The organism is Laspinema palackyanum D2c (genome assembly GCF_025370875.1).
Classification (GTDB): domain Bacteria; phylum Cyanobacteriota; class Cyanobacteriia; order Cyanobacteriales; family Laspinemataceae; genus Laspinema; species Laspinema palackyanum.
Genome location: NZ_JAMXFD010000001.1, coordinates 491,819 through 607,161 on the forward strand (window position 1 = coordinate 491,819; position 115,343 = coordinate 607,161).

Genomic DNA, 115,343 nt, shown 5'->3' on the forward strand with positions numbered 1-115,343 from the left:
TGTTATCCCGTGGTATTTGTCTTAATTTAGTGGGATTTGCAGTCGGTTTTTAACCGACTTAAGCTATTAGGCGGGGGTGGGTGTTGCCACGCGGCGGGGGATAAAACCCCCGCCTAACAGCTAAAGTCGTCTAAAGACGACTGAAAGTGTTATCCCGTGGTATTTGTCTTAATTTAGTGGGATTTGCAGTCGGTTTTTAACCGACTTAAGCTATTAGGCGGGGGATTTATCCCCCGCCGTTGCCCCCGCCGTTGCCGTTGCTGGGTTTCTGAACGTCCCAGAACGATTAACATAGAAGAGATAAGCGATCGCAATTTCGGGTCTGTTTTCAAAACACCGACGCCGGAAGCAGCGCAGATAACATAAAGGACCGTTGCAAAATGCGAGATTTTTTCAAATATACCTTTGCTAGTATCCTCGGGACGATTGTCGGATTAGGCGTTTTAGGTGCTCTGAGTTTAGGTGGACTCTTGATTATTGTTGGGACGATCGCCACTTCGTCGAAAGATGCGGGACCGAACGTCGAAAACAACTCGATGCTGGTGTTTGACCTTTCGATGAATATCACCGATTCTCAACCCACCTCCACCACTGCCGAAGCATTATCCCGAACCCTCTCTGAGGACTCGGAACCGAGTACGATGACCTTGCGGCAGGTGGTGGAAACCATTGATGCTGCCACAGCGGACGATCGCATTCTCGGGATCTACCTCCACTCTACTTCCTCCAGCAGCAGCAACGGATTTGCCACCCTGCGGGAAGTGCGAGAGGCCCTCGAACGGTTTCAGGACAGCGGTAAAACCATTATTGCCTACGACCAAGATTGGAGTGAAGGGGAATACTACCTCGCCTCGGTTTCTGACGAAATTCTCCTCAATCCTCTCGGCGTCCTTGAAATGAATGGGTTGAGTTCGGAAACGACTTTCTTGGCAGGAGGTTTGGAGAAGTACGGCATCGGAGTTCAGGTGACCCGGGTCGGAAAGTATAAGTCCGCAGTGGAACCCTTTGTCTTGACCCAAAGTTCCCCAGAAAGTCGGCAACAGACGGAGAAGTTATTAAGCGATATCTGGAGTGATTTTCTGACAACGGTCGATCGCCGTGAGAAGATTAGCGCTCAACAGGTGCAGCAGGTGGTGAATACCCGGGGAATGCTCATGGCAGCAGAAGCGGAACAACAGGGATTTGTCGATCGCCTCGCCTATTTTGATGAGGTCGTCGCACAACTGAAGGAACTCACGGGTACAAAAGAGGAAGACCGCACCTTCGAGCAAATTAGTCTACCCCGTTATGCGGCAGTCAGTGACGCTCAAAGAGCGACTAAGGCACGCTCGGACTCGCAAATTGCCCTAGTCTATGCCGATGGGGAAATTGTGAGTGGGGAAGGCGGTTCTACTCAGGTGGGAGGCGATCGCCTCGCCAAACAATTGCGCGACTTACGGCGCGATGAGGATGTCAAAGCGGTTGTCTTACGGGTGAACAGTCCCGGAGGTTCTGCCACCGCATCGGAAGTGATTCAGCGTGAGGTTCAGTTGATGGCCGAAAGCAAACCCATTGTAGTCTCAATGGGAAATGTCGCCGCTTCCGGTGGGTATTGGATTTCTAGCTATGGGTCGAGAATTTTTGCTCAACCCAATACGGTGACGGGTTCCATTGGCGTGTTCGGAATGCTGCTGAATGTCCAGAGTTTGGGCAATCAGCAGGGGATTACCTGGGATGTGGTGAAAACCGGACCTTATGCGGATATTGATACGATTACCCGCCCGAGAACCGCCCAAGAAATGGCGATTATTCAGCAAATGGTCGATCGCATTTATCAGCGATTCTTAAACCTGATTGTCCAGTCTCGCAATCTACCCGCCCAAAAGGTAAGTGAGATTGCTCAAGGTCGTGTTTGGTCCGGTCAAGAAGCACAAAAACTGGGGTTAGTGGATGAAATTGGCGGTTTGAATGATGCCATTTTGGCCGCAGCGGAATTAGCAGAACTCGGTGATGATTGGAACCTGGAGGAATATCCCCAAACTCGCACATTTGAACAAATCCTGATTGAACGCTTGCTGGGAAGTCGCCTGAAAGCACTGGTTCCGACTCCGGAACCGGACCCACTAACGGCACAATTACAGCAACTGTATGAGGAAGTGTCGATTGTCAAAAATTTGAATGATCCGTTCCATGCTTACACTCGTCTGCCTTTTACCTTCCGGATTCATTAAGATGCGGTCCGGTGGTTTTGGGGCTAGGAATTAGGGGTGATTTGATAGGCACAACGCCGATCACCTTCCATAATATGTTCTACCCGTTCGATGGTAACTGTCGGTCCAAATAGGGTTTTTAAAACTTCTAGTTCGGACCGACATAACAATCGACAAGTGCGCGCCGCTTCATCAATGGGACAGTGGTTTTCGATGAATAACCAGGACCCATCCGGTTGGGCGATCGCCTCTGCCATATATCCTTCCTTGGTCCGAATTTCTGCAAGGCGTTCCACCTGGCGATCGAGTCGGGATTGCCATGAATTTGGACCGTTATCCCCTTCTAATGTGGCAAACTGAACGCGATACCCTTGAACTTGTCGGCGCGATCGTTCCGCCAAAACTTTCTCTAATTCTGCTTCCCCTAACACTGCCTCAAAACTATTCAGAAATTCTACCATCAAGTCGGCATGAGTATTGGGAAATAAGTTCACGGTGCGATCGGTCAACTGCCACAACTTCACAGGTCGCCCAATCGGACGCCGTTGTTCCGAATAATCAACAAAACCCTCTCCCCGCAGTGCCTGTAAATGCTGGCGAATTGCCATGGGAGACACCTCTAACTGTTCTGCCAGGTCCGTCGCACTGGTGGCCCCTTGCATCTTTAACAGGTAGAGAATTTGCTCTTTTGCTTTTTGTTTGTCATCGGTCATTGGACATGGAAAGATGAAGGATCAAAGCGGAAGCATGAAGGCGGAAGCATCCCAGCAGCAGGCATTTGATTAGAACAAAAGACGGTCCCTGGTTGTCTTTCATCCCTCATCCGGTCCCCCTCATTCTTCCCTTAAATCCGAATTATAGCAATTATAAGTCAAACCGACGCTGGAATCGAGGGTCTAAGTCGGCACTTTTGCGTTGATTGCACTGACGGCAAAGGGTTTGCAGATTACTGATATCGTTGGACCCCCCCATCGCCAGAGGAATAATATGATCAATATTCAGTTCGGTTTCTTGTTCCATTTTGCCACAACTTTGGCACTGATGGCGATCGCGTTCCAACACATAAGCTCTAACTGCGGGCGGAATCCGAATTCTAGGCGTTTTACTCATGGATTTTTAGTAGATTAAAGATAGACAGGAGGCAGAGCCTCCAATCGTGCGTGACTCAGCAGAGCCAAGTCACAAGAATTAGAGTATTATATAATAATAAATGCTCGTGTCAGGGCAGAGCCATGACAGGGGCATTTTGCGGTTCTGCCGCCTAATTGGTTTTGCTACTATTATGAGGCAATGTTTTGCTCATTCTTGCATCCGTCGAATCTCATCAAGGGGTGATTCAGGTTCGCTGGTGTTGGGTTCATTCGATGTTTTTTTTACTTCTGGCTCATCTGGGCAAAATTCCAAGCTAATTCTAACTTTTCCTTTTTGCCAGCCATCCGCTCCATATTTTAATACTTGGGCTGTGATTCCTTCGCCACCCCATTTCATTTTTTCGTCTACTTTATCTGCTTGAAATATCCGATCGGCATTCTTTAGTAGAGTTATTAGGGCTTCCGTTAGTTCATGAGTTTTGAATGTTGGATGGTTAACTAATATTTTCAAAGAATTGTCGACCGACACAACCTCATCCGCTCGTAGTGGCTCAAAATTATTGCTCATAACAAGTAGCTAAACTAAAAATTACCGTTTCCATTGTATCTTATCCAAATAACCCTGTCAATAGGGTAAAATGTGCCACAACACATCCTACCCTATTGACAGTAATCGCGTTAAATCATCTCCACCACCTCGGCGAACTCCCCATCTTCCACTTCAACAGGTTCCACCTCTATAATCGGCTCTTGCAAATTAGCCAAAGGTAACTGATAGCGGTCTAAAAGCATCGCCTGTAAACAGCTATTAATCCCAGAAACCACCTGATTGTAATCAGCCATTTTCTTCTGGACTTCTTGCAACTGGATTTGATTACTATCGAGTTGCTCCTGTGCTTCTCGTTCTAAGGTTTTCTCTAGGTGCGATCGCGCCCGGTTGTATTGTTGGAGAATCATCTCCTCTTGCTGCTTAACTAACGGCAACAAATGAGTTTTTAGGGTTTGATTCACCGTTTGCCGGAAGGTACTTTGAATCGTGTGTTTGACTTTCGGTTCAAAATCCAACTTTAACAACTGGCGAATCGCCGGTTCTGCATCTTTCATGCTGATGCAATCAAAACTTTGAGAGGTTTGTTGCAGCACTTTTCGGAACTGATAAATCGAAAAAGTGCCTTCATCGTAAAAGCGAGGACTCTCCCGCACGAAGCGATCGCATTCCGTACTCGCCGCAGCGCGAATCGCTTGCTGCACTTGCACCTCCAAATTCTTAACCGTCTGTTCTAATCCCGCATCACCGCCCACTAATCGGCATAAGTCTCGATAATACTCCTGACGGCGAATTCGCTCGATTAAATAGGCAAAATAATTGGCAACCGTTCGTTCTGATTCTTCTGCCAATACCTCCTCTAATTCATTAGACAAGTAATAAAAAGCCTCCACTAAAATTGCCAATAACGGCGCAGTTGAGTTGCGAGGATGGGTGAAAGTCGCTTGCCGATACGCTTCTTCCACTGAGAAGGTATTCAACAGTTCATCCATACGGCAAACCATGCGGACTTTCAGTTTACGGAAGTCTTCCTCAAAGGTGAGGCATTGATTGGTTACAACTTCATTCACCTCTTGGGTGATATGTTCATTTAAGGCCATTCCCAGGCGGCGTAAGTCATTATTCAGTTGTTCCATCCGCCGCAATTTTAACCCTTCAATGTTGACGGGTTGACTCTCTAAGTCCCGATATTGTTGGACGTAATGGCGACTTAAGACGAGACAGATGGGTTGGAGGTCATTGGCGAGGGTTTTAAAGAGGAGAGGGCGTTTTTCGTTGGTCAAATAGTTGGTAATGCTGGTGCGAAACTCCTCAATCCCGCTATCAGAAATCAGTTGATTGATGAGAGAGGTTCCGCATTCATTGAGGATGCGGACGTAGTTCTCATTGGGGGTTTCGTAGCTGTAAACCGCAATTTTGAATTGACTGGGGGAGAGTTTCCCCGAGTTGGCGCAGTAGCGGTTAAATTCGTTGACAAATTGCGGGGTATCTTCCTGAATGCTGGTGTTTTTGACGCTTTCGGCAAATAGGGAATCTAATCCGTAGCGATCGCGTTCGCTGGTTTGTTTGATTTGACTTCCCCAAAATCCCAGCAATCCACTGGTTTTATAGAGGCGGTTGTTGTTGTCTCGGAACTGGGTAACAATTAGGTCATCTAACCGTTGCCGCAGTTGGGTATTATACCAGGTTTCGTCAATGCGGTTGAAGACATAAAAGACGCGATCGCGAATTCCTGGATTAGACCGCATCTTTTCCAACAATTCCGTCTCTTCTGTCGTCATATCCCCTTCCGATGCCGGTTTGAGGACGCATACCACCGCCGAGGTTTCCGGGTCTTCAATCTTGCGATAGGTCAGTTCTGCATCCCGTTTTACCGGCGCATCAATTCCCGGTAAATCAATCAGCACATTCCCATCTTTGAGCAAGGGATGATAGCAGTAATATTCAATCCGTTTCAATACCGAACTATTGCTACCCCGTCGGGCATAACTTGCCGCCTCTTTGAGGTTGGAAAAGTTAAACTGTTCCATCGAAAAGGTGTTATTATTCACCGGATGGATGCGGCTGCTATTTTCGGAAAATCCATCCAGCAATAAGATTAATGCTTTCGCTTGCTTGGCTAACTGGGATTTACTTTCCCCCCCTTCTTTAGTCAGCTTGGCTTCTCCAATCTGCCGCAACAGTTTGAGAACTTCGGGTTCCTCAATATTGGTAGCGTCTGCGATTCCCAGACGCTCACATAAAGCCTTAATCTGGTCTTTAATCTCCCGAACACTCAAAAACGTGAGAACCACTCGCCCTTGGTCCGGTTCGGCATATTCAATATAGCACTCGGTTCCCGTGGCGTGACCTTCTGCACTGTAGAGTAATTCGCGTTCTAACAGGGCATTAATCAACATGGATTTACCCGCACTAAAAGCCCCGGCAAAGACAATTTCAAACTTAGGGGCCACGGCCTTTTTCAGAGAAGATTGAACAGCGGTGATATCCTGTTGTCGCAAGGCGGGTTCTTGATGCAACAATTCGAGGATGCGATCGACCTGATCCTGTAGCTGCTGACACTGAGGGAGTAATTGAGTCATAGCAGTGGTAAAAATGCCCCAGAAAAACATTATGTCTCTTAGTATTCCACAGTTCCCTAGAAAATTATCAACAGAAAAATTGACAAGCAATCCTGCCCCTCAATAAAAATCGGGGCAACTGCTGAACAATTGCCCCGACTTCGCGCCGATTTAACTTGATCTCAGGGGTGACTCGGAAGCGTCAAACCTGGACCCATTAACCCCTTAACCCCGCCACTTGCGGGTAAACTCATCCAACACCGAACTATGTAGCTGCCGTTGCAGCCATTCTATGGCCTCTTTTTGATGGTTTAATCCCTGATAAAATTGACAGACATCTACCAAAGAAATATTGGCAGAAACCGGAACCGAGGCCAACTTACGCCATTGCCGAGAAAACTCGGATAAGGTACTGTTAGGAATCTGACTTTGCAACCACTGTAGCGCCTGCTTTTGGTTACTCAAGCTTTGATAATAATCACAAACATCCACCAAACTGATACTTGTGGATTGAGTCGCCACTTGCTGGGTTCCCGATCGCCACCACCGGGCAAATTCGGTTAAAATCCCACTGGAAACCTGACCCTGCAACCAATGAATCGCTTGGTCTTGCATGGGCAATCCTTGATAAAATTTTGCAACATCCACAAAATTAATCGGGGATGACGCCGAAGCATGACCCCGCCAGCGACGGGCAAATTCTAGTAAATTCGCCTGAGATAATTGACCCTGCAACCAATTTAATGCTTGATTTTGATGGGAAAATCCCTGATAAAATCGACAGACATCAATCAACCGAATTACAGGAGTCGGACCCGACTGAATGGGAGGCGAAGGAGGTGCAGGAGTGGGCGGGGGAATCGGACTCGGTGTTGGCGTGGGAATATAAATCGGGGGAGGCGTCGGTTGCACTTGGGTCGAGGGTTGAATAGTGCTCACTAAGGCCGCCCAAGTCTGAATTCCCACAATCCCATCCACGGTAACATTCATCGCCCGTTGAAAGGCCATCACCGTTGAGTGCATTGTTGCGCCAAATACCCCATCAATAGACCCGGGATTGAATCCTTTATCCCGGAGACACATTTGGATATACTTAACATGAGAGCCTTTCCCTCCTTGGCGGCAGACGTTAAACCAGTTGATATCTACACCGCCATTAATTCCGCTGACTTTACCGCTTTCTGTGTATTGCCAAAAGGTCCAATTATCCCACCCCCCGGGAACCCAGGGATTGTTCGTCTGATAGTGAGCAATCCACAGGGGATAATCCGTGAAAATTTTAGGATCACCAATCCGTTCCCAAAAACTGGGAAAAGTGTAAATAATCGGGCGACGCTTGGTTTCTTTTTCGACAATTTCGACCCAAGTTGTAATATCCCGAATAATCGAACTTGCACCGACCCCATCGGTGGATTCAATATCCAAAACCGGCGGCAAATCATTCGGTTCGAGTTTCACCGTTTTGAGGAAAATATCCGCTTGTGCGCGGGGGTCTTGTTTGGCACGATAGAAGTGGTAAGCACCCCGTGGCATCCCCAGGGATTTGATTGCGGCCCAATTACTGCGATAGGAATCGGCCACAAACGTAGCGCCTTCGGTTGCTTTTGTAAAGGCAAACCCCATGCCATCGCGAGCTACGGAATTCCAATTTACGGGGTCTTGCCAATCGGAAACGTCGATACCTTTTGCACACATAATGGTAGATCGGGTTGAAAGAGTGAGGAACTTAAGTGGCTTTGTTTCGGCAAAACTTCTCAAGGAAGTGGCCGGATGTTTGATACAATTAGGAGGCAATTTCTCGGGTGTTAGCCCCTGCACGAGGGCCGATCGCAGCTTGTTGTGCAGGAGGGAAAACTGAGAAGGAAAAAGCTCATGCTTCTCCTGCCAGTTCCCGAAAATGCCCCCTGGGAGTGATAGCTAAACTATACGGATGGTGGTGAATTGGATCGGGAAAGGGTCAGGATTTAACTTGAGCTGCAATCGATGACTTTTATCTCATCCCGTGCCATAGTAATTGAGTAAAATTTGAGGTCAGATTGTTTATGGAAGTGATTCCAGCGATTGATTTATTAGAAGGTCGTTGTGTCCGTCTGTATCAGGGGGATTACGATCGCTCGGATGTGTTTAACGAAGACCCGGTGGCGGTTGCCAAACAATGGGTAGAGGAAGGTGCGACTCGCTTGCATTTAGTGGACCTGGATGGGGCAAAAGCGGGGGAACCGCGTAATCTGAAAACCATCGAGGCGATCGCCCGCGCTATATCCGTCCCCATCCAAGTTGGTGGCGGATTGCGAGACTATGCCTCGGTTGCCAATCTATTATCCCTCGGGATTGATCGCGCCATCCTCGGCACTGTGGCAGTTGAAAAACCGGAACTCGTCCAGCAACTCGCCCAAGAATTTCCGGGTCACATTGTGGTGGGAATTGATGCGCGAGATGGCAAAGTTGCCACCCGGGGATGGTTGGAAACCTCGGAAGTGTTAGCGACGGTATTGGCGCAACAAATGGTGGAATTAGGCGTGGCGGCGATTATCTATACGGATATTCATCGCGATGGAACATTGGCAGGACCGAATATTCCCGCCCTGCGGGAACTGGCGAGGGCCATAGATATTCCGATTGTGGCCTCCGGTGGTGTGAGTTCCCTGACGGATTTGCTCAGTTTGCTGGCCCTGGAACCTTTAGGGGTGAATAGTGTGATTGTGGGACGCGCACTTTATACCGGGGATGTTTCCCTGAAAGAAGCAATCCAGGCGATCGGTCCTGGACGAATTCAGGATGTGCCACCGGATTTTGGGTCATCTACTTTTGCTTGAAATTAATTAAGAAAAACCCCGCCCGATTGGGCGGGGTTTTGTGGGAACGACTGAAGGGGGCGATAACCGGCGGGGGATAAATCCCCCGCCTAATAGCTAAAGTCGGTTGAAACCGACTGAACGCCTTCTCCAGTAATGTTATTAGTCGGTTTTTAACCGACGTAGCGGCGCTCATAGAAGCGCTGCTACAGCCCCCCAACGTTTAAAACCCTATAGGTGTTGAGAATGGGACAAGATGTCTGTTGACAACCGATGAAACCCTTTTACCTTAATATTTTCAGTCGGTTTTAACCGACTTTAGCTATTAGGCGGGGGATTTATCCCCCGCCGGTTGTTGCTAAAGTCGTTACTACAAACTAAGAGGGAATCCGTTCAGAATGATGTTTCTACAAATCCGGCATTAAGCATTGTCGGTTAACACCTCTTCAAAGGCAAAATCTGGGGCAGCCAGGACAAAAATTGTGGTGGGTAAACCGGCAGCGCGAGCTTGTAATTGTTCATAGTAATCCGTATAATTTTCGCGAGGGGTGGCCATGCCGAGGAAGACGAGATCCGTGTCTTGGGAAGACTCATGCAGAATCTCATTAAAGGATTGTCCATCAGCAACCAGAACTTCTGGAATGGCACCGATGCGTAATTGTTTTACCAAGGAGGCGATATTCGCTTCGGCAGACTCGGCAGCAGTGCGATCGGGGACAACCAGTTTGAGATAGACTTGGGCATTTTGCCATTGGCTGCTGGTTCGGACTAAATAGGCCAAAATCAACATCAGACCGCCATTGGCTTGTAATCCACCCCACCACACATCAATCCGGCGACGTTTACCAAACCCCTTGTCGGCATTTTCCCGAAAGATAATCAGGTTCCGCTTGGCTTGGTGTAGGTTGGCGATCATGTCACAATAGCGATCGCGATGGGACGGTTCCTCACTATCTCCCAGTACAATGGTATTCGGCACTAAGGGTCCGAGTCCATAAATTTCTACTAAATTTTCCGCCCCAACAAAGGGGTCTGGGGCGGTAATTAATCTCACTAAGGCTTGAACTCCCCGCTTTTCTAAATAGTCCCGAATCGTGGCTTCCAGTTTGGTTTGTTGGGCCGTATCCCTAGACCCACTCGGGAGAACACTGGAAACCGTAATTAACCCGCGATTGTGAGTGAAGGCGGTGGCGAGTTCTATCAAACTCCATCATCTTGTAGGTGCACCGGAAAGCACCAAAATGTGAGGTCGCCAGTTTTTGGTGTCCGGTTCATGGCTGAGGTTAAAAATCCCCGTCCGTACAACTTCCATCCACAGACCCCGGCGTACATCTCCCCAGGCGGATTCGAGTTCTCGACGTTCTAACCAGATATAAATTCCCAGGACGACAATTCCAGCAACCACGGTGGCGATCGCATCAATCAGAATCATCACGGCGATACAACCGACGGCACCGAGGAGGGAAATCGCCCAATGGACCCGAAAGGTGGGGCGATAGGATGGACTTTGCAAAAAGCCTTCGATGCCTGCGGCTACATTTAACACCATGTAGGTGGTTAAAAAGAACATGGTGAGGACCGGGGCGATCGTATTCAAATCCCCAACCGCTACAGCGAGGGCAGCAATCCCCAGGGTGACGCAGGTGGCGATAAACGGCTCATCATCCGGTCCTCTTCCGTTCCCGAGTATCTTCAGACCAGAGGGTAAAATGCCATCCCTTGCTAGGGCTTGCAGGACCCGAGGTGCACCTAAAATACTCCCCAAGGCACTGGATAAAGTCGCCCCCCAGACTCCCAGGAGAATAGCCGGTCCCCAGAAGGCCATTTGTTGCATAATCAAGGGATTAGCAATCAGGGTACTGGCATCGGCCCGCATAGCGAGGAGGACTGGCAGTCCCATATAAATCACATAGCCGGTGCCTACAGCAGCGAGGGTGCCCACGGGAATAGAACGGGAAGGGTCGCGCAAGTCGCCGGACATTCCCACCCCCGCCATGATGCCGGTAACGGCTGGGAAGAAGACGGCGAAAACCACCCAGAAGGATTCGGAATTTTCCGGTTTAGCGCCCCATAGTTCGATGACGGTGTTCTCGACGGGACTGCCGAAGGCAAAGGAAACCAGAGAGAGAACGATCGCCGCCATGATGAAATATTGGGCACGGATGGCGGTCCGGGCTGATTTCATGGCAAGCAGGGCCACAGCGAGGGTGGTGATTAGGGCGATCGCCCGTTGCATGGTTCTGAATTCCGGAAATGCCTCCACAACGCTTTCGGCAAACCCAATGGTGTATAGGGCGACAGAAAGTCCTTGGGCAAAATACAGGGGAATACCCACGGCACCGCCAGTTTCAATTCCCAGGGACCGGCTGATCATGTAGTCGGCTCCCCCCACTCGCACGACGCGATCGGTGGCGATCGCAGAAATAGAGAGACCCGTGAAAAAGGTGATTGAGGTGGCGAGGGTGACAATAATTAAAGTGCCAATTAAGCCAACATTACCCACCACCCATCCAAATCTTAAATACATGATCACCCCGAGAATGGTCAAAATCGACGGGGTATAAACGCCGCCAAAAGTGCCCAAACCACCCGATACAGGAGGATTTACCGGGTCTGGGGACGGACGACGAAATAAGGAAAAGCTCGGCATAAGGACTGATAATGGCAATAACTACATCCCACCTTAGACGATCGCCGCCCCAGAAGGCTCCTGAACCTTGGAGAGCGGGATCAAACAAAGGGAGCAAGGAAATGGGATGGATCAACGTTCCCTCTCATGAAGATAGATAGAACAACAGACCCGATTTCTCACCCTTGATTCCAACTAATCCTCAAGATAGATATCAGTTGCATCCACCTACGTTTACCCTTACCCTTATGGTAAGGCAAATATTCGTCAAGGAGATTTAGAATGCAACGCCTACTGATGAGAAGTCCAGTAGCGGTAGCCGCGTTCTGGATTGCTTTATATATTGCGATCGCGCTTTTACCCTTGCTGGTGCTGATTTTGCACGCTCCTCCAGAAGCGAGAGATTTCTGGACAGAATTTTCCGTTGCCCTCGGGTTTATCGGACTGGCGATGATTGCCTTGCAGTTTGCCTTAACCGCCCGGATCCATCACATCGAGTCTTCTTATGGCATTGATATCATCCTCCAGTTTCACCGCTACATTTCTCTCGTCGCCTTTACCCTGATTATTATCCATCCGTTAATTTTATTTATTAACGAACCGGAGACCCTAGAACTGTTAAACGTTTTCCAAGCACCTTGGCGGGCGAGATTTGCGGTGACGGGCACCGTAGCGCTGATTATTCTGGTGATAACTTCCGTCTGGCGCAAGCGCCTGGGAATTCCCTATGAGGAATGGCGGATTGCTCATGGCATTTTAGCCGTCAGTGCCGTGGGTTTTGGGATCGCACACGCTGTCGGCGTTGGCTATTACTTAAACTTCTTCTGGAAAATTGTGCTATGGAGTTCGGTCGGGGTTTTAGCCTTATTGTTATTAATCTATGTTCGCCTGGTTAAACCCTGGTTAATGACGCGAAAACTCTATCTTGTAGAAGAAGTCATCCCCCAACGCGGAGATGTTTGGACCTTGGCATTGAGACCCAGAGGTCATGAAGGCATCACCTTTCATCCGGGACAATTTGCCTGGATTACCCTAGAAATTTCTCCCTTTCGGATGCGCGAACATCCCTTTTCCATGTCATCTTCTGGAGACCATGCCGAACGCTTAGAGTTTAGCATCAAGGCATTAGGAGATTTCACCAAAACTATTAAGGACGTGAAACCGGGGACGAAAGCCTTCCTCGATGGACCTTATGGCACTTTTACCATTGACAAATATTGGGATACCGCTGGATTTGTTCTGGTGGCTGGAGGGATTGGGATTACACCCATGATGAGTATGTTGGTAACCGCCTGTGAACGAAAAGATGACCGGCCTTTTTTGTTGATTTATGGGAGCAAAACCTGGGATGATATTACCTTTCGGGAAGAGTTAGAAGCACTTAAAGACCAGTTAGACCTGACCATTGTCCATGTCTTGAGAGAACCCCCGGATGATTGGGAAGGGGAAACCGGCTATGTGGATAAAGAGCTTTTGGAAAAATATATGCCGACTCATGCCGGAAGTCGTCAGTATTTTATCTGTGCCTCACCGAAAATGATGGATGGGGTAGAAGCGGCATTTTACGAGCTAAATGTGCCCGTGACTCATGTCCACATGGAGCATTTTAATTTAGTTTGATTTCCGGTTTCATTAAAATGAGGAGAGTCAATGCGTTATAGTATCATGCTGCAAATTGTGGCAATTATTACGGTGATTTTGTTAGCCAATGCTGCGTTATTTGCCTGGTTACAAAACCGCCCGGGTCCCTCGCGGCAAACCACAGGGGCTGTGGTTAAATAGGGGAGCCAATGTTGAGCCACTGAAATTGTTTGGAGTCAGAGGTGAACCGGGTTAGCCTATCCTCCTTTTCACTCCCCTCAGCCTCCGGTGAAAAGTCTATTCTAGGCGTGAGAGTAGGCTTGTTTTTAACGGTAAGGGTAAGGATTTTGAGGTTGAGTGGGTGGGGAGGGTAATGGTTAAAGTTGTACCCACGCCGACGGTGCTCTCCACGGAGATTTCCCCACCGAGCAAGTCTACGGATTTTTTAGCGATCGCCAATCCTAAACCCGACCCGGGAATATCCCCGATATTATTCCCTCGATAAAAGATGTTAAACAGGTGAGGGAGATCCTCGGGTAAAATTCCTAAGCCTTGGTCGCAAAATTTCAAAATAATCTGGGTATTTTCACACTGTAAAAAAACGTTTATTTGGCTAAATTCTTGAGTGAATTTAAAACAGTTTGATAAGATATTCCGAAAAATATGTATGAGCAATTTGGTATTGGTAAAAACCGAGAAACAGTCTCCACTGGCATGAAAATTTATCGAGCGCTCTCCCGGCTTATATAGGTCTTTGTAGTCTTCTATCAGCTTCCAACAAAACTTTTCTAAATCGACTTGAGAAAAATGAGGTTCACAGGAAGATTTGTCTCCATTAAAAATTAAAACCTCATCTAAAAGCACAGTCATTTGTTTAAGGGTTCCCCGAATTCTTTCAAAAAGTGGATTTATTTTAGATTGCTTTACTCCGTCACTATATCGCTCTAGGAGTTGGGTGCATAGATGAATCGTATTCAAGGGGGTGCGAAAATCATGGGAAAGGATTTGAATAAATCGAGACTTAACGAGATGTAATTCCTGTTGTACGGCAAGCTCTTGGCGAGTTTTTTCCGCTTCTTTTAAATCGCTAATATTGCGAATTAACCAGCGAAAGCCAATGGGATTTCCCGGGATGTCCTGAACTGGAGAAACAGAAATTGCAGCGGGAAATGACTCGCGATCGCGCGGGAGCATTTGCACTTCCCATTCCGTTAAGGGTCCCACAGTTCTGAGTTGCTCTAGTTGGCTGCGAAAGGCACTCCGTTCTTCTAGGATCACAAAAACTGCCAGGGGTTTATCTATCAGAAAGGGGCGACGCACATTAAATAACTGTTCGGCTGCCGCATTCGCTTCTTCAATCACCCCAACTGCATTGGTCACCAAATAAGCTTCCGGTGCTCCTTCAAATAACTTTTGATAGCGCTCCCGCTCTATTTCTACTTGTCCACGAGTCGAGAGCAGTTGTTGATTTTGCTCTTGAAGCTCCTCTGTCGCAACGTGCAGTTCTTCCAATGCCGTTGAGAGTTCGCCAAACACCTGTTCTAACAAGTCGGGTGGACGTAAGGAAAACTCCTGAGCGAGTAGTTGCATCTGCTCTAAACGCTCTCTAGCCTGTTCAACCTGCCCCGTTAAAATTTCCATCTTATTTCTCCTTACCGTTTCAGTCTAACTTTAGGATAGTCGCTAATTGCAGATTGCATCCACCGAACCGAAAAAAAAATTTAAAAACTCAAGGGGGGAGTTCAGTGGGGACTCCCGGTTTATCCGGTAATTATTTTAGGGAAATCCAGGCCCAAATCTCAGGGGATAGAAGAGACCCGGTTCAAGAAAACAGACCCGGTTAAACTTCCTTGATGAACAGAATCACCCCATGAGGTTCTTTGCTCCCATCTTTGAGCGGATTAAAACTCAGGCGGCACTGAATCAAGTCACTTTGACTATTTAACACATTGATGAGGATTTCTTGACCCGGGTGTGTTCCACTCAAGCATTGATAAAGGGGTTCGCGCAGACGTTCCACGGGCAAGCCAATATCCAAACCAAAGAGAGATTTATTCTGCACTTCATCAGATTTCGGTCCCCAGAGCTTTTGGGCCGCTTCGTTCCAAGTTTGAATTTGAAATTGACGGTCTACCACAATCACCGCTGATTGCAGACTGGCAAAAATAGACTCTAAAAAAGCATTACCTTGATTCAGTTCTATCGTTTTTCGCCCGAGTTCATCATTGATGGTTTGCAGTTCCTCATTGATGGATTGAAGTTCTTCATTGGTCGTCTCCAACTCTTCATTGGTAGACTGGAGTTCTTCGTTGGTCGTCTCCAATTCTTCATGGCTGGACTGGAGTTCTTCGTGGGTCGTCTCCAGTTCATCCTTCCTAGACTGGAGTTGCTCATTCACCGTTTCGAGTTCCTGCTTAGACCGTTCGAGTTGCTCTTGTAGCTGGTGATACCGAGTAACTTCGTTAAACGTGATACTCACGCCGAGGGGATTCCTGGGATTTTCCTGTAAGAGAGAGAGTTCGATATCCAAATACTGAATGCTGCCATCGCTCTTAGTGCGAATTACATCGCTAAAGAGAATCGAGTTACCTTCTTTGTAAACCCGTTTAATCGGCGATCGCAACTCCAAGGGACGGTAAGAAATTTCTAAATCTTGGAAGGGTCGTCCCAGGTCCAGGCTATCAATGTCAAAATGGGACCGAGCTAACTGATTGGCTAGGACGAGATTGCTCTGAGAGTCCACTACAATTTGCGCCACGGGCATGGCATCAAAAGCCTCTTCCAACAGCCGGATATTTAAAGCCGAACGCATTCCGGCTTCTTCTTTTTTACTCTGCGCTAAGATTAAGAGGCGCTCACGCCGGTCCATTTTTCGCACTTTCTGAAAGATCCGGTGCTGTAAGTTTGAGGGACTAAACAGATCGGAGTGAGTGAGTAGCATTTCGGCTTTACCTAAAAATAAACAGCCCGTGTCTTTGAGAGCAAAATGAAAGCGAGCCAAAATCTGCTTTTGGGTTTCCGCATTAAAATACATCAGGGTGTTGCGGCATACCAGCAAATCTATGCGAGAAATGGGAGCATCGTGAATCAAGTCATGACGACCAAAAATCACCACCTGACGGAGCTCCCTATCCACTGCGAAGCGATCGCCCACCTGCTTAAAGTATCGCTGCTGGAACTCCTTTGAGATGGACTCGATGTCTTTGGCTTTATAGCTGGCATTCCGTGCCTGTGCCAAAGCCTCCTCATCTACATCGGTGGCGTAAATTTTCACCCGGCGCAGACACTCTTCCATGCCGAGGACTTCTGCCAGTAAAATAGCCAAAGTGTAGGCTTCTTCTCCCGAGGCACAACCAGCAGTCCAGAAGCGCAGAGGTTCATCCGGGGATTTGTGTTTGATAATCTGCGGCAGGGTATGGGTGGCTAACTGTTCCCATGCCGTGAGATCTCGAAAAAAGCTAGTAACGTTAATTAATATGGTGTTAAATAAGGCGGGGAATTCTTCGGGGTGAGCTTGCAGGTACTCCAGATAATCCCCAAAGTTGTCAATGTGATGCACCTGCATTCGCTTGGTGACTCGACGCTGGAGGGAGGAACGCTTATATCCAACAAAATCAAAGCCTCGCGATCGGCGCAGATACTCTAGAAGTGTTTCAAAGATGGAAGTCTGATCAGTTGCAGTCATTGTTGCTTGGGTCATGAGGACGCAGTTAAGAGAGAATAGGAGAGAATCAGCGAAAGTCAGTTAGCATTGCAGTCGAGACTTTATGTTTTCTCATAAAAGTTACGGGTGCAATAGCGGATCTTACCGATTTCTGTAGATTTTAAGGTTGCCCCTGCTCGCCTGCGCTGGCACTGCTGTGGCTCAAAATCTCCGATAGTCTATTGGGAAGTGTATTCCTATTGTTAATTGAAATAGGGTCCGATGAACACCGGGGGTAGGATAGTCCGCAGCTAGGTGCCCAAGTATTCGGTTGGAAAGAATGAGCCCACCTCGGAAAATAGGGAGAGTTACAGTATCAAAAGCCGACGGATTAACAAGGGGCGATCGCATTGGCTCTCTCCCGGAGAGATTAGGGCCTTATTACGTTGATTAATACCTCTAATTAGGTAGAAGATTGAAGAAATTTTAAGGTAATAGGGTTCAGGTCAGTCCTGATTACCTTTATCCTTCAATCATACCACCATTTAGTCGGTTGGGACGAGATGGATTTTATCCTTTAAAATTTAAGAGATAAGTCCTCAAAATTCTCAAAGCAATGTCAAAAGAATTTACCCTGGGCGATCGCGTCCGGGTTGTCGCTTTACCCGCCTACCTGAAAACCGCAGAACCCATCCCCATGCTCCGTCCACCCAACGCCGTCAGCCTGGGGGAAGAAGGGACGATTTTCGATCGCAAACCCGGCGGATATTGGAGCGTCCGCTTTAAAAAAGGGGCATTTCTCATCGAAAGCCACTATATTGAACCCATACAAGATACCGTCGAAACCTCTCAGGAAGGAACCGCAGAAAACGAATGAGCACCCGTTCAGCTTGCTTAATTTTTAATCCCTGTTCTGGAAAAGGCAATCCCGAGGCCGAACTCAAACAGATTTTCTCACTTTTAGAACCAGAAATTACCCTGGATATCCGCTATACGGAACCCGATTTAGACCCGAGTCAACTGGCTCATGAGGCAGTCGCCCGAGGGGTTGATTTAGTGATTGCCTCCGGTGGCGATGGCACGGTTTCTGCAGTCGCTGAAGCCTTAATTACGACAGAAATTCCCCTAGGGGTGATCCCCAGAGGGACTGCCAATGCTTTTTCTGTTGCCTTGGGAATTCCCACCAATATACCCGGTGCCTGTCAGACGATTTTATCTGGACTAATCCGGGCGATCGATGGCGCAACTTGTAACGGGAAACCCTGCATTTTGCTCACCGGAATTGGATGGGAAGCCGAAACCGTCGAACAAGCCGATCGCGAGGCCAAAAATTGGTTTGGCGCAATGGCATATTTAGTCGCGGGAATCGAAAAACTCTGGGATATTCAGTCCTTTGATGTCGAGCTGGAAATGGATGGAGAAATCAGCAGACTGCGGGCGATCGCTGTCACCGTTGCCAATGCTGCACCCGCCACCTCAGTCCTGGCCCAAGGACCCGGAGGTGTCATCCCCGATGATGGATTGCTCGATGTCACGATTCTATCGACCCAGACCGAAATGAGTACCTTGGGAGCGGTTTCTAGCTTGATGACAGGCGCATTACGGGGAGTCGCTTCTCAACACAATGATGTCCTATACCTGCGGACAAATCGCATCAAAGTCACCACCAATCCTCCCCAAAAAGTGACCGTGGATGGGGAACTCAGAGGGACTACACCTGTAGAAATTGAATGCGTTCCCCTGAGTTTAAATGTCATGGTTCCGGATATCTAGTCCCCAGAGGAAGGATGAAGGATGAAGGATGAAGGATGAAGGATGAGGCCACGTAGGGTCCCCTTCAGTCCTTAAGCCTTAAGGTCCTCGTGAGGGGGCTGCTTGCCGCGTCACGCACTTTCTGCGGCTTAAGCGCCTGTAGCTCTGATGACGAGGAACAAGCCGTGAGAGGTACAATAGGCAACGATAAGCCCTTGCTTCCGGACTGGAGGCAGAGCCTCCAGAGTGCATGACGCGGCAGCAGCCCCCTCACGAGGACCCAAGTCTCAGTTTTAATCGAAAAATGTCTCCATCTTCTGTCTTTATGCCTGATATTTTGCCGAAGTCGTGACCTTCGTCAATTGTAGGGCAGCCCAATTAAGAGCATCATTTTTGAGCGATCGCACTCCTACCCTGCACCCTACGGCCTGCCTCACTTTTTTTATAAAAATCCCTGATTTGACCTTTAATTGATGGGTCAGAATCCAAATGACCTGAACTGTTCACCGCGAGCAGATATCTTCTCAAAAATTCCCGTAAAAATAGGCAGTCCCGGGGTCAGAAATCAACCCTAACTATCAACAAAAGAGGAAGTTGAGTTGCCAGTCATCCTAAAGGTGGTATGATGGGGTGCATTAGCCGTTGCCATTTCAACAAAAGCAAATGTCCAAACGGCACATTTGCCCTAACCGAAAGGCTACCGGACTTGCTCTCTAAAGTCCCTAACTGCGAATCTAACTAAATTCTTGTGATTGCAATTTATCCGGGCAGCTTTGATCCCATTACCCTAGGTCACCTTGACATCATAGAGCGAGGGTGTAAGCTGTTTGACCAGGTGATTGTGGCGGTGGTCATCAATCCCAATAAAACCCCACTGTTTACCGTGCAAGAGCGTTTAGAGCAGATTCGCCTTGCGACCCCCCATTTGTCTAATTTAGAAATAGACTGTTTTGAGGGCTTGACGGTGAACTATGCCAGAATTCGAGGGGCGAGTGTCCTGTTACGAGGACTCCGAGTGCTCTCGGATTTTGAGCTAGAACTCCAAATGGCTCATACCAACAAAACCCTAGCTACTGAAATCGAGACCGTTTTTTTAGCAACTTCTAACGAATACAGCTTTTTAAGCAGTAGTGTAGTAAAGGAAGTTGCCCGATTTGGCGGCTCCATCGATCACCTTGTTCCCCAGCACGTTGCGCTTGATATCTACCGATGTTACGCCAAGACACAGCCCGGATTGACCCAGACGACAGATCGAGTCTCCCAGAAGAATCTCCCGAGCACGAGCAGGGACTCCTAGATATCCAGAGGGAACTAAACCGACTGGAGGAGATGATTCTCGAAAGTCCGCGCATCCCGTTTACGGGAAGGACCCTGGTGGATGAGGAGCAGTTGCTAGAGCAGCTCGATCTCCTGCGGCTGAATTTACCTACTGCCTTTGAGGAAGTAGAGGAAATCATCCGCCACAAAGACGAAATCATTGTTCAAGCCGAACAATATGCCCAGGAAATTTTGGAAGCTGCCGAGCAAAGGGCGGCCCAAATTCTCGATGAAATGGGGATTGTCCGACAGGCAAAGCTAGAATCAGACCATCTGCGCCAACAGGTCCAGCTTGACTGCGAATCCGCCCAGGAACAGACTATTTCGGAAATCGAACGGTTGCGACGGCAAGCGATGGAGGATCTAGAGGAGATGAGGTCCCGGGCGATCGCTGAAGCGGAGGCGATCGAAAAAGGGGCGGATGATTATGCCGATCGCGTCCTCTACAACCTGGAAAGCCAACTCTCCGAAATGTTGCGCGTCATTCGTAACGGCAGATCCCAACTCGATCCGGAATCTAAGTAAACCCCTAGCCCCTCATCCAAACCCGCCCCCAACCAGACGCTGATGCTCTTGACCCCTTGTGAACTGAACAACGGGGTCCCCGCCCCCTCAAGGGGGACTATCACCCTTGATACCCCCAACCCAACCAGCGGGTTTTTGCCCTTCAATGCTGTCATCTTTTATCCTTTCCCTGCATGGTTTCGGAAAAGTTTCGCCGCCAATTACGCACAGAGGCTCGCTCATGGACGATGGAGGGCTTGATTTCCGAGGAGCAGTATCAAGAATTGTCCAGTCGCTATGGGTTTGAAACCCTCGATGGCCCGAATCAGAATCGGTTTGTTGCCATCTTGGTGGGGTTGGGCGCATTGCTGATCAGTAGCGGTGCGATCGCCTTAGTCCAAGCCAATTGGGAGGTCTGGTCCCGGGAAAGCAAAACCGCCCTATTGGTGGGAATCTTCATTGCTGTGAATCTGTGCGCCTTCTATTTGTGGGGCGATCCCCTGGGGCGATCGCATCGCTTCCTGGGATGGCAAACCCGCACGGGACATGGATTATTCTTTCTGAGTTCCCTCCTCCTCGGATTAAACATGAGCCTGATTGGGGAAATTTTCCTCATGAGTCCGTCCCTGGGAGAATTTTGGTTAATTTGGGGGGGGGCGGTCCTGGTCATGGCCTATAGCTTACGTTTGACCGGCTGTGGAATTTTAGCGACTCTGTTAATTGGGGCAGGATACTGGCCCGGTTTAGCCCAGGTGTATCAGGGTGATGGATTGTTTTGGATCCGGACTGTGGTCCTCCATCTGCCCTTAATTTCCGCCTTCCTGTTAGTGCCCCTAGCCTACTGGTGCCGATCGCCCTGGATTTTTGGATTGGCGACCCTGGTTCTAATTCAGTCGATGCAAGTCAATCTAATCGTGGGGTTCAGTCTGCTGAATGTACCGAATCATTGGATGCTGGCGATCGCCTACGCCCTACCCCCGGCCCTCCTCTGGAGTTATGATGATCAACCTTGGCAAGTCACCTCCCTATTTGAGGGAGGCAAAGAGCTCCCCCATTTTCGACCAGTCGCCCGCACCTTTGCTCTAATCTTTCTCGCCCTCTCGTTTTATGTCATCTCCTTCCATTGGTTTTGGTCCTCCGCTTCCCCCCTCGCGCCGTGGGACCCCACCATTGCCGAAATTCCCCTCCAACAAGGGTTCGCTTACCTCCTTGATATACTGATCGTCCTCGGGAGTTGGCTGGCCTTGGTGTGGCATTTTAGCAGCCCTGGGGATAATTTCCGGCGTTTTTCATCCCCCGATGCCTACTTGAATCATGCGATCGCCCTCGTGATTGCGATCGCCACCGGGATGCTATTTTGGCATTTTGGCATCCAACCCTTACCCCTGCTGGGTCCCTTAATCTTTAACATCCTGCTATTTTTGTTAGCATACGGATTGATGCGTCAGGGTCTCACCCAAGGCGATCGGCGAATTTTTTGGTGGGGAACCCTACTCTTAACCTTGCAAATTCTCACCCGAGTCCTAGAGTATGAAACCGGATTAGTCTTAAAATCCATCGTCTTTGTTCTCTGCGGAATGGCGACAATTGCTATTGGCCTAGCCGTAGGCAGTCGAATTAAATCCATTGAAGACGAAGAGTTAACGAGAGAATGAATCGCCCACCCTCATGCAAAGTAATTTAAAATAACGAGATAGCCTTTTTCCCAGTTCTTTACCTACAATTTTGGAGTGCAAGCATCTGGCTTGCTTTTAATTCCTACTGTTACTCCAGGGTTGTTAAAAGGGGTTTTTATCAATTATGCAAAACGAGCAGCATTCTTCTCCCGAAAAAATCAAACCCAGATTCGTGTTAGGCCGATTTTTAATTCCTCTAGTCATTCAAACTTCCGCCATGCTAACCGGGGCATTTTTTGCAGTGGATACCGAAGCAAATGGCAAATTAGTGACCTTAGAAACCGAACCTGTCAACTTGAGTAAATTTATTAGAAATTCTTCTAATCAGGTCAGTTATAACATTTCCAGCTTTAAAAAACTAGAAGAAATTCCCGGATGGAAAGACCTACCGGGAACACCTGTGCCTTGTCCCCGGAATAAACAACCCCGAAATCGGAAGAATCAGTGTAATCCAGATGCTAAATTGCTAGACCCAGATTTGACCCTCTATGTAATTTTGGAACCGCCGACACCGGAAAAAACTGGGGACGCGCCAACGCCTTGGGTAGCGGTGAGATTAAGTAGCGATCGCCCCACGGAATTAGGGGAAAATCAAGTGATGATTAAGGGAAGAACCTCAGAAGACTTGGTGGAATATGAGGGAGAAAAATTTGACCTCATGCGATCGCAACGGGAGGAAATTTTGGCAAGCTTGGACTTGACGGACCAGGAGGAAAAACTAGAACCCTTAATCATCCAACTCAAAGTAAATCCGCGAGGAAAGGCCGTCCCGGTTAATTTGTGGGTCGGCGATCGCAACTATTCCCTCTCAAATTGAATCAAACCAGTAACCGTTAACCCGTAGCATAATGAATAGTTTAGCCCAGTTGCTCGTCACCAGTCTCAGCCTGTTTTTATTGGGGTGTACACCGTCAGGGTTACCCCCTTCTGCCGACGCCCAACCCAATCGGGAGGTTGTGCCTTCCTCACCCATCGTTCAAATAGAGAGGGGACAAGATTTGCCCATTACCGCACAAACAAAAATCGGGGACCAAACGATTGATTTAGAAGTGGCAACCACGCCACAACAACAGGCGATCGGACTGATGTACCGAAGTGAGATTGCCCCAAATCGGGGGATGTTGTTTCCCTTTAATCCCCCCAGACCCGTCACCTTCTGGATGAAAAACGTTGAAATTAACCTAGATATGATATTTTTGCGGGATGGAGAAGTCTTAGCGATCGCTGCCGATGTTCCCCCTTGTACCACCGACCCTTGTCCCTTCTACGGACCGCCAAATACCCCCATTGATCATGTTCTAGAACTAGGCGGAGGACGCGCTGCGGAACTCGGGATACAAGTGGGCGATCAAATTGCGATCGACTTTTTAGAGTAAACAGTCCGGAGATGGCACCGCTTTCTCGTCGCCATCTCCGGTTACTCTAACCCTTACAGGACGCATTTTTGGAAAACAAACCCGTTTAGGTAGAGGCGATTCGCGAATCGCCTCTACATTTAGGACTCGATGTTATAAATTGCGTTAGTCCTGCCGTAGAGACTCGATGTACCTGTTAAGAGGGGGAAGATAAACAGTTGCAGTCAAAAGACTTTTGGGCGGTTGAACTCCCAAAAGCCCCAGGCGATCGTCATCCCGGACAATTTGGGACAGGGTTCGACTACATTCACCAAAATTGAGGTTAAGAGCAACAGAAATGGTTAAATCAACAGAAAATCGCTATATTGTCCGAGACGATGAAATCTTAGGGGGCGAGAATTGCGGAAATTAGAAAAAACGATTATAATTTTAATGTTAAGATTAAGCTTTACAACAAAAAGGAGGAATATAGGATGCAAGTAATTAAGTATAAAACTCGCGTTGATGCTGAAGGTAAAATCAGTTTACAATTGCCTCAATATTTAGCGAATCAAGAGTTAGAGGTAGCGATAGTTTACGCTCTAGCCAATTCAGAAACTACTCAACTGCATGAAATTGTCGATAGTTTTTATGGCTGTTTGGCAGAGGAGCCTATTTTAATAGAAGAAGCCGATCAACAAGAAGTAGCATGAGTTATTTACTGGATACTAATGTTTGGGCTAGATATTTAAATGGGCGATCGCCTGCAATTCGGCAGAAATTTAGAGAGGTTGATTTAACTCAAGTTTTTATTTGTTCAATTGTTAAGTCAGAATTGGCTTACGGTGCTTTTAAAAGTCGTAATCCCGATCTAACCTACCGCAAGCAGAATGATTTTATCACTCTTTTTGTTTCGCTTCCTTTCGATGATGTTTCTGCTTTAATTTTTGGTAGATTAAAGGCTCAACTAGAATTAAAAGGTGAGATGATTGGGATCAAAGATTTACAAATTGCTGCGATCGCTCTGTCAAATGATCTGACGCTAGTTACCCACAATACCGCAGAGTTTGAACGGGTGACAGGATTACAGATAGAAGATTGGGAAGCAACAAAATAGTCCACGAAATATGTCCTTAATTTCATCTAAATTTAGAGATAAAATTAATGCTTTTTATAGCGAGTTGCAGTAGGAGTCTGGCTATTTATAAATAAAGAATCCCAGTTATCACCAGGTTTATGAAAAAAAGGTAATGTATTGTTGGGACAACTATAGTGATGACAAGTTAAAGCCCCAGAGTCTCTATACCCAGCATCAGTGCTTCCAGAAGCCTGCAAGCAATATTTTTCAGTTTGTACGCAAAGAGCAAGGGGTTCACGGCGATGTCTTATCCGTCTAAGATAGCGATCGCCCGGGTAGATGAGCTCCAAGCAGAAGGGTGAGTCTTCCCCATTCCCCAAACTACTCAGCCGTTGCTCTGGAGAGGCCCAGTTTTGGGACCGGGGAATTGCGGCAAAAGTCATGAGGGGTGATACCGAGGTTGGTCCTCAAGAAAGAGATGGGCTAGAGGCAGAAGTTAAGGGCGATCGCCAGTCAGGGAGTATAGTTAATCCCTCGATTAAATTATAATAAAGGTTTCGTTCAACCGCCGGTGATGGGTTCCTTATGCTCTTCCAATCGGATCGGGTGGCGATCGCATGAGGGAAAAACAATGCCGAAATGGAAAGTCACAACAGAATTCACCTTTGACAGCGCCCACTTCATCAAAGACTACGATGGACCCTGCGGACGGATGCATGGACATACCTATCGAGTGCGGATAGAAGCTACAACCCAGAAGCTGCACTCCTCCGAATACTGCCCTCACGAAGTCATGGTGGCCGATTTCAAAACCCTCCGTTGGGCAAAACGCGACGTCACCAAAGGCGGATTAGATCACTGTGTCCTCAATGACGTGATGCCCCCAGAATACGAAACCACCGCAGAGATGATCGCCAAATACATTTACGACGAAACCAAGCGCCGGTTACCCGAGGGAGTGCGCTTGAAAGTGGCAGTCTCAGAAACCCCCAATTCCTGGGCTGAGTATGAGGATGATTGAGCCTAAAACCCGAGGCGACTGAGCTTTCTGGAGATAGAAAAGCAGCCTTTGTGGAATCGGCTTTTTTGTGGGTAATTGGCCGGATGGGGTGGGGTTGAGCAATTGCTGAATTCATCCAGTTTTCCCAGGAGAATAAACAGATCGAGCAAACTCTAAAACTTCCTGTTGACGTTCCTCCGACAACCGGGAAAGCACAGCCCCCAGCCGCTCAGATACAGACAGCCAACTCTTCGTACTCGCTTTCCAAACTACGAGAAACGCTTCCGAGGAGAGGGTACATAACTCAAGAGTTTCTCCCTCTTCATTGGCAAACTCTACCTCATACTCACCTGCGGCAAAACACTCTACAATCGCTCCCTGACTTCCGGCCCGCAGATGATAATTTGGCAAATCGACTAAGAGTTCAATGATATCAAATAGCTCAGGTTGACTCATGGTCTTTTCCTAACATATAGTGTAACCAATCTAGCGGCATCACTCTCAGATTCAACTATCCACCCCGTGCGGACAATTTCTTGCTGTCCTTCTTGTATTCCCCTAATCTCCAAATCTACCTGATAGCGTTGTCCATGTTTATCTGTGGACTGCAAAATCGCTTCTGTTTCTAAGGCTTGAAGCAAAATCTGTTGCAGTAGAGGCTGGTAGTTATCTTGAGTAAATCCAAGATGACGCTCAAACATGAGGGCTTTATCAGATCCTTTGGGGTTATCCGGGTTAAGTGCGTACTCTGTCAGCTTGCGAGGATCGATAACCAAACGGCTGACAATATCTCCAAGTTTCATCTACATTAACCGATTCATTCCCTAAAACTAACACAGATGGGCTCCCACTTCTCATCCCAAATCTAGCTTAGGAAAGCCTTTGGTAACTTCACTCGCGTAGGAGAACTGGGTTGGATGAGCTTCCGCCTTTCCAGACTGCTGGGTTTTTCCTCCTCCCTCTGACTCCCTAATCTTGGGGACTGATAGACCCTAATAACTACATCCTCTCCGGATTCCTTATATAGTGAATCATGCGGGATTAACGTTTACAGTTGCAAAATCCTCCGGGTGTTTGAGGGGGGTAAATATTCAGGTACACTGAAGGAGTGGGCTAAGTTGAACAAGATCTAGAAATCCTTTTTCGTAATTAATCAAGACTAGATAATTATCTAGGAGGTGAATAGCAATCATAATTATCTTTTGGGCTTTCGCCGATAGTGAGGTTTCACCCGAATTCGTCCTTTGCGTGTGTGACCGCGAACGTAGGTCCGATCAGCAGAGTCGTTATCACGCTTTTTGATAACCAACTCATAAAACACATACATTGCAATGACGATGATTAGGAATTCCATGTTCATTAACTCCAATTGATAAATTAATACAAAAGGGCTATTGCTATCATGAATAAAAAAATTATTTAGAGACTGTTTTACCCCGGTAAATTTGTTTAGAACCTTTAGGGATGTAAATCCAGCCTAAATCTTGTAAGCGATTAGTTAGATTGGAAATTGTTACACCTAATTCCTCTTTCATTGCGTACAAATGACGCCAATTCGTTAAGTTGTGCCGCCTCTGTAGTTGTTCTAATTTAGACCTAGGCATCAACAAACAACCGGCAAAATACTGAGCTTGCCATTCCATCATTTGCTGAGTATTGCTGCTGCGGCATAAAAATGGTTCGACGGGAGCCTCAATTCCTCGATTCCGGCGTTCTACAAATTGAAATACTGCATCGTGGTCAATATGCAGTTCCCAGTGTCCAATTTCGTGAGCGATTGAAGATTCTTCAAAACCTTGGGGGAGATTTCTATTGTTTTCGTTCATGACGATTTTTTTTTCTGTGGGCAGAATCATTGCGGCGATCGCACCTTGCTCGTCAGGTGGGATATTGCCACAATCCATATCCAACCCCAGAGATTCGGCAATATAACCTGCATCTATCGGCCATAGAGAGCGTGTTCGCTTTTCTTCTAATCGTTTGATAACATCCATCGCTCGTTCCTCGATTTTTTCTTTGGGAATAAACCGAGGCGGCTTGATTACCTTCACCTGTGCTTCTCCTCACGTTCTATTCGTCTATTTTCCCTCAGCAGTTTTTGTGCAAAGTCAGGTTCATCCCGCATCCGACGAAGCAAAGCAGGCATTTCCTGATACTTTTTAATCAGTTCTTCAAACACACGGGCATCCTCTGGAGTAATCCTACCTGCGAGGCGTCTGAGTTCATCTTCCCGTTCGGTCAAATCGAGGTGACGGGCTAATGCCCCAATGACCTCCTCACTAGGAGGATAACCCGCATGGTCATTCTCCAATTTGGACAGGTAAGTGTAATCGACACCGATCAGCTTCGCCAGTTCGCGCTGACTGTAGTCCTTTTCCTTGCGGACTTGACGAATAAGCTTACCAAAAGTCTGACTCACGGTTTTATCCCTATTGATGAAAACATCATACGCTATCTTGACTTTATCTTTAAAGGGGGTTAAGTTGGTCATGTTGACCAAAGTGGTCAACATGGTCACTTTAGGCATTATAATAAATCTAGCCTCGCCTTGGCAGGTTAGGTGGACGTTGGTTTACAAAACTTTACATTGGAGGAGAAGTGATGACTACACTGCGATCGCACGCCGAACAACTGTGCTTCTCGATCGGTAGACCCCTGCCGGTTTTGCTGGAGGAAGTGCACAAAACAAGCCATGATGCAGTGCTGCGCGAAGCGGCGGCACAAATGCTGGAAGGCTTGCGTACCTTGGAACTCGCTAACCAGACCGAGCTTTCCGATCCGGTCACAGCAAAAGTGGCAATTCACGAAATCTTAACAAAGTGAACTTTTCACCGCCCTCTGCAATAGAGGGCTAAACCCATGAATAAGACTTGGCGACCTTATGTAAGTCATAAGATTTTATCAGAGTTTGTGCCCCCAGTGGGGCAAGAACACCGTCACTGCGATATGAAGCGGGGTTTTGCTAGAGCGCGAAAGCGAGATCCTCAAGTAGCGGCATTGTTGAATCGAGACAACAAGCCTCAGCGGATTGGACTCTTGGCACAAAGGGGAGTTTATGAGTTGCATCAAAACCCTGATCTTTTATCGCAAACCGATGCAGTAGAGACAGTGGCAGAGCGCCTGGAATTAAGCCAAGAGTCGGTGGAAGTTCGGGAACGAGTTCGCTCTATCCTCAACAACTATCACCAGAATCCTATTCTGCGAGGTAAGAACATCATCAAGTTGAGCCGAGGTGATGAGGGAGTACCCAAACCGATTCTTATGCGCCAGGGAAATTACCAGTTCAACTTTTTTGCTGCTATTGATTGTATTTTTGTCGAACCAGATGGAACAGTGCACGTTTTGGACTTCAAGACGGGGAAATCGAAATTTGACAAACGGCAGGCGTATATTTACCTTTTGGCTGTCAGTTATCTCTATCCGCAACAAAAAGCGATCGCCTCCTTCTATAACCTAGACACTGGAGAAGGTTCGGATGCGATCACAGCCACACCTGCTACCCTAAAAGCATTCGAGATTGAGTTAAGTTTGAAAGCTCAACAGCTTCAGCAAGAATTGAAGCGTTACCGAGATAACCCTGCTAATTTCAGCACCATTTTTCCACCGAATCCTGGTTTTAGCTGTAGCACCTGTCCCTTCACTTCCATTTGTAATGTTTCTGTATTGGAGGTTGCCGCATGAATACTGCCGTCGAGGGCTACTCTACACCAAAAGTTACCTCTCAGGGTATCTTTTTGAGTGAAATTTTTCCGTTCAAAGTCCCGGAACAGATAAATTCAATCTGCTTTCGGCTGACTCCTGAAGTTGATCGCGAGGTAGGAAACCGTTTGAGTTGGCGATTTAGCCAAAAGTTCCCCGATGTGGTTGTTATCTGGGAAAATAAATATTTCTGGGTTTTAGCAACACCCAATCAACCCATGCCGGAACCCACTCAATGGCGAGCTGCATTAGCGGATATTCAAGAAGAGTTGAGAGAGGATATCGGCGAGCGGGAACACTCGATCCAATGGGTACGAGATCCACAGATAACTCCTTCTATCCTCGCTCAACTTGCCGTCAGAATTTTGAAAATACGTCGGCCTTTTTCATCAGATACAGTTTGGTCTGAAAATCAGGTTGAAGTTAAGCGTGAGGTTAAATTTTGGGCAGAAACATTTGAATTCAAAGGAGGACTATATGCTGCTATAGCTTTCACTCCTCATAGTTACTTCACTTTTCAAGGTAATTTAGCTGAATTTTACGACAATCATCCCTATCGCCATAAACCTCAAGAACTGTTGATTGGCTTAAAAGTCCGGGATATTGAAAAGAATAGTTCCGCTACTATTAGTGGACTAGCGGGAACTATAGGAGAACGCAGACAAGATCTGCTCGCGCGTAAGCCTGGTTCAATTAGCGAAGTGGCACTTACAGAAGCACCAGATGAACAACCTGTGGTGGTTGTTCGGTTTGGTAAGAACTCAAAAGAGTTTCACTATGCAATGGCAGCTTTGCGTCCCTGTGTTACAGATGATACAGCCAGGCGTTTTGAGGTAAACTATGGAGATTTGCTTAAGGAAACCAAAATTTCCTACCCAGAGCGACAAAAGCGATTAGCCTCATCCAAGCAAGTAGCAGAAGAAGCTTTAGCTGTTTATGGGTTTCAGTTAGCAACTAAGTGTATCAACAGCAGCCAGTACAAAGACTTATTTTTGCCGCTTTCGTTTAAGTTAGAAGAAACCCCTCTGCTTTTTGGAAATGATTGGATTGGGGAAAGAGGTCAAATCCTAAAAGGACTATCGAAAGGAGGCGTTTATCGTCGTCACTCAGATTTCGAGGAGCGATCAAGACCGATTCGGATTGCCGTATTAAAAGTGGGAGAATTTAAAGTCAAAACAGCTTTTTTAGGTCAAATACAAGAACGGTTGAAACGCTATGGGTTTGAGAGCCTGATTCTAGGCCCCACTCTCGTGTCTGCTACCAGTGCAAGTGAAGCCGAAGATAGAGCGAACGTGGAGAAAACAGTCGATGAACTGATGGAGGTTCCATGCGATATTGTTTTAACTTTACTCCCTCAGAGCGATCGCAATGCCGACAATACCGATGACGGCAGTTTTTATTCTATGATTTCCGCACGGTTACTTCGACGCGGGTTAGCTAACCAAGTCATTTATGAGGAGACTTTAAAAGACCCTAGCAACTTCAGTAATATTCTCAATCAAGTTATCCCTGGTATTTTGGCAAAATTGGGAAACTTGCCTTTTATTTTGGCAGAACCTCTAACAATCGCTGATTACTTCATCGGGTTGGATATTTCCCGAACTCCCAAAAAAAGGAGAAGAGGTAGTAAAAATGTCTGTGCAAGCGTGCGTCTTTATAATCAGCAAGGAGAATTCATTCGCTATCGGCTAGAAGATGCACTAACGGAAGGTGAAGAAATTGATCGACGAACCCTAGAGAGGTTTCTTCCTGCGGCTGATGTGGGTGGAAAAACGGTGCTGATTTACCGAGATGGACACTTTTGTGGTGGTGAAGTTAAGCATTTACGTCAACGAGAGAAAGCCATTGGTTCAAATTTTATTTTAGTGGAGTGCATTAAGTCTCAGATTCCCAGACTCTACAATTGTGAGAGGTCATTGCTCAAGGCTCCAACACAGGGATTAGCCCTTCGCTTGTCTTCTCATGAAGTAATTTTAATAACCACTCAAGTCAAATCTGAGAAAATGGGATTACCATTGCCACTGCGATTGAAGGTTATTCCCGATGACAAACAGCAAGTCTCAATCGAAAGTCTGGTAGAAACTACGTTAAAACTGACATTACTGCATCATGGATCGCTAAAAGAACCACGCTTGCCGGTACCACTCTATGGATCCGATATAATAGCCTATCGACGATTACAAGGCATTTCTCCCGGTGCATTGGATGGCGATCGCCAATTTTGGCTATAAAGATTGAGAAAAATGGGTTAATGTTGTAATGATTAACCCATTTTCTGATATATATTGTCTGTTCTCATTTTGATACCCCATACCAAATACCAACCCCAGGGTGCCACGATATTTTAAAGACGCAGAGGCGGCTACAATCCGTCAGTATGAAGAAATCATCGCAATGACCGATGATGTCATGCAGATTGCCAGTCATCTGAACATTTCATCAGAAATTATCCTCAAAGTCAAAGAACATATTTTTATTAATCAGCATACCCTTGATATGCCGGATAGCGAGAGGAATTGCACTGTTCCATTTCGGGGAAACTTCACCCCTGATGCGGAAATTGCCAATCTCTGGCTCAAGGCGAAGAATGGAACGTTACAATCCCGAGAAGTGGTGAGATTTAAGCGGTTAATTGCTCATGAGTATGTGGAACGAGGACTGATGGAAGAAGGTCTTCCCTATCGATCGCCTCAAGCATGGCGAGAAAATCCACAATCTGGCATTTTTGCCTATTGGCCGACACCAGAGCATCATGGTGCTCACGATCTGGCCCCAAATCCCAGCAGACCTGATCCGTTTTCCCATTGGGATAAAATTATTGGTAAGTCACCGGATGGATTGACAGTTGCGGACGATCTCTCGAACCTTGATGAATTAATTGAAGCAATTACAGACCAAATATGACCATACAAACGAGTGCTGATACTGCCATTGACCGGATTTTAGCAATTAACTGGGAACCTGACGATACCCGGACCAACTCTCATGTTGCCCTGTTGCAGGAATATTTGAGACGTGCTGCGCTGTGGGCGGAGGCTTTGAATTGTACCGATGAATGGCCATTTTTTGATGTAGGGGCTCATATTTTTCCTTCCGTTCAGGCTGAGAAGCGCTATCTTGAAAGACTAGAACAGCATTTTTCGCAAGTTCCGTTTTATGTTACGGATGTGATTGAGAAAACTTGTCGGTGGTTTGTACAGTGGGAGGGGATTAAACATTTACCGGAAGTTACTCTAGTTGACTTCTGGAATCGTCCTTTACCTCATCCTTATGAACCCCTGATTCTATTGTACGATCGCGGTGGAATTTTCTACTCGGAACATGGATTTTTTTGCTTTGAGGATGCTGCCCTTCCCCGTGGGACATGGAGAGAACATTGGCAGCCAGAGTCTGCGGTTTGTCAACTAGATACAGAAGCGTTGGACAATTTAGATGGCAAGTTTTCAGAAAATTGTTGACTAGAGACTATTTTAATTCTTCCTGGGTGGCTTTCTAATCAGGGCTGAATGTATTTAGTCATTCAGTGACATTTCCCGCAGGAGTCCGATCGCCCTCTCCCCACCCATCCCATTGCCAATCTGTAATAGCGAGTTGATTTATCCCAGAGGCGATCGCCCCCAACTCCCTGCTATATCTGATAAGACGAAAGTAGCCAGTTAAAAACCCCAAATCATGAGCGTTACCATTCCCGATGAAATCCTCGAAGCGGCACAAATAACTGAGTCTGAGTTAAAGCAGGAAATTGCTATGCTGCTTTTCCAACAACAAAAGCTCTCTCTGGTACAAGCCTGCCAGTTAGCTGGAATGCCACGAATTGTGTTTGAAGAATTGCTGATTTCTCGGAATATTCCCCCGTATTTTTATGAAATAGAAGATTATGAATTGGATATTAAAAATCTCAATGAATTGGGGGATTTGTGACAGTCGTTAGCAAAACTTCACCCATTACCAATCTAACGGCCATTCGCCATTTATCTCATTGTTAATCTGTAATAGGGGGTTGAGTTATCCCAGAGGCGATCGCCCCCAAGGGTCTTTTCCTTTGAACCGAACCGTTTCTCTGCGTCGGAGGCGATCGCCGCCCCTGTTGGCCGTGATTATACTTTCACTCTCCGTTGCGCCACGGGGAGAGTGGATCCAAAAAATTGGGGTCTGGACTGCTGAACTCTAAACCAGAAGTAAGATAAAGTAATCAAATACTAAATCTTATCTTGATGTTGCTATGACCCCTGCTTTTCTTCAACGTCTGCATAGTCCCGATCGCCCGGTTTTGGTTTTTGATGGGGCGATGGGTACCAGTCTGCAATTTCAGAACCTGACTGCTGATGACTTTGGCGGCAAGGACTTTGAAGGTTGTAACGAATATCTCGTCTATACGAAGCCGGAAGCGGTGAAAATTGTCCATCGCGGGTTCCTGGAAGCCGGTGCCGATGTGATTGAAACTGACACCTTTGGCGGCACTTCCATTGTCTTGGCGGAATATGATCTCGGCGATCGCGCTTATGAACTGAATAAAACTGCTGCGGAATTGGCTAAAAGCGTCGCTGCGGAATATTCTACCCCGGAAAAGCCTCGATTTGTGGCGGGTTCCATCGGTCCGGGGACGAAATTGCCGACTTTGGGACATATTGAGTTTGATACCCTGAAAAATGCTTTTAGTGAACAAGCGGAGGGGTTAATTGATGGCGGCGTTGATTTATTAATTGTAGAAACTTGTCAGGATGTGTTGCAAATTAAGGCAGCATTGAATGGCATTGAAGCGGTTTTTGAAAAAAAAGGTCAGCGGTTGCCGTTGATGGTTTCTATCACAATGGAAGTGATGGGGACGATGTTGGTGGGTTCGGATATTAGTGCAGCTTTGGCTATTTTAGAACCCTATCCGATTGATATTTTAGGGCTCAATTGTGCCACGGGTCCGGCTCAAATGAAGGAACATATCCGGTATTTGGCTGAAAATTCGCCGTTTGTGGTGTCTTGTATTCCTAATGCCGGGTTACCGGAAAATATTGGGGGACAGGCGCATTACAAGTTGACGCCGATGGAGTTGCGGATGGCGTTGATGCACTTTGTGGAAGATTTGGGAGTGCAGGTGATTGGCGGGTGTTGTGGAACGCAAGCGCCTCACATTGCCCAGTTAGCGGAATTGTCTAAGAGTTTGAAGCCGAAGGAGCGATCGGTGCGGGTTTGGGGTGAGAATGGCAGCCCTCCGCCTCGCAATTTGTTCCAATATACTCCGGCTGCGGCTTCGATTTATAGTGCTCAGCCCTATGAACAGGATAACTCGTTCCTGATTGTTGGGGAACGTCTCAACGCCAGCGGTTCTAAGAAGTGCCGGGAGATGCTGAATGCGGAAGATTGGGATGGATTGGTGGCCCTGGGACGGGAGCAAGTGCGAGAAGGCGCTCACATTCTGGATGTGAACGTAGACTATGTGGGACGGGATGGCGTGCGCGATATGCACGAGTTGGTGTCCCGGTTGGTGACGAATGTTACCCTGCCTCTGATGCTGGATTCCACGGAATGGGAGAAGATGGAAGCGGGGTTGAAAGTTGCCGGGGGTAAGTGTTTGATGAACTCGACCAACTATGAAGATGGGGAACCCCGGTTCTACAAAGTGCTGGATTTGGCGAAGCAGTATGGGGCGGGGGTGGTTGTCGGGACGATTGATGAGGAGGGGATGGCGCGGACTGCCGATCGCAAGTTTGAAATTGCCAAACGTGCCTATGATGCCGCGATCGCCTATGGTGTCCCCGCCCATGAATTGTTTTTTGATACCCTGGCGTTACCGATTTCTACCGGGATTGAAGAAGATCGGGCGAATGGCAAAGCAACCATTGAGTCAATTCGCCGCATCCGGGAAGAACTGCCCGGTTGTCACATTTTGTTAGGGGTTTCCAATATTTCCTTTGGCTTGAATCCAGCGGCGCGACAAGTGCTCAATTCGGTGTTTTTGCATGAAGCAATGCAGGTAGGGTTGGATAGCGCCATTGTCAGCGCCAGCAAGATTTTACCCTTGGCCAAAATTGACCCAGAACAGCAAGAAGTTTGCCGGGATTTGATTTACGATCGCCGTCGGTTTGAGGGAGATGTCTGCGTTTATGACCCTCTGGCAAAAGTTACGGAATTTTTCCAAGGAAAAACCACCAAACGGGACCGTTCCATTGATGCCAGTTTGCCCATTGAACAGCGGCTCAAAAACCATATTATTGATGGTGAACGGATTGGATTAAACGACGCCTTGGCGTTGGCGTTAGAAACTTATCCTCCTTTGGATATTATTAATCAGTATCTCCTGGATGGGATGAAGGTTGTTGGGGAATTGTTCGGTTCTGGACAAATGCAATTACCCTTTGTGTTGCAATCGGCGGAAACGATGAAAGCAGCGGTTGCTTATCTGGAACCCTTTATGGAAAAAGAAGGGTCTGAAGAGGGGAAAGATAATGCAAAGGGGACAGTTATCATTGCCACGGTGAAAGGCGATGTACATGATATTGGTAAGAATTTGGTGGATATTATTCTCACCAATAATGGGTATCGGGTGATTAATTTAGGGATTAAGCAGCCGGTGGAGAATATTATCCAAGCATACCAGGAACATCGGGCGGATTGCATTGCCATGAGTGGACTTTTGGTGAAGTCTACAGCTTTTATGAAGGAAAATTTGGAGGTGTTTAACGAACGGGGCATCAGCGTTCCGGTGATTCTGGGAGGTGCGGCGCTGACTCCTAAATTTGTCCATGAGGATTGTCAGAATACTTACAAGGGTCAAGTCGTTTATGGGAAAGATGCCTTTTCTGACTTGCATTTCATGGATAAATTGATGCCTGCAAAAGCAGCGGAAAATTGGGATGATTTTACGGGCTTCTTGGATGAAGCTGATGCTAAAGGAAATGCTGAGTTAGCAAACTCGGAGAATGGGGAGAAGCTAGAAAAGGCGACTCCGAAATCTCAAGAACCGGCGGAAGTGGATACGCGCCGTTCTGAGGCGGTGGCGATTGATATTGAGCGTCCGACGCCGCCATTTTGGGGGACGAAGGTGCTGCAACCGGAGGATATTCCTTTGGAGGAGGTTTTCGAGTATATGGATTTACAAGCGCTGTTTGTGGGACAATGGCAATTCCGTAAACCCCAAGGGCAATCTCGGGAAGAGTATGATGCCTTTTTAGCGGAAACGGTGCATCCCATTTTAGCGACTTGGAAGGAACGGATCTTCTCGGAGAATTTGTTACATCCCCAGGCGGTTTATGGCTATTTTCCTTGTCAAGCTGAGGGGAATAGTTTGCTGGTTTATCAACCGGAGGAAGGGGAAAAAGGGGCGGTAACTGAACCGATCGCAACCTTTGAGTTTCCTCGGCAAAAGTCGATGCGCCGGTTATGTATTGCCGACTTTTTTGCGCCGAAGGAAACGGGTCATATTGATGTGTTTCCGATGCACGCGGTGACGGTGGGAGAAGTGGCGACGGAGTATGCTAAACAGTTGTTTGATGGCGATCGCTATACGGATTATTTGTATTTTCATGGGATGGCGGTGCAAACAGCGGAGGCGATCGCCGAATGGTTACACGCCCGAATTCGCCGGGAGTTGGGATTTGCCAGTGAGGAACCGGATAACATTCGGGAGATTTTGCAGCAGCGTTATCGGGGTTCACGGTATAGTTTCGGCTATCCCGCTTGTCCGAATATGCAGGACCAGTATAAGCAGTTGGATTTGTTAGGCAGCGATCGCATTCATTTGTATATGGATGAAAGTGAACAGCTTTATCCGGAACAATCCACCACGGCGATCGTTACTTATCACCCAGTTGCGAAATACTTTAGCGCCTAATCTCTGAAATGGGTGGAATGCGCTATCCCCCTAACAGATTGATGCGATAATTGTGGATTGATTTCCCCTACCCCCCCTGATTCAGGGGGGCTTTTTTTCGCCCTGAAGGTTTCAGATAGGGAGACTCAATAATTGAGATAGGGGAAATTCATCAATGGACCTGATATTCTCAGGATGACTTTTAAATATCAATGCCATAAGCATTTTTACAGCGGTATCTATAAGCGAGACTCCGTAAGCCACCCCAAAAATTCTTATGATTTTTCCCCGGGAGGATATTCCAAACTGTACGCCCTTACTGTAGAATCATTAAATTAATATCGTTCCTTGAGCGTAACCCGTCCTCCTTACCCCGTCAACCCTTGCCGTGTTAGAAGCTTTTGTCGTTGCGACCATTTTATGCGGATTCTTTGGAATTCTTTTTAAAAAGAACCTATTGATGAAAATTTTCTCAATGGATATCATGAGTACAGGGGTCATTGCCTATTATGTATTCGTGGCATCCCGAGGGGGTTTCGTTAGCCCTATTGTTGACGCCAATGGGGCTGAAAAAGTAGCCTACGCCGATCCAGTTCCCCAAGCCGTAATTTTAACGGCAATTGTGATTGGATTTTCAATTCAGGCTTTAATGTTAGTGGGGGTCATGAAATTATCCCGGGATAATCCAACGTTAGAAATCACCGAAATCGAAAAAAATAATACCCCATGAATACCCTGACGATCGCCTGGATGGCCCTGCCATTTTTTGCTGGCTTCACGATTTTTATTCTTCCGCAACTCGATCGCTACCTAGTCAGCTTCACAGCGGTGGCTTCGGCTGTGTTCGCTGTCAAAGTATTTTTAATGGACTCCCCGCTGGCTTTGCAACTCCTCGATTCAGCAGGGGTGACATTATTAATTGATCAACTGAGCGGTTACTTTATTTTAACCAATGCTTTGGTAACTGCGGCGGTGATTTTGTACTGCTTGCAAACTGGGAAAAGTTCCTTCTTTTATGCCCAGATGATTATTCTGCATGGTAGCCTCAATGCCGCCTTTATTTGCACCGATTTTATGAGCTTATATGTGGCGCTAGAGGTGAGCGGAATTGGGGCTTCGTTGCTGGTGAGCTATCCGAGAACCGATCGCTCGATTTGGGTGGCCCTGCGCTATCTGTTTGTCAGCAATATCGCCATGTTGTTTTATCTGGTGGGGGCAGTTCTGGTTTATAAAGCGCATCATTCCTTTAGTTTTGAAGGATTGCGCGGTGCACCCCCGGAAGCCTTGGCTTTAATTTTTATGGCATTATTAACCAAGGCCGGAATTTTTGTCTCGGGATTATGGTTACCCTTAACCCATTCAGAATCAGAAACCCCGGTTTCGGCCCTGTTGTCGGGAATTGTTGTCAAAGCCGGTGCATTTCCCTTAGTTCGTTGCGCGCTAATTGTAGAAGAAGTTAGCCCCATTGTCCAACTTTTTGGGGTGGGAACGGCGATTTTAGGGGTGAGTTATGGCTTCTTTGAAAAAGATACCAAGCGCCTGTTAGCTTTTAGCACAGTTTCCCAGTTAGGGTGGATTATTTCCGCCCCAGCAGTCGCGGGTTTTTATGCCCTCACCCACGGATTAGTGAAGTCCAGTTTATTTCTCATTGCCGGGAATTTGCCCAGTCGGGACTTCAACACCCTGCAAACTAAGCCGATGAATACCGCCTTATGGATTCCTCTTGTGGTAGCGAGTTTATCTATCTCGGGATTTCCTTTACTGGCGGGGTTTGAAGCTAAGATGTTAACCTTAAAAGATTTGCTTTCTTGGCAAAGCATTCCCATGAATTTGGCAGCGGTGGGAACCGTTATATGCTTTTCCAAATTGATGTTTCTGCCTCATGGCAATGCTCAACCTAAACAACTCCCTCATCTTGGGTTTTGGCTGGCGATCGGCCTGTTGCTGGGGGGATTAATTTTCGCCAATGCGGTTCATTATGAACTTTATACCGTTGCCAATATTCTAAAATCGATTGGAATTGTGGCAGTAGGTGCAGTGATTTATTTAGCAGGGATTCAACGGTGGGTTTTCAATTTACCCCGAATGTTTGAGGAATTCGAGCAATTGACCGGGGTGATGACTTTGGTGGCGGTTCTGCTGTTCTGGTTGGCTTGGAGTTGGCGTTAATTATGATAGGATATCTGAATTTAATCTTACGATTGATCATCTGGTTTCTGCTGACGGCAGATTTGAGTTTACCCAATATTTTAATCGGAGTCACGATTTCCCTGCTGTTACCTCACAACCATAAAACTAGGGGGCAGATTCAAGATTGGATGCGGGCATTGTGGGAGATTATCGTGGCAGTTCCCATCGCCTATAAGGAAGCCTTTGAAATCATCTTGTTCCCTCATCGGTTTGAAGATATCACGATGGAACAAGCCCCCCCTCGTCGTTCCGCAGGATTAATCTTTTTAGACATCTTTTTGATTACCTTTACCCCCAAGACGATTGTTTCGAGATATCACGAAGAAGGCTGGTATGAAGTCCATCGTTTGCGCCGGAGAAGACCCCTATGAATTTAGCAATGAATGGGATACTGTTTGCCATGATTTTGGCGCTGTTAATTCCCATGTATGAAGCCTGGAAAGATGATGATGTGTGGCAAAAAATGTTAGCTTTTGCCAGCATTGCCACGAAAACTTCTATCATGATTTTAGTCGTTTCTGTATTTCGAGATGATTGGAATATCGGGGTAACAGGAGTGATTATTCTCAGTGTGGGGAATGCCGGGTTAATGTTGCTTGCTCATATTGTTAAACGCTTGAATGAAATATGATTGACCTCTTGAGTTATGGTTGTATCGGGATAGGAATTTTCTTCTGGTTTTGGGGGACTTTTCCCTTACTGGGGGAGCGATCAGTGTTATATAAGCTCCATGCTCTTTCGGTGGCGGATACCCTGGGTTCGATGTCGATTACCATTGGATTGCTGCTGAAAATCCCGAGAGAATGGCCTTTAATCTTGCTTGCCCTGATTTCTTTAGCCATTTGGAATACAATTTTGGGATATGTTTTAGCCTATTGTTCCCTTGAACAGGAGACTCATGATTGATTTTTATATCTATGCGATCGTGGCGCTGTTGCCCTTATCGGCTTGTATGTTAGTGGTGCAAACCGATCCCTTTCATGCCCTAATTATTCGGGGGATATTAGGGGCAGTGGCGGCCTTGGTTTATGCCCTGTTGGGGGCCCCAGATGTGGCCTTAACAGAAGCGTTAATGGGTACCTTGCTGGCGGTTATCCTATCGGCGGTGGCGGTGCGTTCCTCCATGGTGATGCGCCTGGGGTTTATTGAAGGGGAATATCCAGAAGGCGATCGCCCAGCCGGAAAACCCATCGAGGATTTACGAGCAGTTTTTGCTAAACGGTATATGCGCCTTGAATTAGTTCCGTATCCCGATGAATTAGCTTTGACTCAAGCCTTTAAAGAAAGAGAAATTCATGCTATTTATGTGAAGCCCGCCCCGGTTGAACATAGCGATCGCACCTTCACCACGACCTTAGAAAAAGTAACCGGATATCAGACCACTACGCGGCTTAAGCATCTTTATGAAATCATGAAAGATGAACTGCCATCGGAGGCCAAGGTTACTTATTTCAACCCTTTAATTAGCCCCTTAAGTTCATCGGAGCAGCATTAATGAGAGCATTAATGAAATGGATTTATCTTCTTGCCGGGATAGCCCTTTCTCTAAAAATTTTATTTACCTCTAATTCCATTTTAACCGATGAAAGTACCCTAGAAATTGTACAATCGGTGATTTTGGAGAGTGGCGTTCCTAATGCAGTATCCGCGATTATTTTGAGAAATCGGTTATACGATACTATCTTTGAAGTCGTTGTTTTTACGATCGCCATTGTGGGAGTAAAATATTTACTGGCTAATGAAGAGCCAACCGCTCATGTCCATCAATTCAACGATCCGCCCTCCATTGTGTTAGCCCGTTTAGGAGCAACCATTGCAGCATTAGTCGGCGTTGAATTGGCAATTCGCGGCCATTTAAGCCCTGGGGGAGGATTTGCTGCGGGGGTAGCCGGAGGGACGGCGATCGGGTTAATCGCTATTACTTCATCTATGGAACTGATGCAGTCCCTTTATAAACGCTGGCATACCGCAATTTGGGAGAAGATTTCGGTCATCATTTTTATCGGATTATCCATGTTTACTCTGGCCGGAATTGAGTTACCTCACGGTCAGCTTGGAGCCTTGGTGAGTGGGGGAATGCTGCCCATCTTAAACATTCTCGTTGCCATCAAAGTAGCCTTGGGTTCATGGGCGGCAATTTTGCTATTTATTCGCTATCGAGGCTTATTGTGATGGGTCGAGGGTTTTAAAATTAGCCGACATTTTTTGTAATCCCATTTAGGCGGGGAAAAATCCAGAATCCAGTGCCCTCCCCCATCCCAAGGGGAAGGGACTGGACTTACAAAACTTCTTTATTTTTGGTTTTGACGCGGGTGTAAAAGTCGGACATCACCTCTAGGAAGGAAATATCTTTCTGCCAAAAGGGAGGAAAATCACCGGCTTTTTTAATCAGAATAGCAGGAACGATCGCCGGTTGGGGGGGTGGCGGTGGCGGTGGCAGTCGTTTGGAACCCATCCAAAACTCTTTTAAATCAGCGGTGGCATTGACGGGAACTCGTTCCGGTTGGGTGTAATAGGATTCCGAGGGTTCCGGGGCGATCGCCGTTTCATGCAAGGAAGCAGAAAGCGCTTCTCCTAATGGAGTTTTGGCGAGTTCATGTTGCAAGTCTTCCCGAGACAGTCCCCGCAGTTCAAAGAGTAAAAATGGGTCAGAATCTAATTGCGCTGCAACTAAATAATAAACTCCAGCAATATGTTTACAAGGGTTGGCATAGTCGGGACAGGAACAGCTTGTTTTGAAGTCTTTGCGACTGTCGGGAAGTAAATGCAGTTTCAAGTCAGCAAAGGCGGAATCGATATTATCCGGCACTTCATTCATTAATAGTTTGGAGACGAAACTGGCATTGGAGGCAATGGCTTTAATCGCCTTGGACCATTGCGCTGGTGAAATCGGATTGATTTCAATTTTGACCGTATAGAGAGGTTCTTTGTAGACCCCAAAATAGGGATTCACCGAACCCCGGACTTTAGCGGTAATTTGGTTGTTGATAATCCGATACTCTTTGATTTTACCGTTTTTGGCGTACCCTCTACCCCTTCCCAGTCGGCTGGAATCGGTAAAGTCTTCTAATGCTTCAATAAAGCGTTTTCCCCACCAGGTTCTGCTAAATGTTGCCATGATTGTTACTCCAAAATTGCTTGTTTATTTAAGGCAATCAGTTGTTTGAAACTGTCGTTATCCAGTTCGGTTAGCCAAGATTCATCATTGCCAACGATCGCCGAGGAGAGACGCTTTTTATCTTCCAGAGTGCGATCGATTCGTTCTTCCAGGGTTCCTATGGCAATAAATTTATGGACAAACACATTTTTCTCTTGTCCAATGCGGAAGGCGCGATCGGTAGCTTGATCTTCCACTGCCGGGTTCCACCAGCGATCGAAGTGGAAAACGTGATTGGCTTTCGTCAGGGTAATCCCCACCCCCCCAGCTTTTAAGGACAGAATAAAGATAGAAGGTTCGGTTTCGGGGTCTTGAAACTCAGCAATCATTTTTTCCCGTTTTTCACGCGGGGTTCCCCCATGTAGATAGTGGGTTTTGTAATGAAAAGTCTGTTTGAGGTATTTCTCTAATGCCTCACAAATTTGGGTGAATTGGCTGAAAATCAGCAGGCTTCCCCCTTCGGCAATGACTTCCTCGACCATCTCCACGAGTCGTTCCAATTTATGCGATCGCGAAGGTAAAAACTCACTGTTATCTTGTAAAAATTGGGCTGGATGATTACAAACTTGCTTGAGTTTCATCAGAGTCGATAAAATCAACCCTTTGCGCTGAATCCCTTCGGCTTCTTCTAACTGTTCCGCCACATCTTTAACCACCGCTTCATATAACGAAGCCTGTTCTTTCGTAAGGTTGCAATATTGTTTCTGTTCGACTTTATCCGGCAAATCCTTAATAATCGAACGGTCTGTTTTCACCCGACGCAGGATAAAGGGTTCTACCAATCGTTTCAACGTGGTTGATTTAATCGGGTCATTATCCTTTTGAATGGGCATTTCAAACCCTTTGCGAAACTGGGCTTCTTTCCCCAAATATCCCGGATTCAGGAAGTTGAAAATAGACCATAAATCTAACAGCCGGTTTTCAATCGGGGTTCCCGTTAAAGCGAGGCGATGGGTGGAGGGCAGTTTGGCGATCGCCTTCGTTTGTGCCGCTTGCGGATTCTTGATGTTTTGCGCTTCATCCACTACGACGCGATGCCACTTTACTCCCTTAAACAGTTTTTCATCTTTGCGGGCCAAAGTAAACGAAGTAATCACCACATCATGTTTTAAACTTTCGGCTTTGAATTCCTTCTCATCTTTGAGGCGATCGCTGCCATGATGCACCATTGAAGTAATATGAGGTGCAAACCGTTCAATCTCCCGTTGCCAGTTCCCAATCACCGAAGTAGGGGCAATTAATAACGTCGGTAAAGGTTTCTCTCCCCCCTCTCGTTCTAACACCAAACAGGCAATCACTTGTAAAGATTTTCCCAACCCCATATCATCAGCAAGACAACCATTGAGTCCCAACTGTTCCAAATATTGTACCCAGGCAACCCCGCGTTTTTGATACTCTCTCAACGTCCCTTGCAACTGCGCCGGATTTTCAATCGGTTCCAGACGACTACTATCGCGAAGTTTAGCCATCATTTCCGCTAAAGCTTCATCCTGGTCCACTTCAATCTCTTCCGAGGCATCGCTGATTTTTTGCATAAACTCTTGCAAGGACATTTCCGGCTGTTCATCTTTATGAGACTGCCAAAATTCCAGCATTTGCTGCATTTTTTTCGCGTCTAACTCAATCCATTCCCCGCGAAATTGGACTAAAGGAGTTTTCGCCTCCACCAGTTGCTGCCATTCCTGTTCACTCACCGGCTGTCCAGCAATGGAAAGCTCATATTTATATTGAATAATCTGCTGTAAACTAAACAGACCTTTGTTCCCTTGTCCTGCTGATTTCTTTTTCGAGGAGGCTTTCAGGCGGAGGGTTGCCCTTCTGCGTCCTTCCGGTGTCCACCAAGCAGGAACGATCACTTTATAGCCGGAATCTTCTAAAATCCAGGCACTTTCTTTGAGGAACTCAAAGGCTTCTGATAAGGTGATCTCTAACCCTGTGGGATGGTCCGTTTCTAGCCCTTTTGAGAGTAACGGGTACATCCGGGCGGCATAGCCCAAATTTAACAGCAGATTCTTTTCAAAGTCGGCCCCAAAGTTTTTGTGAAAGTTTTTTTTATCGGTTCTGCTGAGACTCCAATACTCCTCTAACGGAAGTTTCAAAGAAGGGTCTTTTTTAGAAGAGGCTACAAAGTTAATCCGCCACTGGTCCGGCTGTTCGGAGGTTCCTTCTTTCAGTTGAAAACAGAGATAAAATGGGGCGGTTAATTGTGCGCCGGATAACCGTTCTTTCCAAGTGGCCCACTGCTGGTAAACTTCTCGGGAAACATCGGACCTTTTTATACTACTTTTACTGGTGTATATAAAAGAGTCTTCCAACTGTTTGGAGACGGTTTGGGGAATGGGAGTCTCGCCTACCAAATTATTCAATAAACATTCAGAAAAATGGCGCAGTAGACTGGACCGTTCGTACAATTCTAACGGGTTGGGGATGGCAGCGAAACCGGAAACACAGGCTAAGGGCATCGCCTCGCTATACTGCTGAATATCGGCTTCGTATTGTTCCGATAAAATTTCCCAATAGGAATAATACTCGTCGGTATGAACGGTTTTGGCTTTTTTCCCTTTTCCGGTGGTAGAGGTTAGGCTAGAATATTTTAAGGCCGGAATGTATTGGTCTTTGAGAATAATTTGTTTAAAAACTTGGCTGTATTGGTACCAAAACATTAAATCAGCGCCTAGCTGGACTTCCGCCAGATTATTGATGGCGATGAAATGTAAATCGTTTAAAGTCTTAGTGACCGATTTTAGGGTATCAGATTTGACGATATCCTCGACATGATAACAATCAATTTCCCAAGGATGAAACTCGCAGGTGTCCGGGGGTTCATCTTCTAGGTAGCGAAACAGTTCGACGGAAGGTAAGGGTTTATCGCCGGTGGTGGGGAGAATAAAATACTGAGATGAAATGCGATTTTTAATCCCATTTTGGACGAGTTCAGGAATTCCCAAGTTGGCGCGCAAAAATTCCGCCAATTCCGCTTTCTCTAAATGGGCGGGATGGCGTAAACTGGGCTTTTTGTGCCTGGGTTTGGGAATCGTTTCCACCCAGAGGTAAAATCGCCCCTGACGAATGAACTCGCTGGTGTTGTTGGGGATCCAAGTGCCATGAAGGATGTTCATACGCAAATCGCAAGGTTAAGGGGGTGGGGGAGGTCCTCCGGTAGGGCAACCGAGGAGAGATGCAATAGAGGCCCCTGATGATAGGGGTAGTTTATAGAGTACCATAATCCCTCTCGCGCAAGGCGCGATCGCCTTTCGGTTGGCAATCCAGGTTGCTGAACCTGGGATTGTCCGTCCTGGAATGGAAATCACGCAACACCCTGAGGAGATTTCACCGGGCAGTAGGTGGCAATTCGTATCTTGGATTACATTTTAGTTGTTATTAAAAATTGTAATGATAGTAGTTACTTAAATTGATTTGTTACATTTTTTAATAAAAATTAGGTCAAAACGGTATAAATTCACGCAGTAACTGAATTGAAAGTTCGGTTAAATCCTTAACAGACCTTTAAACAAAACATTGCTATGAGCCCCTTAAATTCTTTAACTTCTTGCTGTCGAAATTGTCGGTACTATGAGCCGGAAGGAAGACGGGGTGGGGCTTGCCAGCAACTCAATGTTCCCGTTCAAGCCACCTGGAAATCCTGTTCTCTGGCTACTCCAGCATTTACGCCCTCTTGGAAAGCCCTGCAAGATCTGCTCCAGTGGGAACAGGAAAACCTTGAGCGCACAACAGCAGGCAGTCTGACCACCCTAGATCATTCTAAGGCTGAAGTCAATCGCCGTTAGAACCACTATTTAAACCCTCGGTTCAATCGATTGTTTCGGTTGTTCTGTATTCTGGAAAAAGGAATTTACCGGATCCAGGACATGACAACCCAGCAAAACCTAGAACAGCAGTTCCATAAAATCGCCAATTTATTAGAGCAAATTCAGAATTTAGGTTTAGATTCTGAAGATGGAGAGACGAACTTTTTATCGTCTCTCCATCAATTTGAAACCGTCGCCCTTCCGTTTGAATTCGTGCAACAGGGAATGGGACTCTGGGAGGCAATTTTTCCCCCAGAGGTGTTCCGATCGCTGGCGACGGAGGATCCGGAGACTTTAGAATCCTTGGCGATCGCCCTCAGTCAAACCCTGCAAATTCAACTGGCGATTTTAAACCCGTGGTTGCCTCTACTCACCACCCCTCCAGCATTAGCCGATAAAATCCGCGATCGCATTTCCCAAATTCAGCAGATTACCACAGAAAAAGCGGAACTGCTGGCAGCATCCGAGACCCTGTTCACTCGCGAATTAGAACTCCGTCAAGCGGGGGAAGAGTTGCAGGAATTAAAACAAACTCGGGCGGAACTCACGGCCCTTGAACAGGAACTCGCCACCACCGATTTAGAAGATTTACGCCGCGACATTTCTACCCGGCAAACTGTCTTAGAACAGGACCGCAATCAACTACAAATCCTCAAACAGCAACAAGCAGAAATTAAGGCAGAAATTGCTGCAATCCAAGGACTAAATCACAAAATTTCCCAAGAATTAGAAGGACTGCAACTGCGTCGTTCTCGGTTAGAAACTCGGACGCAACAACAAACGGAACAACTGATTACCTTAACTGAGACTGAACGGCAGCGCCTCGGAACGGCTTTACTTGCTTTATTAGAGGAATTAGCGGAACAACAGTCAGATTACCAGAATGCTCAAGGGGAATTATCCCAAGCCATTGCTGATTTTAATCGCTATCAACAACAAACTCATGAATTAATCACTCATTTAAACACTCATTATCAATCTGATGTAGAATTAGGGCAAAAATTGCCAGTTAATCAGCCAAAAATTGAGACCATTATGCAGAGGATTCAGGACAATTTAGCGCAATTGGATCAGGAACTCGCGATTGCTCAACAGCAACATGAGCGATCGCAAGTAAAAACCATTATCACCTTTTGAGGGACAATCTGGTTTCAACCCAAACGGGGTGAACCCAACCGACTCAGCAGCATGAGGGACCAAGGTAGGTTCAGATTGGGCACCAGTCCGGCATAAGGTCTCAATTGGGGGACCGCAAAGGGGAGCACGAAGCGCAGGGACCTCAAGGATACCGGGGAAGTGCCATCTTCATCGACCAGTCCATAGCGTTGCGCCACTTCTGCCACAATCTGCACCCGTCCGGTATGCTGCATCACGGTGGGGTCCGCAGCTAAGGCAGCGATCGCCCGTCCGGTGAGGAGGGGCGTTTCCCAGTTGTAGCGTTCTCGGAACCCAGAAAATTGGCGATCGTCCGTCTCACTTTCGGCCATTTGATCCGCCATACTGGACATTTGTTCCGTTCCCACAATCCCCGGCCAAATCGAGAGGGAGGCGACATTGTAGGGTTTGAGTTCCACTGCCATATCTGCCGCGAGGCGATCGCAACCGGATTTCCCCACCCCATAAGGCACTCCGAAAATATAAGACAGCCCTCCCCAAGAGGAAATCGTACAAATCATCCCTTGCTGACGCGGCGTCATCATCCGCGCCGCCAAAACACTGGTCACATAGTGACTCCGCAAACCCACATTGTTACAAGCATCCCAAAAGCTGGGTTCACTCTCCCAAAATGGCCGACCCTGACTATTCATTAAGGTTTGCACCCCGGCATATACATTATTCACCAATAAGTCAATCTGGCCGAAATCCGATTGAATCCGGTCAAACAGCGATCGCACTTGGTCATCATCGCTGTGGTCCACCTGAACCGGAATACAGAGTCCGCCTGCCGCTTCCACTGCCGCTTCCGTCTCTCTCAGACTCCCGGAAAGTTGCCCCTCTCCAGTCCCAGGGTCCAGACTCCGCCCGGTGATATACACCGTCGCCCCCGCTTCCCCCAGTCCAATAGCGATGCCTTTGCCCAGGCCCCTGGTCGCCCCGGTGACAACCGTAACTTTGCCTTCAAGTGGTTTAGTCATGATGAATTGATGATTATTTTGCGTTATGAATTTCTGAATTAATGAATCATTTTACTACTTTTATCAGACATCTTCGCCAACTGGCCGATTCCCAGGTGATCTATAATAGAATCGCGATCGGCTGCCAATTCTCTAATCAGTTGCTGAACACAACCCGGTGAAGTTCTCATTTTATTCCTAAATTATGCTACAAATTTCCAACACCGTCAGTATCCTAGAAAACGAAATTCAAATTAGTGCAGTTCGTTCTCAAGGGGCGGGGGGGCAAAATGTCAATAAGGTGGCAACCGCGATTCATTTGCGTTTTGATATCAAAGCCTCCTCCCTACCGGACCGTTATAAAAATCGCCTATTGAGTCTCAGCGATCATCGGATTACCCAAGAGGGGGTAATTATTATCAAATCCCAAGAGTCTCGCAGTCAGTTAGAAAACCGCCAGGAAGCCTTGATGCGCTTGCAAGAGTTGATTAAAAGTGCTGTGGTTGTGCCTAAAAAGCGTTTTAAGAGCAAACCCACGCGCAGTTCTCAGCGCAAACGTCTCGATAGCAAAACGAAGCGGGGACAGATTAAAGCGATGAGAGGGAAGGTGATGGATTAATCAGGTTGATTAAAACAGAGGCGGGATTGATTTCGGGTAAAATTTTTCAACTGAATATTGAGGGGCATTAGTTTAGCCCCTCAATATTAGGTTACTATGACCGGCCAAAGCGTTGCAGTAACTCTTCCCGAGAAAGGGTTAATAACAACGAAGTTAATTCTTCATCGGATACCTGCAATGATGCCTCGATAATGGAAGCGAGTTCTTCATCAATCGAACCAAATCGAAACTTGATAATATTTTCAACTGTTTTCTTCCGGTGTTGTTGGATACCTTCTTGTAATGTGGCTTCTCGCCACTCTAGATAAGCGGGTGATAAGTTCATAATTAACTCCTGATTTTCTTCATTTGGATTTTGTCTGAGTTGTACGTTGATGCGCCAGTTGGATAGAATTTCTAACAGGTTGCGCCGGAATGGATGTCCCTGGGGTAGAGAGAGTAATTCATTCACGGCTTGTTGTTGGGTGGCCCCTCTTCCTAAGACTCGCAACCATAAGGTATTGAGGTTGGCGGGGAGTTGGTCGATCGCCACTAATGCGGTCTTCTCAAATTCTGGCATAAAATAAATCCCGGGTATCCAGTTCCCTGACTGATCCAGTTGTGCGCCAAATCCGTTCACCAGTCTTTCGGAACAGGAGGGGGACAATACCCAGAGTCGGGGTAAGTCGGATTCACTGAGGGAGTTCTTTTCCCGTCGCGCTTGTCGCAAGAGGTCCCCTTGTAGGGAGTAGAGTTTGAGTTTGCAGTTTCTAATCTCGACGGGGTTTGGTGCGTTTCTAAAGACTTCAAACAAGCCGGTTGTGGCTGCCATTTGTCCTAGAATTCCCAGTGTTTCTGGCGCAGTGGAGGGGGTGGCAGCAGGGACGAAATAGACATCGATTTGTCGCACTTCGCTGGGAACGTCCCGACTGGTTTGGACTTGTCCCAGATAGGCTAATAACTCCTCTAAATATTGTTTCGCAAATTGGTCATGAGCAGTTCGGGTCATGATTCGGTTTGATTGCGGATATTCCTGATATTCAAAATAGGAGTGCGAGCATCTTGCTCGCTTGGGAAATAGCGAGCAAGATGTTTGTGCTGACGCACAGGCTTCGCCAACGCACTCCTATTTATTATAAACCAATTTTTACGCCAGTTAAGATAAAGTTAAACCAATCCCTTTGTGATTGAATTCTTCTACAGTTTGTTGCGAGAGTTCGTGGGAGGAAATCGCTCTTAACATGGCGAGGGGTAATGTTAAATGATCCGCCCCTGCTTGTAAGGAGGCGGCGGCTTCTTCGGGAGATTTAATGCTGGCGGCGAGAATTTCTACGTCGCTGCCTTTTAGAACATCTGCCATCGATCGCACTAAGGCAATCCCATCCCCTAATAATCGGGTAGCGCGGTTGACGTAGGCGATCGCCATTTTTGCCCCCGCTTCCTTTGCTACGGCTGCTTGGGCGGCACTATAAATGGCAGTTACGGAACAAGGTATGTCTGGAGATAGATGCGCGACGACTTCAAACCCAACCGGGGTGGCTGGAACCTTTAAAATGGTGCGATCGCCAATCAAATCCCGCGCTGTTTGGCCTTCTTTGACCATGCCATCAAAATCCGATGCCGTAAGCTGGTAAAATAATGGCCCCGATGTGAGGGTAACCAATTTTTTTAAGGTATCTTCCGGAGATAACTCACTGGTTGCCAATAAAGTTGGATTGGTAGTGATACCTTTCACCCAGCCCATTTTTTGGGCCAGTTCTGCTTCGGAGGCGATCGCTGAATCTAAATAAATTGCCATGATTTTTTTCCCGTTCAGTTCCATCCCAAAAATACGGGAAATTGGCTACGCTTGACAATGGACCATACCCCCACCTCTAACCCCATGACCTTACTGAACTTAGCAGAACTTTGTCCCATCACCCGCAGTCTCGGTCCGGGTCAACGATTTGCGATTTGGGTGCAAGGTTGTTGTTTTAACTGTTCCGGTTGTATCTCTCCGGATTGGATTCCCCAGGTGGCGGCGACTGGGGTGGAACCGCGACGGTTGGCAGAAACCATTTTATCCGTCCCGGGCACTGAAGGATTAACGGTTTCTGGGGGAGAACCGATGTTACAGGCGCAGGCACTCAGTGAATTATTTGAACTTCTGGCCGACGTGGATTGTTCGATTATTTGCTATACCGGGTTTACTTTGGAACAGTTACAGGCGAAGTCCGACCCTGAGATCGCCCGAGTCCTGTCTCAAATTGATGTGTTAATTGATGGACTTTATCTGCCGGAACTCAATGATAACCAAGGGTGGCGCGGTTCTGCAAATCAACGGGTGCATTTTCTCACCCCTCGGTTGTTACCTGAAGCGAGTGCCTTTTCCTGTCGTCGGCGCGATGTGGAAATTCACTTGCGAAATGATTCGGCGTTGATGGTGGGTGTTCCGCCTCGCCATTTCTCTGATACCTTTAAACAGGTCGTTGATAATAGTTTGTAGCAAAGATTATGATGTCCCTAAAGGGTAAAATTGTGTTGATTACGGGTGCAAGTAGTGGGATTGGGGCCGCTTGCGCCCAACTGTTCGCCCAGGCGGGTGCGGATTTGATTTTGGCGGCGCGGCGTTTGGAACGGGTGCAGGAGTTAGGGACTCAACTGGCCCAACAGTATCAGATTCAGACTCATGTTTTGGGGTTGGATGTTTGCGATCGCCAAGGGGTTGATGCCACCTTGAATAATCTTCCAGACCCTTGGAATCAGATTGATATTTTAGTCAATAATGCGGGTCTGAGTCGGGGATTATCTAAACTCCACGAAGGCGATATTGATGATTGGGAGGAAATGCTGGATACCAATGTCAAGGGATTGCTATATGTCACCCGGGCGGTGGTGCCTGGGATGGTGGAACGGCAAGCGGGTCATGTGGTGAATATTGGCTCGATCGCCGGTCGAGTGGCCTATCCGGGGGGGAATGTGTACTGTGCCTCCAAAGCGGCAGTGAGGGCGATTTCCGATGGTTTGAAGCAGGATTTAATCGGGACTCCGGTGCGGGTGACGGAAATCGAACCGGGGTTAGTGGAAACGGAATTTAGTCTGGTGCGCTTTCATGGCGACCGCGATCGCGCCGAAAAAGTGTATCAGGATTTAACGCCCCTAACCGGGGAAGATATTGCGGATTTAGTGCTTTTTTCTGTCACTCGACCCCCCCATGTGAATATTAGCGAAATGTTAGTTGTCCCGGTGGATCAGGCCAATGCTACCCTCGTTCATCGGCGACGCTAAACTAAATTAAAAATGCGCGTGAAGGACAGATTACGGATGCAATCTACGACTGATGGTGACGGGTTAACTCTCGCCCCACTCCGGGGGATATTTCAAGTAAACAGACTCTCAACGGGACAAGGGTTGAGCGTTGCGGTAATTTGTGCTGTACCGGATCTTGGGGAATAGTATCATGACACCGGCAAAGCTACAAGTACAAGCGCAACAAGGCGATCTGCGGGCGATCGCCGTCTTGATTGATGACTGTTTAACCCCCCACGGCATGAGAGCTCAGGTGCGCTTGCATCAGGGTTTACTTTCCGTGAGTGTGCAAGCGCCAACTCCCAGACATCGGCAACGGTGTGTTTCTGCAATTCGACAACTGCTGATGAAACTGAGAATTCCAGCAGTCGCCCGGGTCCGGATTTTGGGCAAAAATCGCGATCGCTCAGTGATCTGGAGTGAGGAATTCGCCCTGGGGAATGGAACCTCTGTGCGAACCGTCGCCCCCCGACGGCGCAAACGGCAAAATGACGGCAATAGGGATACCCTAGCACGGGGATTGTCCCGAGTTACCCCTCGTCCCTCTTCCACTGGGATACAATCCAGGCGATCGCCCCGGGCAAAACTGCAAAAAGACCCCTGGTTAGCGGTTAATTTATCGGTGCTATTTCCGGGTCTCGGACAGATTTATGCCGGAAAAATTTTCCGAGGGTTACTCATTATTTTAATTGAAGCGGTCTTAATTGCCGTAGCACTTGCCGCCTTCTTTAGTCCCGAGGGAAATACCCTCACCAGTTTGGGATTAGTTTTCCCAATTTTTGGCATTTATTTGGTCAATATTATTGATGCTCATCGATGTTTTAAACCCCTATCTTTTTTGCGCCTAGAAAGGGTTCTTAAGAATAAAAGAAATAAAAATAATCCTTGGGTCGCCGTATTTTTATCTCAATTGTTACCCGGACTGGGCCATTTGTATCTAAAAAACTTCGGCCTAGGCGCAGTCTTGATGATTAGCCTAATTATCGCTTCTAATATTGCTCGATTGCATCCGGGATGGTTGCTCGTTCCGCCTTTACTGTATGCGATCGCCTGTTACCATGCTTATTTTTCCTGTCCGCGATCGGCCCTCCATTCCCAGGACCCGATTGTGATGATTGTGATTTTGATTGTAACCTTCAAGCTCACAGGGATTTTGATTCCCGCTTGGGTGGAACATGATTTTGTGCAACGGTTTACGATTCCTAGTGATTCGATGGTCCCGACTCTCCGTTCTGGGGACCAAATCCTCGCTTTAAAATCTCGGGGGCGTCCTCCGCAACAGGGGGATTTGGTTGTCTTTCGTGCGCCGGAATTTGCCAAAACCCTTGACCCCAATGCTGGGGATTTATTTATCAAACGTACTATCGGGATGCCCTTAGATGTACTCCGGCTCAAGGATGGGATTATTTATATCAATAATGAGCCGCTTTCTGAGGACTATGTTGCTGGCCCTGCCCAGTACAATTTAGACCCCCAAATCGTCCCAGCAGATAATTATTTTGTGTTAGGCGACAATCGTAACAATAGCTTTGATTCTCACGTTTGGGGATATGTCCCGAGAAATCACATGATCGGCAAGGCATATAAAATCTACTGGCCCCCTGAACGGATCGGACCTTTGCGGTAAATCCGGGAAGCTTAGGGTTTAGAGAGCAAGGATTTAGTCTGAGACTTGCCGGACATCTTTGGACAATAAGTAGTAATTGTAGTAATTGTAGGGTGGGCACTGCCCACCTTACTGTTCGGACGGGGCATTGCCCACCCTACAATTGCTTAAAATCGTAAACCGACGCCGCCTTGCAAAGAGACAGCCGGTTTACTTTCATCGTCATAAGCATCTAGGGCAATCACTGCATTCCCAAAGATGATGAATCGGGTATTGGGAACGGCGAAATCTACCCCGGGTTGAATGGCAAAGCTAACTTTTTGGCCCACGGGGGTATCCCCAGTGGTGAGGGCGGCACCTGCACCTAAATAAATATCGGTTTGCCAGGTGAGGGGATAGTCATAGGAAATGGTGGGGACCACTGCCGTACCCTCGCCGCTAAAAAATCCCTGAGCGCGTAATGAAATGGGCAAGGCAAGCAGTTTATAGCGGGCTGCTAGTAAAAAAGAGTTTTCCCGATCGCCCTCTAGTTCGGTGAGTCCAGCGGATCCGCCAATCCCCACATAACTCCCATAAGCCGCTTGAGCCGATGCCGGTTGACTAGACCCCACTAAACTGCTGGCGATCGCCACTGTCCCTAACATCAGAGCACCCAAAGTCGATCCCATTTTTTTCAGACGTTCCATTTCCCTTCTCCTCTATCCCACTAAAAACAAATACTTCCGATGTTCCGTCGATTCTAGCTCAAGTTGAATCGATGGAACATCACCCAGTCTGTTTCCCTATCCCTTTGGGAATGGCAGAACCCAGAGGATTCAAGGGTCTCCCTCAAGGGTGAACTCCGATTAACCCGGTTCAAAAATTGAGGTGTTTTCTCCCCAAATCCCGTTTTTGGTGGATGAGATCCCCAACCGAGGCCCCGGGGAGAAACAACCCCTTAAGGTTGGGAACACAGAGGATAAATCCCCCCTTGAGCACAGATATAAACAATTTGTTTATCATCTAAATTTCGGGCTTTGCTAAAATCCACCCCCCCCAAAAATCCGGCTGTGGCAGGGTCCGGGGATTGCAGGAGGCGATCGCCACTTTGGCGATGGGGTTTGAAAAATACGGCCCCTTGGAAATCCGCCCCTTCTACATTCGCCCCTTGAAAATTCACCGAGGTGAGATCGGTTTGCTGGAAGTTGGCATTTTGTAATTGAGCAAAACTCAAATTCGCACCGGCCAATTTCGTCTCGCTCAAATTAGCATTTTGGAGATTAGATTCGGTGAAATTCCCCCGACTCAAATCCGCCCCCTGCCAGTCCGATCGCATTAAGTTCGCTTTTGCCAGGGTCGCACCCGTTGCCACCACCCGGGGGAACCGCGCACCAATGGCGAGAATGCCGCTTAAGTTCGCTTCTGTTAAATGAGCACCCACCAGGGTAGCATTGGTGAGGTCCGCGAATCGCAAATCTGCCCCGATCGCCTGGGTACTGCTGAGGTTAGCCCCGGTGAGTTGAGCATGGGAGAGGTTTGCCCGATCCAGTTTGGCACGACTCAGATTGCTATAGGCGAGGATAACATGACTCAAAAATGCCCCGGTAAAGTCCGTATCGGTGAGGATGCTGGCAGTCAAGTCTGCTTTTTGGTCATCCACGCTTCCGAAACGGCGATCGGGTCCGGGACTGGAAAATTGACTGCTTTTAAAACTGGCATGGCTTAAAATAGCGCCCCGGAATCGAATTCCGGATAAGTCAGTTTTTTCTAACACCAAGGTGAAGGGGGCCGCTTCTGTGGTGACTTGGCCCAAATGAGTGCGGCTGAGATCTAGGGGGTCGAACTCAGTGCTATAGAGTTGGAGGAGTTTGGCGATCGCCCGTTGGGTGGCTTGCAGTCGCAGTTGCACCACTTCAATCTGTTCCTCATTAGTGCTATAACGCAGGGAATCCAGGTCTGTGCGGGTGGATTGATTTAATTTTTGCAAATAAGGGAGCGATCGCCCTCCACTGCTGACTAAGGCTTGTTGCAGGACATCCAGTTGAGCGGGGTCGGTTTCCAGGGCCAGCATATCCGCTAAAATTTGATACTGGGCCTCGGGATTATCTAAACTAGCCAATCCGAGAATCGCACCTTGACGCTCATCCGGTGCAAATTGCCGGACCCAAGTGAGAAACTTTTCCTGATCCCGCGCCGCCTGAGTCCGGGCATTTTCTTGAGATTGGATATAAAGTTGAGTCGTGACGAAGGTTCCCAAAATTGCAGCCAGACCCACGGCTAATGCCAGGGCTTTTTTCGCGCTACTGTGAAGGCGAATCCTATTCCACCACTGATCGAGTACAGGTTGTGATTCCGGCATCCGTTCAAGGGGGCCGCCTGCCTCGAATTGAATCCCCACCTGTTTTGAGTTGCTGCTGTTCATGTTTTTACTAGGTCCCGAAACGCTGTGTCGGCTACTGCGGACCCACGTTCCGGCGAGGCGATCGTGGAGGGTGCGGGACTTGGGATCAAAGTAACTCCAGAATCCATCCAAGGCCACCATCAAGGCCGTTATGACTCCCAAAATTACTAAGTCCGGTACAGCGCCTGTGATCAGCCAGATTAGATAGGCGCTGGTGAGGGTGACTCCCCAACGGCCTACGGCCTCTCGCAACAGTGCACGCCCAAATCCGGGCGCTTTTCCCGAATCCGTCACCACCTGGAGGCGCAACCAGCGCTTCGGTAAAGTCTGACCCGTGAGTCCGAGTAGATATAACTGCCAAATACTGACGCTTAAGGCGGCGATCGGGCCAATTGTCCAGAGGAAATTAACGAGGGGAGGGACTAGACGGGTGCAGCTTGGTCTTCGGGGATTGTTACAAGTTGGGGGGAGGGCCAGGGTCCGGGCGATCGCACGTTCCAGGGTCACCAGAACCGGATTCAGGGGGACAGGTTGCACCTTCAGATACCGCGTGGCGTGCCATCCCAAAGACAGGGGAACTAGGGCGCTAACGACAATCAGCGCCAGTTCTACCGTACTCGCAGCCAATCGCCGGGGGAAGAGGGTCACGGGGTGGACTTTCCCCTGAGTCGGGGGTTTGCTGCCTTTTGTGGATTTGACTTTGGATGCGGTCCGCTTGGGACCTTGAGATTTCCCAGTCACTCTTATGGATTTGGGTTGGAGGATTTGGACGCTAAAAATAATTTATATCCGACAAATCCTAACACCCCAACTGCGGCCAAGGTAAAGGCTAACCGAAGCAAATTTAAGACGGTACTCACGGCAGTCAAGGCAAAGACTCCCCCCACGGCGATCGCCACCATTTTCCCCCCATCGGGCAGTCCTTGATACCACAGGGTTAACTGTTGGTAAACCGATTTTAAGGAAGGGGCGTCCAGGGTCGAGGTGGGCAAGGGTTGGGGTTGGTGAATTTGCGCCTCTAAATCTTGGAGTTGGCGCTCTAATTTTTGGCGTTCTTGAGGATTCATAAGTTTTCGATGATTCGAGGAGGATACGATTGGACTCCACTCCCCCATAAGACTGGGGAAGCTGCTCTTGTGATTGTAGCGAACCTCGGTCTGATCATGCGCTTTGAAGGGCATGACTCCAGAAAATCGGAGACGCTTAATGGGTTTTGCCAACCCTCATGATGAAGAAATTTAGAAGGAATTTTTTCAAAAATAGGTACATTTAACCTCTATAAATCCGCACTTTGGCTGATTTTTTTCCCCAGGGTTAAAAGTAGGATTAAAAGAGATTGAGAAATGTGCATGGCGAACCCCCAAAGATTTGGGGGTTTTTTATTGAGGTCAATTCCCCCGGTTAGCCCAGAGACCCCCGGGGGTCAGGGTTTGTTTTGTCCCGGCGATCGCGATCGCCCCTATGGATGCTCAAGGGCGAGGATTGAAGGGAGCAGGCTTACTCCGAAGTGAGAAGCATATCACACTCTTGTTAATAGCGAGCAAGATGTTTGGGCACCGCGCACAGGCTACGCCGCACAGCGGAGGACAAGCGCAGGCGACCCCGCACTCCCGATCGCTTCTGTACCCCCTCCGGACTTACGCCATCGTCTAACATCGAACCCTCAATGTCCAGGCGATTCGCTTTCTGGCCTCTACATTTAGGGTTTGGCTTCCCAAAAAGCAAAAACCCCAGTTATTTTGTTTAACTGGGGCAGTTCCTTTCTCTATAATTGACTCTCTTAATCTCTATTGTGGCCGGGAGTATTCCTCCCGGGCATCCGCCAAATGACTGAGTTTTAGTCGGCTAAACTGCGGACCGGCAAAAACTCGCACCCTTTTAGGATGTCGGTGGTTGCTCTAAATAAGACTCAAAGCGCGATCGCAGTTGTTCTAAGCTCAATTTCTGGGTCCAATATTCGACTAAGGCATGGCCAAAGGCCCAGGCATTGCGATCGCTCGTTCCCCGATTATCCCGTAGCAAGGGCCACAGGGAGAGCAAATCAAACTGAAAGGGTTTGGCGTCGGTATTCAACAAATTAAATAAGTCATAGCCCATTTGTAGTTTACCAATGACCACGGGTAACTGTTCGACGGGGATTTGTTCCGCTAAGGCGTAGGCGAGAGTCGGGGACCCGGTGGAAAGGGTGGAAATAAACTGGAGGACGGGAGTCTTGAGTAAGGAGGTCAATCCTTGGGTGGTTGCCATCTGGAAGGTATAGCGATCGATAATTTTAGCAGAAGCCACGATCCGGGATTCGCGATCGCGCAAAAATCGAGCGAGGCGCTGTTGTTTAGCCGGATCAATCGCCTCAATCAGTGCTATTGCCAGGGTATCAGCGTTCCAAGCCGTTCGCCCTTGTTGTGAGTCTTGGGTCACAATGGGTAAAATGCGATCGCAATATTCCCCCAATTGTTCAGTGCGATACTGAGTTGCTTCCCGAATCGATTTTTCCTTGGGTTTATCCCCCCAAACCCAATCATAAGGCGGATTCCACTCCCGAATCGGACGCAAGCGATCGACTTGTGTCACCAGGGCGATCGCGGGTAAATCGGACACCTCTGCCTTGATTTCTTTGAGAAAATCCACATCCATTTGCAGGGCCGGATCCAACGCGGGAGTCACTAACAATAACAAATCCGCAGTTGTGCCATAGTCCAGGACCATCTCTCGCAAATCGGCCCGTTTTGCTTGTTCATATCCCGGAGTATCCCATAAAATCAGGGTTTCCCCGCCCTCACTCTGCCAATGATAGCTGGAGACTAAATCCGTACTCGGCAACAAATCAACTTCGGCGCGATCGCTATCAAACAAGGTATTAATCAAACTACTTTTTCCCGCCCCAGTCCGCCCGACTAACAAAATATTAACGGGTTTTTGGGCGACAGTTTCCACAGGTTCGGCTTGAGAGATAATCTCTCGCAGAGTTTGGGTTTTGGCTTTCGGTAAAGCCGGAGTCGATATCGGTGAAACCGTCTCGGGTAAAGTCCGATTTCCATACAAAGTAGCCGCTTGCCGACTCAAATTCCGTAATGCTGCCTCTCGCAACAATTGTCCCAAATTCACTAATAATTCTTGAGTTGCCCGATTGCTAGAACCCTGAGAGGCTATTCGTGCTGCCGCTACAGCCGGATTCACAAACCATTGGACCCAGTTCCAAACTTGGAACAGTTTCCGCGCCGAAGGTTCCAATTTGCGATACATTTCATAAGCTTGAAAGGCTTGTCCTACAGTAACTTGATTCAAGGCCGGTGAGAGTTGTTGCATCCAGCGGTCCATGTCATCCACAGTGCCTCGAATCAGTCCATAAGCTTGGGGAATGTAAATATTCAGCAGGGGATATTTAACTTCGGGATTATAAATTAAGGCAATGGCGGTGACGACTTCCTGGCATCGGTTCCCAAAGGTTTGTAAATCCTCCCAAATCGGCGCATCAGTCCGCGAGGTTTCTAATATCTTTTGTAAGGCGATTTCGGCTTTTTGAGTGGCTTCATCAGCGGTGGGTCCGGTGTTTTGTTGTTTAGACTCTTCGATGTCCTGATTCACCTGGGCGATCGCCGCTTCCATTTCCGCCATCATCGGTTGAGTCCACTGCACCAACAGCCACCGCCACCCGACTAAAACGAGGGTAAAAATTGCCCAAATCCAGTTCAAATTCCATTCATGAATTTGGGTTCCGGCTGCCACCAGCAAAAAGCTAACAATCGCGGCGATCGGCAGGGCTAAAACCACCCATTGCCAAGTTTTTAATCGAACCATTGATCTATGCCTCCTGAAATAAATTGAGTTTGCTAAATTGATTTAGAGTGAACAACGCCTAGATTCGGCTGCTTTGACAAGATAGGTGCATCCGGTCCTTTCCACAATTTTAGACTAAACCCAATAAAAACCCACAGGCTGAAGCCTGGGGCTACACGAACGAAGCCTGCCTTCGCAGGCTAAAGAATAAGATAGGTCTGTCACAACCGGATTGGGTATAACAATACTCTTATAGCCCGCGCAGGCGGGCTTTGTCCGTATAGCCCCAGGCTTCAGCCTGCGGGTTTTTACAATTGCGGGTTTTTACAATTGCGGGTTTTTACAATTGCGGGTTTTTACAATTGCGGGTTTTTACAATTGCGGGTTTTTACAATCTCGGGCAAAAAAAATAGCCCGCACAGGCGGGCCATTTGCCAAGGGTCCCAACCCGAAGGGATCGGGATTATTTCGAGTTATTTCGATTTCGGCTTCCAGGGAGATTCATAGTACACCTTGGATCCGGTATTTGGCACAAAATGACAGGACCAATAAGAGCGAATGAAGCTCTTTAAAATGGGTTCGTTGGAGGAGCGATAATAATCACCTAACAGGGGTTTAATCGCCTCAGTTGCTGTCTTCAAATGATAGTGGGGCATATTTAAGAAAATATGATGCGCCACATGAGTGCCAATATTATGATGGATGGGATTGATAAATCCATAGTCGCGATCGATAGTGGAAAGCGCACCTTTGAGAAAATACCAATCCTCTCCTCGATACCAGGGAATATCATCTTCGGTATGATGCAGGAAGGTTACTAAGTCCAACCACATCACGAAAATGATGTAAGGTACGAGGTAATATTTAACCAAAAACACCCACCCAAATTGATAGGTGAGGACGCCGAGAAATCCCACCATCATCACCCACAGGACCGAACTGGTCACAATATCCCATTTTTCCGAGGGACGGAACAGGGGACTGCTGGGGAGAAAATGGGAACCGGCGCGATCGGGCGATCGCTTGAACAGATAAAGCGGATAGGCTAATAAGGGTAAATAAAAGCGGAATAGCTTTTCATACCAAGGCATCCGATTGTATTTTTCTTCGGATACTGGATACCAGCTTTCGTCTGTGTCCAAATTTCCCGTGTTCCCATGATGGGTCCGGTGACTGATCCGCCAACCGTGGTAAGGAACTAAAATCGGAATATGAGACAAATGTCCAATTAGGTTATTCAACCATTTGAGCTTAGAAAAAGAGCCATGACCGCAGTCATGACCCACTACAAATAATGCCCAAAACATTGTCCCTTGCATCACCCAGAAAATGGGGAAAAAGAACCAGGAATCCAGATTGTATGCGATCGCATACAGTCCCGCAATAATCCCAACATCCAGAAAAAAGTAACTCAGCGACTTGAATATCGAGGGTTCAAAACACTCGGCAGGAATTGCCGCCTTCACATCCTGAAGAGTAAAGGGTAACTCTTGGGTTTGTGTCTGTGAAACTGTATCAGTCGTCTGATTTAGAACTGTGTTTGCTTGCACGAAATTTCCGCTTTTACCTGATTTTCAAACCTGCCTTTCACCTTTAACCCCTCCCGTTCAGCCTGGAAAGGCTTCACAGCCTTTTCCCCAAGGAGACCCTCGTTATTCAGTCCATTCATTACCCCGATGCGGTCCTCCTCATGATTGAACGAATTGAACCCCACGGGTCTGAAAACGCTGAGAACTCCCTGACGCTTTATAAAAAAACTTCCGGGAGACGGAAGATGAAAATCGCAGCCGATAAACGGAATTCATTTTAACCCGTTTTGAGCTGAATTGTTAAGAAACGTTTCAAAATTACGGATTATAATCCCTAAAACTCATAACCTCTGCCTATTTCGGCCTCGGGATGCCCTATCTCATCCTCCCCAAAGTTGCTTATTGGCAATAGGTGATTCAATGAGCAAGAGTCGGTCCCACTCTGCTTCCGTCACGGGGCGAATATAGCGGTCTACCCCTTTAAAGTCCCAGGTTTGTGGTAAAATTGCGGCGACAGTGATTAATCCCAACGGGGTAACAACACCTGGCGATCGACCCATTCTAAAATCTTTTTGTAAGACCAAAACCTTGGAGGAAACAGGAGTAAAATTTACAGTATCTAGCCCTCCTTATGGAAGGTTTTATTGTTCGTAGTAACGACTTCAGTCGTTCTTAATTGTTCGTAGTAACGACTTCAGTCGTTCTTAATTGTTCATAGTAACGACTTCAGTCGTTCTTAATGTTCGTAGTAACGACTTCAGTCGTTCTCAATTGTTCGTAGTAACGACTTCAGTCGTTCCCTCTTAGTTCGTAGTAACGACTTCAGTCGTTCTCAATTGTTCGTAGTAACGACTTCAGTCGTTCCCTCCGGAGTTTAAAACCCCCGCCTAATCACTAAAGTCGGTTCATACCCCACGAAAATCTATATTCCGTAAGGTTTTTAGCGCGAATCCTGGGAAGATAACGACTGAAGTCGTTACTACGAAAATGACGAAGATAACGACTGAAGTCGTTACTACGAACATGACGAAGATAACGACTGAAGTCGTTACTACGAACATGACGAAGATAACGACTGAAGTCGTTACTACGAACAATAGAAAACATTATCCTAGGAGGATATCATCTAGGATGAGCTTGTTGGAAACGCTGCCGAAGCTGACGGAACGTGCGACTCCGGTGAAGGGGACGATCGCCTGGTCAAATTCTGCATAAACATGGGGTAAGGAACCTGCTGCGGTGGTGGATAAGGGGATGGATGCCAAGATGTTGCCGGATGCGTTTAATCCATCATAGAGAGTGACGGTGTGATTGGCGAAGGGGGAGGCATAGAAGAAGGAGAGTTGATTGTCAAATCCCCCTTCTACATTCATGACGATCGCCGAGTTTTCTCCGTAAGTGAGGGCAGTTGTACCGCTGGGGGGTGGGGCAAAGTTGCCGCCGAATTCATCGGGAATTCCCAAGGCATCTAAGGCATCGTTACTCATGATTCCCAAGGCGTTGGTGGAAAAAGATATCCCGCGATCGCCATAAAATCCGCTCACTGGGTCTAAATTTCTCACCCCTTCAAAGTTGAGTAAGGCAGGTAGATCGCTGCGGGGAATGACGAGGGTGGCACTACTTTGTGTCCCAATTTCTACCCCTGGAGTGGGATTGACTAAGGCCAGATTGAGGGTTTCGGCAACTTCGGCGATCGCATCAGTGACCATCGGAATGGTCACGGTTTGAACGGTTTCTCCGGGAGCAAAGTTCACCGGAATCGGGGTATTATTGTAATCAAAGGGTGCAGTGGCCGTCCCATCCCCTAAAACTACGGTTGCACCGGCAGGGAGATCAAGTCCTCCTGCGCGGGTGACGGTGACGGCGAGAATTGCGGTGCCCTCTTCTTCGACGGTGAAGGTTGGCGCACTAAATTCTAGGCGGATATCATTATCTAAAACCGCTAAAGTTGCTGCATTTTGCGGGCCAATTCTTGCACCTTGACTGGGATTTGTGAGGGTTAATTGGACGGTTTCGTTGGGTTCGCTTTCGATGTCATTGACGATGGGAACGGCAACGGTTTGGACGGTTTCTCCCGGGGCAAAATTGACGAGAATTGGGGTATTATTGTAATCCAAGGGAGCAGTGGCAGTGCCATTAGTGAGGGCGATCACGGCGGAAAAAGCGCTCTCCAGTCGGCCTTCCCGGGTGACGGTTACGGGTGCGATCGCTGTGCCATCTTCATTGACAACAAAGTTCCCTCCACTAAACTGCAACAGCACATCATTATCGATAGTCGTGAACACTGCCGTATTCGGTTCCCCTAGGGTTGCCTCCCCGGTGGGATTGAGTAAGGCGAGATTGATGGTTTCATCCGGTTCTAGTGTGTCATCATCCACCAGGGGAATGGCCACGGTTTGGAGGGTTTCTCCGGGTGCAAAGTCTACAGAAATTGGGGTGGGGTCGTAATCCATAGGCGCCGTGGCGGTGCCATCACTTAATCCAAGGGTGACACCTATGGGGATTCCCGTAAACCCAATGCGCTGAACTTGGACGGGTTGAATGGGGGTACCGTCCTCGACTGCATTAAAATCGGGACGAGTAAACTGCAAGGCAGTATCATTATCGACAATAGTCAATGTGGCGGTATTCGGGGTTCCGAGGGTTGCGCCTCCGGTGGGATTAACTAAAGTGAGAGATAATGTTTCATCGGGTTCTATACGGTTATCGTTGACGATCGGAATTGAAACGGTTTGAGTGGTTTCTCCTGCGGCAAAGGTTACGGAAATCGGGGTAGTATCGAAATCCTCCGTTGCAGTTGCCGTGTCTTCTTCTAGGGCAATAGTTACGGTAACGGGACGATTGAGGGAACCTGTGCGGGTTAGGGTGACAGGAACAATGGGGATACCATCTTCCCCGGTTTGAAAGTCTGTTTGATTGAACTGTACAGTAACGGGATTAACGGTTTCATCGATTAGGGTGAAGCTGGCGGTATTGGTTGTGCCTAGGGTTGCGCCTCCGGTGGGGGTGGTGAGGGTCAACCCTAGAGTTTCGACCCCTGCGGCAATCAGTTCATTGACGAGAGGAATCGTGACGGTTTGTGCGGTGACTCCCGGGGCCAAGTTTACCGGAACCTGCGGGATATTCAGATTACCGGGAGGGGTGGGGAGATTGGGGGCGAGGGAGATGGTTGCGCCGACTGTATTCTCAACTCTCCCACTGCGGAGGACGGTGATGGTGGCAACGGCCTCACCTTGGTCATTGAGGGTCAAGGTTTGCTGACCTAAAGAGAGTTCCACGTCGTCATCAAGAATGGTGATGGTGGATTGCGATCGCCCGGAGAGAAGCACATTTGCCGTGGGATTGACTAAACTCACCGAGAAGGTTTCCGTCGGTTCCACAAGGTTATCATCAATAATCGGAATCGTGACCACCGCTTGAGATTGTCTGGGGGCAAAGGTGACCACCCGAGGTCCTCCGATGTAATCTGCTGAGGCGATCGCCGTTCCATCGGTGGGCAGAACTGTGACACTGGCCGTCTCACTTAGGTTGCCGGTGCGAACCAACCTCACTTCTACACTGGAAACCCCCTCCTGAACTGTAAAATTGGCGGCAGTCAACTCGACAATACTTGCCAGGGGGTCTAGGGTTTCATTTAAAAAATCCGTGGCATCCAAATTAATCGACCCGGATACCTCCCCAATGACCTGGCGATCGCCATTCTGGACCACCACCAATTGAGTGGCGATCGCCACCGGATTGGAATTTCCATTTCCCGTTCGTTCAAAAATCGGTTCTAGGCGAATTTGGGCAGTTCTTAAGGTCCGGGAAACTGCCAGTCTATCCACCCCTTTTTGAAAATCAACAATCGTATCTCTGCCGGATTCCAGAACAAAAATATCCGCCCCGGGACCGCCAATTAAGGTATCTTCTCCTAGACCTCCAAAGAGAATATCTTCTCCCGCATTACCCAGGATAGAATCATTCCCATCCCCGCCAATGATGGTATCGTTGCTGTCGGGACCAATTAAAGTATTCCCTTGATTATCCCCAAAAATGAACGTCATCCGTTAATCCTCCTATTAACCCGTTGTGCTTTGCCCCAATGCACCCCAATGCATCTGATCGCGAAGCGGGGCGTCGGCACGATCTGGCATTTAAACTCACTGGAAATTGCCCTGGAAAATGGGTAATTCCCATCCGCCTAAATTTTCTCAGACTCTCCCCAAGGGACAGCGGAAAAAATGAATCTTTGATTTTCTTAAATGGGTGAAGAGTTTAATGCCACACCCATCGGTTTTTTCCCCATTTGAAGACCCCTTTAAATCATCCGGCAGTTCACGCCAGCAATTTGCTGCGGATCCAGTTGCCTGCCGATGCCACATCGAGACCCAACTGTAAGCGTTTTCGATATAGCATCTGACGTAGTTTCAGCGTCCAGATGCTCCCTGACGGTAAAATTCCTGGTAAAAATAGTAGCATATTGGCGGGGGTCAAGGATGAGAAGCGTCACCTCAAATCTGCCAGTTGGCAACGGATTAGGGCCTTAAACCGGGTTGCTTCTCCCGAGGTTCTCATCCTGCCTCAGACGCTACAGGCAGCAACCGGGGGTCTCCAAATTTCCTCAAGAGTATGTCAAAATATCGATGCAAACGCGATCGAGCAATTGAGTAGGAGATTAGTCGTGGAATCCCGTTATAATCCCGCATCCCTTGAGGAAAAGTGGCAACAAACTTGGACAGAACGCCAGTTATACCAAACCCCAGAAACCCGCGATCGGCCTAAATTTTATGCCCTGTCCATGTTTCCCTATCCCTCGGGAAACCTGCACATGGGTCATGTCCGAGTTTACACTATCACCGACGTGATTGGTCGTCTCAAGCGGATGCAAGGGTATCGCGTCCTGAATCCGATGGGATGGGATGCCTTTGGACTTCCGGCAGAAAATGCCGCCATTGAACGCGGGATTCATCCGGCGAAATGGACCTATCAAAATATCGCCCAGATGAAACAACAATTGGAACGTCTGGGAATTGCCTTCGATTGGACTAGAGAAGTCGCCACCTGTTCCCCGGATTATTACAAATGGACCCAGTGGATATTTTTGCAGTTTTTTAATGCTGGACTCGCCTACCAAAAAGAAGCGGCAGTCAATTGGGACCCCATCGACCAAACCGTACTCGCCAATGAACAAGTGGATAATGAGGGTCGGTCCTGGCGATCGGGGGCTAAAGTTGAGCGGAAATTGCTCAAACAATGGTTTTTCAAAATTACCGATTATGCTGAACAATTACTCAATGATTTAGACCAATTAACCGGCTGGCCGGAACGGGTTAAACTAATGCAAGCCAACTGGATTGGTAAATCCGTCGGCGCTTATTTAGAATTCCCCATTGTTGGCAGTACGGAAAAAGTTGCTGTTTTTACCACCCGTCCCGACACGGTTTATGGGGTAACTTATGTTGTTTTAGCCCCAGAACATCCCTTAACCCGACAAGTCACCACTCCAGACCGATTAGCAGCGGTTGAATCCTTCATTGCAGAAGTTAGCAATCAAAGCGAATTAGAACGCACTGCCGACGATAAACCCAAACGAGGAATTCCGACTGGAGGAACGGCGATTAATCCCTTTACTGGGGAAGAGATTCCGATATGGATTGCCGATTATGTCCTTTATGAATATGGAACCGGCGCGGTCATGGGAGTTCCCGCCCATGATGTCCGGGATTTCAAATTTGCCCGGGAACAGAACTTACCCATTAAACAAGTAATTGTTCGCGCCGATGCTGCGGATGAAAAAGCTGAGTTAAAAGAGGCTTATACCGAACCCGGAATTGTGATTAATTCCGACATTTTCAATGGCATGGAATCGACTACAGCCAAAGGTGAAATTATCGCCCATGCCGAAAAGCAAAAATGGGGTAAGGCGCGAATCCAATATCGCCTCAGAGATTGGCTGATTTCTCGTCAACGCTATTGGGGTGCACCGATTCCCGTGATTCACTGTCCCAGTTGCGGCGCAGTCCCCGTTCCCGATGAAGATTTGCCCGTGCAATTGCCGGAAGATGTGGCCTTTTCCGGACGGGGATTATCTCCCTTATCCCAATTAGAAAGCTGGGTGAACGTGCCTTGTCCCAGTTGTGGAGAACCGGCGAAACGGGAAACCGACACGATGGATACCTTTATCGATTCATCTTGGTATTTCTTGCGCTATCCCGATGCTCAAAATGCGGACAAAGCCTTTGATACCCAGCAGGTGAATGATTGGTTGCCCGTGGATCAATATGTGGGGGGAATTGAACACGCAATTTTGCATTTACTCTATTCGCGATTCTTTACCAAGGTATTGCGCGATCGGGGTTTATTGAACTTTGATGAACCATTCCAACGCCTGCTGACTCAGGGGATGGTCCAGGGTTTAACCTACAAAAATCCGCAAACCGGGAAATACATTCCTTCCGCCCAAGTGAATGCCAGTGACCCGAAATACCCGGAAACGGGAGAACCGTTGCAAGTCTTCTATGAGAAGATGTCCAAATCCAAATATAACGGCGTTGACCCCTTAGAAGTGTTGGGAAAATATGGGGCTGATACGGCGCGGATGTTTATTCTATTTAAAGCGCCACCGGAGAAAGATTTAGAATGGGAAGATGCCGACGTTGAGGGACAATACCGCTTTTTAAATCGGGTTTGGCGGTTGGTCACAGAATATGCAGAAACCACTCCCGCGAAAGAGGTGAAAGGGGAGTTGAGCAAAGCCGAAAAAGAATTGCGGCGATCGATTCATACGGCAATTAAAGAAATCACCGAGGATTTAGAAGGAGAGTATCAGTTTAATACAGCAGTTTCGGAGTTGATGAAACTCAGTAATGCCTTGAATGATGCAGACTGCAAAAATTCTGCAATTTATACCGAAGGCATCAAAACCCTGTTGATTTTGTTGGCCCCGTTTGCACCGCATATTGCCGAGGAATTGTGGCAGGAAATTGGCAATCAAACCTTAGTTCATGAGCAATCTTGGCCTGGGGTAGATTTGGATGCGTTGGTGGTGGATGAAATCACCTTAGTGATTCAAATTAGTGGCAAGACGCGGGGAACGATTCAGGTGCCTGCACAAGCAACTCGGGAGGAGTTGGAACAGTATGCGCGGGAGTCGGAAGTCGCCCAGAAGTATATTACAGGACAGGAGATTAAAAAGGCGATCGTTGTTCCGGGTAAGTTGGTGAATTTTGTGCTGGGGAAATCCTAATATGGATAGGGATTAAGAAGCGGGGAAGAGAGGGGCAATTTGTAAATTGCCTCTATCTTCCCGTTTATAGTAACGACTGAAGTTGTTACTATGAATCGGGGAAGAGAACGACTGAAGTCGTTACTACGAACATTGGAAGAGAACCACTGAAGTCGTTAGTGGAGGGGTTGGCTAGAATGAGAAAGAACCGATCGCAGGTGAAACTGCGATCGCCTCGGCTGCATCTAGTTGCACCCACTGTTTAGAAACTATGCAATCAATCATGTTTAGAAAACCTAAAATAATTGCAACGATTCTCCTAGCATTCGCGATCGCGGTGGCGGTCCATTGGATTGGGTTTGATCGCCCGATCTTCGCCCAATCCCCTATCCCAGAAACGACCATTGCCGCCAACTCCCTGCAATTAGCACCTCCAATTGACTGCACTATAGACGAAGATTGCTTTATTTTGCTGTATCCCGATCGCGACCCCGGACCGGGAGAAGTGGATTTCGGTTGTGGGAGGCAAACCTTTGATGGTCACACAGGGACCGATTTTGGCGTTGCCAATACAGACAAAATGAACGCTGGGGTTGCGGTCCTGGCTTCCGCCCCGGGTAAGGTGTTGCGGGTCCGCGATGGGGTCAGCGATCGCCTGATTACGGACCCCAAACAACTGGAAGCCGTAGAAGGGCGAGAATGTGGCAATGGGGTGTTTATTGAACATGGCAATGGGTGGGAAACTCAATACTGTCATCTGCGCAATGGGAGTGTTGCAGTCCGTCCCGGAATGGAGGTGGAGAGGGGGACGGTTTTAGGCATGGTTGGCGCTTCTGGGGCCGCATCGTTCCCTCAAGTTCAGATTACCGCCCGGTATGAAGGAGAGGTGGTTGACCCGTTTGTGGGACCGGAAGCAGGTCCCGGTTGTCAGGTGTCGCGCAATCCGATTTGGACCGTTCCCCTGGATTATACTCCGACAGGGGCGATCGATGCCGGTTTTGCGGATACGCCTCCGGAAATGGATGCGTTGTGGGAAGGGGGATTTCCCCAAGGTGAGCTATCTCAAGATATTCCGGCCATTTTGTTCTGGGTACATATATACGGGGTGTTAGCGGGGGATAGTTATCAGTTTAAGTTGATTGCACCCAATGGACAGGCCAGCGTGGAAGATACCGACGAAATCACTTCCCCCAGTAAACTCTGGATGGGTTATGTCGGTAAACCCAACAATCCCGATCGCCCGATCGCACCGGGGGTCTGGCGTGGGGAGTATCAATTATCCCGAGGGGGTGAGGTCCTGGTGGATCTCGTTCGGGAAATTGAAGTGAGGTAAAATATAACTTCGTGACTTGGTTTTACCGAGTCACGAGTACCCGGTTTGCTATTTTTCGGTCATTGCTTCTATCCCGGCCCACCCTTGAGGAACCCCCTGTTGAATATATTTCTCACAACGCTGTAAATATAGAAGCGCCGCCCGATCGCTGGGGTTAAGGGTGATAATTTGCTGAAAGAGGCTTTGAGATGTCTCAAAATTGCCTTCTTTGTAAGCGGTGATCGCCATTTCAAAATTGGCTAGGGTTTTGTTTTTAAACTCGATGCGATCGGGGGATTCAGAATCGTAAATTTCAAAGACTGAGATGCTGGCTTTTTTTCCTTTGACTTGCACTCGGTCTAAAAATCGATATTGATAACAATTCCGGTTATTCAATTGATTGAGGGTATCTTCACTAATCAAAATTTCTGCACCATACAGTTTGGTTAATCCTTCCAAACGAGAGGCTAAGTTGACCGCATCAGAAATGACGGTACTTTCCATCCGGTCTTGTTCGCCAATGGTTCCTAACATTAAACTGCCAGTATGTAAACCGATGCCGATTTGAATAGGGACTTTGCCGAGTTGTTGTCGCTGTTCGTTGAATAGTTGGACTCGCTGCTGCATGGCGATCGCCCCAGAGACAGCATCATCAGCAGAGTCAGGAAATAAGGCCATAATTGCATCCCCAATATATTTGTCAATAAATCCATTATGTTCGGGAATGACGGGGCTAACGCGACTTAAATAACTATTAATAAAATCAAACGTTTCTTCCGGAGACATGGTTTCCGAGAGGCTGGTAAATTGCCGGATATCGGAAAATAAAATGGTCATTTCTTTTTTGATGTGGTTGCCCAATTTCACATCAACAATACTTTCTTGTCCTAAAAATTTTAAAAAGTCATGGGGGACAAATCTGCCATAAGCCGCATTAATTTTAGCAAGGCGAATATGGGTTTTAATTCGGGTCAGTAGTTCATTTTTATTAAAAGGTTTCATCAGATAATCATTGGCCCCGGCGTTAAACCCTTCTACCAGGTCAGAAACTTGATTTTTGGCAGTAAGCATGACGATGGGGAGGTCGATCGCCGCAAATTGTTGACGAATTTTTTCGCAAACTTCATATCCGGTCATCCGAGGCATCATGACGTCAAGCAGGATTAAGTCGGGCTTAAAGCCATTTTCAATAATTTCTAGGGCTTTTAAACCATTGGCGGCGCGGGTAATGGCGTAATTTTGCAGAGAGAGGGTATTCGCGAGAACTTGCAGATTGATGGGTTCATCATCGACGATTAAAATTTTAAATTCTGCACCTTCGGCGATGTGAATTTCTGTGACGAGAACGGGGGGATTTGAATAAGGCTGGTCACTGCCTGGGGCTGGGGTACGGATGATGTTTTCCGAAGCAACTACGGGGGGTTTTGTAGGGGCGACGGTGGCGGTTGTTTGGGGTAAGGTAAAGGTAAAGTGTGACCCTTTTCCGACTTCAGATTCAACCTCAATGGTTCCGTGATGTAATTCAATGAGTTGCTTGGCGATCGCCAATCCCAATCCCGTTCCCCCATATTCTCGGGCGGTGGAACCATCCGCTTGTTCAAAGGATTCAAAAATGCGACTGATTTTGTCTTGGGGAATACCAATTCCGGTATCGGTAACGGTAATGGCTACGAAGTCTTCTACAATTTTAGCCGAAACTTCAACGAAGCCGGATTCGGTAAATTTGATGCCATTACCGATGAGGTTATGGAGGATTTGCTGCACCCGATTTTCATCGGCATTGACGGCGATAAAGTCTGGGGGGATGGCATTAATCAGTTGCAACTCTTTATCCCCAATTAGGGGTTTGCTGAGGTTGAGAACGACTTGGGCGATCGCCCGCAAATCCAAGGGTTTGAGTTGCAGTTCAATCTTTTTATGTTTGAGTTGAGAAAAATCCAGGATATCATTGACTAAATGAGATAACCGGCGACCGCTGCTGGTAATGGTTTCTAAGTTGAAAATAGTCGGGTCTGATAAGGGTCCCGTTACCCCATCAATTAAGGAATCGGCAATGCCAATAATCCCATTGAGGGGGGTTCTCAGTTCATGGGAAGTATTGGCTAGAAATTCATCTTTTAGTCCATCAAGACGTTTAAGTTCTTGATTTTTTTCTTCTAAAGTCTTCGCATATTCAGCTAATTGCTGATAGGATAATTTCAGGTTACTCCAGAGGGTGTAACCGATGCTGAATACTCCCGCAGTGACGAGGGCTAAGACGGGGGTGAAGACGGGAATTAATAAACCGGACAAAAACGCGATGTAGGAAGTACCAATTAGGACAACGGTCCCGAGGAGAATTCCCAGTCCGCACCAGCGGGTTTTCAGCCAGAGGGAACCGAGGATAGCACTATATCCAGAACTGAGAAAAATTAACCCCCATTTAAAGGATTTGGGGGTGGGATAGAGCATCGGACGATTGTCGAGGGCGCTACTTAAAATTTGGCTGGTTAAGTTGGCATGAATGACCACTCCGGGCATTAATTCAGGGTTGCCAAACAGGGTATTCGTATAGGGGGTTTGAAAGGAGTCATTCAGACTCGGGGCTGAAGCCCCGATGAAGATAATGCGATCGCGGAAGAAATCCGGGGGAATTCTATTTTGTAAAACCTCGGTGAGGGAAATGTGAGCAAATCTGTCGAGTCCCCCGCGATAGTTGACTAATATTTGATAGCCACCCCCATCTTGTTTGCTATATTCTCCCTCGTTGCCGGTGAGGGGAATAAATGTCCCTTGGCCCAGTTTATAAATGGATTGGGCTTCATCAGCAACTGACAATTGAATCCCTTCTGTTTCTAAATATTTTAAGCCTAAAAAGGTGGCGATTCCTTCGCGTAATGTCCCATCGGGTTTCCCCACTAATACCATACCCCGGCGGATTTTGCCATCGCGATCGAGTAACATATCGTTGGCGGCTACTTGTCCGAGTTCCGCTAATCGGGGCGGAGGGGCAATCGGATTTCCGGCAACTTTTTCTACCCCAATTAGATTAGGAGTGATTTCAAATAGGGCATTTAATGGTTCATGACCCGGTTCTACGGGCAAATCCCGATAAATATCTAGTCCAATAACTCGCGGGTTTTGAGCCTTGATATTTTTGATTAATTGGGTCATGATGCGATCGCTCATCGGCCATTGTTGGACATATTTGATGTCCGGTTCATTAATGGTAACGATGACAATGCGCGAGTCTACAGGTTCTGGGGGACGCAGGCGAAACCAGGTATCTAGGGCGGCCCATTCAAACAGATGTAAAAAACCAGCGCTACTGAAGGTAATAATCACCCCAGCGACTGCTGGAGTGATCAGGATTGGGCCACGCCACAAGCCGATTCTTTGTTGTAACTGTTGCCACATAGTTTGCTCGAACCCTGTCCTGTTTTAAGAGAGAGATAGATGCACCCGTTTGGAATTGCCCTTCAATGTCTTACTCGCACAATCAGAGAGACTTAGGGTGAGGATTGGATCATCAGAGGAGTCGCGGCGATCGCCTCTAGTCCGACTTGTCCGAGGAGACTGCGCCACTCCTCGCTTAATGTGCGATTATCTGGCTGATTGACTCGGGCAACGGCTAAGGTTGTGAGGGTATCGTACCAGACCCCAGATTCTGCATAAGCAGTCGCCAAGGAGAGGGCCTCTAAATCCCCTGCCGTGGGGATCGCTTCCACGCGCTTCACCCATCCCGTGACGCTGTAACTATCCGGGTGCAGCCTGCCACTGGCATCTAAGGGGACGAAGAACCAAAGATAGTCAGTGTCCATTTCCAGTTCCGGTGCAGTTTCCGGCAGGGTGACACTGACAATTGAGCCACCCCCGTTGATCTCCAAGGTGGTTTGGTAGTGATGATTGCCCTCTTTATCTTGGATGCTGAAAAAGACTTTTTCCGTTGCAGTGGGTGGCACATACACAAAGAAAGTCGGACGAGGGGACATGGTGCGTCCATGTTGGCTGGCGGGTAAGAGGGCGATCGCTTCTAGCCCCTGACCCTCCTGAGTGAGAGTCCCTTCATCCCCTCGGCTACCGCCACCGATACTGGTTGAGGGGGCAGATTCCCCAGGAGGGGCAAATCTCACGTTACCGCGAGTGCCTCCCCCCACGCTGGTTGAGGGGGCAGATTCCCCAGGAGGGGCAAATCTCACGTTACCGCGAGTGCCTCCCCCCACACTGGTGGCTGGTACCGGGTCGCCGGGGGGCTTAAATTGTAGGCTAATCAAGGCAGGAACTTTGACCGATTCAGCTTGAACGGGCTGGGCTAAAGCAGAGAGGGCCAATGCCCCAGCTAGGGTTACAAACATGAATCTGGGAATAACAATGGATGGCCTGTGGTTCATGGTGACACCTCATCAGTTTGGGGAAAACATAGAACAGTAGAAACCCGTTTCATAACCAATTGCCGACTAAAATAAACGCCGACCAATAATAGGGATGTTTGTGCAAGGGGTCATTTAATAGGGCCAATTGAGCTCGGCGCAATGCCTCTGCTTTTGTCATTCCTGCCTCGGATCGGGTTAATTGGCGATAAAACTCGCTCATTAAATTAGCGGTGGATTGGTCGTGAACGGACCAGAGACTAGCCAGGGTGCTGCGGGCTCCGGAACGGAGTGCAAATCCGGCTAAACCGAGTGTAGCACGTTTATCTCCAGTTGCTGTTTGACAAGCACTCATTACTAATAGATCAATGGGTTTGAGAATCCCTAGGCGTTGCTTATTGAAAAACTTATCGAAATCTTTAATAAAAATTCGCCCCTCCCAGGTCAGCAGAAAAGTTTCCTCGGGATTAGAACTAAATTGTCCGTGGGTGGCGAGGTGAATGATGGGGTAAGATTTGCGATTGAGTTGAGCTTCCAATTGGGCGCGGGTAAATTGGCGATCGAGCAACGTATCCCCGGGAACTTCCTGGGTAATTTGTTGGAACTCTTCGGCGACTCCCGGAAGGGGGGAAAATCCTTGTCGTCCTTCGGTTAATCCGGCGGTGAGGGCGGTGAGTTTTTCCTGGGTGAGTCCTTGGGGGAACAGTTGGAACCCGGGACTGAGGGCGGTATTATAGGTTTCAATTAAATAGCGGTTGCCGTCATACAGTGCGGCGAGGGGAATGGAGGCAAAACCGCCATCAGGTATAAAAACCAGGGTGGCAATCTCACTTCTAGCTAAATCTTCTTCTGCCGGTCGAATCAGCCAGTCATAGACTTGGGCAAAGAGGCGCAAGCGTTCCGGGGAGGAATAGCCGGGGTGCATGGCCGATCGCAGGTCTTCGAGGGTGGCTTCGATGCGACTGCCACTCAGGGGCGTGGTATAGTGGCGCAAGGGTTGACCGGGCAGGGAAAGTATCACTTCCAGGCGATCGGGTAAGACAATGGGATAAATGGCTGCTGCTTGGGTATCAATTTCCTCTAATTGTACCGGCTGCATATCTAAACAAGCCTCTCGGAAAAAGTTGTCTAATTCAGCGATTTGCAAGGCTTCCATGACTTGTCTAGCCTGTTCAATCTCTTCCGGGGTGGCATCGGGTTGGAGGAGTAAACTCACCAATTCGCGATAGACAGGTTCTACACTTTCTTTGAAATCAAACTGGAGGTCCGGAGAAATGGCTACTAAGTCTCGGCGCAAGGTTTTCAAGGTTTCAAAGGCAATATTATACGCCGTGAGGGCAGGGTGGAGTTGCTGCTGCTGGGTGAAAATCTGACCCAGTTGCCAAGCGGCAGGGGCGATAATTTCATCGGCTTGGATGGATTGGGCAATTTGGAGGGCTTGTTCGGTCAGGGTTTTGGCCTCTTGCCACTGTTCGGCTTGGCGGTAAATCTGGCCGAGTTGGGTGAGGGCGTAGGCTTGCGATCGCCCATCTTGCAGGTCCTTGGCGATCGCAATGGCTTCGGCTAACCCTTGGGCAATTTCAGGCAAATCTTCCCCGATTTTGCTCCAAGTGGCGGCAAAATTGACGCGGGCATAGAGGGCCGCCTGACTAGGGGGAAGGCTGTCCAGGTGAGATTGCAGTTGGGGGCGTAATCTACGGGCGGCATCCCAGTCACCGAGGGCGATAAATAGGCTAAACTGGTTGAGTTGGGCTTGCGATCGCGTTAGGGGGTCAGTGGCTAATTGTTCCGCTTGTTGATAGTAGGTAAGGGCGATATCATTGCGGTCTAAATACCGGGCGATGTTCCCGATATTGAGTAAGGTGGCGCTAGTATCCCCCGGGGATTGGAGGCGATCGCTGATTCGCCAACTCTGTTCTAAAACCGCCTGGGATTGTTCTAAATCCCCGATGGTTTGGAGGGCAACCCCCAAACTCCGCAATCCATCAGCTTTTAACAGGGTATCCGGTTTTTGATCTAATTCGATAATCCATTCCTCTAACAAAGTGCGGGCGCGGCGATACTGGCCCAAGGCTTGCAGGGCTTGGGCTTGGTTGATCAGACTCCCTAATTTACCCAGGTCATCTCCAGCGCGAGTATAAGTCGCTGCGGCTTCTCTCCAGGTGTCTAATGCCGCTTGATTCTGTCCAGCAGCGAGTTCGAGAATGCCTCGGGTATTCAGGGCTTGGGCAAAAATTGCCAAGCCTCTGGAGGGCAGGGGATTAACCTGTTGCAAGAGTTCCAAACTCTCGGCGATGGCGGTGACGGCTTGGGGGCGGCGGCCCAACTTATGATAGGCTAAGGCCAAATAAGTGAGAGTTTGGGCTTGGTTTAACGGGGCGAGGCGATCGGTATAAATGGCGGCTGCCTCTTCCCATAGCTTAGTTGCTTCTATGAATTGTCCCTGCTGATAGTGGTTTGTGCCCCGTTCGACTAATTCGGTGGGGTCGGGGGTTTGGTCCTTGGTCATTGGTCCTTGGGCATTTGTCCTTGGGGGATGGGGGGTGGCGGGATGGGGGTGGAGGGTGGTGAGGATGATGAGGATGGTGAGGAGGGTGAGGAGTGGGAGGAGGAGGAATTGTCGGATTTTACGGTACTTTAGATAGGTGGTGATGGGTTTGAGCATGACTATTGTGCCTGCTTTATGGGTTCGGTGGGTGAGGAAGGACAGTCCGGGAGGCGATCGCCCAGGGTGGCGGGGACGGTCGTAATTAAGGCGATGTTTCCATCCGGATTCAGGGTCCAGCCGGTGGCCTCTATCAAGGGTTGCGATCGCCCCTGGGTTACAGTTTCAGTCTGGGTTGTGAGATTTTCTGGAAATTGGCGCAAATCCTCCCAGACGGTTTGACCCCGGATTGTCTCCTTGGGGTCTTCCGGTAATCCCCCCCGTCCAACAATGGTAAACGAATTGCCCTGGGCTGCTACACAACCCACCGTGACTTGGTTATTGATGTCTGAAAGCTGCTGCGGCAAGTCCACCAATCCAGTCCCCGGAGTGACTTCGGGGGTGGAGAGAGTGACATTGCCGGAAACACCCAGTTGAGAACTCGCCGTGATATCACTTCCCGATGTGGATTCTGTTCTAAATTCTAATCCGAGAATCCCTTCAGCGGTGAGTTGAATATTGCCGCCATCCCCTTCAAAGGCATTGGCGGTAATATCACTATTTTCCCGGGGAAATGCGAGAATAACCGGGGCAGAAATCTGAATATTTCCCCCATCGCCACCGGCCCCATCGGTTCCCGCTGTGGCGGTTATTTGACTGCCTCGACGCATCAGGAGGCCACGGGTTAATTCTAATTGTAAATTTCCCCCTTGAGAGGAGGTGGTTTGTCCGGTAATAAATGACCGATTCTCTAACAGTAAACTCCCCGCTTGAAGTTGCACATTTCCCCCAGTCCCCTCGGTGGCGCTACTGGTGGTAATCGTACTATTATCTAAGCTAATCCTATCCTGAACTCGAATCCTAACTTGTCCCCCATCTCCCTCTCCCTCAGTTTTCGCACTAATTTGAGAACGGTTGATTAATGACAAGACTCGGGCATTAATATTTACCTCTCCTCCGTCACCGACTGCCGTGGATTCCACACTACTATCAATTGATCCATCAGATACCACAATTTCTCCTGCCTGAATATTCACACTTCCGGCATTGCCAATGCCTTGGGTAAAGCTGGAAATAGCCGCCCTCTCATCCATGAAAATTCGGGGAGTGATCAAGGTAATATTTCCGGCATTTCCTCGCCCAGTCCCTCGGATGCGACTCCAGATAAATGACCCCCGTTCATTCGGTCCTAAGCGGGTTAAAGTCACTCCTTCTCTAGCCTGAATTGTAATCGGTCCCGCATCGCCTTCTCCATAGCTGGTGGAATTAATTCCTCCCCCATCTCCCAGAATCAATTCTCCCGTATTCAACTCAATTCCAGCGGCATTGCCGACGGAAGAAGGGCCTCCCACCAAATTTAAAATCCGACTTTCAATATTGTCCAAATTTCCCGTAATCACCAGGCGATCGCGAGCATTAATGGTCACCAGCCCCGCATTGCCACTCAGATAAGTGCTATTATTAATAATGCTCCCATTGAGTAAACTAACGCTTTCGGCTTCAATTTGAATATCTCCCGTATGTCCTTCTCCAAAATTACTGAGATTGAGAATTCCGTTATTGTTCAAGGTAAAGGATTCCGCTACGGCCAAAATGCTGCCTGCACTCCCACTGCCTCGGGTGATATTCGCAACATTTGCCCGATTGAGTTCCACTGAATTAGCGACTAAAGAAATATCTCCCGACTGTCCGCTTCCGAAGGTTGTAGACAAGATTTGTCCTGGGGAACCTCCCCATAAACTCCCCGTATTAATTTGGATATCGCCACTGTTTCCCCCCGTCCTAGTTAGGGAAACAATCCCACTACTGCCGCCATAATTGGGATTAAAATTACCCAAAGCAACGGGTTCTTGCGGCCACCCCCTACTCATTCCGGGATATTCCAATGAAATGTGCAACCGATAGGTATCTCCAATATCAATTTTATCCCCTTCCAGCAGTTCAACGGGATGGGGAATCGTATCAAATTCCCCAATCCCTATTACATAAGTTCCGGGAGATAAACTATCAAGGGACAGATACGAATCTTGCTCCACTGTACTCCCGATCGCCCCATCATTAATACTAGAGTCATCATTCAGGGCAATAATTGCCCCAGTCGTGCGGTCAAATAGGACCATTTCTGTATCTAAACTACCCGGAATATCCTGATATCCATCTCCCCCATCTATATCAAAAATCCCCCTTCCGGTTGCAGCCATAGTAAATGAAAAATAGTCAAAATTTTCCGTTGCTGGACCTAAGCGGGTATTTCCGCTGATAATTTGTTCAGAAGTCCGTTCCACGGTAACAGAAGGAATCCCTTCCGGTCCTGATGCCTCGATTTCTGGATTAAAATTTTTGGGGAATTCTAAGTTATCCAGATTAAAAACTGTTCCCGCTTTTTCGTCAAAGGGTGACTCCAAAAATCGCCGACTATTTCCATCCAGGGTTACGCTTTCCGTTGCGGTAACCGTGAGGTTTCCGCCATTTCCGGTATGGGTGGCAATGGTAATGATTTGTCCCCCACTTTTTAAGGATAAGGTATTCACATTGATTTCAATATTCCCACCTGGCTGATCACTCTCCGTAACGGTAGCAATAAATCCGCGATCGCTCAACCGAACATCCCCTACCGGATTATTCGCACCATTAATCCTAATCTGTCCACTCCCTCCACTATCCACTCCTTGGGATTGAGAGAGAATTCCACTAAATAACCCATCGGGACTAAACCCAGAAATCTCTAAAATAGGCGTATTAATCTGAATCTGTCCAGCGCTTCCAATTCCTGCTGTCTCCGTGGTAATTCTCCCCCCCGAAGTCAAACTCACTGAATTAGCGGTTACCTGAATATTTCCCCCAGTTCCTAATGCTCCAGATTGGACTAAATTACTAATAAAACTGCGGTCACTCAGGCGGATATCCCCCCAGGCATGGACGCGAATATCCCCAGCCCGAGAACCGATTTCACCCCCATTCAGAGGCATTCCAGAGAGCAACTGAGAACCCCCGCTTAGGGTGAGATGATTCCCCTGGACTTGAATACTGCCATTGCTGCCGGTGACATTCACTATTGCCCCATTGGTGAGGGTAACATCAGCCCCACTGATCGTTTTAGAAAACTCAGGAATGGTATTTTCTAGGGCAATTTCTCCGGCAGTAATTCCCGCTAAGGTAATGTTACCGAACGGGGCAAGTAGCTGTCCCCCATTCATGACAACATTCCCGCCAAGAATGGCTAAATTTTGATTTTGTGCCACTTCTAAGCGGGACCCTTCTAGGGTGATATTTCCGACGGTTGGACCATATTGTAAACCGATGGGAACTGCCACGGTGAGGAGGGGGGATTCGGTGGGATTTGTAGCACTAAAGAGATAGCGATCGCTAAACTGGATCGCCTCCGCTGTAGACAGCACAAATGAACCGCCAATATCCAAGGTGGCATGGGGACCCAAAACAATTCCATTCGGATTGATTAAAAATAGATTGCTGTTGCCATTAGCCCGAATTAACCCATCAATTTTGGAAAGATTACTGCCCGTAATTCGACTAATAATATTGATAATATCCGGAGCATTATTAAAATAGGCTTCACTACCCGTGGGAACCGAAAATTCCGTAAAACTATGAAACAGATTCCCCCCGGCTTGGGTTCCCCCTTCAATCGTAAAACCTGTTCCTTGATTGATGATTTGGGAGGGATTGGGTAAGGTGCGATCGGGGACAATTTGCCCCTGCACTGGATGGACCATTCCCCCTCCAGACAGGGCCAAAAATAGGGCGGTGACCCCGGTCCTGTGCCCCCGAGGTTTTAGGATTCCTCCTGCTCGTTTTGCTTTTAACATTGTTTTGATAGACACTATTATCGGTTAGCTGGAATTTCAAACCCTATTCTCAGAGATTTTTAGACGGTTATGGCGATAAAAAAGGTTGAGGTGAGACCCTCTGCCGAACTCAACGACCTTCAACCTTTCCCCCTCCTCAATGATTATACAGCAACAGCGCCCGAAATCGCTTACGAGCAAACTCGCTCAAAAGTTTTCAGGGTGATTGGATCTTAGGCGATTTTGACTCCTTTGGAGTGGTTCCCAGAATTCATTCCCTGTCTCACGTCGAACAGACTGACCACCTCGGACCATCTAGGGCATTCTATGGTACCCTGGGTGCCGATCTCCTCAGTTTATAGCCACCCCAAGTAGAACTGATGGACTTGAACAACAAAAATGTTGCGAAACCCGTAACCCAGGGGGTAAATTTGTGAAATAATTTACAAATGCAAGGATTACAGATTCATAGAGGTTAAAAAATAAACATGACGACAAAAACTCCATCGGCACCGGCAAAGACCCCTGCATTTTGTGAGGGTATTCAATATTTTGGCGAACAATGGCCGGATTTCGACCGTTATGGCAAAGAACCGGCGATCGCCACGGGGAAAACTGCGATCGCCTCACCCCCGGACCACTCCGCTGCCTACCAGACCCTCCTGGCTGCCGACGCCCTGCGCTACCTGATCCTCCAAGTCACCGCCTCTAAAGCCTCCGGACACCCGGGCGGATTTGCCAGCGTTGCCGAGGGAATCGCCGCCCTAGTGATGCTCGGTCATAAAAACATTATCACCGAAGTCGGACACCATGCCCCGGGCTTCTACAGTAATATGTTCCTCGATCGCTCCTTAGAGCAAATGGGCATTCATACCGTCCAACAAATGCGCGATCGCTTCCGAGAGCACAAAGGACTCCTCGGACACCTCTCCGGACAAATTCCCGGACTCCTCAACCCCGCTGGACCCCTGGGACAAGGGCAGCATTTCGCAATGGCAGGGGCACTCCTCCATCCCGATATCCTCTTCCCCGTCACCATCGGCGATGGCGGCATCGGCGAACCCTACGTCATGAGTAGCATGGCGCATTTCCACACCGCCTATCCCGAAGTGACCAACTTCCTCCCCATCTTGGTGTGGAACGGCTATTCCCAGGAACATCACAGCATGGTGTCCACCAAACCCAACCAAGAGATGATTGAATACTGGGAAGGCAACGGCTTCCAGGAAATCATCCTCGTCAACGCCAAAGACTATGACGACGCCAACCAACCCGGAGAATATGTCGATAGCACAGCCTTTTCCTTCGAGAAACGGCTAGAATTTGCCCAAGCGGTCATCGAAGCCACGGACAAAGCCGCTAAATCCGCCCTGGGAGGCAAACTCACCGTTTTAATCATCAAACAACTCAAAGGGGCTGGAGTCCATGCCCTGGGGGCGAAATCCCATAACCTCTATGGACATCACACCCTGGATAACGCAGAAATCATCAGCGCCCTTCAAAACCGCGCCCTGAGTCCCGAAGCGTGGCAACTGGTCCGGACCAACTTTGAACGGGCTGCTGGGGGACCTGCCGCCAGTATTGTCAAAACTGAGTTTGAGTTAGCCTTGCCGGAGTTAGGCAAACTCCCCCTCCAGGAATATGCGACGGGTGAGAACCAAATCGCCACCACCGCAATGGGAGAACTTGTCGCCTATGTCGGCAAAAAAGACCCCAAATTTGTGATCACCAACGCTGATGGAAACGCCGCTTCCGGCATCAACAACATCAACGTTGCCCTCAAAATTATTCACCCCACAGCAGACGACGCCTATTTCCAAGGACCCAAGGGCCAAGTTTATGAACCCTTAAGCGAAGATGCCTGCGCCGGATTAGCGGCAGCTTTAGCCTTATTTGGGGCGCGGACCCTCTGGTGTTCCTATGAATCCTTTGCCATCAATGGTGTCCCCGTCTGGCAAACTGTCACCCAAGCAATGGCGGAATTACGCCGTCCCACCCCCAGCACGGTCACATTATATACCGCAGGGGCGTTAGAACAAGGACGCAACGGCTGGACTCACCAACGTCCGGAAATCGAAAACTACTTTGCCGCCATGATGCGAAACGGCAACGTTTTCCCCTTGTTCCCCCCGGATTCCAACAGCATCCAAGTCTGTTATGATTGGGCGCTAAGTACCCAAAATAAAGGGATTGTGATTACGGCGAGTAAAACCCCGTTACCGATTCGCACCACCTTTGAACAGACTCAACAAGCGTTACAAGATGGGGCAGTTGTCCTCCAAGAGATTCCCGGAGATAAAACTGTTGTGTTTGCGGTGATTGGGGATATGACCTTGATTCCCGTGTATGACGCCGCAGAGCAATTAAAAGCCCAAGGGATTGGGTCAAAGATTGTATCCGTTGTGAGTCCGCGCCGGTTGTATCGTCCCCATGATGTCGCTTGGGATACCTGTTCCCAAGCTGATGGCGGATTCTTGGATGATGCTGGGTTCGAGAAGTTCTTTGGCGGCGATGCCTTGATCGGGGTAACTGGGGGTGCTTCGGGAATGCTAGAACCGATTATGTTACGCAGTACCGCCAAGCGGGATGTCTTTGCCTGGAAACGGGGAGAGACAACAGCAAGTGCGACGCAAATCATGGAGTTTAATGGGTTGACTCCGGAGGCGTTAGCCAAGCGCGGGACTGAGTTGGTGGGTTAAAAGTGATTCGACCCTCAGCCTTCGGGCTGGGGGTTATTTTTAGCTGTTCATTGCCAATGCCGAGAAGCAATGGATAAAATAGACTGAAACCAGAGGTAACGGCGATGACAACACAACTCGCAGAAAAAATTATCCCCTTGCCGGAACAGCGGTTAATTCTTCCGGGATACCAGAGTTGGCAAAAATTCAAGGCAATTCAAGCCTTGATGGATCAGGTTGCGGGGGTGCGAATTTCTTATTTAGATGGGCGTGTGGAACTGATGACAACGGGGGAGCAACATGAGACTATCAAAACTATTATCGGTTTTTTACTAGAGCTTTATTGTTGCGAAATGGGGATTGAATATATCCCGGTGGGAAATGCAACGCGGGAGTCTGAAACTAAGGGGGTGTCTTTTGAGCCGGATGAATCCTATTATATTGGCGATCGCAAACCTCATCCCGATTTAGCCATTGAAGTTGTCATCACCAGCGGCAATCCCAAAAAACTAGAAAAATACAAGCGATTTGAAATTACAGAAGTCTGGTTCTGGGAAAATAACCAGCTTACTCTTTACCACTTTCGCGGGGAAGACTATGAGCAAATTTCTACCAGCGAATTGTTTCCTGATTTGGATATTGAATTGCTAGTCCGTTGTGTGCAAATGCCTTCCCGTCTTCAGGCTAGAAACGAATTTCTGCAAGGGATTCACCGACAATAATGATTAAGCCGGTGATTCTGGTAAACTGGGGGTAGTCTTTCGGTGTGTTCTATGGTTTGGCAACCGGGTACGAAAATATTTGGCGATCGCTACATCATCGAAAAGCCGATCGAAGTCGGCGGTTTGGGCATCACCTACTTGGTGAAAGACCGTCAGAGTCAACAGTTGGGGTTCAAAACCCTCAAAGATGAGGTGAGGTAATGACCGAGGCAGTGGAACCGGGCGATCGTCCCCAAACCGTGGCGGCAGGACTGCCCCTTTTGCCCGACAGTGGCGGGGGTTTACCGTCCTTCACGTTTGAGACTGTGCGGGTCAACCGGCAGGGAAAAATTATTGAGAAAATACCGGGTCAGGCGCGATTTTATCCCCAAGACTTGGGTCAGGGGGTGCGGATGGACATGGTACAAGTGCCCGGGGGAACATTTTTGATGGGGGCAGAAGAGGCGGAAATTGAGCAGTTAGGTAAAAAGTATAATAAGGATTGGTTTAGCTGGGAAATTCCTCAGCATTCTGTGCAGGTTTCGTCCTTTTTCATCGGCAAAACCCCCGTCACCCAAGACCAATGGCGCACTGTGGTGACGCAAGTGGGGAAAATTGTCTGGGATCTGGACCCGGACCCATCCGACTGGAAAGGGGGGAATCGTCCCGTTGAAATGGTATCTTGGTCTGATGCAGTGGAGTGGTGCGCCCGACTGAGCAAGCTGACGGGCAAAGAATATCGCCTCCCCAGCGAAGCAGAATGGGAATATGCTTGTCGTGCTGGAACAACGACTCCCTTTGCCTTTGGGGAAGCAATTACCACAGAACTGGCAAATTATGAGTGGAATAGCAATTACACCGTTGCTGAGGAAGCTACGGGGCAATATCGAGAAGAAACGACACCAGTGGCCAGCTTTCACCCCAATGGCTTTGGGTTGTATGATTGTCATGGCAATGTTTGGGAGTGGTGTTTGGACCCCTTTCATGAGAATTATCAGGGTGCGCCTAGGGATGGTAGCGTATGGGATGAGACCACAAAAAAGAATGAGAATCGTTATCAAAAGCCTTCGGCAAATTTGAAAGTTTTGTTAGAAGAAAGCGATAAAATCTATGTGCTGCGGGGCGGTTCTTGGGCCGACTTCCCGATTCACTGCCGTTCTGCCTCCCGCTACCACGGCCAGTGCGACGTCTTCGACAACATCCTGGGGTTTCGGGTCTGTCTTGTGGGCGCAGGACTCTTATAGCTCTTTACCCTTTAGCACTCTGCTCTTTTTTCCCCTTTACCCTCTTTTTGATTTCTTTGCGGGTTAAGAAACAGGGTTTCTGGGAGAGGCTAGAGGGAGCAGGGAGAGATACAAGAAACGCGGTTTCTAGGGGAATTTTCAACCCGGACCCCCTCCAGCATAGGAACTCCATTGTTTTAGGTAAAGGCTGTAAGATAAAGTCGGGAGGATAAACTATGGTTTCTCATCAATTATTAGAACTTGAACAGTCTATTCACAACTTGTCATTAGAGGATAAGTTATGGTTGCTTGATAAAATTTTTGAGCAAGTGCGGGGGACTGCTGAAAATGAGGAGGAAAGCTATCATCAAGAAAACATCGAATATGATGAGAGGGCGAAGCCGATTTGGGAAATTGCCGTAGAAATAGGGGCTAAAATCCCGGATTCTGAATGGGAAAAAGTACCGAGTGATTTGTCGAAAAACTTTGATTCATATCAAGGTTAGGGGAATGAGACGAGTTTTTGCAGATACAGGTTATTGGGTGGCTTTACTCAATCCCAGAGATGACTTGCATCAAAAAGCCCGAGATTTGTCCCAAACAATGGGGTTGCTCTATATTTTTACCAGTGAAATGGTCTTGGCTGAGGTGTTGAATGATTTTTCTAAACGGGGTAAATTTTTTCGCGAGGTGGCGATCGCGTTAATTGAAAGTCTCTATAACCATCCGAATGTAACAGTGATTCAGCAAAGTAGCCAGCAGTTTAAAGAAGGATTATTGTTGTACAAGCAAAGACCAGACAAAGAATGGAGTCTGACGGATTGCGTTTCTTTTAAGATTATGGAAGAATATGCAATTACAGAAGCCCTCGGTTACGACAAACATTTTGAGCAAGCTGGTTTTAATCCTTGATTACGCAATTAATTGTGAGCAGTTTGACTTGCGAAAACCTTGGCATGGGCGATGGGTGAGAGATACCGATTTTGTCTGTAGGGCAGATTTAGGTGTTATCTAACCTCTGCTATCCTTACATTTGTTCTGAGGAGATCTATCAGGAATGACGGTTTCAACAGTTTCTGCAAAAGGGCGAGAACAACAAGAGAAGCAGATTGCCCGATTTATTAAATTTAGTCTGATCGGGTCAGCGGTGGTGCATCTGGCGGCCCTGGCATTTGTGATGCCTTTGATTAATTTAAAATCGGAGGGAACTGAGGAACCGATCGAATTTATTGTCTTGGAAGAGTCTACACCAACAGCGGAAGACTCGATACCGGAACCGGAGGCGGTACCATCTGCCACTCCACAACCGATGCCGGAATCGGAGGCAATAGAATCTGCTACCCCGGAACCCACCCCCGAAATGATGCCGGAATCGGAGGCAATAGAATCTCCCACCCCAGAACCCACTCCGGAACTGATGCCGGAACCCGAGGCGATCGCCTCTGCTACCCTAGAACCCGAGGCAATAGAATCTCCTACCCCAGAACCTACTCCGGAACTGATGCCGGAACCCGAGGTAATAGAATCTCCCACCCCAGAACCCACTCCGGAACTGATATCGGAAGCTGAACCCCTGGATGCAGCGCAGGAAACCGCAGTCGCCGAAGTACCCGAAGCGATCGCCACGCCGAGCTCGGATTTGGAGGCAGAACCGTTATCCAGACAGAGGCCCCCGGAACCTATTGAAGACCCGGCCCCCATGCCGCCCCAGGAGATGTCTCCCTTTACGAATTCTTCCCCTTTGGACCCCGGGCATAATTCCAGAATTACTAATTCTCAGGACATCTCACAGGGTTCGATGGTGACGGAATCCGTTACTCCAGAACGACTGCCGCAGGTCCCCGACGTCAAGATTGTTCAGGAAACGTGGGGAGGGCCCTCCCCGGTTAGATATGACTCGCCGTTCAATCCAGGGGTGATTGTCACGGGGGAATCCGAGGACCCCTTTGAGTCGAATCTCGATCGCCTGTCAGAACCCTGGAACGAGACTGGGGGGACTCCCGAGGAAAATGAGGGTCAAGTCCCAGGGGGTGAGGCGGATTCCACCCTAGGCGAGACTAGAAGTTTGGGAAATGAGTCGGGACCGGAAGACAGTGCCTGTCGTCGTTGCGATCCGCCCCCCTATCCCCAAATTGCCTTCGATAATGCCTGGGAAGGAACGGTAATTCTGATCGCCGATATCGCCCCGGATGGGACGGTGATTTCAGTAGACATTCAGCAACCCAGTCCTTATCCGATCCTCGATAATGCGGCTAAAGAGCAAGTTAAAACCTGGATATTCGACCCTTCAGAAGGGGGTCAACAGGGGCTGGTGATTCCAGTCCTGTTTGCACTTTAAAGCTGTTATGTTGCTGAAAATAGAGGAACAGAAATGATGGAGAGTGGAAATTGGCAGGAGTGGGTGACGGTTTGGGGTTATCTGGGCTTTACCCTGTTCATTATGGGCTGTATTTGGGTGGCGGGGAAACGATAAGCGATCGCCGGGATGCGATCGCTAATCCTTACGGTTCGCTCATTTTTAATTGAGTTTTTGACAGGGCCTCCGAGTGAATGAGGGTTACAGACTTCCTCGGTGGCTCTTGACAAAAACCCCTGGATATGCTTTCCCGGCTTCCGTTACGGGTTTGTTCTCAACATCAAAGCCAAAACTCTATATATAGTGTTTTGGAATGCTTCAAACCCATAAGGGAACTCCAAAAAATTGCCTGCTTGGTTGAGGGCAGAATTTACGATGATAAGCTACCCCTTAAAATGCGGAATGTGCGTTGGGAGTTGGGAGGAACTTGCGGCTCCTCAGATGAACTTGAACCAAATTTTCCGGCATCATTGGGGTTTGGTCAAACGGCGACTGGCTTAATTTACAAAAACATATACCTACCAATCCTCAAATTTACACTCTCCTAAAAAATACTCCTTAAGATAGATGTCGATACAAATCAAAAAATTATCAATAGAGTGGGATGCAAATTTTTGTAACCCCGATTTATTGATAACGTCCAAGATTGGATATAGCATCACCCTAATTTTCAGACAAAGGAACAGCAAAAATACTTAATGATACCTGAATAATTATCAAAAATGAGTCTTTTTGCTAAAGCCAAGTTAAAACTCTAAGTTATTAGAAAAGGTGAAATTATGGCTCACAAAAAGCTCCCCAAATCTTCAGTTAAAACCTCTCCAGCCTCGGGAACATTTCAGGCTCCTCGTCCTTTCAGCGAACGAAAGTCCCCAGGTGTTGCTCAAGATGCGCCACAACAGGACATTCAGCGTTCACTGTCAAATAGCAACCGTCTAGGACAAATTTCTATCTATCCACCGACCTCTGAAGCACCCGTCCTGCAACCTAAGCTAACAATTGGCGCAGCGAACGACCACTATGAAAAAGAAGCTGACCAGGTGGCTCATCAAGTTGTCACAAAAATTCATAGTCCAGCTTTTCGCACTCCTCAGCCTCAAGCCAATGAGTCCATTCAGCGACAAATTGGGCCACGCAGTGCAGTGATGAGAAAGCCGACAGGTCAGGGTCAATCTGTAACAGCAACCCCTGATTTAGAAGCCTCCATTCGAGCCGCCCGCAGCAGTGGACATCCAATCAGACCGAGCATTAGAGAGCCGATGGAGCAAGCATTTGGCTCAGATTTTAGTCAGGTTAGAATTCATAGCAACGCGCAATCGGACCAGTTAAATCGCTCCATTCAAGCTAGAGCCTTTACCACCGGGCAAGATATTTTCTTTAGGCAAGGCGAATATAATCCAGATAGTAGAGCAGGGCAAGAATTGATGGCCCATGAGTTGACTCATGTGGTCCAGCAAACAGGCCAGATCCGCAGACAAACAGTTTCAGGGGGTAGTCGCGCTAGAAGAGATCGCTTGCGTACTGAACAGCCTAGACCGTCTAGAATCATCCTAGGAGAAGAGATCCAAATTCAGGCTAGACCTGCTACAGATATAGTTATTCGGTTGCAAGATGAAACAGGGGGAGGAGTGCGAGCTATTACTCCTTCAGAAGTAGCCAGCATAAGGGTTGGGATTTTAAATGAGGATGGTGTTCAAGAAGATGGTCTATCTAGCCAATGGGATAGAGATAGAGGTTCTATTGTACTAGATGAAAGTCCTCCTATTAATCAAATCCTTGGTAGTAGCATTACCCCTGATGAAGCCTTACGCATTCAAGAGGAAAATTTCCCGGAAGAGCGTTGGCTCCCCTTAACATCAGGAGGAGTAATCAGATTCACAGAACGTGCTCTACCCGCTCGCTTTCAAGTTCAAATTCGGATTGATTTCAGGAATGGAGAGAGTGTTACGCGAATAGCCACTATTCAATCAGGAGGTGATACATCTACTTCAGGGGAAACAGTTATTGAGAATGAATATCGAGAACTTAATTTCCGTTTTGTCATTCAGGGTGATGTTGGTACAACCACAACCCAAGAAAGCCAAAGTGATGCCATAACAGGTCAAGCCCAAATCGGAAGAGGTCCTAATGGCGTCGCCATGACTGGAACCGTAGGAGGCACAACAACAACAACACGTGGTCGTTCTGTTAGTCGTCAAGGTAATAGATACAGTTTTCAGCTCTATAGGCTACAGAGACGTTGAATTAAAATTCTCCAACAGTGCGATCGCCCACTCTTTCATCTTGATCTAAGACCACGCAACCCAACAACTTACGGTTCGCTCATTTTTAATTGAGTTTTTGAGATGGCCTACAAGTGAACGAGGGTTACAGACTTCCTGAGTGGCTCTTGACAAAAGTTAGTTTTTATGTATTTTAGGCCGGAGTTAGGGGTTTGTTCTCAACGTTCAAGCCCCAGCGCTATATATAGTGTTGGGGAATTCTCCGAACCCCTAAAAAAAATGCGCGAACGGCAATCTAATAGGTGCGGTTGAGGAAATTGGAAAAGTTGCTACCCAGTCTGGCGTAGACAATGCCAAAATTGAAGTAAGAGACTGGCTTACTCATTCGACCCTATTCGGCAATGAAACACCATCACGAAGCTCTCGACGGCAATGAAGGGCGATCGCATCAACTTCTGGCAGCCCTTCCCGTGGGGGTGGCCCTGATTAACCCCGAGGGCAACCTCGCTTATACGAATCATTCTTTCCAACAGTTGCTGGGGGCAGAAATTTGGTCTGGGGAGGAGAACCCCGGACCGAGGATGCCTTCCTGGGGAGGTCCTCACCTTTGGCGGCGATCGCTTTTAGGAGAACCCCTGACCATTGAGACCCTCCACCGGAATCACCAGGGTGAGAACATCGCCCTAGAACTGCGATCGGTGCCGGTTTGGGATCAGAGTGGCACAATTACAGGGGCGCTGATGACGGTTGCTGAGATTGGCGATCGCTTCACCCCTGGAAAACAGGCTGCTGACCCCGTTGCGGAAGCAAGTCCTCCGCCAAGGAGTCAAGCCACTTTACATAAATTATCGACAACGGTTCTGGAAAATTCGGAGATTTTTATTTATGGTGCTCAAACTTCCAGGAATCATTCTTGGGAGTATCAATACTGTTCTCCCAGTGCCGAGGCAATTTTTGGCTATACAGCGACTGAGTTATTAACCCAGCCCGGTTTATGGTGGTCGCACATTCACCCCAAAGAGAGAGCAGCCGTCATCCAACCCGCCTTAGAACAACTCAAGGGTTCCGATAAACTGACCTTGGAGTACCAATTTCAGCATAAAAATGGCAGTTGGCGTTGGATTTCCCAAAGTTTCACTGTGCAACCCGAGGCGGGAACTGATGCCGGGTGGGTGACTGGAATTGCCTTAGATATTACCGAACGCAAACAGGCTGAGAAAGCCCTGCGGGAAAGTAAACAGCGTTATGCGGCACTGGCGCAAGCTTCACCTGTGGGGATTTTTCGCACGGATCTCCACGGCAATTGCCTCTATGGGAATGAGCGCAGTTTTGAAATGATTGGCTTATCGGAAGCCGAGTCAATGGGACCGGGGTGGATGAGCCGGTTACACCCCCAGGACCGCGATCGCGTGATGGTGGCTTGGTTGAATTTTGTCCAGCAGGGGGTTCCGTTTAATTGTGAGTACCGCTTTCTGCGACCCGATGGCATCGTCGTTTGGGTCGTTGGACAAGCGGGGGTGGAAAAGGATGGAGAAGGAAAGCCCGTGGGGTATGTCGGCACGATTACGGATATCACCGAACGTAAACAAGCCCAAGCCGCGTTGCAAACGTCAGAGGAACGACTCCAAGCCTTGTTAGAGAACGCCTCGGTGATGATTTCCAGTGTCCGATTGTATGGCGATCGCACCTGGGAGTATGAGTATATCTCCCCGGGGGCTGCTGCCTTGGTGGGATTCACGGCATCAGAACTGTTAGCAGAACCGGACCTCTGGCTATCGCGGGTGCCGAGGGAGGATGTAGATGCCGTCAGGGTTAATTTTAAACGGGTCTTGGTGGAAAATGCGATCGAAGTCGAATATCGGTTTCAGCATAAAAACGGCGAGTGGCGGTGGTTATTACAAACCCTAATTTCCCGATGGGATGAAGCGGAAAACTGCTGGATGATTACTACAGTCACTCGGGATATTACGGAACGGAAACAAACGGAACAACTGCTGGCGGATTATAATCGGACCTTGGAGATGCAAGTGCGCGATCGCACCGCTGAACTCGCCCAAATCAATCACCGCTTAGAGCAAGAAATTCGCGATCGCCAGGAGGTTGAAGCCTCCCTCCGCAAAAGCGAACAGACTTTATCTGCCATTCTGGAAAACGTTGGAGCCTGCATTTATATCAAAAATTTAAACAGTCAATATATTTATATGAATCGCGTCGGGGTCGAATGGCTAGGGGGAGTCAAAGACGAAGTGATCGGCTTTGATGATTTTAAGTTTTTCTCCCCAAAAATGGCACAGTTTATGCAAGAAAAAGACCGAGAAGTGATTCAAACGGGGTCAATTATTCAATCTTTTGATATAGGATTTGTTTCCCATACCAATCAATTGCACCACTATTTAACCCTCAAAGTTCCCCTCAAAAATCCCGATGGGAGCATCTATGCTATTTGTGGAATTTCCACGGATATTACAGAACTCAAACAAACTGAACAAGCGCTGCGTTTAAGCGAAGAACGGATTCAGGCCCTTTTAAATGCGATTCCCGATATAATGTTCCGGCAACGGATTGATGGCACTTATCTGGATGTGCAGTCTCAAGAACCGATTTTTAATCTCCTCCCCAAAGAGCTAATTGGCAGAAATTTGCGCGAGTTTCCCATGCCTGAATCCATCAAAACCGATTTATTTGAGCGGTTCCAACGGGCGGTGCAAACTGGAACCTTGCAAATTTACGAACATGAACTGGAACAAGAGGATGGGGTACATAGCTACGAAGCGCGCATTGTCAAAAGTGCGGTAGATGAGGTGGTTTGTATCGTCCGAGATGTCACGGAAGGCAAGCGTGCAGAAGCGGCTTTACATGAAAGCGAAGAACGGTATCGTTCAGTCATTGCAGCGATGGCGGAAGGGGTTGTCTTACAGGAAGCCAGCGGAGAAATTCGCACTTGCAATGCCAGTGCCGAACGGATTCTGGGGTTATCTCAGGAACAAATGACGGGAAAAACTTCCCTAGACCCCGGCTGGCGGGCAATTCGCGAAGATGGGTCTCCGTTTCCTGGACCTGAACATCCAGCAATGGTGACCCTAGCAACCGGGAAACTTTGTGCGAATGTGATCATGGGGGTGCATAAACCCGATGGCAGTTTAACCTGGATTTCTATCAACTCCCAACCGTTATTTCACCGGGGGGACGACCGGCCAAGGGCGGTGGTAACCTCGTTTTCTGACATTACCGATCGCTTCGAGGTGCAAAAAGTCCTGCGCGAAAGTGAGGCCCGCTATCGGGCTATTTTAGAGGACCAAACTGAGCTGATTGTGCGATTTTTGCCCGATGGCATGGTTACCTTTGTGAATGAAGCGTTTTGCCGATTTTTTGGGGTGACCCGAGATGAGGCGATCGCCCATCACTATGAACCGGCGATCGTGGCAGAGGACCGGGAATCTGTCGCCCGATGTCTGGATGAAATTTCGCCGCAAAATCCCGTGGTGACCTTTGAAAATCGGGCGATCGCCCGGGGAGAACGGCGCTGGACTCAGTGGGTGACTCGCGGCATCTTTGATGAATCCGGGCGGATTTTGGAATACCAAGCGGTGGGACGGGATATCAGCGATCGCAAACAAATCGAAGAGGCGTTAAGCACCAGTCAGCATTTTCTCCAAAAAGTCGCCGATGCCATTCCCCATATTTTATATTTGCGCGACCTTTCTACCAACACCAGCGTTTATCTCAATCAGCAATCCCTCGGGATTTTAGGGTACTGTCCCGCTGAACTGGGGGATACCAACCCGGAGTGGTCTCTCGAACGCTGTCATCCTGAGGATCAAGATCTGTTCTCCCAGGGAACTGCTCGTTTTCTCTCGCTTCAGGATAGTGACGTCCTGTCTACAGAATACCGATTTCGGCACAAAAAAGGGGATTGGCGTTGGTTGAATGCCCGAGAAGTTGTCTTTTCCCGAGATCCCCAGGGAGTCCCCACTCACATCCTCGGTTCTGTTGAGGATATTACCCCCCGTAAACTGGCGGAAACGGAACTCGAACGGGCCAAAGATGCCGCCGAAGCAGCCAACCGCGCTAAAAGTGCCTTCCTGGCCAATATGAGTCATGAATTAAGAACTCCCCTCACAGCTATTTTAGGGTTTTCCCAACTGATCAGTGCTGCCGCCAATCTCACCCGAGAACAGCAAGAGCATCTCAATATCGTTCGCAAAAGTGGGGAACATCTCCTCGATTTGATTGAACGGGTACTGGACCTCTCCAAAATTGAGGCGGGGACGATGACCCTGAGTGAAAATGATTTTGACCTGTACAGGTTGTTAATCGATGTGCAGAATATGTTTTCTTTGAAGGCGAAAGAAAAGGGGGTAGCACTGACGATGAATTCCGAGGTCAACGTCCCCAATTACATTAGAACTGATGAGGTTAAATTACGGCAAATTTTGATTAATTTGCTGGGAAATGCGATTAAATTTACCGCTGAGGGTCAGGTGTCTTTACGCATCAGCCGAGTGGGTAAAGAGTCGGAAAACGGTTCGGTTCCCGGTCAGGCTCCATCGAAAATTTGCTTTGAAGTTTCCGATACAGGAATCGGCATAGACCCCAGGTACTTTAAACATCTTTTCAAACCCTTTGCTCAAACCGAAGCGGGGATGTATTGTCAAGAAGGAACAGGTCTGGGGTTAAATATTAGCGCTCAGTTTATCCGATTAATGGGGGGGAATATCTCCGTCCAAAGCGGTGGCAAATCCTATACGGAAGGGGAGCAATCTTGTGAAATGATTAGAGAGGCCAACTCCTCCGTTGGGCCAATTACTACCTTTAAATTTGAGATTCCGGTCCGGGTCGTAATCGGGGGTGACATTCTCCGAATTAATCCCTCTCCCCTGGAGCGATCTATCCCTCCGCAACAACCGGGCTACCGAATGATTGTGGTTGATGATCACGATTATAACAGCCAACTGTTGATGGAAATTCTCCGACCTTTTGGGTTTGAATTAAGACAAGCGTTTAACGGGGAAGAAGTCCTGGAAATGTGGCAGCAGTTTTTACCCCATTTAATTTGGATGGATATGCGAATGCCTAAAATAGATGGGTATGAAGCGACCCGTCGGATTAAAGCCTATTGTCGGAATCATCCTGAAATTCCGGTTCCGGCGATTGTCGCCATTACTGCGAGTGCTTGGCATTTTGATAAATCAGAAATTTTCGCGGCAGGTTGTGATGGGTTGATTCGCAAACCCTTTCGAGAAGTGGATATTTTTGAAGCGATCGCCACTCATTTAGGGCTATCTTTAATTGACCCTCATAGAATCCCAGGGTCTGCGCTTCCCCAAGAGGAACCCATCGCACTGAAAGCATCGGACCTCACGAATATTCCTCGGGAATACCTCGACAGTTTATGGGATGGTTTAGTCCAAGGGGATTTAGAACGGATTGCCGAGGCGATCCAACAAGTGGGTTTACAAGAACCCGCTTTAGCCGATGCTCTCCAATCTTTAGCAAATCAGTATCAATTTGAAAAGTTACTGGCGCTTATTTCAAGTTCAAGTCACAGATAACGGTTTTATTCAACTACTATTTAAGCTAAATAAAGGGTTGATTTTAGTTATCAAACATTTTTTTAATTCAGTAGTTAAAATATTATAATTTCCTTTTTTTAGCCGCAACAATATCGGTTACATCCAGTTTTTTAGGCCCAAATGAGGTGGAAAATTACTTCAGAAAATCACTCTATTTAATCTAAAAAAATGAAACGGGATATTAAGGGCTTTATGGGTGGACTTTTTGCGAGAAAAGCGGTAAAATCCAATTAGGGCTGGCAATGCCGGGAAAACAATCCACGGGTCCTAAGAGCGCGCCACGGTTGCTGAATCGGGAAACCAGGGGCGATCGCCTCCCTCAACCTCCAACCCAGACTAGGTGTAATCATTCCATCCCATTGGCGACGGGGAGCATCGGAACTTGGTGGGGTGAATCGAAGGCATCTGGAATCGGACAATCCACCCAATATCCCCTCTAGCCTAAAATATAGGGTAGGAGTACAGTATTAGATCCATAGGACAAGAACCCCTCTGGCCCTAATTTGTTGCAGATTAGCAGAATGTTGTGAAGAACCCCAGTTTGTCCTCCCGTCACTGAACTGGAGTCGTAGAGACTTTGAGTAGCGCATCGGAGATTCAAAGACAAGGATGGAAGAGTCAGGGATAAAAAGCTTGATTGATTTTTCCAGCCCCCGAATCTGCTATTATTAAAGCAAAAGGAAAATTGAGCCGGGATTTTTTGATGAATCCATGTTGATTTATTCAAGTTTGTAATCCCTCCCCCCCCCACCCCGGGGAAGTAGGAGAGGCTCGGTTTTTGAAACGGATTGGAAGGAGAAAAAGTTAAAATAAACTTGTTCGATCTAAAACCTCGTACAAATTTAGGAGAGTAGTCCTTATTCTCAAGAGACAGGAGTGACTCAATCAATGATGAATCAGCGGTCCGCATCAAACCCTAAAGCTAATGTATTAGTCGTTGACGATACCCCCGTCAACCTGTTACTTTTGAACCAAATACTCTGTCGGCATAATTATAAGATTAGAGTCGCTCCCAATGGAAAAATGGCGTTAAAATCTGTTTTCGCCAATCCACCGGATTTGATTTTATTAGACATTAAAATGCCCGATATGGACGGGTACGAAGTGTGTCGTCAACTCAAATTAAATCCGGAGACGGAGGAAATTCCTATCATTTTTATCAGCGCATTGGATGGGGCGATTGATAAAGTAACGGCTTTTAATTTAGGGGGAGTAGACTATATCACCAAACCCTTTGAGCCGGTGGAAGTTTTGGCGCGCATTGAACATCAATTGCGCCTGCGCGAATTGATGGTAGAACTCAAGTCGCAAAATGCTCAGTTACAACTCCTACTAACCACGACCCAATCCATTAACGAAGCCCTGGATATAGACTCCGCCTTAGCCATTATTTTAGAAAAAGTTTGTCAAACCCTGGGCTGGGACTTTGGGGAAGCGTGGATGCCAGATGACTCAGCCACTAAGCTAGTATATGGGCAGGCATGGTATGGGAATGATGCCAAACTTGCCGAATTTCATGACTACAGCAAAAACCAGGATGTTTTTCACTGCCGGGGATTTGCTGCCCGAATTTGGCAGGAGCAAGATTTAAAATGGATTGCTGATGCATCTCAGGAAGAGTCGGAGATGTTTTCTCGCGCCGATATCGCCGCAACGGCTGGACTCAAAGGAATGCTGGGTATTCCTATTTTGCTGCGGGATAGTACGACGGGGGATAACTCGGAAGTGTTAGCGGTTTTGGTGTTTTTTCAAAAAAATGAAATGCAACCGGACCGGCGATCGCTGGAATTACTCAAAGCCGTTGCCAGTCAGCTAGGGTCAATGATTCAGCGCAAAAAAACAGAAGCGGCTTTAAAAAAAGCTAATTTAGAATTAGAACGGCTGGCTAATTTAGATAGTTTAACCCAAGTGGCCAATCGCCGTCGCTTTGATGAATATCTCGATTGCGAATGGAACCATGCACAACGGGAAAAACATCCGCTTTCCTTGATTTTATTCGACCTCGACTATTTTAAAGCCTATAACGATTACTACGGACATCAAGCGGGCGATCGCTGTTTGCAACAAGTCGCCCGTTCCGCAGGCAGTGCAATCACCCGCAAGACTGATTTACTCGCTCGTTATGGGGGCGAAGAGTTTGTGATGATCTTACCCAATACCCCCGGTTCCGGGGCGCTTACGGTGGCAGAAACCATTCGCGATCGCCTCAAACAGTTGCAAATCCCTCACTTAGATTCCCGAGTCAGTCCTTGGGTCACCGTCAGTCTGGGAATCGCCACCCTGATTCCCACGGACTCCGAGAAACCCGAAGCGTTAATTGCTGCTGCCGATGCCGCCCTTTATGAAGCCAAATCTCAAGGACGAGATCGGGCTATCCTCAAAGAACTCCCCCCAGACCCTTGACCCCTCAATCGGCCTAACCCAGCCAGACAACGGCCTTCTCAGGGCATTTTCCACCCAATCCCTCTAATTGGGCTCAAATTGCGATAAAGTAGTCCTGGGTTTTCACCCGTTTTAGGGTTAACCCTGGGAAAAATCCCGACTAAGGCAGCATCGATTCCTCGTTTTTATACAACCGATGAGTGAGCAACGCGAAACTGATTCCCCTAAACCCGATTCCCATCCGTCCCCCGAACCGACGGAGAATCTCACCCTGGAATCGCCAGAATCAGCCCCAAAATCCTGGACCGATCGCCTTTCTGGGGTCTGGAATCAGGCCACAGACCGGCTAAAACAACTCTCCCTAGGCGATCGCCTCCCCCAATATTTTCAGGATTGGTTCAGCGTCAGCGATGAACGAGTCGCTGAAATTTTGGCAACGGTTCGCGCCCAATTGCCCACCACCGAGGCCCTATTAATTGGCAAACCCCAAGCGGGCAAAAGTTCCATCGTCCGGGGACTCACCGGAGTTTCCGCAGATATTATCGGCCAAGGATTTCGTCCCCATACCCAACATACGGAACGCTATGCCTATCCCTCCAGTGAGTTACCCTTACTGATTTTTACCGATACCGTCGGACTCGGGGATGTCAACCAAGACACTGCGGCGATCGTCCAAGAATTAGTCGGGGATTTGCAGCAGGAAACGGGTCGGGCCAAAATCCTCATTCTCACCGTCAAAATTAACGATTTTGCTACAGATTCCCTCCGCCAAATTGCCCAACAGTTACGCGCCGCCTCTCCTCACATCCCTTGTTTACTGGCGGTGACCTGCTTGCATGAAGTCTATCCCCCCAATACTGAAAACCATCCCCCCTATCCCCCAGATTTTCCCTCGGTTAATCGGGCGTTTGAGTCGATTAAAGCGGGATTTGCTGAGATTTGCGACTGCGCCGTTGCCCTCGATTTTACCCTAGAAGAAGATGGCTATACTCCGGTGTTTTATGGGTTAGAAGCCCTCAGCGATGCCCTGGCCGAACTCCTCCCCGAAGCCGAATCCAGCGCCATTTATCAACTGTTAGACCAAGGCGCAGGTGAGAAAATTGGCACATTATATCGCGATGTCGCCCGACGGTATATTTTAGCCTTTTCCATCATGGCCGCCACCCTCGCTGCCGTTCCCCTACCCTTTGCCACCATGCCGGTCCTGACCGCCTTACAAGTCTCCCTGGTGGGATTGTTAGGCCGACTCTACGGACAAACCCTCACACCATCCCAAGCGGGAGGAGTCGTCAGTGCGATCGCCGGTGGATTTGTCGCCCAGGCGATCGGGCGGGAATTAGTCAAATTTGTCCCAATTTTCGGCAGTGCGATCGCCGCCTCCTGGGCCGCCGCCTATACTTGGGCCCTCGGTGAAGGAGCGTGCGTATATTTTGGTGATTTAATGGGCGGTAAAAAGCCCGACCCAGACAAAATTCAAGCCGCCATGCAAGAGGCTTTTGACGCAGCTAAAGAACGGTTCAAAGGCATCAAACGTTAAGGTTTTGGGGAAGAGATAACGGTGAGGGTTCAGAGTTGGGAAAGGCGATCGCATCCTCGAAACCTGCAAACCAGTAGCTGACCCAAAACCCAAGCATTCTTTTGACTACTGTAATATCAAGCCTTTATCAAATGGTCTAATCATGATATTTTAAAGTTAAAAGCTATAACAAAAAAAACAATGCTAACTGTCCATCATCTCAACGTTTCTCAGTCCGAGCGCATTATCTGGCTCCTAGAGGAACTGGAATTGCCCTACGAACTCTGTCTGTACCAACGCCACCCGGTCACCCAATTAGCTCCCCCAGAACTGCGAACCGTTCATCCGCTCGGCAATGCGCCGGTGCTGGTCGATGGCGAGATTGTGATGGCTGAGTCTGGAGCGATTGTGGAATACATCCTCGCTCGCTACGGGGAAGGTCGGTTGGCAGTGTCCGTCACCTCAACTGAGTATCCCGATTACTTGTACTGGTTCCATTACGCCAATAGCAGTCTGATGATGCAGATTAGCATCAACTGGTTTGCGGGGATGGCTGTAGGACCCGATAGTAATTCTCCACTGCTCCCGGCCCTACAAGAGCGGCTCGATCGCCACCTCCAGATGGTCGAAGATCGCCTATCCCAAGTAAACTACTTCGCGGGTGCTGAGTTTACCGCCGCTGACATCATGATGCATTTCCCGTTCGGCACGATGAAGGCATTTTACAACCTGGGTCTCGACAACCGGCCAAATATCAAAGCATGGCTGGCGCGGATCAGCGATCGCCCTGGATATCAGCGAGGCATGAAAGCAGCAGGACACACTCAAGATCCGGCCCTAGAGTGGGACACCAGCCGCGCCGTTGGGTTAGACTCCCCTGCATGAGTTCTCACAATCCGATAGGTTAACAGGGACGGAATGAACTGAGGCGAGTGCGAATAATGTTGAGGGGTGAGGGTTGGGAAGGGCGATCGTATAGATTCCGGCATCCGTCCCCCACACCCTTACTGTGCCGTGTGACTAACTAAGGCATCGGAAACCCTCAAATAGTGGCATGGAATCGATAATATTTGGAATTTCCTTAAAATAGCCAGTAAGCCATAGATGCAGGGTTATGAATCAAAGATTTGAGGCGGTATTTAAACTGGAGGCTCAAGAGCGAGCAAAATGCTCGCTCTCCCAGCATTTTGAGTGAAAATTTTCCCAATTTAGATGCTGAATAGCGTACCACCCTATTTGCTATAAAAAACTAGGAAATAAATATCATAGCCTATCTTTTATTTTATTTGGATAAAAATCGGCCAAAAAGCTCAGTGTATTCTTCAACTGAAATTTCTTCAATATTTGCACCAATCCGTTGGTAGTATTTACCAAAGTATGAAGTAGGTTCTTTTCTGGGTTTTATACAAAAAAGGACAACTGATTTATTAAAATACGAAATTAGTTTAATATTGTTACCTAAATTAGTTTTGACTTCTTGATTAATCCCTTTATGGTTATTAATTTCTTGGCATATCCACCGATAAAAATTATCTAAATTTTTTTGTAGTTGCAAAGCTTCATGCTCTATACCAGTTATGTGATAACCCTTATATTCTATGGAGTCAATGTTATATAGTTGGATAATTCTTTGGGCCGTTTGTTCATTATCTGCGACTCCAACACAAACATATCCAGTTGCTTGAGGCGAGTGATTTGCCATAGCAGTAAGAGTTTTAATTATTTTTTCAAAATTATCTGAATTAAATTCTCCTGCTCCATTTAAATTGGTAAACCCTTGCTTAAAATCATATAAAACTTGCTCAGTTTTGGATTGAGTTAGTAAAGTTTCAAATTCTGTTCTCCAGCAATCTATTGCCGGATCCTCTTGCTCTCGTATTTTAAAACAATCTTGAATTAAACCTTTTACTTTTCTAATATGACGAGTTTTATCATTAGAATTCCATGTGGGGCTTGTCCGAATATTTATTTCTCTGTTGATATTTTTTAAACTTTTAATTAGTCCATCATAATCAGCTATTTCCATTCTTTTATTAATTATGAGATCATAAAAACTGAAAAATATTACTTGAAAAGGTCGTGAAATATAGTTAAGCGTATTTTGGCCGCATATTAATTCTGCGAAATTCAAGTTTGCTTCATGTAAAATTTTACGGATCTCATCGTAAATATAAATAAACTGTTTTTTTATATTTACTGCGGATTTTGATTTAATTGCTAATTGTATTCTTTCTTGATTTTCTCCTTCTTTAAATTCATAGTATTCATCTAAAATTTTAGAATTAGTTGTGGGAACGGAAGGGGACAGAATCATATAAGCAATAATATTGGCAATTATTTCTTCATCTTTTGATTGTCTGAGCATTTCTTTGGTTAAAATTTTGTTTTTAACCCAAAAAATTTCATCAATTACAATCCCATATTTAAGCTGTTTGTTAGTAATACTAATATTTTTCATGTTATTTAGGAGAAGAACGTCGGAAGCGGATGCGTCCGTCCTTATTTCACTAGAAATCACTCTAACTAAATCAGCAAATTCGGAAGTGCTTCCTGCGGCTCTTAGTTCTTGCTTGGACAAGTGTTTTCCATTATAATTAATTCTTCTAAAAACCTCGTCAATTTTTTCTTCATTTTCAAATGAGTATATAGATAACGGCATTATATAACTTGAAATTGTTTCACAAATTTTTCGATCTAAAACAGGGGATTTTTGGAGTAAAGTTTTATTATCAAAAAGAGATTTGGATTCTACCATAGTTTGTAAATCAAAATATTCTCCCTTAAAATCAAATTCGCCTTCAATAAAAGATGTAACAGCATTTAACCTTTGCATTCCATCTATAATTTCAAAAACAAATTTTTTATCTTTTTCTATTTCCGCTAATAAAATTATAGGGACTGGAAAACCTTGAAGGATTGAATCAATAAAATCTCTTTTCTCTTGAATTGTCCAAACGAGCTTTCTCTGATACCTTCTATTGACATAAAAATTTTGATTAATATAAAAATTATAAATTCTTTGAACTAATTCGCTCCTTATAGAGAGATCTCTTCTTGGTGAAGTTTGAGGTAAAGCAGGCATATGAGATTGAGACATAATTGAGTATTTTTTACTTAACTAATAGTGGGCAATATGGTAAATTATTTTACATTATAACACAAGGGTAAGCAAAAAATATTAATTTTTTCTTAAATTAACAAAATTATAGACTTTAGGAGTATCCAGAAGATAGCTTATTCCCATCGCTGCAATTCTTCTGCTGCTAAAGGTTCAAAGAAGGCGTCTGAGAGTTTTCCGGTGAGTAAACCAGGGGTGCGCGGTTCGGCTTCATTCACCGTTAGAGTTGCAGTTTTTTCGTGAATTAAATCATAAATCTCTCCCAGCTTCTCTTCGGGGATATTTTGTAATTCTTGGATAATTTTTTGAAGTAACATAAATCCTCGGGGGGTGAATCCTTCAAGCTTTCTCAAGCGCGGTTGATCCTTGGAAAGGACACACCGAAACGAGCGGCAAACTTCTCCTGGAAGAGGTTCAGTCGCTTCCGCAAGGCCGGGATGAGTTCAGAAATTGGCCACGTGGATTAATACCAAATCCGGTCCTCAAACGTTGTTTTTCTGCGTTAGCCCGCGCAGGGGTCTACTGAGCTTGTCGAAGTACAGGCTTTGTCCGTGTAGCCCCAGGCTTTAGCCTGCGGGTTTTATTATAACCTAAACAAGCAATTTCAGATCCTTAATATTTTATTAAAAAATCAGCTTTCTGCACTCTACTGCTCGATCGCCCCCAATGCTTTCAGAGTAGCTTTTTGAGCCTCAGTTAATCCCGTTGCGCCGGTAATATCCATCCCGGCGTAAGGTTTATTCACGATCGCCTGTACACAATTTCCTGACTCCAACTCCCACACTTTGATGGTTTCGTCATAACTCCCAGATACCAGGGTCTTCCCCTCGGGATGAAACACCAGGGATAACACGGCACTTCCATGTCCATCGAAGGTTTTGATACAGTCTCCGGTTTCGATATCCCAGAGACTCACAATGCCATCTTCCCGGCCAGAGGCGAGGGTTTTTCTATCCGGGGAGACGGCGACGGCCCAGACGTAATTACCTTGGCCCTGTAAACTTTTCAGGCATTCCCCTGTTCTAAAATTCCACAAGTTCATTGTGCCATCATCGGTTCCGGAAACTAGGGTTGTGCTATCGCTACTGAAAGAGAGAGAGACGACCCGACTGGTATGCCCTTGTAAGAGGGTCATCCCCTGTTCAATTTGTTGCAAATCCCATAGTTTCACGGTAGAGTCCGCACTACCGCAGGCCAAAGTTTGACCATCCGGGGCCAGGGCCATCACATCCCCCGAACTGGGGGGTCTCCATTGGGTCGTGAGGTTCTCACCTGTTGGCATTTCCCAACGGTGGAGGGTGCCGTCATCGCTGATGCTGGTGAGGTAGTCTCCGGTGGGGGGAATGGCGACGGATAGCACTTTGCTGGGATGTCCCTGCCAGGTTCTTAAACATTCGCCGGTGGTTAAATCCCAGAGTTTGACGCGGCGATCGGCACTGCCGGAGGCGAGGATGTTGCCATCGGGGGCGACTGCCAAGGACCAGACGGCACTGGCATATCCTTGTAAGGTAGTGAGGCATTCTCCTCGCACAATATCCCAGAGTTTCACGGTTTCGTCATCACTTCCAGAGACCAAAGTGCGGCCATCGGGAGCAATGGCAACGGTTCCTACCCGACTACTATGATCCGCTAACCGATGTAAGCAGTCCCCCGTGGTCATATCCCAGACTTTCACGGTCCCATCGGCACTCCCTCCGATTAAGGTTTTGTTATCGGCAGCAACCGCTAAGGACCACACAGAACGACTCTGTTGTTCGATGGTTTTTTGACAGTTTCCTGTGCTTAAATCCCACAGTTTCACGGTTTGATCCGCACTGCCGGAGGCGAGGGTTTTGCCATCGGGTGTGACAGCGACGGATAATACCCATTCGGTATGTCCCTGTAAGGTTTTGCGACAGACGCCGGTTTCCAAATCCCAGAGTTTCACGGTTTGATCCGCGCTACCGGAGGCGATGGTTTGGCCATCGGGGGTGACGGCGACCGACCATATAATGCTACCATGTCCATATAAGGTCGTATGACAGTGGCCGGTTTCTAAATCCCAGAGTTTCACGGTGCGATCGTTACTCCCGGAAACGAGGGTTTTGCCATCGGGGGTGATGGCGACTGCTCTCACAAAATGGCTATGACCTGTCAAGGTTTGCAGACAGTTCCCTGTGCGGACATCCCAGGTTTTTACCGTGCCATCATCGCTACCAGAAACGAGGGTTTTGCCATCGGGGGTGACTGCCACGGACCAGACTGGCGCAGAATGTCCTTGGCACAATACCAAGGGTTTCCCCTCAACTTGCCACAGATAAATTTCCCCATTGGCATCTCCCGTGGCAAACCACTCGCCATCGGGACTAAATGCGGCGGATAAAACGGTTCCAAATACGGTTGTGAAGGTACAATGTTTTAAGTTAGCTTGGGCTAAATTGACATTCCGTAAATTAGCCGAAGTAAAATCAGCCCCTAAGATAACCGTATCTTGGAGGTCGCTATTATCCAAAGCATTGGGGTCTATTTTTAACAATAAAGTGACGGCATTTCCCCCGAGATAGGCCGCTTCATTTTCACATTGACCTTGAGTGGATTGGACTAATTGTAGTAATCGGGTTTTGGTCGCTTCCCCGGGGTCAATGGTGGGTAATAATAGCTCTAATACCGCTGGAGTTAAGGGTGCTTTGCCAAAGGTTTGGGAAAGGTTGGACGTAGAGGGAAACTGTTTCAGGTCCGCAAATTCCGTAAAATCTGGGGCTAAAATGCCCAATTCTACTGCAAATTTGTAGGCAACAAAAAACTCTAATAAAGAGCGATGGGCGGGAGTATAGTCCCCTTCCGCATTGCGAATCAGCATGGTTTGAGCCATCATGTCATAATGCCAATGGTCCAAATCTTTTTGTTGTTGGACCACGGTACTAAACAGGCGGCGCAGACGATTGGGAAATTCCCGGAAATTGAGACTCATCTGGTCAGTAGAAAGCATTTCCCAAGACAGTTCGCAAAGGAAATATAATTTATCCGCCATTGAGGTAAAGGTGCGCTCGGTTTTAATATCCCGTTCCATCTTGCGGCGCACGGCATAAAAGTAAATTCGGGATAAATCAATGGGTTTTCCTGATTCAATTTCCGGTAAGGCTTCTAAAATTAACTCAATCATCACAGGACGTTTTGCCAAATCCAATAATTTGGCATTTTGCATCACTTTTTCCACCGTTGTCGCTGTTGCCCGTTTGCCAATTACGTCGCGGATTTGGGTGGAATTGAGCTTTTCAATTTCCAACACTTCAAATTGAGGGGTTGCCCCAATTAAATTGGCGGTGGAGGCTTTTAATTCCGCATTTAACAGGGCGCGTCCTTCTTGAGCTTCGGGAAAATGTTCGGTCCGACAAGTGAGGATGACTTTGGACCCGGGAACGACGACTTTGGCGAGTTCCCAAAAGTTATTAATCATTTGTTGGCGATCGACTTTGGCGGCCATTTCATCAAAGCCATCAAAAATCAGCAACAATTTCCCCATGCGATTTAATTGCTCAAAGGCAGAGTATCCGGGTAAGCCAATTTCATGCTGTCGGAAAAAGAATTCGGAAAACAAGGATTCCACGCTGACTGCTTTGGCATAATCCCGTAAGGGAATGACTAAAGGCAGGCGAGGACGGGGCAATCCTTCTTCTTTAGCATCGCGATATTTCTTAACCGTTTCCCAAGCATAATGAAGGGCAAACCAGGTTTTTCCCGTGCCAAATTCCCCTAAAATGGAGATATGTTCTTTCGCAGGGTCATCCACCCAACGGTTGATATAGCGGTCAATCCAGCCGTTGCGTTCATCGTAGCGACTTTTAGCAAGGCGTTGGTGGGTGATGGGGTCTATTTCTTCTTTGGTACAGGCTAGGGGAACATATAACTGTTCAATGTCTCGCTGCTTAACTTCTGCTTCTAACCAGTCGATATATCGACTAAAATCTGCTACTTCGTCAATGAGTTCGTCAAAGGTGTAGCAGAATAAAACATCATCATTTTCAACAATATCCACCGCCGCTTGACTAATCCGCCGGGGGGCAACTAACCAGCCTTCATCGGCTTTTTGAACATCGACGGATTGCCGTAAATGATTGACATCACTAATGGTAACTTCCCCTTCGATTCCTCGGACCACAATGCGATCGAACCCACGACGAGCGCGGATATTAATAATCCATTCAAAGTAATTGGGGATTTGAACGTCATAAGACTCAAAGTCATATAACGCTTCTAGCCAGTTGCGTAATTGTTGAGCAAATTCTGATTTAAGCCTGGGTTGGTTCCCGGCAGCCGGAAGAATGGGGTCGGGTTCGCTGGCGGTTAATTTAGCAATTTCTTGGCGGAGGTCTTCCAAGGCATTGAGATTTTCCAGCCGCTCTAAAATTTGGTTGGTATTGTATCGCAAATCTTCAATTTTGCGAAATTCCAAGACTTCCGCAGGAGTGCGGGTGCGGTTGGCAATTTCCATAAAAATGCTGCTAAATTTCGCCAGTTCCCGCTTATAGTCAATATGGCTTTCCCGAATTTTATCTCCCAAGGCAAAGCCATCGATATAGGCTTCTGCTTCCTTGAGGAGGGTATAGGGGTCGTTGCGATCGAAGGCTTTGCGAAAGCCGTGATAAATTTCGTTTTGTCGGAACAGTTCGAGGACGAGTTGGAGCCGGTCTACGTCGAAATTATCAAGGTTTTGGATACCATATTCGACTAAGGCATACCGATAAACTCCGGTGAAATCTGCCGGAGGATGGTCTGCATCAATTTTAAATTTTTGGAGTAATTTAATAACTAATTCGTTGCGTCTAGCGGTATTAATGATGACGGGAGTGGCAACGCGAGCGATCGCCAGAATCGCCCGAACGATCTCGTCAATTCCTACCATAGTTTTTTCCTCGATCTGCGATAGCTAATAACCTATAGGTGGGACAGCAATGGCTGTTTAGGGTATCGGGGGTGGGTTTCGTGAGTGGGGTTGCTTGTCGGTTGCGATCGCGGCCATGCTCATTATGGGGTGGTAAATGGGGTTACGGTGGAGTCCCTCATCAAACCTAACGCAATTTTCCCCAGTTAGCCTAGGGTGGGTAACCCACACTCGATTAGAAAATGGGGGAGATGAGTGCATAGCCTTCTGTTTATTCTATTGGGTCCTGAGAAATGCTAACTCGGCCTTGGGTTCCGTCTGTTGTGTTGGCGGGGTTGGGGAGGGGAGACCTAACCCCCCAACCCCCTTCCCTACGAGGGAAGGGGGAGCCGGAGAGGGAGAATCAAAGCCCCTCCCCTCGTAGGGGAGGGGTTTGGGGAGAGGTCGGTTTCTGCAATTGACCAACCCACTCCCAACCAACGAAAGCCCGATCGCATCACCCAGACCCTAAGCGCACCCAGACGGTTGCAAATCCCCTCAAACCCTTACTCTCCAAACTTTTTACTCTACGGAACCCGTAAAAATCCCCGGTTAAACCCTGCCAGTCTGAGGGACCTGTAGTTTGCACCCCCATCGGTAATCTCCCCCATTAGGGCCGAGATGCTTGTTTCAGATTAGCGAACCAAGATTTACCATAGAAATAACCCCTTGGGAAAGTAGTTGATGAGTTACTGTCCGAATCCCGATTGTCCGAATCCGATAAATCCTGACCTGACGACGTTTTGTCGCGCCTGTGGTACCAAGCTGGTGTTGGCACAACGGTATCGTTTGGTGAAACTCATCGGGACTGGGGGGTTTGGCAGAACGCTGTTGGCACTGGATGAATTCAAACCCTCGAAACCGCAATGTGTGGTTAAGCAGTTTTATCCCCAATCTCAACAGAATTCGGAGAAGGCGAATCAATTATTTCAGCAGGAGGCGATTCGTTTGGAACAATTGGGCAAACATTCTCAAATTCCCGAACTGTTTGCACATTTTGAACAGGAAAATCGTCAATATATTGTCCAGGAATTTATTGATGGCCAAAATTTAACGGAAGAACTCGCCGAACAAGGGCGATTTTCTGAAGCGGCAATTGTTAGTTTGTTGGAAGATTTATTGCCGGTTTTACAGTTTGTGCATAAAGGTCAGGTGATTCATCGGGATATTAAACCAGAAAATATTATTCGCCGTCGTCACGATCGCAAGTTGGTTCTGGTGGATTTTGGTGCGGCTAAATATGCCACGGGAACGACCCTGAATCAAACCGGCACTACCATTGGTACTAAAGGTTATGCCGCACCGGAACAAACTTTTGGCAAGGCGGTATTTGCCAGTGATATCTATAGTTTGGGGGTGACTTGTATTCACTTGTTGACCAGCCGGGAACCGTTTGAGATGTATGATGCGATGGAAAGTACCTTCGTCTGGCGGGAGTATTTAGGGATTAACAAAGTGGGCGATCGCCTCGCAACGGTCCTCGACAAGGCGATCGAAAGTAGTGTGAGACGGCGTTATCAATCCGTTGAAGAATTCATGCTAGGGTTGAAAGCCCCCCCCTCAAAGGGCAGTAGGACCATCACTCCCCAATCCCGATCGCCTGCACCGCCTCCCCCACGAGCGATCGCCACGGTGCGCGTGAGTACGCCTCCGGTTACGGTGTCGGAAATTGGCAGTTTGAAGGGACATGGTGCGCCGGTTAAAACCGTTGCCATTAGTGCTAATGGTCAACTCTTGGTCAGTGGCAGTCGTTCCGGGATTAAATGGTGGCAACTCCATGAGGGTCAAGAATTACCCACCCTCCGCAGCAGTTGGCCCGAGGAACCCTTTGCGGGGGTGAGTGCGGTAGCGTTTTCCCCCGATGGGCGACTGTTGGCCGCAGGCAGTGGGGGAGGGGCGATCGCGTTGTGGGATGTGACGTTACGCAGGATTCTGCGCCTGCTGAAAGCGCCATCGGGGGTCAAGTCGGTGGCGTTTTCCCCCGATGGCCGACTGTTGGCTGCTGGGGGAACGGATGGGGCGATCGCCCTGTGGGAGACGGCGTCTTGGCGGCTATTTCGTCCCCTGATGGGTCATTCTGCTGCTGTCAACTCTGTAGCCTTTTCTCCCGACTGCCGCACTTTAGTCTCTGGAAGTGAGGATACTTCCATTGTGTTCTGGGATGTGACCACTCAGGCGGATACACAGACGGGATGGGGACGTTCAGGGGCGGTGAATGCGATCACCATTTCTCCCTGTGGTCGCTTCCTCGCCAGTGGTTGTGCGAATCGCACCATTTTGTTATGGGAACTGCCCTCGGGCCAACAAATTGGCACACTCACGGGACATTCCACGGGAGTTAATTCCGTGGTTTTTTCTCCTGATGGATCAACCCTGGCCTCGGGAAGTGATGATACTTCCATTGTGCTATGGGATGTGAAAACGGGACAAGAAAAGCGCACCTGTTGGGGGCGATCGGGTGTGGTTTATGCTGTTGCCTTTACTCCCGATGGGAATACCTTAGTGAGTGGGACTGAGGATACAACCGTGAAAATTTGGCAGTTGCGGGGATAATTTTCAGCGAACCCGAACTGTTTTTATTCCTCCTCGCCTGTTAACTCCCTCTCGCTTTTTCGGTCTAAGGGTAAGATGATTTCAAATTCCGTGCCGATTCCCTCTTGGGAGTTGAGATTGAGTTGACCCTTGTGCTTATCTCGGACAATTTCATTACTAATGGCTAATCCTAATCCCGTCCCTTTCCCCACAGGTTTGGTGGTGAAAAAAGTCTCAAAAATTCGCTGTTGAATTTGAGCGGGAATTCCAATCCCATTATCTGCAATTCGGATAATGACTGCGGATTGGTCTTCGCGGTTGATTAGTTCCGTGGCGATCGCCAACTGGGGTTTCCACGTTTGATTCCCATTCAAATTCCGGGATTCTTTTTCTTTCCGTTCTAATATTGCATCAATAGCATTTCCTAACAAATTCATAAACACTTGGCTCAACTGCCCGGAATAACAGTCCACTAAGGGCAAGTCTCCATAATTTTTGACTAGCTCAATATCATACTTGATTTGATTGTTTAAAATCAACAGGGTACTATCGATACATTCATGTAAATCCGCTGGTTTACGCGCGGTTTCATCCAAATGAGAAAAGTTTTGTAACCCGCCAACAATCTTCGTGAGTCGGTCTGAACTCACGACCAAAGATTGCACCAGCTTGGGTAAATCTTTCCGTAAAAACTCTAAATCAATATTCTCGATGGTTTCAGTAATTCGGGGGGAAGGTGTTTCCACTTCCTCTTCATAGACCGACACCAGTTCTAGCAAGTCTTGACAGTAGTTGGCTAAAAATCCCATATTTCCGGAAATACAATTCACGGGATTTTTAATTTCATGAGCAATTCCCGCTACCATCCGCCCTAAAGAGGCCATTTTTTCCGTTTGAATGGTATGGGAACGGGTTTGCTCTTGCAGCATCTGGGTTGTGAGTTCATAAATTTGGGATTGGGCGATCAGTAACTGATGAACGTCTAAGAGACGATAAACATCCGGTTCCATCTCAATCACAATCGGTTCATAGAGAAACTCTGGCGATCGCTCTAACGATTGCCTTGCTGCCATACCAATGGGTAGATAGCTGGGAAAGGTGAGAGGTTCGATTTTTGTAAAGTTATGTAAGGCTTTTAAGGGTCTTCTGGAGAATAATTCTAACCCATAGGGACGGCTCAAATGCTCCAAAAATTTCCGGCGAGAAATCGTCCCCGCAAACTTACCTGAGTCGGTTAAAATCGCCCCGGGAAGCAGTGGGTTTTCAGCTAAGGCTTTAGCTAAGTCGGATCCTGGACAAGTGACTTCTATTTCAAAATCAAACAGGGTCAGGTCCGCCAGAGTGGAGTCTAATGTAAGTTTACCAACCAGTCGGTCTGGAGTCACTGGAACGACTTGTTCTAAATTTTCCACAGATGTTGCAAGCATTACGGGTTTCCTCAGTATGGGGAATGGGGAGCATGGAGAATTTAAAAGTTATTTATTTTACAGAATTTCATTATTTTACAATAAATTTCTCCTCTCGGTTAATTCCTTAAAAAAGTTTAAATTAAAATTAACCTGGAATTAACCTGGGGTATCAAGAATAGGAGTCAACAATTAAAAACCGAATCTTCCTGGGCCTAAGGGGTTACAGATTCGCCAAAAATTGATAAAACCCTGGGTGAGTCTTCTCTCTATTATACCCAATTCCTCGCGATCGCTGTGATAACCAGGACACCGATCGGGAGGAGATGAATTGAGGAACGCCTATTCAATCCCATAGACTAGTAAATCCGTGGATTTTGATCCGTTTCGAGGCAAACTGCTGGGGGTTTAAGGTCGTCGATTTGTTAATTTTCGTGACAAATCGAACAGTCCCGACCCCTTTGTTTGGCCCGATAAAGGGCCTGATCGGAGAAGGCAATCAAATGTTCTAAGGAGTCATGTTTTGTGGGGATGACCGTAGCAATACCTATACTGAGGGTGATCCGATCGCAGACTTTGGAGTTGCGATGGGGGATCTGGAGGGTGGCGAGGGCCTTACGGATGCGATCGGCAACGGCGATCGCCCCATCGGTGAAGGTATTGGGCAAAATTACCGCAAATTCTTCCCCGCCATATCGCGCCACTAAATCTTCCCGACGACTGCCACAGTCCTTTAAAACTTGTGCCACCTGTTGCAAACATAGATCCCCAGCCTGATGTCCGTAGGTGTCATTATAATCCTTAAAAAAATCAATATCGCATAACAGCAGAGATAGAGGTTTTTTCTCCTGGGTTAGGCGGTCCCATTGTTGAGACAAATAACGATCAAACATTCGCCGGTTCGCGACTTGAGTTAATCCATCTAACGTCGCCTGCCGGTGTAACTCTTGATTCGCAACTTCCAGTTGATGATATAATTTTTGCAGTAACTCCGTAGCTAATTCGTGAATGTGGGCATGGGCGAGTAATAATTGATGCACGTCCAGCAAGCGATAGGTTCCCGGAGCGATTTCCACCACAATCGGTTCATACAGGGAATCCGGCGATCGCGACAAAACCCCCTGGACTGCTGCAACAATAGTGACGGAACTTTTAAACTGTAAATATTCGATTTGAGTGAACCGATATAAAACTTGAATCTGCCGTTTAAAAAATAATTCCAACCCATAAGGACGGGAAAGCTGCTCAAAAAATCTCCCCCGAGAAATCATCCCTAACAGTTCGCCTTCTCCCAGCAAAATCACCCCGGGTAGTAAAGGATTTGCATTAAAAGTTTCCGCCACTTCCCGTCCCCTTACGTCCGCATTCACCTGATAATGATAGAGGGAGAGGGCGGATAGCGTTGACTCTAAATGCAATGTTTTCATGCAACAGCGATCGGACAACAAAAAGGAGGAATCGGGGGAGGACTGATTCAAGATAGGAGAGTTCCCCAGATCCATTGCATTCGCTGTATAAAGTTTCATATCTTTTCCGTCATTTAGAACGTTTAACATTGCCGAGTTCAGGGAGAGTTATCTCCCCTGGATTGTTGAGCCGCGAGGGTTCACTGGGTTTGAGTAGAGTCTATCCGGGGATTTCCAGTCAGAAACACCGGGGGCACAGGGAGAAGAGGAACCAAATTTTAGATAAGAATATCCTAAACCCATTCAGGAGATTTCTGGGGCATCCTACAGATTTTTTAATGTTTTGATACAATTACTGAGGCTGATACTGATCCAGTAGCAAATTTTTCTGGATTCTTCATGAATTAGATAAAATTAAATTAAATTAAATTTAAAGTTTTGTTAAACTTTTAAGGAGTTTAAGCCGGTTTTCAATCATCCGTTACCCGAATGCTCTCGAAGGGTGGACCTGGGAAAGCCGACTGCCCGAGTGGGACTATACCCGGGCAAAATAGACTGGGGATCAGCCCGGGTAGAGGCGATCGCCCACCCCAGGTTTTCCTCTAGAGCTTGTAATATGGTGAGGGCGGTTTGCACTTCGCTTCAATCTCCAGGGCATCCAGAGATTCTTCTGGATTCATTCCCGTTCCGTGACGGGAAGGATTGAAAGCAAAAGGCGACCTGACCCGATAAGCAATCTGGACGGATCAGGGGATTTCCCCCGGGTTCATTGATATCGAAGCTCCTCACTGCGAAAAATAGGCCGAACCGCATGATGAATCAAGTACACAACGCCTTTACCCTGTTTATGAGTCTGCTTGTAGAGGCTCTGCCATTTTTGCTCCTCGGGGTGTTGTTCTCCAGTGCATTGTTGTTGTTCGTCGATGAAAAGAAACTCATTTCATTCATCCCTCGCAACCCGGTTCTCGGGGCCTTGATTGGGAGTTCCATTGGGTTCCTGTTTCCCGTCTGCGAGTGTGGCAATGTCCCCGTGGCGCGACGATTACTGATGCAGGGAGCCTCCCCCTCCGTGGCGATTGGGTTTTTACTGGCGGCTCCCACGGTGAATCCGATTGTGATTTGGTCCACTTGGACGGCATTTCGGGACCAACCCGAAATTGTGGTGTTGCGGTTGGTCTTTTCCCTGGCGATCGCCACGATTATTGGGTCAATTTTTAGTTTCCAAAAAGATTTAACCCCCTTCGTTCAACCAATGGTAGCGCGGGCGATGGGTCAATCCTCGGGGGCAAAATCCTGGGACGCCCCCATCAAAAAGGATTTGTCCTCGGATTCTGAAAACTTCTCCCCCCTGTTACAGTCCGGAACCTTTTTATTAGGGACTCCAGGCAGTCCCCAGCGCCTCGATGCCACCACAATGGAAACGATGTTATTGGCGTCGAAAGCCGGAAATTTGGGGGGTGCAGGGGCCGCCATCCCCGGCGATCGCCTGTTTTCCCAGCGCCTACGCTTATTTGTCGAGAATGTCCTGGCGGAACTGCGGGAACTCGGAGGGGTCCTCGTCTTCGGCAGTGCGATCGCTGCCATCATTCAAGTCGCCGCACCTCGGGACTTAATTATCAGCTTAGGACAAGGCCCCGTCACTTCCATTCTGGCAATGCTCGTCCTCGGAGCCGTTGTATCAATTTGCTCCACCGTAGATGCCTTTTTTGCCCTCTCCTTTGCCGCCACCTTTACCACCGGCTCCCTGTTAGCCTTTTTAGTCTTTGGACCCATGATTGACATCAAAAGTATCGGACTGATGATGTCAATTTTTAAACCCAAACCCCTGGTTTACTTGTTCTTAATTTCAGGACAGTTAACCTTTTTACTCGCCCTAGCTTATAACTTGAAATTTAGTTAGGAAAAATCGGGGATAAAGCGGGAGGGCGGCTTAAGAATCGCTTGATGGTGATTGGCTTGAGATTAAGAACCCCACCCTAACCCTCCCCTTGCTAAGGGGAGGGGACCAAAGGTGCAGTTAAGTGTGAAAAATGTACTCTTGTAAGCTCCTATCCCTCGCCCATCCTGTTCCTATTGCAACTGGAAACCTTTATATCTAACATGGCTGTTCAATCTCCCAAACTTTTCCGATTCTCAACCTGGGGACCCTGGATCGAAGTCCTCGCCGTCTTCGCTTGGGGTGTATTACTCCTCAAATATTGGGTGAGTGGGGAATTAAATATCCTCATTCACCCCAATTTCTTTGCCCTCACGAACGGGACTGGAGTATTCTTGATTCTGCTTGCCTGCTATAAAGGTGCACAATTGCTCCATCAACAGTGGCGATCGCGACGGGTCCGGAATCGCGGGACGAGAACCGCAACT

General features: G+C 47.8%; 89 protein-coding genes and 1 pseudogene (1 of these 90 cut by a window edge). 53 read left to right on the forward strand and 37 right to left on the reverse strand.

The features are described 5' to 3' along the window. Window positions 1–380: 380 nt before the first annotated feature. Entirely contained in the window at window positions 381–2,210 is a 1,830-nt protein-coding gene (gene sppA, locus NG795_RS02135; RefSeq protein ID WP_367287014.1) for a signal peptide peptidase SppA, read from the forward strand. A 23-nt stretch (window positions 2,211–2,233) separates the two neighbouring features. Here the strand turns inward: sppA and NG795_RS02140 are convergent, their stop codons facing one another. The 5 genes from NG795_RS02140 to NG795_RS02160 all read right to left on the reverse strand — a co-directional run bounded on the left by NG795_RS02140 (window position 2,234) and on the right by NG795_RS02160 (window position 8,083). Continuing rightward, a complete protein-coding gene (locus NG795_RS02140) occupies window positions 2,234–2,902 on the reverse strand; it encodes a helix-turn-helix transcriptional regulator (RefSeq protein ID WP_367287015.1) in 669 nt (222 codons plus the stop codon). 151 nt (window positions 2,903–3,053) lie between these two features. After that, window positions 3,054–3,299 carry an HNH endonuclease gene (locus NG795_RS02145; protein ID WP_367287016.1) on the reverse strand — a complete coding sequence of 82 codons (246 nt, stop codon included), beginning with the start codon at window positions 3,297–3,299 and terminating at the stop codon, window positions 3,054–3,056. Between the two features lie 189 nt (window positions 3,300–3,488). After that, window positions 3,489–3,848, reverse strand: a complete 360-nt coding sequence (locus tag NG795_RS02150) for a KGK domain-containing protein (RefSeq protein WP_367287017.1) — start codon at window positions 3,846–3,848, stop codon at window positions 3,489–3,491. Between the two features lie 110 nt (window positions 3,849–3,958). After that, entirely contained in the window at window positions 3,959–6,409 is a 2,451-nt protein-coding gene (locus tag NG795_RS02155; RefSeq protein ID WP_367287018.1) for a dynamin family protein, read from the reverse strand. Between the two features lie 204 nt (window positions 6,410–6,613). Next, window positions 6,614–8,083, reverse strand: coding sequence for a GH25 family lysozyme (locus tag NG795_RS02160; protein WP_367287019.1), 1,470 nt, complete (start codon window positions 8,081–8,083; stop codon window positions 6,614–6,616). 347 nt (window positions 8,084–8,430) lie between these two features. Between NG795_RS02160 and hisA the strand changes: the two genes are divergently transcribed. Beyond that, the gene (gene hisA / locus NG795_RS02165) at window positions 8,431–9,204 is read left to right on the forward strand and encodes a 1-(5-phosphoribosyl)-5-[(5-phosphoribosylamino)methylideneamino]imidazole-4-carboxamide isomerase (protein ID WP_367287020.1); all 774 of its coding nucleotides are present in this window, start codon (window positions 8,431–8,433) and stop codon (window positions 9,202–9,204) included. A gap of 400 nt (window positions 9,205–9,604) precedes the next feature. On the opposite strand, the gene NG795_RS28415 is transcribed toward hisA, so the two are convergent. Together NG795_RS28415 and NG795_RS28420 are read right to left on the reverse strand one after the other, a co-directional pair. After that, complete coding sequence (locus NG795_RS28415) at window positions 9,605–10,387, reverse strand: APC family permease (RefSeq protein ID WP_436836019.1); 783 nt, start codon at window positions 10,385–10,387, stop codon at window positions 9,605–9,607. Between the two features lie 6 nt (window positions 10,388–10,393). Next, window positions 10,394–11,833, reverse strand: a complete 1,440-nt coding sequence (locus tag NG795_RS28420) for an APC family permease (protein ID WP_436836020.1) — start codon at window positions 11,831–11,833, stop codon at window positions 10,394–10,396. Between the two features lie 261 nt (window positions 11,834–12,094). Here NG795_RS28420 and NG795_RS02175 point away from each other — a divergent pair, with 261 nt between their 5' ends. Next, the gene (locus NG795_RS02175; RefSeq protein ID WP_367287021.1) at window positions 12,095–13,432 is read left to right on the forward strand and encodes a ferredoxin reductase family protein; all 1,338 of its coding nucleotides are present in this window, start codon (window positions 12,095–12,097) and stop codon (window positions 13,430–13,432) included. 30 nt (window positions 13,433–13,462) lie between these two features. After that, entirely contained in the window at window positions 13,463–13,594 is a 132-nt protein-coding gene (locus NG795_RS02180; RefSeq protein WP_367287022.1) for a hypothetical protein, read from the forward strand. A 96-nt stretch (window positions 13,595–13,690) separates the two neighbouring features. On the opposite strand, the gene NG795_RS02185 is transcribed toward NG795_RS02180, so the two are convergent. Then, a complete protein-coding gene (locus tag NG795_RS02185) occupies window positions 13,691–15,034 on the reverse strand; it encodes a PAS domain-containing sensor histidine kinase (protein ID WP_367287023.1) in 1,344 nt (447 codons plus the stop codon). Window positions 15,035–15,233: 199 nt separating this feature from the next. Beyond that, the gene (locus tag NG795_RS02190) at window positions 15,234–17,078 is read right to left on the reverse strand and encodes a CheR family methyltransferase (RefSeq protein ID WP_367287024.1); all 1,845 of its coding nucleotides are present in this window, start codon (window positions 17,076–17,078) and stop codon (window positions 15,234–15,236) included. Between the two features lie 574 nt (window positions 17,079–17,652). Between NG795_RS02190 and sipA the strand changes: the two genes are divergently transcribed. The 9 genes from sipA (at window position 17,653) to NG795_RS02235 (ending at window position 24,736) form a co-directional block, all read left to right on the forward strand. Next, complete coding sequence (sipA, locus tag NG795_RS02195; protein ID WP_261199125.1) at window positions 17,653–17,913, forward strand: regulatory protein SipA; 261 nt, start codon at window positions 17,653–17,655, stop codon at window positions 17,911–17,913. Next, the gene (locus NG795_RS02200) at window positions 17,910–18,809 is read left to right on the forward strand and encodes a YegS/Rv2252/BmrU family lipid kinase (RefSeq protein ID WP_367287025.1); all 900 of its coding nucleotides are present in this window, start codon (window positions 17,910–17,912) and stop codon (window positions 18,807–18,809) included. The genes sipA and NG795_RS02200 overlap by 4 nt, the downstream gene beginning before the upstream one ends. 727 nt (window positions 18,810–19,536) lie before the next feature. After that, window positions 19,537–20,085 carry a pantetheine-phosphate adenylyltransferase gene (gene coaD, locus NG795_RS02205; protein ID WP_367287026.1) on the forward strand — a complete coding sequence of 183 codons (549 nt, stop codon included), beginning with the start codon at window positions 19,537–19,539 and terminating at the stop codon, window positions 20,083–20,085. Next, window positions 19,998–20,630, forward strand: a complete 633-nt coding sequence (locus NG795_RS02210) for a F0F1 ATP synthase subunit B family protein (RefSeq protein ID WP_367287027.1) — start codon at window positions 19,998–20,000, stop codon at window positions 20,628–20,630. The genes coaD and NG795_RS02210 overlap by 88 nt, the downstream gene beginning before the upstream one ends. A gap of 173 nt (window positions 20,631–20,803) precedes the next feature. Beyond that, window positions 20,804–22,264 carry a DUF2157 domain-containing protein gene (locus tag NG795_RS02215; RefSeq protein ID WP_367287028.1) on the forward strand — a complete coding sequence of 487 codons (1,461 nt, stop codon included), beginning with the start codon at window positions 20,804–20,806 and terminating at the stop codon, window positions 22,262–22,264. Window positions 22,265–22,409: 145 nt separating this feature from the next. Next, entirely contained in the window at window positions 22,410–23,102 is a 693-nt protein-coding gene (locus tag NG795_RS02220; RefSeq protein ID WP_367287029.1) for a GDYXXLXY domain-containing protein, read from the forward strand. Window positions 23,103–23,133: 31 nt separating this feature from the next. Next, window positions 23,134–23,661, forward strand: coding sequence for a DUF192 domain-containing protein (locus NG795_RS02225; RefSeq protein WP_367287030.1), 528 nt, complete (start codon window positions 23,134–23,136; stop codon window positions 23,659–23,661). 452 nt (window positions 23,662–24,113) lie between these two features. After that, window positions 24,114–24,332, forward strand: a complete 219-nt coding sequence (locus tag NG795_RS02230) for a hypothetical protein (RefSeq protein WP_367287031.1) — start codon at window positions 24,114–24,116, stop codon at window positions 24,330–24,332. Next, window positions 24,329–24,736, forward strand: a complete 408-nt coding sequence (locus tag NG795_RS02235; protein ID WP_367287032.1) for a type II toxin-antitoxin system VapC family toxin — start codon at window positions 24,329–24,331, stop codon at window positions 24,734–24,736. Before NG795_RS02230 ends, NG795_RS02235 begins: the two co-directional genes overlap by 4 nt. Window positions 24,737–24,780: 44 nt before the next feature. Here NG795_RS02235 and NG795_RS28425 read toward each other — a convergent pair whose 3' ends face one another. Then, entirely contained in the window at window positions 24,781–25,077 is a 297-nt protein-coding gene (locus NG795_RS28425; protein WP_436836026.1) for a phosphoribosyltransferase-like protein, read from the reverse strand. On the opposite strand from NG795_RS28425, the gene NG795_RS02240 reads away from it, so the two are divergent. Together NG795_RS02240 and NG795_RS02245 are read left to right on the forward strand one after the other, a co-directional pair. Then, window positions 25,037–25,246, forward strand: a complete 210-nt coding sequence (locus tag NG795_RS02240) for a hypothetical protein (protein ID WP_367287033.1) — start codon at window positions 25,037–25,039, stop codon at window positions 25,244–25,246. The genes NG795_RS28425 and NG795_RS02240 overlap by 41 nt on opposite strands. Before the next feature lie 82 nt (window positions 25,247–25,328). Further along, complete coding sequence (locus tag NG795_RS02245) at window positions 25,329–25,718, forward strand: 6-pyruvoyl trahydropterin synthase family protein (RefSeq protein WP_254566476.1); 390 nt, start codon at window positions 25,329–25,331, stop codon at window positions 25,716–25,718. 111 nt (window positions 25,719–25,829) lie between these two features. On the opposite strand, the gene NG795_RS02250 is transcribed toward NG795_RS02245, so the two are convergent. The 4 genes from NG795_RS02250 to NG795_RS02265 form a co-directional block, all read right to left on the reverse strand. Continuing rightward, window positions 25,830–26,153: a DUF4926 domain-containing protein gene (locus tag NG795_RS02250; protein WP_367287034.1), complete on the reverse strand. Its 324-nt coding sequence runs from the start codon at window positions 26,151–26,153 to the stop codon at window positions 25,830–25,832. Next, entirely contained in the window at window positions 26,150–26,500 is a 351-nt protein-coding gene (locus tag NG795_RS02255) for a DUF6883 domain-containing protein (protein WP_367287035.1), read from the reverse strand. Before NG795_RS02255 ends, NG795_RS02250 begins: the two co-directional genes overlap by 4 nt. A gap of 612 nt (window positions 26,501–27,112) precedes the next feature. Beyond that, window positions 27,113–27,748: an ImmA/IrrE family metallo-endopeptidase gene (locus NG795_RS02260; protein WP_367287036.1), complete on the reverse strand. Its 636-nt coding sequence runs from the start codon at window positions 27,746–27,748 to the stop codon at window positions 27,113–27,115. After that, window positions 27,745–28,224: a helix-turn-helix domain-containing protein gene (locus NG795_RS02265; RefSeq protein ID WP_367287037.1), complete on the reverse strand. Its 480-nt coding sequence runs from the start codon at window positions 28,222–28,224 to the stop codon at window positions 27,745–27,747. The genes NG795_RS02260 and NG795_RS02265 overlap by 4 nt, the downstream gene beginning before the upstream one ends. 74 nt (window positions 28,225–28,298) lie before the next feature. On the opposite strand from NG795_RS02265, the gene NG795_RS02270 reads away from it, so the two are divergent. The 15 genes from NG795_RS02270 (at window position 28,299) to NG795_RS02340 (ending at window position 41,562) form a co-directional block, all read left to right on the forward strand. Further along, window positions 28,299–28,520 carry a hypothetical protein gene (locus NG795_RS02270; protein ID WP_367287038.1) on the forward strand — a complete coding sequence of 74 codons (222 nt, stop codon included), beginning with the start codon at window positions 28,299–28,301 and terminating at the stop codon, window positions 28,518–28,520. A 36-nt stretch (window positions 28,521–28,556) separates the two neighbouring features. Next, window positions 28,557–29,378 carry a PD-(D/E)XK nuclease family protein gene (locus NG795_RS02275; RefSeq protein ID WP_367287039.1) on the forward strand — a complete coding sequence of 274 codons (822 nt, stop codon included), beginning with the start codon at window positions 28,557–28,559 and terminating at the stop codon, window positions 29,376–29,378. Continuing rightward, entirely contained in the window at window positions 29,375–31,627 is a 2,253-nt protein-coding gene (locus tag NG795_RS02280) for a Piwi domain-containing protein (RefSeq protein ID WP_367287040.1), read from the forward strand. The genes NG795_RS02275 and NG795_RS02280 overlap by 4 nt, the downstream gene beginning before the upstream one ends. Before the next feature lie 100 nt (window positions 31,628–31,727). After that, on the forward strand, window positions 31,728–32,300 hold the full coding sequence (locus NG795_RS02285; protein ID WP_367287041.1) for a hypothetical protein: 573 nt from the start codon (window positions 31,728–31,730) through the stop codon (window positions 32,298–32,300). Beyond that, window positions 32,297–32,854, forward strand: a complete 558-nt coding sequence (locus NG795_RS02290) for a hypothetical protein (RefSeq protein WP_367287042.1) — start codon at window positions 32,297–32,299, stop codon at window positions 32,852–32,854. Before NG795_RS02285 ends, NG795_RS02290 begins: the two co-directional genes overlap by 4 nt. A 214-nt stretch (window positions 32,855–33,068) precedes the next feature. Continuing rightward, entirely contained in the window at window positions 33,069–33,317 is a 249-nt protein-coding gene (locus NG795_RS02295) for a UPF0175 family protein (protein ID WP_367287043.1), read from the forward strand. A 79-nt stretch (window positions 33,318–33,396) separates the two neighbouring features. Further along, complete coding sequence (locus NG795_RS02300; RefSeq protein WP_367287044.1) at window positions 33,397–33,567, forward strand: hypothetical protein; 171 nt, start codon at window positions 33,397–33,399, stop codon at window positions 33,565–33,567. 51 nt (window positions 33,568–33,618) lie between these two features. Then, a complete protein-coding gene (metH, locus tag NG795_RS02305; RefSeq protein WP_367287045.1) occupies window positions 33,619–37,221 on the forward strand; it encodes a methionine synthase in 3,603 nt (1,200 codons plus the stop codon). A 367-nt stretch (window positions 37,222–37,588) separates the two neighbouring features. Beyond that, the gene (locus NG795_RS02310; RefSeq protein WP_367287046.1) at window positions 37,589–37,930 is read left to right on the forward strand and encodes an NADH-quinone oxidoreductase subunit K; all 342 of its coding nucleotides are present in this window, start codon (window positions 37,589–37,591) and stop codon (window positions 37,928–37,930) included. Continuing rightward, entirely contained in the window at window positions 37,927–39,369 is a 1,443-nt protein-coding gene (locus NG795_RS02315) for a cation:proton antiporter (RefSeq protein WP_367287047.1), read from the forward strand. Before NG795_RS02310 ends, NG795_RS02315 begins: the two co-directional genes overlap by 4 nt. Before the next feature lie 2 nt (window positions 39,370–39,371). Then, window positions 39,372–39,761, forward strand: coding sequence for a cation:proton antiporter (locus NG795_RS02320; protein ID WP_367287048.1), 390 nt, complete (start codon window positions 39,372–39,374; stop codon window positions 39,759–39,761). A gap of 8 nt (window positions 39,762–39,769) precedes the next feature. Next, the gene (locus tag NG795_RS02325; RefSeq protein WP_367287151.1) at window positions 39,770–40,021 is read left to right on the forward strand and encodes a hypothetical protein; all 252 of its coding nucleotides are present in this window, start codon (window positions 39,770–39,772) and stop codon (window positions 40,019–40,021) included. Then, the gene (locus tag NG795_RS02330) at window positions 40,018–40,296 is read left to right on the forward strand and encodes a monovalent cation/H(+) antiporter subunit G (protein ID WP_367287049.1); all 279 of its coding nucleotides are present in this window, start codon (window positions 40,018–40,020) and stop codon (window positions 40,294–40,296) included. The genes NG795_RS02325 and NG795_RS02330 overlap by 4 nt, the downstream gene beginning before the upstream one ends. Beyond that, window positions 40,289–40,885, forward strand: a complete 597-nt coding sequence (locus tag NG795_RS02335) for a DUF4040 domain-containing protein (protein ID WP_367287050.1) — start codon at window positions 40,289–40,291, stop codon at window positions 40,883–40,885. Before NG795_RS02330 ends, NG795_RS02335 begins: the two co-directional genes overlap by 8 nt. 11 nt (window positions 40,886–40,896) lie before the next feature. Next, on the forward strand, window positions 40,897–41,562 hold the full coding sequence (locus NG795_RS02340) for a Na(+)/H(+) antiporter subunit B (RefSeq protein ID WP_367287152.1): 666 nt from the start codon (window positions 40,897–40,899) through the stop codon (window positions 41,560–41,562). A gap of 106 nt (window positions 41,563–41,668) precedes the next feature. On the opposite strand, the gene NG795_RS02345 is transcribed toward NG795_RS02340, so the two are convergent. Next, on the reverse strand, window positions 41,669–42,508 hold the full coding sequence (locus NG795_RS02345) for an SWIM zinc finger family protein (RefSeq protein WP_367287051.1): 840 nt from the start codon (window positions 42,506–42,508) through the stop codon (window positions 41,669–41,671). A 5-nt stretch (window positions 42,509–42,513) separates the two neighbouring features. Further along, complete coding sequence (locus NG795_RS02350) at window positions 42,514–45,666, reverse strand: DEAD/DEAH box helicase (protein ID WP_367287052.1); 3,153 nt, start codon at window positions 45,664–45,666, stop codon at window positions 42,514–42,516. Between the two features lie 405 nt (window positions 45,667–46,071). On the opposite strand from NG795_RS02350, the gene NG795_RS02355 reads away from it, so the two are divergent. Together NG795_RS02355 and NG795_RS02360 are read left to right on the forward strand one after the other, a co-directional pair. Next, window positions 46,072–46,335: a hypothetical protein gene (locus NG795_RS02355; RefSeq protein ID WP_367287053.1), complete on the forward strand. Its 264-nt coding sequence runs from the start codon at window positions 46,072–46,074 to the stop codon at window positions 46,333–46,335. Window positions 46,336–46,416: 81 nt separating this feature from the next. Further along, window positions 46,417–47,493 (forward strand): coiled-coil domain-containing protein, encoded by a 1,077-nt coding sequence (locus NG795_RS02360; RefSeq protein WP_367287054.1) that lies wholly within the window; start codon window positions 46,417–46,419, stop codon window positions 47,491–47,493. 14 nt (window positions 47,494–47,507) lie between these two features. Here NG795_RS02360 and NG795_RS02365 read toward each other — a convergent pair whose 3' ends face one another. Together NG795_RS02365 and NG795_RS02370 are read right to left on the reverse strand one after the other, a co-directional pair. Further along, window positions 47,508–48,491: an SDR family NAD(P)-dependent oxidoreductase gene (locus NG795_RS02365; RefSeq protein WP_367287055.1), complete on the reverse strand. Its 984-nt coding sequence runs from the start codon at window positions 48,489–48,491 to the stop codon at window positions 47,508–47,510. Window positions 48,492–48,529: 38 nt separating this feature from the next. Then, window positions 48,530–48,661, reverse strand: a complete 132-nt coding sequence (locus NG795_RS02370; RefSeq protein WP_367287056.1) for a hypothetical protein — start codon at window positions 48,659–48,661, stop codon at window positions 48,530–48,532. Between the two features lie 14 nt (window positions 48,662–48,675). Here NG795_RS02370 and arfB point away from each other — a divergent pair, with 14 nt between their 5' ends. Next, entirely contained in the window at window positions 48,676–49,089 is a 414-nt protein-coding gene (gene arfB, locus NG795_RS02375; RefSeq protein ID WP_367287057.1) for an alternative ribosome rescue aminoacyl-tRNA hydrolase ArfB, read from the forward strand. Window positions 49,090–49,183: 94 nt separating this feature from the next. Here the strand turns inward: arfB and NG795_RS02380 are convergent, their stop codons facing one another. Next, window positions 49,184–50,077, reverse strand: a complete 894-nt coding sequence (locus NG795_RS02380; protein WP_367287058.1) for a hypothetical protein — start codon at window positions 50,075–50,077, stop codon at window positions 49,184–49,186. Between the two features lie 147 nt (window positions 50,078–50,224). Beyond that, a complete protein-coding gene (locus NG795_RS02385; protein WP_367287059.1) occupies window positions 50,225–50,866 on the reverse strand; it encodes a transaldolase family protein in 642 nt (213 codons plus the stop codon). An 84-nt stretch (window positions 50,867–50,950) separates the two neighbouring features. Here NG795_RS02385 and NG795_RS02390 point away from each other — a divergent pair, with 84 nt between their 5' ends. The 3 genes from NG795_RS02390 (at window position 50,951) to lepB (ending at window position 53,983) form a co-directional block, all read left to right on the forward strand. Beyond that, a complete protein-coding gene (locus NG795_RS02390; protein WP_367287060.1) occupies window positions 50,951–51,553 on the forward strand; it encodes a 4Fe-4S single cluster domain-containing protein in 603 nt (200 codons plus the stop codon). An 8-nt stretch (window positions 51,554–51,561) separates the two neighbouring features. Further along, window positions 51,562–52,335, forward strand: coding sequence for an SDR family oxidoreductase (locus NG795_RS02395; protein WP_367287061.1), 774 nt, complete (start codon window positions 51,562–51,564; stop codon window positions 52,333–52,335). A gap of 172 nt (window positions 52,336–52,507) precedes the next feature. Next, on the forward strand, window positions 52,508–53,983 hold the full coding sequence (gene lepB, locus NG795_RS02400) for a signal peptidase I (protein ID WP_367287062.1): 1,476 nt from the start codon (window positions 52,508–52,510) through the stop codon (window positions 53,981–53,983). Window positions 53,984–54,129: 146 nt separating this feature from the next. Here the strand turns inward: lepB and NG795_RS02405 are convergent, their stop codons facing one another. The 7 genes and pseudogenes from NG795_RS02405 to NG795_RS02435 form a co-directional block, all read right to left on the reverse strand. After that, window positions 54,130–54,648 (reverse strand): hypothetical protein, encoded by a 519-nt coding sequence (locus NG795_RS02405; RefSeq protein WP_367287063.1) that lies wholly within the window; start codon window positions 54,646–54,648, stop codon window positions 54,130–54,132. A gap of 251 nt (window positions 54,649–54,899) precedes the next feature. Next, window positions 54,900–57,083, reverse strand: coding sequence for a pentapeptide repeat-containing protein (locus NG795_RS02410; protein WP_367287064.1), 2,184 nt, complete (start codon window positions 57,081–57,083; stop codon window positions 54,900–54,902). Window positions 57,084–57,085: 2 nt separating this feature from the next. Beyond that, the gene (locus tag NG795_RS02415) at window positions 57,086–57,409 is read right to left on the reverse strand and encodes a hypothetical protein (protein WP_367287065.1); all 324 of its coding nucleotides are present in this window, start codon (window positions 57,407–57,409) and stop codon (window positions 57,086–57,088) included. Window positions 57,410–58,220: 811 nt separating this feature from the next. Next, window positions 58,221–60,140: a GTPase family protein gene (locus NG795_RS02420; RefSeq protein WP_367287066.1), complete on the reverse strand. Its 1,920-nt coding sequence runs from the start codon at window positions 60,138–60,140 to the stop codon at window positions 58,221–58,223. A 452-nt stretch (window positions 60,141–60,592) separates the two neighbouring features. Next, entirely contained in the window at window positions 60,593–61,669 is a 1,077-nt protein-coding gene (locus tag NG795_RS02425; RefSeq protein WP_367287067.1) for a fatty acid desaturase, read from the reverse strand. A 377-nt stretch (window positions 61,670–62,046) separates the two neighbouring features. Then, a pseudogene (locus NG795_RS02430) lies at window positions 62,047–62,258 on the reverse strand (B12-binding domain-containing radical SAM protein); the annotation flags it as partial. Window positions 62,259–62,754: 496 nt separating this feature from the next. Continuing rightward, complete coding sequence (locus NG795_RS02435) at window positions 62,755–65,694, reverse strand: Calx-beta domain-containing protein (protein WP_367287068.1); 2,940 nt, start codon at window positions 65,692–65,694, stop codon at window positions 62,755–62,757. Between the two features lie 617 nt (window positions 65,695–66,311). Here NG795_RS02435 and leuS point away from each other — a divergent pair. Next, on the forward strand, window positions 66,312–68,876 hold the full coding sequence (leuS, locus tag NG795_RS02440) for a leucine--tRNA ligase (RefSeq protein ID WP_367287153.1): 2,565 nt from the start codon (window positions 66,312–66,314) through the stop codon (window positions 68,874–68,876). A 262-nt stretch (window positions 68,877–69,138) separates the two neighbouring features. Further along, window positions 69,139–70,188, forward strand: a complete 1,050-nt coding sequence (locus NG795_RS02445) for a M23 family metallopeptidase (protein WP_367287069.1) — start codon at window positions 69,139–69,141, stop codon at window positions 70,186–70,188. A gap of 48 nt (window positions 70,189–70,236) precedes the next feature. Here the strand turns inward: NG795_RS02445 and NG795_RS02450 are convergent, their stop codons facing one another. From NG795_RS02450 to NG795_RS02465, 4 genes are all read right to left on the reverse strand, one after another. Continuing rightward, window positions 70,237–73,563 carry a CHASE2 domain-containing protein gene (locus tag NG795_RS02450; RefSeq protein ID WP_367287070.1) on the reverse strand — a complete coding sequence of 1,109 codons (3,327 nt, stop codon included), beginning with the start codon at window positions 73,561–73,563 and terminating at the stop codon, window positions 70,237–70,239. A 92-nt stretch (window positions 73,564–73,655) separates the two neighbouring features. Further along, the gene (locus NG795_RS02455; protein WP_367287071.1) at window positions 73,656–74,501 is read right to left on the reverse strand and encodes a DUF928 domain-containing protein; all 846 of its coding nucleotides are present in this window, start codon (window positions 74,499–74,501) and stop codon (window positions 73,656–73,658) included. 85 nt (window positions 74,502–74,586) lie between these two features. Then, a complete protein-coding gene (locus tag NG795_RS02460) occupies window positions 74,587–77,181 on the reverse strand; it encodes a CHAT domain-containing protein (protein WP_367287072.1) in 2,595 nt (864 codons plus the stop codon). Between the two features lie 2 nt (window positions 77,182–77,183). Further along, window positions 77,184–80,987 carry a DVUA0089 family protein gene (locus tag NG795_RS02465; protein WP_367287073.1) on the reverse strand — a complete coding sequence of 1,268 codons (3,804 nt, stop codon included), beginning with the start codon at window positions 80,985–80,987 and terminating at the stop codon, window positions 77,184–77,186. 467 nt (window positions 80,988–81,454) lie between these two features. Here NG795_RS02465 and NG795_RS02470 point away from each other — a divergent pair, with 467 nt between their 5' ends. The 12 genes from NG795_RS02470 to NG795_RS02525 all read left to right on the forward strand — a co-directional run bounded on the left by NG795_RS02470 (window position 81,455) and on the right by NG795_RS02525 (window position 100,502). Next, window positions 81,455–83,665: a phosphoketolase family protein gene (locus NG795_RS02470; RefSeq protein WP_367287074.1), complete on the forward strand. Its 2,211-nt coding sequence runs from the start codon at window positions 81,455–81,457 to the stop codon at window positions 83,663–83,665. Between the two features lie 104 nt (window positions 83,666–83,769). Next, window positions 83,770–84,366 (forward strand): Uma2 family endonuclease, encoded by a 597-nt coding sequence (locus NG795_RS02475; RefSeq protein WP_367287075.1) that lies wholly within the window; start codon window positions 83,770–83,772, stop codon window positions 84,364–84,366. Between the two features lie 51 nt (window positions 84,367–84,417). Then, window positions 84,418–84,567: a hypothetical protein gene (locus tag NG795_RS02480; RefSeq protein ID WP_367287076.1), complete on the forward strand. Its 150-nt coding sequence runs from the start codon at window positions 84,418–84,420 to the stop codon at window positions 84,565–84,567. Beyond that, a complete protein-coding gene (locus NG795_RS02485; RefSeq protein WP_367287077.1) occupies window positions 84,567–85,589 on the forward strand; it encodes a formylglycine-generating enzyme family protein in 1,023 nt (340 codons plus the stop codon). Before NG795_RS02480 ends, NG795_RS02485 begins: the two co-directional genes overlap by 1 nt. A 215-nt stretch (window positions 85,590–85,804) precedes the next feature. After that, entirely contained in the window at window positions 85,805–86,074 is a 270-nt protein-coding gene (locus NG795_RS02490; protein WP_367287078.1) for a hypothetical protein, read from the forward strand. Between the two features lie 4 nt (window positions 86,075–86,078). Then, window positions 86,079–86,480 (forward strand): type II toxin-antitoxin system VapC family toxin, encoded by a 402-nt coding sequence (locus NG795_RS02495; protein ID WP_367287079.1) that lies wholly within the window; start codon window positions 86,079–86,081, stop codon window positions 86,478–86,480. Window positions 86,481–86,625: 145 nt separating this feature from the next. Continuing rightward, window positions 86,626–87,906: an energy transducer TonB gene (locus NG795_RS02500; protein WP_367287080.1), complete on the forward strand. Its 1,281-nt coding sequence runs from the start codon at window positions 86,626–86,628 to the stop codon at window positions 87,904–87,906. A gap of 797 nt (window positions 87,907–88,703) precedes the next feature. After that, window positions 88,704–90,167, forward strand: a complete 1,464-nt coding sequence (locus NG795_RS02505; RefSeq protein WP_367287081.1) for an eCIS core domain-containing protein — start codon at window positions 88,704–88,706, stop codon at window positions 90,165–90,167. 380 nt (window positions 90,168–90,547) lie between these two features. Then, window positions 90,548–95,698: a PAS domain S-box protein gene (locus NG795_RS02510; protein ID WP_367287082.1), complete on the forward strand. Its 5,151-nt coding sequence runs from the start codon at window positions 90,548–90,550 to the stop codon at window positions 95,696–95,698. Window positions 95,699–96,607: 909 nt separating this feature from the next. After that, on the forward strand, window positions 96,608–98,122 hold the full coding sequence (locus tag NG795_RS02515) for a diguanylate cyclase domain-containing protein (protein ID WP_367287083.1): 1,515 nt from the start codon (window positions 96,608–96,610) through the stop codon (window positions 98,120–98,122). A 175-nt stretch (window positions 98,123–98,297) separates the two neighbouring features. Further along, window positions 98,298–99,638 carry a GTPase family protein gene (locus NG795_RS02520; RefSeq protein ID WP_367287084.1) on the forward strand — a complete coding sequence of 447 codons (1,341 nt, stop codon included), beginning with the start codon at window positions 98,298–98,300 and terminating at the stop codon, window positions 99,636–99,638. A 180-nt stretch (window positions 99,639–99,818) separates the two neighbouring features. Continuing rightward, complete coding sequence (locus tag NG795_RS02525; RefSeq protein ID WP_367287085.1) at window positions 99,819–100,502, forward strand: glutathione S-transferase family protein; 684 nt, start codon at window positions 99,819–99,821, stop codon at window positions 100,500–100,502. Between the two features lie 397 nt (window positions 100,503–100,899). On the opposite strand, the gene NG795_RS02530 is transcribed toward NG795_RS02525, so the two are convergent. From NG795_RS02530 to NG795_RS02540, 3 genes are all read right to left on the reverse strand, one after another. Then, window positions 100,900–102,714, reverse strand: coding sequence for a GmrSD restriction endonuclease domain-containing protein (locus NG795_RS02530; protein ID WP_367287086.1), 1,815 nt, complete (start codon window positions 102,712–102,714; stop codon window positions 100,900–100,902). A gap of 137 nt (window positions 102,715–102,851) precedes the next feature. Then, window positions 102,852–103,052, reverse strand: a complete 201-nt coding sequence (locus NG795_RS02535) for a hypothetical protein (protein WP_367287087.1) — start codon at window positions 103,050–103,052, stop codon at window positions 102,852–102,854. Window positions 103,053–103,381: 329 nt separating this feature from the next. Next, window positions 103,382–107,617, reverse strand: coding sequence for a WD40 domain-containing protein (locus tag NG795_RS02540; RefSeq protein WP_367287088.1), 4,236 nt, complete (start codon window positions 107,615–107,617; stop codon window positions 103,382–103,384). Between the two features lie 702 nt (window positions 107,618–108,319). Between NG795_RS02540 and NG795_RS02545 the strand changes: the two genes are divergently transcribed. After that, window positions 108,320–110,188 carry a protein kinase domain-containing protein gene (locus NG795_RS02545; protein ID WP_367287089.1) on the forward strand — a complete coding sequence of 623 codons (1,869 nt, stop codon included), beginning with the start codon at window positions 108,320–108,322 and terminating at the stop codon, window positions 110,186–110,188. 23 nt (window positions 110,189–110,211) lie between these two features. On the opposite strand, the gene NG795_RS02550 is transcribed toward NG795_RS02545, so the two are convergent. From NG795_RS02550 to NG795_RS02560, 3 genes are all read right to left on the reverse strand, one after another. Beyond that, a complete protein-coding gene (locus NG795_RS02550; RefSeq protein ID WP_367287090.1) occupies window positions 110,212–111,594 on the reverse strand; it encodes an ATP-binding protein in 1,383 nt (460 codons plus the stop codon). A 404-nt stretch (window positions 111,595–111,998) separates the two neighbouring features. Continuing rightward, on the reverse strand, window positions 111,999–113,099 hold the full coding sequence (locus NG795_RS02555) for a GGDEF domain-containing protein (protein ID WP_367287091.1): 1,101 nt from the start codon (window positions 113,097–113,099) through the stop codon (window positions 111,999–112,001). Window positions 113,100–113,453: 354 nt separating this feature from the next. Beyond that, window positions 113,454–113,615 carry a hypothetical protein gene (locus NG795_RS02560; protein ID WP_367287092.1) on the reverse strand — a complete coding sequence of 54 codons (162 nt, stop codon included), beginning with the start codon at window positions 113,613–113,615 and terminating at the stop codon, window positions 113,454–113,456. Between the two features lie 175 nt (window positions 113,616–113,790). Between NG795_RS02560 and NG795_RS02565 the strand changes: the two genes are divergently transcribed. Both NG795_RS02565 and NG795_RS02570 read left to right on the forward strand, forming a co-directional pair. Continuing rightward, window positions 113,791–114,879, forward strand: coding sequence for a permease (locus tag NG795_RS02565; RefSeq protein ID WP_436836021.1), 1,089 nt, complete (start codon window positions 113,791–113,793; stop codon window positions 114,877–114,879). A 200-nt stretch (window positions 114,880–115,079) separates the two neighbouring features. After that, window positions 115,080–115,343, forward strand: the 5' portion of a protein-coding gene (locus tag NG795_RS02570; protein ID WP_367287093.1) for a TIGR03943 family putative permease subunit. The gene runs 537 nt beyond the window's last position; 264 of the gene's 801 nt are visible here — the first part of the coding sequence; the start codon lies at window positions 115,080–115,082; its stop codon lies beyond the right edge, outside the window.

What these genes read in the sequence shown, in the direction of transcription:
- NG795_RS02275 (WP_367287039.1), top strand. Translation starts at nt 28,557, where the DNA reads ATGAATAAGACTTGGCGACCTTATGTAAGTCATAAGATTTTATCAGAG.
- NG795_RS02545 (WP_367287089.1), top strand. Translation starts at nt 108,320, where the DNA reads ATGAGTTACTGTCCGAATCCCGATTGTCCGAATCCGATAAATCCTGAC.
- NG795_RS02330 (WP_367287049.1), top strand. Translation starts at nt 40,018, where the DNA reads ATGATTGACCTCTTGAGTTATGGTTGTATCGGGATAGGAATTTTCTTC.
- NG795_RS02290 (WP_367287042.1), top strand. Translation starts at nt 32,297, where the DNA reads ATGACCATACAAACGAGTGCTGATACTGCCATTGACCGGATTTTAGCA.
- NG795_RS02490 (WP_367287078.1), top strand. Translation starts at nt 85,805, where the DNA reads ATGGTTTCTCATCAATTATTAGAACTTGAACAGTCTATTCACAACTTG.
- NG795_RS02450 (WP_367287070.1), bottom strand. Translation starts at nt 73,563, where the DNA reads ATGTGGCAACAGTTACAACAAAGAATCGGCTTGTGGCGTGGCCCAATC.
- NG795_RS02495 (WP_367287079.1), top strand. Translation starts at nt 86,079, where the DNA reads ATGAGACGAGTTTTTGCAGATACAGGTTATTGGGTGGCTTTACTCAAT.
- NG795_RS02475 (WP_367287075.1), top strand. Translation starts at nt 83,770, where the DNA reads ATGACAACACAACTCGCAGAAAAAATTATCCCCTTGCCGGAACAGCGG.
- NG795_RS02155 (WP_367287018.1), bottom strand. Translation starts at nt 6,409, where the DNA reads ATGACTCAATTACTCCCTCAGTGTCAGCAGCTACAGGATCAGGTCGAT.
- NG795_RS02550 (WP_367287090.1), bottom strand. Translation starts at nt 111,594, where the DNA reads ATGCTTGCAACATCTGTGGAAAATTTAGAACAAGTCGTTCCAGTGACT.
- NG795_RS02465 (WP_367287073.1), bottom strand. Translation starts at nt 80,987, where the DNA reads ATGTTAAAAGCAAAACGAGCAGGAGGAATCCTAAAACCTCGGGGGCAC.
- NG795_RS02225 (WP_367287030.1), top strand. Translation starts at nt 23,134, where the DNA reads ATGAATAGTTTAGCCCAGTTGCTCGTCACCAGTCTCAGCCTGTTTTTA.
- NG795_RS02460 (WP_367287072.1), bottom strand. Translation starts at nt 77,181, where the DNA reads ATGCTCAAACCCATCACCACCTATCTAAAGTACCGTAAAATCCGACAA.
- sppA (WP_367287014.1), top strand. Translation starts at nt 381, where the DNA reads ATGCGAGATTTTTTCAAATATACCTTTGCTAGTATCCTCGGGACGATT.
- NG795_RS02510 (WP_367287082.1), top strand. Translation starts at nt 90,548, where the DNA reads ATGAAACACCATCACGAAGCTCTCGACGGCAATGAAGGGCGATCGCAT.
- NG795_RS02420 (WP_367287066.1), bottom strand. Translation starts at nt 60,140, where the DNA reads ATGGTTCGATTAAAAACTTGGCAATGGGTGGTTTTAGCCCTGCCGATC.
- NG795_RS02190 (WP_367287024.1), bottom strand. Translation starts at nt 17,078, where the DNA reads ATGACTGCAACTGATCAGACTTCCATCTTTGAAACACTTCTAGAGTAT.
- NG795_RS02370 (WP_367287056.1), bottom strand. Translation starts at nt 48,661, where the DNA reads ATGAGAACTTCACCGGGTTGTGTTCAGCAACTGATTAGAGAATTGGCA.
- lepB (WP_367287062.1), top strand. Translation starts at nt 52,508, where the DNA reads ATGACACCGGCAAAGCTACAAGTACAAGCGCAACAAGGCGATCTGCGG.
- NG795_RS02210 (WP_367287027.1), top strand. Translation starts at nt 19,998, where the DNA reads ATGTTACGCCAAGACACAGCCCGGATTGACCCAGACGACAGATCGAGT.
- metH (WP_367287045.1), top strand. Translation starts at nt 33,619, where the DNA reads ATGACCCCTGCTTTTCTTCAACGTCTGCATAGTCCCGATCGCCCGGTT.
- NG795_RS02525 (WP_367287085.1), top strand. Translation starts at nt 99,819, where the DNA reads ATGCTAACTGTCCATCATCTCAACGTTTCTCAGTCCGAGCGCATTATC.
- NG795_RS02295 (WP_367287043.1), top strand. Translation starts at nt 33,069, where the DNA reads ATGAGCGTTACCATTCCCGATGAAATCCTCGAAGCGGCACAAATAACT.
- NG795_RS02350 (WP_367287052.1), bottom strand. Translation starts at nt 45,666, where the DNA reads ATGAACATCCTTCATGGCACTTGGATCCCCAACAACACCAGCGAGTTC.
- NG795_RS02455 (WP_367287071.1), bottom strand. Translation starts at nt 74,501, where the DNA reads ATGTTTGTAACCCTAGCTGGGGCATTGGCCCTCTCTGCTTTAGCCCAG.
- NG795_RS02140 (WP_367287015.1), bottom strand. Translation starts at nt 2,902, where the DNA reads ATGACCGATGACAAACAAAAAGCAAAAGAGCAAATTCTCTACCTGTTA.
- NG795_RS02390 (WP_367287060.1), top strand. Translation starts at nt 50,951, where the DNA reads ATGACCTTACTGAACTTAGCAGAACTTTGTCCCATCACCCGCAGTCTC.
- NG795_RS02335 (WP_367287050.1), top strand. Translation starts at nt 40,289, where the DNA reads ATGATTGATTTTTATATCTATGCGATCGTGGCGCTGTTGCCCTTATCG.
- NG795_RS02180 (WP_367287022.1), top strand. Translation starts at nt 13,463, where the DNA reads ATGCGTTATAGTATCATGCTGCAAATTGTGGCAATTATTACGGTGATT.
- NG795_RS02235 (WP_367287032.1), top strand. Translation starts at nt 24,329, where the DNA reads ATGAGTTATTTACTGGATACTAATGTTTGGGCTAGATATTTAAATGGG.
- NG795_RS02160 (WP_367287019.1), bottom strand. Translation starts at nt 8,083, where the DNA reads ATGTGTGCAAAAGGTATCGACGTTTCCGATTGGCAAGACCCCGTAAAT.
- NG795_RS02220 (WP_367287029.1), top strand. Translation starts at nt 22,410, where the DNA reads ATGCAAAACGAGCAGCATTCTTCTCCCGAAAAAATCAAACCCAGATTC.
- NG795_RS02380 (WP_367287058.1), bottom strand. Translation starts at nt 50,077, where the DNA reads ATGACCCGAACTGCTCATGACCAATTTGCGAAACAATATTTAGAGGAG.
- NG795_RS02240 (WP_367287033.1), top strand. Translation starts at nt 25,037, where the DNA reads ATGAGCTCCAAGCAGAAGGGTGAGTCTTCCCCATTCCCCAAACTACTC.
- NG795_RS02315 (WP_367287047.1), top strand. Translation starts at nt 37,927, where the DNA reads ATGAATACCCTGACGATCGCCTGGATGGCCCTGCCATTTTTTGCTGGC.
- NG795_RS02540 (WP_367287088.1), bottom strand. Translation starts at nt 107,617, where the DNA reads ATGGTAGGAATTGACGAGATCGTTCGGGCGATTCTGGCGATCGCTCGC.
- sipA (WP_261199125.1), top strand. Translation starts at nt 17,653, where the DNA reads ATGTCAAAAGAATTTACCCTGGGCGATCGCGTCCGGGTTGTCGCTTTA.
- NG795_RS02345 (WP_367287051.1), bottom strand. Translation starts at nt 42,508, where the DNA reads ATGGCAACATTTAGCAGAACCTGGTGGGGAAAACGCTTTATTGAAGCA.
- NG795_RS02365 (WP_367287055.1), bottom strand. Translation starts at nt 48,491, where the DNA reads ATGACTAAACCACTTGAAGGCAAAGTTACGGTTGTCACCGGGGCGACC.
- NG795_RS02355 (WP_367287053.1), top strand. Translation starts at nt 46,072, where the DNA reads ATGAGCCCCTTAAATTCTTTAACTTCTTGCTGTCGAAATTGTCGGTAC.
- NG795_RS02555 (WP_367287091.1), bottom strand. Translation starts at nt 113,099, where the DNA reads ATGAAACTTTATACAGCGAATGCAATGGATCTGGGGAACTCTCCTATC.
- NG795_RS02280 (WP_367287040.1), top strand. Translation starts at nt 29,375, where the DNA reads ATGAATACTGCCGTCGAGGGCTACTCTACACCAAAAGTTACCTCTCAG.
- NG795_RS02325 (WP_367287151.1), top strand. Translation starts at nt 39,770, where the DNA reads ATGAATGGGATACTGTTTGCCATGATTTTGGCGCTGTTAATTCCCATG.
- NG795_RS02150 (WP_367287017.1), bottom strand. Translation starts at nt 3,848, where the DNA reads ATGAGCAATAATTTTGAGCCACTACGAGCGGATGAGGTTGTGTCGGTC.
- NG795_RS02340 (WP_367287152.1), top strand. Translation starts at nt 40,897, where the DNA reads ATGAAATGGATTTATCTTCTTGCCGGGATAGCCCTTTCTCTAAAAATT.
- NG795_RS02320 (WP_367287048.1), top strand. Translation starts at nt 39,372, where the DNA reads ATGATAGGATATCTGAATTTAATCTTACGATTGATCATCTGGTTTCTG.
- NG795_RS02360 (WP_367287054.1), top strand. Translation starts at nt 46,417, where the DNA reads ATGACAACCCAGCAAAACCTAGAACAGCAGTTCCATAAAATCGCCAAT.
- NG795_RS02535 (WP_367287087.1), bottom strand. Translation starts at nt 103,052, where the DNA reads ATGTTACTTCAAAAAATTATCCAAGAATTACAAAATATCCCCGAAGAG.
- NG795_RS02445 (WP_367287069.1), top strand. Translation starts at nt 69,139, where the DNA reads ATGTTTAGAAAACCTAAAATAATTGCAACGATTCTCCTAGCATTCGCG.
- NG795_RS02415 (WP_367287065.1), bottom strand. Translation starts at nt 57,409, where the DNA reads ATGAATCCTCAAGAACGCCAAAAATTAGAGCGCCAACTCCAAGATTTA.
- NG795_RS28420 (WP_436836020.1), bottom strand. Translation starts at nt 11,833, where the DNA reads ATGCCGAGCTTTTCCTTATTTCGTCGTCCGTCCCCAGACCCGGTAAAT.
- NG795_RS02385 (WP_367287059.1), bottom strand. Translation starts at nt 50,866, where the DNA reads ATGGCAATTTATTTAGATTCAGCGATCGCCTCCGAAGCAGAACTGGCC.
- NG795_RS02505 (WP_367287081.1), top strand. Translation starts at nt 88,704, where the DNA reads ATGGCTCACAAAAAGCTCCCCAAATCTTCAGTTAAAACCTCTCCAGCC.
- NG795_RS02185 (WP_367287023.1), bottom strand. Translation starts at nt 15,034, where the DNA reads ATGGAAATTTTAACGGGGCAGGTTGAACAGGCTAGAGAGCGTTTAGAG.
- NG795_RS02480 (WP_367287076.1), top strand. Translation starts at nt 84,418, where the DNA reads ATGGTTTGGCAACCGGGTACGAAAATATTTGGCGATCGCTACATCATC.
- NG795_RS02565 (WP_436836021.1), top strand. Translation starts at nt 113,791, where the DNA reads ATGATGAATCAAGTACACAACGCCTTTACCCTGTTTATGAGTCTGCTT.
- NG795_RS02520 (WP_367287084.1), top strand. Translation starts at nt 98,298, where the DNA reads ATGAGTGAGCAACGCGAAACTGATTCCCCTAAACCCGATTCCCATCCG.
- NG795_RS02250 (WP_367287034.1), bottom strand. Translation starts at nt 26,153, where the DNA reads ATGAGTCAACCTGAGCTATTTGATATCATTGAACTCTTAGTCGATTTG.
- NG795_RS02245 (WP_254566476.1), top strand. Translation starts at nt 25,329, where the DNA reads ATGCCGAAATGGAAAGTCACAACAGAATTCACCTTTGACAGCGCCCAC.
- NG795_RS02265 (WP_367287037.1), bottom strand. Translation starts at nt 28,224, where the DNA reads ATGCCTAAAGTGACCATGTTGACCACTTTGGTCAACATGACCAACTTA.
- NG795_RS02395 (WP_367287061.1), top strand. Translation starts at nt 51,562, where the DNA reads ATGATGTCCCTAAAGGGTAAAATTGTGTTGATTACGGGTGCAAGTAGT.
- NG795_RS02200 (WP_367287025.1), top strand. Translation starts at nt 17,910, where the DNA reads ATGAGCACCCGTTCAGCTTGCTTAATTTTTAATCCCTGTTCTGGAAAA.
- hisA (WP_367287020.1), top strand. Translation starts at nt 8,431, where the DNA reads ATGGAAGTGATTCCAGCGATTGATTTATTAGAAGGTCGTTGTGTCCGT.
- NG795_RS02435 (WP_367287068.1), bottom strand. Translation starts at nt 65,694, where the DNA reads ATGACGTTCATTTTTGGGGATAATCAAGGGAATACTTTAATTGGTCCC.
- NG795_RS02175 (WP_367287021.1), top strand. Translation starts at nt 12,095, where the DNA reads ATGCAACGCCTACTGATGAGAAGTCCAGTAGCGGTAGCCGCGTTCTGG.
- NG795_RS02470 (WP_367287074.1), top strand. Translation starts at nt 81,455, where the DNA reads ATGACGACAAAAACTCCATCGGCACCGGCAAAGACCCCTGCATTTTGT.
- NG795_RS02485 (WP_367287077.1), top strand. Translation starts at nt 84,567, where the DNA reads ATGACCGAGGCAGTGGAACCGGGCGATCGTCCCCAAACCGTGGCGGCA.
- NG795_RS02515 (WP_367287083.1), top strand. Translation starts at nt 96,608, where the DNA reads ATGATGAATCAGCGGTCCGCATCAAACCCTAAAGCTAATGTATTAGTC.
- arfB (WP_367287057.1), top strand. Translation starts at nt 48,676, where the DNA reads ATGCTACAAATTTCCAACACCGTCAGTATCCTAGAAAACGAAATTCAA.
- NG795_RS02215 (WP_367287028.1), top strand. Translation starts at nt 20,804, where the DNA reads ATGGTTTCGGAAAAGTTTCGCCGCCAATTACGCACAGAGGCTCGCTCA.
- NG795_RS02500 (WP_367287080.1), top strand. Translation starts at nt 86,626, where the DNA reads ATGACGGTTTCAACAGTTTCTGCAAAAGGGCGAGAACAACAAGAGAAG.
- NG795_RS02530 (WP_367287086.1), bottom strand. Translation starts at nt 102,714, where the DNA reads ATGTCTCAATCTCATATGCCTGCTTTACCTCAAACTTCACCAAGAAGA.
- NG795_RS02230 (WP_367287031.1), top strand. Translation starts at nt 24,114, where the DNA reads ATGCAAGTAATTAAGTATAAAACTCGCGTTGATGCTGAAGGTAAAATC.
- NG795_RS02145 (WP_367287016.1), bottom strand. Translation starts at nt 3,299, where the DNA reads ATGAGTAAAACGCCTAGAATTCGGATTCCGCCCGCAGTTAGAGCTTAT.
- NG795_RS02255 (WP_367287035.1), bottom strand. Translation starts at nt 26,500, where the DNA reads ATGAAACTTGGAGATATTGTCAGCCGTTTGGTTATCGATCCTCGCAAG.
- NG795_RS02270 (WP_367287038.1), top strand. Translation starts at nt 28,299, where the DNA reads ATGACTACACTGCGATCGCACGCCGAACAACTGTGCTTCTCGATCGGT.
- NG795_RS02405 (WP_367287063.1), bottom strand. Translation starts at nt 54,648, where the DNA reads ATGGAACGTCTGAAAAAAATGGGATCGACTTTGGGTGCTCTGATGTTA.